The sequence below is a fragment of the Halomonas sp. KM-1 genome, from assembly GCF_000246875.1.
GTDB lineage: Bacteria > Pseudomonadota > Gammaproteobacteria > Pseudomonadales > Halomonadaceae > Halomonas > Halomonas aerodenitrificans.
Window position 1 is genome coordinate 1 of record NZ_BAEU01000127.1, and the last position, 115,343, is coordinate 115,343.

The following is a 115,343-nucleotide window of genomic DNA, read 5'->3' on the forward strand; positions in this document are numbered from 1 at the left end:
AACTCCTGCTGCCCCACCACACACGTTGCGAGATCACCTGAGGGCCGCCCGCGTTATCCACAGAAATTGTGGATAACGCTGTGCAAGACAGTGTGACAAGCAGCTACATTCCGATAGCGGCGCGCTTCGCTCAGGCTGGTCATAAATTCATCACCCCCCAGTAATGGAAAGGCCCGAGCTCTGAATGAGGGCTCGGGCCTTGGTGCCTCAGCCGGACCGACCGGCATCGCCGATCGGCTCGTGTACGTTGCTGGGCCGCTGGCGCGTCAGTCGAAGGTCATTTCCGGCACGTGGTCAGGCACGATCAGCTTGCCAGCGGTCTTCTCGACGATCTCTTCCACGCTCACTCCCGGGGCGCGCTCCTTGAGGACGAAGGCGCCGTTCTCGATCTCCAGGTAAGCGAGGTCGGTGAGCACGCGGTTGATGCAACCGGCGCCTGTCAGCGGCAGCGTGCACTTCTCGAGCAGCTTGGATTCGCCGTGCTTGGAGGCATGGGTCATGGTGCAGATGATGTTCTCGGCACCTGCCACCAGATCCATGGCGCCGCCCATGCCCTTGATCAGCTTGCCGGGCACCATCCACGAGGCGATGTTGCCCTCCTGATCCACCTCGAAGGCGCCGAGCACGGTCAGGTCGACATGGCCGCCACGGATCATGGCAAAAGATTCTGCGGAGTTGAAGATGGCCGCACCAGGGCGGGCCGTCACGGTCTGCTTACCGGCATTGATCATGTCCGGATCGACCTCGTCCTCGGTGGGGAAGCGCCCCATGCCGAGCAGGCCGTTTTCCGATTGCAGCATCACGTCGATGCCGTCCGGTACGTAATTGGCCACCAGCGTGGGAATACCGATACCCAGGTTGACGTAGAAACCGTCTTTGAGCTCTTGTGCCACGCGCTGTGCCATCTGTTCGCGAGTCAGTGCCATCTTGTTTGCCTCTTGTGTTCGGTGGAGAAGCGATACGTTCGATGCCGGTTACTGTCGGCTGCTGCGGTGGCGGGCTCAGCCCTCGCGCACCGTGCGCTTCTCGATACGCTTCTCGAAAGTGCCCTGGATGATGCGGTCGACGTAGATACCCGGCGTATGGATCTGGTCGGGGCGCAGCTCACCCGGCTCGACGATCTCCTCGACCTCCACCACGGTGATCTTGCCGCAGGTAGCGGCCAGCGGGTTGAAGTTCTGCGCCGTATCGCGATACACCACGTTGCCGTAGCGGTCGGCCTTCCAGCCTTTGACGATGGCGAAATCGGCGTGGAACGCCTCCTCGAGGATGTAATGGCGACCGTTGAACTCGCGCACCTCCTTGCCCTCACCGATCGGCGTGCCGTAGCCGGTTGCCGTGTAGAAGGCAGGAATCCCGGCGCCGCCGGCGCGCATCTTCTCGGCCAGGGTGCCCTGGGGGGTCAGGATCACTTCGATCTCTTCGTTGAGCATCTGCTGCTCGAACAGGGCATTCTCGCCGACGTAGGAGGCGTAGAAGCGCTTGATCTGCTTGTCTTCCAGCAGCAGGCCCAGGCCGAAGCCGTCGACGCCGCAGTTGTTGGAGATGACGGTGAGATCCTTGACGCCGCGACGCTTGACCTCGGCAATCAGGTTTTCCGGGATCCCGCACAGGCCGAAGCCGCCGGCAACCACGGTCATGCCGCTTTCGATGCCGTCCATCGCTTCTTCGTAGGAATACACGCGCTTGTCGAAACCTGACATCGCAAAGCCTCGTCTTGTTGTGAAGTGGTGAAATGAAAGTACCTGACCAGTGTTGACCCCGCCAATATATTTGTTAAGTTTGTTTTTTTTATCGATTGATATGTATAGCTTATAAAATAGGCAGCACGACATGACCATCAAACAGCTGCGCGCCTTCCTGGCCGTGGCCCAGACGCTCAGTTTCACTCAGGCCTGCGAGCGACTCCACCTGTCACAGCCGGCATTGAGCCTGGCCATCAAGGGGCTCGAGGAGACCCTGGGCGGTCCGCTGCTGATTCGCAGCACGCGCAGCGTAAGGCTGACCCCCGAAGGCGAGACCCTGCTGCCTCTGGCCAAGCGCCTGCTGGCCGACTGGGACAACGCCGAGGAGCTGCTGCGCCAGCGTTTCACGCTGCAACTCGGGCGGGTGGCACTGGCCGCCATGCCTTCCATCGCCTGCAATCGGCTACCGCGGGCATTGCGCCGCTTCCGGCTGCGCTTCCCCCGGGTCAACGTGACCGTGCATGACGTGATCAACGAGCAGGTGATCGACATGGTGCGCCAACGCCAGGTCGAGCTCGGCATCGCCTTCGAGCCCGAGACTCGCGAAGGCATCGACTTCCTGCCGCTGTTCGACGACACCTTCGTCGCCGTGCTGCCGCCCGATTCGCCCCTGGCAGAAGCCGAGTCGGTCGACTGGAAGGCACTGCTGGCCCATGACTTCATCACCCTGCAACGCCCTTCCATGGTGCGCATCCTGCTGGAGCAGGCGCTGGCCAGACAGCAGTCCGAACTGCCGGTGGCGTTCGAGAGCCATCAACTGGCCACGGTGGGTCGCATGGTGGCAAGCGGACTCGGCGTCAGCGCCGTGCCCTCGCTGTGCCGCGAACAGATGCATGAGCTCGGCGCACGCTGCGTGCCGCTGTTCGAGCCGCAGATCCGGCGCACCGTGGGTATCGTACTGGGCGCCGGACAGGAGCTCTCCACCGCCGCACGGGCGCTGCATGAAGTGCTGCAGACGACGCTGTGCGAGTCGCCCCCCACATAATGTATGGCTGGGCAGCATCGGCACGATCCATTAGCATGTGCGCCTAACCGTCACACAAGGGAAGCGCTGAACAAATCGCCGAGCGATTCGCTCGCGCAGTCATTTGTGCAATGCTTCCCAAGGTCAAGGAGTCAGGTATGGCGCCCCTCAAAGGGCCAATCAGCGTACTGCTGCTGGTGATCACCACCCTGTTCTGGTCGATTCCCCTGATTCTGTTGACCCTGCTCAAGCTGATCACCCCGACTCGTCCGCTGCGCCTGATCGTACTACGCGGTTTGAATGGCGTGGCGCTGAACTGGATCGGCTGCAACCTGTGGTGGATGCGCCACTGGCTGAAGCCGCAGCTCGATGCGACCCTTCCCGAAGGGCTGTCGCCCGAGCAGCGCTGGCTGGTGATCTCCAATCACCGCAGCTGGACCGATATCTTCATGCTGTTGATGGTGCTGCACCGGCGCATTCCCATGCCGCGCTTCTTCCTCAAGCAGCAGCTCATCTGGATTCCCATCGTCGGCCTTGCCTGGTGGGCACTCGAATACCCTTTCATGCGCCGCTACAGCCGCGAGCAGATCGCGCGTCGCCCGCAGCTCGCCGACATCGACCGCAAGGCCACCGAACTGATGTGCAAGCGAGCTCGCGAGATGCCACTGGCGATCTTCAACTTCGTTGAAGGTACCCGATTTACCCCGGCCAAGCGTGACGCGCAAAATAGCCCATTCCGCCACCTGCTTCGCCCCAAGGCCGGCGGTATCGCCCAGGTGCTGAGCCACCTGGGCGAACAGCTCGACGGTATCCTCGACGTCACGCTGCACTACGAGAATCCCCAGCCGACCTTCTGGGGCTTCCTGTGCGGCCGCGAAGGCCGGATTACGCTCGATGCCCGACGTCTCGACGTCCCCGAATGGATGCTCGACAGCCGTTACCATGACGACCCGCACTACAAGGAACGCTTCCATACATGGCTGAACGCCCTGTGGCAGGAAAAAGACCAGGCGCTCGATTCGCGCTGACACTGCTCTGCACTCTGTCATTGCTCCTGGCCGGCTGCGCCTCGCCCAGCGGCAGCGTTCAGCGCAGCAGCGATCCCCAACGCAGCGACACTCCAGGCATCTCTGGCGGTTGGGTCGTGGTTCAGCGCGGCGATACCTTGGGCAGCATTGCGGCACGCGCCGACGTGCCCTTGGCCCGTCTGCAACGCTTCAATCCCGACGTCAATCCCAACCGCCTGGCGGTGGGTCAGCGCCTGCTGATTCCCACCCAGCAGGAGCGCGCCCCCTCGGGTGGCCCCTATCGTTACCAGATTCGTCCCGGCGACACCTATTCGGCCGTGGCCCGACGCTTCGGCACCACGCCGGCACGTATCCAGTCCGCCAACCCCGGGGTGGAGCCGACGCGGCTGCGGGTAGGCCAGGTCATCCAGGTACCGCTGCGCGGCGGCGCCGCGGCTACAGCGAGCTCGTCGGGTGCGGCGGCCAGCCGTCCGAGCAGTGCCAGCGCCCCGGCGCCGACTTCCACACCGCCGCCACCCGCTACCGGCAACATTCCCTCTTCGGCGCGCAACTGGCCCTGGCCGCTGGATGACTATCGCATCGTGCGCGCCTACGGCGCCGACAATCACGGCACCCTGCAGCCGATGCTGTTGGCCACGAACCGCGGCGCGCAGGCCAAGGCAGTGGCGGACGGCGACGTACGCTTCGCCGGCAGCATGCGCCAGCTCGGCCGCGTGGTGATCGTGCACCACGCCGACAACCTGCAGAGCGTCTATGCCCTGTGCGACAACGTGCTGGTAGCAGACGGCGCTCGCGTCACGCGGGGCACACCGCTGTGCGATGTCGGTTTCAGCAATGCCACGGAGCGTTTCGACCTGCTGTTCGACATGCGCCTCGGCGGCAAGCCCATCGACCCCCGTCGGGTACTGCGCTAGGAGAGCCAGGAGAGATGACGACGGCGGAATGGCAACGGCTCACGGCATCACCCGCCCTGTACCGTTGCCAGGGTGTGCTCGGCGAATCCGAAGCCGACCGGGCGCTCGCGACACTGGACAGCGAGCTGGCCTGGCAGCGTCCTGCCTTGAAGCTGTACGGTCGCGAACATCCGATACCGCGCAGCCAGGTATGGATGGGCGATAGCGAAGCCCGCTATCGCTATTCCGGGCGAGATTTCCAGCCCGAACCCTGGCACCCCAGGGTAGCGGCGCTACGCGACAGGGTCGCCACTCTGCTGGAGGAACTGGGATTGAGGGTACGCTTCAACAGCGTACTGTTGAACCGCTATGAGGATGGTCATGAGCGCATGGGCTGGCACAGCGACGACGAGCCGGAGCTGGGGCGCCAGCCCGTCATCGCCGCCCTCTCGCTGGGCGCCGAGAGGCCGCTGCGCTTTCGCTGGAAGCGGGGTGAAGGCGAGCCATTCAACGTCTGGCTGCCCCACGACAGCCTGCTGGTCATGGGGCCCGGCTGTCAGAGTCACCTGCAGCATGCGCTGTTGCCCCGGCGCATTCCCGGGCTGCGCATCAGCCTGACCTTCCGCCAGATCCTGGCACCGGCCGGAGACGCTTCAACAGACGATCAGCGCGCCTGACGGTAAAGCCCCCATAGCGTGGCAATCAACAGGGCGTAGATCAGGCTTCCAGCAGGGTATGCCAGAAAGCAGTAGGTCAAACCGAAATCGATGAACGCCACCGGCACCAGCGTGCCCGCCACGGCCAGGGCGCGGCGCTCCCCCGAGCCGGCCCCCACTCCACGGGCGAACAGCCACAGGGGAGTGAAGTAGAGACCCAGCAGAGCAAGGAGCCCGAGCACGCCGCGCTTGACCCAGGCATCCAGCACCTCGTTGTGGGCGTGCCAGTGGCGCGCCAGCGAAGGATGCTGCATCCCTTCGGCGCCCCGTTCCCACATGGCGATCTGGTAGCCGCTGGAACCCCAGCCCATCAGCGGCCGCTCCAGGATCAATTGCGACGAACCCCGCCACATTTCGAGTCTGGCGCTGACCGAGTTCATGTCGTCATCGCCCGCCACATAGTGACGCAGACTGGTGACGGCATTGTCGACCCGCGAGGCGACACCGGTCTGCGGCATCACGTAGAGACTGCCCAGCAGGGTCACCAGCGCCGCCATCAACGTCATGCGCCAGCTCAGCGGGAGGCGCCGGCCATGCCCACGATAGAGCACCCAGATGGCCAACGGCAGACCGATCCAACCGCCACGGGAACCGGACAGGGCCGAGGTGATCAACCCCGCCAGGCCGCCGGCAATCAGCAACAGCGACCAGGGCCAGCGCTCGCGGCGGGCAAATGACCAGCTCAGCCCCGCCAGACACAGCAACCCCATCAACAAGCCCAGGTTGCCGAACAGAATGGCATGCAACGGCTCATGCCCGTCGGCCCGGGAGGTGCGCTCGATGATCCGCTGCCACGCCGCCCAGCTCCCGGCTGCCAAACTGCCCAGCGCCAGACCGCCCCACAGCCAGGTGGCTGCCACCCGTACCCGGGACAAGGCCACCAGCACGATCAGGCCAAGCGCGAAAGGCCAGGCATCGGCCAGCCCCTCGGCGCCCTCGCCGTGTACCAGCAGCATGCCGATCCAGACCAGACCCTGAGCGCTCAAGGCCAGGACCAGCAACAGATCCTCCCGTTGCGGGAAGGCCTCGATCTGTTTCTCGGCGGCGAGCCAGGCCGCTGCCAGCAACAGCAGCGGCACCCCGACCAGGGTCACCCAAGGCAGCACCAGCAGCCCTGCCCCCAACAGCAGCATGGCCGCGGCCCCGAGCCAGGCCAGACATTGCATTTTCGCCTGTCGCGGCAAGCCACCGGACAGCGGTCGATAGGAATCGTTTTCGATCATGGCAAAAGCTCGTCCGTGGATGCACTGCCGTCAGCGGCGCCGGGGTCAGGCCCTCCTGGCCTCCCCGGCGCCGACCACCACGCCACCTCTCGGAACACGTCATCTCTCAGAATAGAGAATGGCGCACCCCATGGCGTCGTTTATTCCACGGTAACGGATTTCGCCAGGTTACGGGGCTGGTCCACGTCGGTGCCACGCGCCACCGCCACATGGTAGGCGAGCAGCTGCAGCGGCACGGTATAGGCAATCGGCGCCAGGAAACGACAGCAACCGGGCACCTTCACCACCGTCATGCCATCGCCCTGCTCCAAGCCGCTTTCCGGGTCGGCAAACACCAGCAGCTGGCCACCGCGGGCACGCACCTCCTGCAAGTTGGACTTGAGCTTCTCGAGCAGTTCGTCCTTGGGCGCCAGCGCCACCACCGGCATGCTGGCATCGATCAACGCCAGCGGACCGTGCTTCAGTTCACCCGCCGCATAGGCCTCGGCGTGAATGTAGGAGATCTCCTTGAGCTTCAGCGCCCCCTCCATGGCGATGGGCATCTGTGCGCCCCGCCCCAGGAACAGGGTATGGCGGTAATCGGAGAAGCGCTTGGCCAGGCTGGCGATCTCGCCTTCGAGCTTGAGCGTATCGCCGAGCAGTGTGGGCAAATAACGCAGATGATGAACGATTCTGGCGGTCAGTTCCTCATCGCCCCCACGCAGCTGACGCAAGCCCAGCGCTACCAGCATCAGCGAGGTCAGCTGGGTGGTGAAGGCCTTGGTCGACGCCACTCCGATCTCGGGCCCGGCATGGGTCATCAGGCTGAGATCGGACTCGCGCACCAGCGAACTGCCCGGCACGTTGCAGATCGATAGTGCCCCGATGTAGCGGTCCGGGCGACACTTGCAAGCATGGCGCAGCGCGGCCAGGGTGTCGGCGGTCTCCCCCGACTGGGAGAGCGTCAACAGCAGGGTCCCGGGCGGTGCCGCCACGTCGCGGTAGCGATACTCGGAGGCAATCTCCACCTGACAGGGAACGCCGGCAAGGGATTCGATCCAGTAGCGCGCTACCATGGCGGCATGATAGCTGGTGCCGCAGGCCACCAGGTGGATCTGACGGGCTTCGCTCAGTAGCGTACGCGCCCGCGGACCGAAGGCTTCGACCAGCACCCGGTCGCTGCCCAGCCGGCCTTCCAGCGCGTTGGCCACGGCAACCGGCTGCTCGTGAATCTCCTTGAGCATGTAGTGCTCGAACTCGCCCTTACCTGCCACCATGTCATCGTGTTCGTAGCGCAGTACTTCCCGCACCACCGGCCGGCGCCGGCCCGCCGCATCGAGCTCGTGCACGACACAGCCTTCGCGGGTGGCCTCCACCAGATCGCCGTCCTCCAGGTAGATGAAGCGGTCGGTCACCTTGAGCAGCGCCAGGGGGTCGGAGCCCAGGTAGCACCCTTGCTCGGCAATGCCGACCACCAAAGGGCTGCCATGCCGCGCACCGACGACACGATCGGGCCTGTCGGCATCGATCACTCCCAGGGCGTAGGCACCTTCGAGACGCGCCACCACGGCGTCGACCGCGGCCAGCAGCTCGCCTCGGGCCTTCAGCTCGCGCTCGACCAGGTGCGCCACCACCTCGGTATCGGTGGCGGAAGTGAAGACGTAACCATCGGCCAACAGCTCGGCCTTGAGCGCCTGATGGTTCTCGATGATGCCGTTGTGCACCACGGCGACACGCCCCGACACGTGGGGGTGCGCATTGTCTTGGCTCGGCTCGCCATGGGTCGCCCAGCGGGTGTGGGCCACGCCGGCCATGCCGGTCAAAGGTGCGGCCGTGAGCAACCGCTCCAGCGCCGCTACCTTGCCCACCTCACGGGCTCGTCCCAACTTGCCGGGCGCTTCCACCAGGGCGACGCCCGCCGAATCGTAACCTCGATACTCGAGGCGCTTGAGTCCTTCCATCAGAATGGGCAGGACGTTGTCCGTACCCACGGCAGCTACGATGCCACACATGTTCTTTTCTCCATGAAGGCGCCCCGCCCAGCAATCGCGGGCACTGACCAGGGCTAATTGACTTAGGGAAGCGCTGAACAAATCGACGAGCGAGATGAAGCACAAGGCGCACGGAGCACAAGAACCGGAGCATATGGGGTATATGTGAGGATTCTGACGGTCCGACGCTTCGGCACCGCGCAACGCAGTGATTCGCTCGCGCAGGCATTTGTGCAGTGTTTCCTTAGCGCTGCGATGCAGCGGCTGCGATGAAGGCCAGCCGCCGGACATCCCGGTCCGACGGCCCCAGACAAACCTGTTACTTATGGCGCTCGAGCACCGGTCGCAGCGGGGTTACCGCCGCGCTCGACACCGGCTCCAGCACTTCGCGGCGGCGCTTCTCCAGCCATACCAGATCGACGATGCCGCCCTCCGGGCGGTAGGCCGTGGGCGCTTCGAGCAGCAAGCGCCGAATGCCGTCGTGGTGGAAGTTGCGGCATGCCTCGAACAAGCGGTCGAGGAAGTTCTCGAGACGCGGCCACTCCCAGAACACTTCCTGAGCGGTCATGATGCGCGGATGCGAGGTGGCAGCGACGTCGTCGCCCACCAGCAGCTCCTCGTAGAGCTTCTCCCCCGGCCGCAGTCCGCTGTAGGCGATGGCGATGTCGCCGTCGGGATTGCGTTCGTCGCGCACCTTGAGCCCCGACAGGCGGACCATCTGCCGCGCCAGATCGGCGATGCGCACCGGCTCGCCCATGTCGAGCACGAACACATCGCCGCCACGGGCCATGGCCCCGGCCTGGATCACCAGCTGAGCCGCCTCGGGAATGGTCATGAAGAAGCGCGTGATGTCCGGGTGCGTCACGGTGATCGGCCCGCCGGCCTGGATCTGCTGGCGAAACAGCGGCACTACCGAGCCGCTGGAGCCCAGCACGTTGCCGAAACGCACCATGCAGAAGCGAGTGGCCTCCTGCTGTCGGGCGAAGGCCTGACAGACCAGCTCGGCCAGGCGCTTGGTGGTGCCCATCACGTTGGTCGGTCGCACCGCCTTGTCGGTGGAGACCAGTACGAAGGTCTCGACCCCGGCATCAATCGCCGAGCGCGCCGCCGAGAGCGTGCCGAAGACATTGTTCTGCACCCCCTCGACCACGTTGTGCTCCACCATCGGCACGTGCTTGTAGGCCGCGGCATGATAGACCGTCTGCACTTCATAGGCCTTCATCACGGTGGTCAGACGCTGACGGTGCTGCACCGAGCCCATCAGCGCCTCGACGCGCACCTCGAGCCCCTCCTCGGCGGCAATGCCCAGCAGATCCTGCTCGATGCGGTAGAGCGCGAACTCGGAGATATCGAGCAGCAGCAGGCGTCCGGGAGCGTGCCGCAGGATCTGACGACACAGCTCGGAGCCGATGGAGCCGCCCGCGCCGGTCACCAGCACGACCTTGCCGCGAATGTTGGCATCCATCAGGGTGGGATTGGGCGGCACCGGATCACGTCCCAACAGATCCTCCACCGCCACGTCGCGCACCTCGCTGATGCGGGCGCGTCCGGTGACCATGTCGACCACGCCGGGAATCGTCTGCACCGGGAAGCCCTGAGGCTCGAGCTCGGCCAGGATTTCACGACGCCGCGCCCGACTGGCGCTGGGCACGGCCAGCAGCACGCGCTCGGCGCCGTAGGTATCGGCCAGATAGCCGAGCTGGCGCGGCGGATAGACCTTGAGCCCTTCGATGTAGGTGTTCTGCAGGCTCAGCGCATCGTCGACGAAGGCGATCGGCAGGTACTCCTGACCGTGGTTGAGCGACGCCGCCAACTGACGCCCCGCCGAGCCGGCACCGTAGATCACCACCCGCGGCTTGTGGCGAATCTGACTTCGCAGGTACATGGCACGCAGACCGAAACGCACCCCACCGATGGTCAACAGCGCCAGCATGGCGTAGATGAACGGCACGCTGCGCGGAATCCCCAGGGCGAACAGGTAGCTCGCCAGCGCCAGCGACAGCGCCGAGACCACCACCCCGATCACCACCGCGCGAATCGCCTTGGGCCCGAGATAGCGGATCACCGCACGATAGAAGCCCAGCCTGACGTAGATCGCCAGGCTCAGCGGAATCAGCACCAACAGCGCCACCCAGGTGCTCGCTTCGAAGAGAGGCGTCCAGCTCTCCAGGCGCAGCAGCATGGCCAGCAGAAAGCTCGCCGCGATCAGTATGCAGTCCACCATCAACTGGATGGTGCGCTTCTGACGACGCGGCAGGCGGAACAGGGATTGCAGCAGGTTTCGCATGACGTCTCTCCATGACCGCGGGCATGGTACGCCCGCGTGATTCCGATGCCTCAGGCGGTTGCCTTGGCCATCACGTCTTCCAGCACCGCACAGGTTCGCGAGATCTCCGCCTCCCTCAGGGTCGGGTGACAGAGGAACATCAGGCTGGTCTCGCCAAGTTCACGCGCGACGGCCAGCGGTCGCTCGGGGCGCCAGCCGGTACCATCGAATGCCTTTTCCCTGTACACCTCCGAGCAGGAGCCGGAAAAGCACGGCACTCCGGCGGCATTGATCTCCGCCATGATGCGATCGCGGTCCCAGCCCGGCGCCAGCCGCTGCGGCTCGACGAAGACGTAGCACTTGTAGGCCGCATGTTCGCAATGGGCGGGAATCTCGGGCACACGCAGCGCCTTGCAGTTGGCCGCGGCCTGCCAGATACGGCCGGCGTGGGCCTGTCGCGCCGCCTTCCAGCGGGACATGCGGTCGAGCTGGATGCGACCGATGGCGGCCTGCATCTCGGTGAGCCGCCAGTTGGTGCCGAAACTTTCGTGCAGCCAGCGAAAACCGGGCGGGTGCTCACGCTCGTAGACTGCCTCCCAGCTCTTGCCGTGATCCTTGAAGGCCCACATGCGCTGCCACAGCTCGGCATCGCTGGTAGTGACCATGCCGCCCTCGCCGCCGGTGGACATGATCTTGTCCTGACAGAACGACCAACAGCCCACATGACCGATGCTGCCTACGCTGCGCCCGCGGTAGCGCGCGCCGTGGGCTTGAGCGCAGTCCTCGATCACGTACAGGTCGTGCTCCTCCGCCAGCGCCATCAGCTCATCCATTTCACAGGGCCAGCCGGCCAGGTGAACGGCAACGATGGCCCGGGTACGCGGCGTGATCTTCTCGGCTACGCTGGCGGCGGTCACGTTCTGCGAATCGCGATCGACGTCGGCGAATACCGGCCTGGCCCCGGCCATGACGATGCTCGAAACCGATGCCAGGAAGGTTCGCGAGGTGACGATTACCTCGTCGTCAGGGCTCTCGCCGATGCCGAGCCCGTACAGGGCGAGGTCGAGCGCCACGGTACCGTTGGCCACGGCGATGGCGTATTCGCTGTCGGCGAAACGCCGGAATTCGCGCTCGAAGTCGCGACATTCGCTGCCGGTCCAGTAGTTGACCCGATTGGAAAGCAGCACGCGGGCCACCGCATCGGCCTCTTCCTGGGAGAAGGCCGGCCAGGGGGAAAAAGGTCCATTGAGCATTACGGTCTTCCTTGGGATGAAGGCAGGTTCAGGCGAAGTACGTTCGAGGTGTCGGAGAGAGGATCGGCACCAGCCTCAGCCGAGGATGGCGAAAGCGGACGCGCCGGCACCCCACCGACCACCTGGCGGTCACCGACGTCGGCGACCACTGCCGCTCCGGCGCCCACCATCACGCCTTCACCGATGTTCATGCCCTGGCGTACCGCGGCGCCGGCGCCGATCCAACTGGTACGCCCGATCTCGACGTCGCCGGCCACGTTGGCGCCCGGTGCGACATGCACACAGGCCGCCAGCCGGCAGTCGTGCCCCACGCTGGCGCAGGTGTTGACGATGCAACCTTCACCAAGCGAGGCAAAGGCGTTGATGACGGCCCCTGCCACCACCACGCAGCCGGGCCCCAGCTTGGCCAGAGGGCTGACCGTGGCGCGTGGATGCACCAGCGAGACCACCCGGGCGCCATGGGCCAGCAATGCCTCGAGCTTGGCCTCGCGAATGCCGTTGTGGCCGATGGCCACGATCACCCCATCGAAACCGGGCAGATCGTGCAGCAGCATGGGCAGGGTGCCACGCACTTCCCAGTGCTCGTGCCGGGTCATGCGTGGCCAGGCATCGTCATAGAAGGTCAGATCCTGCCAACCGCTCTGGATGGCAATGTCGGCCACGACCTTGCCATGACCGCTGGCACCGAGAATGGCCAGGCGACGGCGATTACTCATGATGACTCCCTCCACGAAATCTGGGCATGGCGACATCGCCGTCGTGGGCGATGCCCTCGCGTACCAGCACCTTCTTTACGGTCAGCAGCAGGATGCGCAGGTCGAGCCACAGCGAGCGGTTGTCGACGTACCACACGTCGAGTTCGAACTTCTGTTCCCAGCTGAGCGCATTGCGGCCATTGATCTGAGCCCAGCCGGTCACCCCCGGACGCACCTCATGGCGGCGGGCCTGGCGAGGCGTATAGAGCGGCAGATACTCCATCAGCAGCGGACGCGGTCCAACCAGGCTCATGTCGCCCTTGAGCACATTCCACAGCTCCGGCAGCTCGTCGAGGCTGGTGGCCCGCAGCACGCTGCCCAGCCGGGTCATGCGCTGGGCGTTGGGCAGCGGCTGACCGCTGTCGTCCACCGCATCGAGCATGGTGCGGAACTTGACCATCTCGAAAGGACGTCCGTGGAGCCCCGGCCGGGTCTGCCGGAACAGCACCGGCGCACCGAGCTTGAGACGCACCAGCAGTGCCACGACCAGCATGACCGGGGAGAGCAGGATCAGAGCCAGCAGAGAAACCACGATATCGAACAGTCGCTTCATCGTTTTTCATCCATGACGTCGTTCATGATGTCGGCCAGACGCTCGGCCAGGATCCGGTAGTCGTAGACGGCTTCCATGTGCGCCCGCCCTGCCCGCCCCATGCGGGCCCGCTCCTCGGCCGGCAGCGCCGCCAGGCGCTTGATCGCCTCGGCCAGCACCAGCGGATCCTCCGGCGGCACCGTGATGCCCGCGCCGGCGTCGGCCACCGGGTCGTTGACCGCCGCCGAGGCGATGATCACCGGGCGGGACGCAGCCATGTAGTCGAACAGCTTGTTCATGCTGATACCGAAGCGATACAGCCTGGGCAGGTCGCGCACGGTAATGACGAAGGCGTCGGCCTCGCTGGCCAGGGCCGGAATCTCGCGCTTGGCCACCGGCGGCTCGAAGCTCACCCAGCGCCCGTCGAGCCCGAGCGAGCCGGCCTGACGTATCAGCGCCTGCTTGGCCGGTCCTTCGCCGATCAGGCGCAGTCGAACCGGCACGGCGTCACCGCTGGCATCCCGCTTGACGATCGCCATTGCCTCCAGCAAGTGCGAGAGTCCGTTGGCCTCGCCATGGCTGCCGAAATACATCAGCGTCAGCGGCACCTCGCGTGGCCGCGCAACCGGCGGACCGGGATCGGGAAAGTCGGCCAGGTCGACCCCGTTGGAGAGCCACTCCACGCGCTCCTTCGGCACGCCCAGCGGAGCGATGTAGTCCACCGCCCGGGGCAACAGGGTCAGCACGCGGCGGGCACGGCGATAGAGAAAGGTTTCCAGCGCGCGCAGCGCCCGGGTCAGCAGCGCCCCTTCGCGCAGGCGACCCATGTCGATCAGCGTCTGCGGCCACAGGTCGCGCACCTCGAACACGAACGGCACCCGGTGGCGACGAGCCAGCCACCAGCCCGCCAGGGCGGCGAAAGGATGCACGCTAGAGCCGATGATCAGGTCGGGGCGCTCCAGCTCTGCCAGGCGCGAAGGCCGTACCGCCTGCCAGGCGTACTCCAGCATGTTCTTCATGCGTCCACCGCCATTGCCGCGGTAGCTGGAAGTGCGCAGCCACAGGAAGCGCACTTCACCGCAGTTTTCCACCCGCCAACGCTCATCCTCGTGGAGACGCTGCTCGCCGCTGGGGTGGTCGACGCTCGAGGCGATCAGCGTGGCGTGCCAGCCCTGGTCGGGTAAATGACGGGCCAGTTGATAGTGACGAGCGCCGCCGGCCGCACCGGGATGCTTGGCATAGTGATTCAGGATCCAGACGTGTTTCATGCCATCCTCAGTTAGCGGGAAAGAGATCAGCGGGAAAGAGTGAGGTAGGTGTCCAGCAGCTTGCGTTCCTCCTGCTGCCAGTTGTAACGCTCGGCGACGGCCCGCTGGCCGTTGCGTCCCATTTCCCGGGCGCGCTCGGGATGGGTCACGATGAAGTCGATGGCCTCGGCGATCGCCTCAGGGTCGAGAGGATCGACGCAGATGCCGCAGTCGCTGCCCTCGACGATCTCCCGCCACAGGGGGAAGTCGGAAGCGATCACCGGCAGACCGGCGCTCATGTACTCGAACATCTTCACCGGCAAGGCATCGAGGTAGTTGATGATCGGATGCAGGGTCACCAGCCCGGCGATGGAGCCGGCCATGACCCGGCGCACGCCGGCACGGTCGAGATAGCCGTGGGCCTCCACCCGCGCCCAGCCGGCATAGGTCATCACCTCCTGCTCGAGAGAGAGCTGCTTGAAATCGCCGGCGAGCTGCAGGCGGCACTCCTGCTCGACCCTCTCCATGGCACGCACGAGTTCGCGTATGCCACGCACCTCGGCAATACCGCCGACGTAACAGACGGCCGGCGCCTCACCGACGGCGGAGGTCAGGCGTGCATCGGGCGCCCCGTCGAGTTCGCCCTGCATGGGAAAATTGTTGACGTCGACGACCTGGGGATGGAACTCCTCGAAGCGGTCACGAATGTAGGGCGTTGCCGCCACCACCGCATCGAAGTGCCGGCACACCCGACGCTGGTAGGTCTCGACACCGCGGGACAGCACGTGCCGTGTGAACTTGTTCAGGTAGTGCTTGGCCAGCATCTGACGCGGCAAGTCTTCGTGGGCGTCGTAGACCACACACTTGCCCTGTCGCTTGAGGCGTCGCCCGACCGGCATCAGCTCGGGATCGTGCAGATGATAGATATCGGCATCCAGCTGCCTGGCCTGCTCGAGGACGCGCTGCGTGGTCTTGACCACGCGATTGAGGCGTCCGGGCAGCTTGCCTACGTCGACGATGGAGACGCCGTCCCGCTCCTCGTCTCCCTCGCCGTCGGCCACCACCAGCGTCACCGAATAGCCGGCTGCGGCCAGCGAGCGGCACTGCTTGTGAAAGATACGGGTATCAAAGCGCGGATGGGCGGAGGTCAGATGTACCACTTTCATTGTCGTTGCATCCTTGTGAATCCCTGGCAGCGTCATGCTGCCCCGGTGCGCCACGGCGAGTGCCGGCTGGCCCGGCCTGCTGCGTGGCATCACTGCTCTGCCGCTGACGCGAAGTGACCAGGGCATTGGCGAAGGCGCCCCAGCCCAGCGCGGGCAATGGCCAGAAAACCGGCTTGGCCAGTACGATCAGCAGCAGGCAGACGAAGTTGATGGAGAAGGCGAACACCCACCGGGCATCCCGCGCGCCGACGAAAAGCAGGCGATAGGTCGCACCGACGAAGGCACTCACGGTAAGGCCTAGGTAGAGCACGAAGCCCAGCAGGCCGTAGTTGACCCAGGCCGAGATCATGCTGTGGGCATAGCCGCCGGTGATTTCGGGCGATCTGATGTGGCCGCCGAAGCGGCCCAGCAAAGGGTTGGCCAGTATCTGCTCGCTGGCGCGCTGCCCCAGGTTCTGGCGCGCCAGCCAGGAACTGGTACCCGACAGGTCGAGCACCTGCAGCTGGCGACTCCCCGCCAGCGCCTCGAACTGGCTGACCACCAGGGCGATCAGGGCGGCGATGACGGCCAGCAGGGTCAGCATGTACTTGACGCTCATGCCCGCCCACAGCAGCAGCAGCACCAGCGTCAGCGCAAGGAAGGAATACAGCTCCGAGCGCGCTCCCAGCACGAACATGACGAAGGCCCCGAGCACGATCAGTCCGGCCCGGACCACGGCTCGCTCGCTGATCGCGATCAGGAACACCAGCAGCACCAGGGCGCTGCGCGCATAGCCCTGATAGGTGGAGACATTCTCGCCGCCCTCCTCGACCATACGCCGGGCAAAGAACATCCACTGGCCGGTGGTCGCCACATGGAACAGCAGGTAGCCGGCGATCAGTGCGAAGGCGAGCCAGAAGGCGCGTGCCAGCCGCGGGGAATCCAGCGGCACGCGGTACCCCATGATGAACAGCACCAGCCACAGCACCAGGGTCTCGATGGTCTGGATCAGCGCAGCACGCATGATGCCGCCCCCCACCAGGCCAAAGTTGACCAGTGCCCACAGCAGCACATAGGCGAAGAAGGCGAAGGTCAGCAGCGCATAACCCCGGGTCGCACTCAGCAGCACGTGGAGCTGGGAAGAGAGCAGCGCGCAGTAGACGACGAACAGCATCACCGACACCACGCCGAACAGACCGCCCAGCAGTGCCGGGATCATCCCCATCGCCACCAGGGTGTGATAGAGGATGAACCCAGGGAAGAGCACGAAGAAACCCAGTGCCGACACACGCTTGGTCAGGGCATCACCGGAAAGGATCATGAGCGTTACCCCGGATACTCAAGCATCCAGCACGCGCTGGTAGAGTGCCCGCTGGGCCGACGTGGTCAGCTCCGAGTTGTGCCACAGCAGAGTGAAGGTTCCCCCCACCGCGCGGCAGCGGGCCTTGAGCCGGCTGAAGCACTCGAAGGCCTCCTCACCCACGCCGAGCCCAAGGTAGAGCGGTGAGATCACCGAGGCCTCCATGGCAATGAGCGGGCGGATACGCAGCGGCAGCGGCTCGCCCTTGACCGGATCGAAAGCGGGATACTCGAAGCAGGTGCCGCAGCGGAACCCGGGCGCTTCGGCATAACCCAGCGTGGTGTCGTAATCGAGTTCCGCCTGAACGTAACCCTGCAGTGTCAGCGGCATCTGCCAGCGCAGATAGTGCATGCGACCGCCCCACTGCTCCTGCTCGATCCCCTCTTCGGCACATACCCGGCGCAGGCGCTCGGCTTCGTTGGCCAGCTCCTTGGGGTTGCGGAAGGTGTGATAGCTGGGATGCAGGCCGATCTCGTGACCGCGCTCGTGTATCTGCCGCATCAAGTGGCGCATGGCCGGATGCTCCGGCTCGTAGTCGGCGTCCTTGCGCGGGTCGGTGCGTCCGCAAATGAAGTAGAAGGCACTGGTCAGGTCGTGTCGCTCGGAAACGTCCATCAGCCAGGCGAAGGTATTGAGCGGGTCCAGCGGGTGCAGCCGACGCCGGGTGCGCAGGCGCACCCATGGCGCCACCAGCAGCGCCTGCGGTCGACGGTTGCGCAGCACGTCGCCGGCGATCACTCGCGCCAGACGCACGTCATGGGCAAAGCCATAGCGGCTGGGGCGGTCGACATCGTGGGTCGGGCGCTGAGTGAAGCAGTGCTGGCGCAACACCGCCCGGGGCCATTGGCAGCGAATTACCTGACCCAGCACGGCCAGCCATTCATCCACCACGGGCCGCTCGATGTAGCCGTGGCGGCCAGCATGGGAGGCGCTGGCAGGGAAACGGCAATGTCGGTCGAGTACCTGGGCATCGACCTCCTCCTGGCGCGACAGCATCCAGAAGGTCAGACCGAGAATGTCGTAGTGAATCGCCAGGCCGCCCGTCATGGGCTCCACGAGGGGGCGCGGCAGGCTGGCCGCTCCCGGTGCCGGCAGTGGCATGTCCAGCGGGGCGCTGAAACCTTCGCTTGCCGCATCCCACTGGGTATGGGGCAGCTCCACGCCGCTCAGATAAAACCCGGGCTGCAAGCGGTCGAACAGAATGTGGCCTGGCTCGCCGACGTGGCGCAGGTGAAGCCGCTCGGGGCCGTCGCGTTCCAGGCGCAGCGGCAGGCCGAAACGCTCGTGCAGAACCTGCTCCAGCCAGGCCAGTACCGGTTCGCCGGCAGTAGCGGCGGCAGACGAATCTTCCGGCAGACGCGCGGCTTCCAGCGCGGCCCCCTGCCGTGCCCGGGAACTCCGGTCGTAGAGTGCGGTCATCTCGTTCACTTGGATTCCCTCTTCATCATTGTGCGGGCCGTGACGTATGCCTCACGGGCCAACTGACGGATCCCTCGTCGACTGATCGAGTAGTGGCACACCAGTCGTCCACCCCAGGCCTCCTTCATCTCCGCCACCGGTGCAATGTTGGCGCCGATGAAATCGAAGACACTGCACCCCTGGCGATCGAAGAAATCCAGCGCTTCCTCGGCCACCAGGTTGTTCACGCCATCCTTCATGGCCTCGGTCTTCATGCCGGCCGACCAGGCCAGGGCATGGCCGCCCGGTTGGAACAGGCAGACCCGGGTACCCATCGCCTCGCCCTCGGCATTGCGCGCCAGGAAGCAGACGAAGTGCTCGGGCCCCATCAGCTCGGCCAGACTCGTCAGCTCCGCAACGTCGAGGCGATAGTCGAAGCCCTTGCGCGCTTCCGGACCGGCCAGGCATGCGGCCACCGCGGCGTAGTCCTCGGTCACCTCGCAGCGATAGCCGAGCCGGCGGCACTTGCGCGCCTTCTTGCGAGCGCTGGGATCGATGGCCTCCTCCCGGGTGGCGATGTCGAGGTGGTAGGTGTACCGGGGCCGCGCCGCCATGTTGGCCCACTCGAACGGGCGCACGTCGTCCGCCACCGAGGAGAGCGACAGGCTGCCGCCGAATTCGCACTGCTCCAGGTGTTCCGCCAGCCGCGTCAGCGCCAGCCGCTTGCGCCGGTTGCGCGAGGCAGGCCGTTCACTGGCGCAGTGGAAGTCGATCGGCAGATGCGGATTGCGTGGCGGCGTCACCAGGCGCCCCTGCCGGTTGCGATAGAGCACCGTCTCGAGGCGCCAGGCGTCACCCTTCTCGGGCGTGAGTACCAAGGGCTCGGCGCTCAGCTTCCAGCGCTGTTCGTTGAAGCGGATCCATCCAGGATGAAACAAAGGATCGTTGCTCATGTACGGCTTTCCTTTTCGTACGCAGCCTAAGGCCCGGTCTTGAGCGATGCGGCAGGTGCCGCGGCTTCGCGATAGTCCTCGTCGAAGTCGCAGACCAGGTAGAAGCGCTGCCCGCCAGTTGCCGCATCGTGATAACGCTCGACGATGCGAAAACCGAGACGCATGCTTGGCTTGAGTGACGCGATGTTGTCGGCAGTAATACGTGCGGAGTAACCGCGCACGCCGTGGTCGCGAAAATGCAGGATGGCGCTGCGCCGCAGCTCGGTGGCGAGCCCACGGCCACGGTGAGCCGGATGCACCCCGCTGAAGCTCGAGTGCACCCTGCCCTCGGCCAGATCACGAGGCGTGAAGCCATAGAAGGCCGCCCCTACCACGCGCCCCTCGATGTCCAGGGCCACCACACCGAGGCGGTCGCCCGCCAGGCGATAGAGCCAGCGTCGGGGCAGATCGAGGGGTTTGCCGTCATGCAGTTCGGCATACAGCGACAACGCCTCAGCCAGATACACCCGCTTCATGCCGCAGAGCCGGTAGGCCCCGTGGCAGCGCAGAGGAACGGCCCGGTAACGGCGAACCTGGATGAGATTGCGACCGAGCAGGCCAGCCGAGGCCAGGCCGACGCGCAGGTATCGGGTCAACGCATGGAACGCCATGGCTCAGCCGAACCTCTCGAGGAACATCTGAGCCGCCACCCCGTTGTGGGAGTAACCCTCGGAGCGCAGACGCTCGAAGGTCTCAGGCGGAAAGCGCCCGGTGGATGCCAGCGTATTGCCCTGGGCCAGGCCGGGAACCATACGCTTGAGCAGACGCTTCATGTGCCTGCCGGGGCCGCGACGGAAAGCATCCAGCCGGCTCAGCCGGGCCCGCATGCTCTGCCGCGACTGCTGAGACGCGTTGCCCAGTGGCGCCCTGTGCCCACTGACCTCAGTGAAGAGATTCTCGACGAAGGTGACATACCCGGAGCGACGCTCCAGCCAGTGCCGGGGCACCGCTTGCCAGAAGGCCATGAAGTCCCGCTCGTAGAGCGGCATCCACCAGTCATGGCCGTAGAACTCGAAGCAGCGCACCGAATTGATGATGAATTTGGCCTGTCGCTCCTGCCAGCCGAAGAGGATGAACTGACGAATGAACTCGTCGGGGTCCAGCGCCTCGTCCAGGGTGTAGTCCTGTGCCAGGCGGGGCAGTACGCGCTCCTCGAAGAGCGCCTTGCCCTCCTCGCTCGCGTTGAGCAGGAAGTGCCGCTGGCGAATCGCCTCACTCAGCTCGCCGGCCTCCATCAGCCGTCCCGCGCGCTTGGCCTCGAACACGCTCGACAGCAGGAAGCCCGTCACACAGCAGTGGCCGGGCACGAACAGCGATCCCGGCTCGACCTTGCCCTGTTCGGTCAGCAGCTTAACGGCCAACCAGTCCTGCATGTTGGCAATGGCGTTCCAGCCTGAGGCCCACTGCTGATACCGCCAGTACTCCTCGCTGTCGGCTACGCCGCTCCAGGCCGACTGGCTGTACTCGACGAAGGTCCAGGGCAGGCCCAGGCTACGTGCCACCTCACGGCTCACCTTGGCTTCGCGATTGTCGCGATGACCGTAGGCATAGGTGAGCACCTTGGGGTACTCGCAGCGCGCCAGCAGCGTGGCAATGAGGCGTGAGTCGTAACCGCCGCTCAGGGGCACGACGATGGTGCGCCCGCCCGCCATCCTGACCATTTGCTCGCAGGCCTCGTCGACCACCTCCTCGAGCCGGATCAAGCGCCGGTTGTCGTCACGGTCCGACATGCCGTAGTACTGAAAGCGGAAGTAGCGCTCCAACGAGAGGGTCAGGCCGAGGTCGGAATCGTTGACGATCAGCGCTTCGCCGGCGCGCAGCTGCTTGACGCGGCGAAACAGGGTATCGCCACCGGTCACGTAGCCGGCCAGCTCGAAATCGGCCCTGGCATCCGCATCGATCCGCTCTTCCCCGACCTGCTGGCGGACCCAGTCGGCATCGTCGCTGAGAAAGACGTTGCCGGCATCCACCCCATAGAACAGCGGGATCGAGCGTACGCGGTCCACGGCCGCCACCAGGTGATTGCCGACCTGGCGCACCATGGCGTAGAACCCGCTGAGATCGCTCATGCGCTTGCGCCAGCTGGCTACTCCCTCCACCTGATCGAGCTGCTTGACCGCTCCGCCGGGAGACAGACAATGGCCGTTCAGCCAGGCAGCGCCCCGTACGAAACCGCGGCCTCCCGAGATCTCGCACTCCTGCCAGCGGGGGGAAGTGAAGTGACACTGTATCGAACTCATTGGTACGCCTTACGGAACAGAAGGAGATAACGAATTCCCACCAGAGCGGCGCTGAGCAGCAGCGCGGCACCCCAGGGCAGCCAGACCGGCCCCAGCGTCTCGACGACGACCAGCGGCGCCAGCAGGGCCAGACTCATCAGCAGCGCGGTCAGCGTGGACAGTGCCAGGCTGACCGGTCGATTGCCGGTGAGCCGGGCAATCCAGGCGAGAAAGCCGATCCAGCACAGGGCACTGCCCAATGAGAACAGCGCCACCGTCAGCAGCAGGTCGTTGGCCGCCGCACCAGTGGCGATGGCCGCCACCCGCACGACGAGCAGAACGGTCTGGAAGATCAGCCCTTGCCCCTGACGCTCGAGCACCGTGAACAGATGGCTCAGCGGTGAGGTGATGAACACCATGTAGAGCCAGGGCGCCATCCAGCGGGCGAACTCGCCCGCCTCGCGCCAGCGCTCGCCGAACACCAGTGCGAACAGCTCCGGCCCGCTCAGCACGAGAACGATGGCCGCCGGCATGGCAAGCTGGGCCAGCACGCCATGCACCCTGGCGACCAGCGCCCCCAGCTCGCCGCGGCGATGCGCCTCGGCGGCACTGGCAAAGAACACCTTGCCTATGGCTTCGCCGATCAACGTCATGGGCATGGCCAACACACGGTGTGCCAGGGCGTAGAGCCCCGCCGCCACCGGGCTGAACAGGGCCGCGAACAGCAGCGGCGGCAACTGTTTGCCCAAGGTGTTGAACAGACCCGACCAGGTGGAGAACAGCGGAAACTTGCAGTAGCGCCGTGCCACCGCCCACACCTCTCTCGGTGTGACGCCGTGCTGGCGCACCGCGCGCAGCGCCGGCCGCGCCAACGTCAGCGTGCCTGCCCCCTGGCCCGCGGCATGACCGAGCAGCAGCCCGGCCCCACCCATCGGGCTGGCCAAGAGCTGAATGGTCAGCAGCGCCAGGGACTGCTTGATCCGGGTCGCGGCAATGGTCGAGAAGGCACGCGTGCGCACCGCCCAGTGGCTGACGGCCTGATAACCGCCGGCAAAGGCCACACCCAGCGGCAACAACCACAGCCACGGCGCCAACGCAGGTACGCCCAACAGCTCGGCCAATCCCCTGCCACCCAGCGCCACCAGCAGCAGCGACACCATGGTGGTCAAGCACACCACCAGCAGGCTGAGCGCCAGCACCGCCGACGCCTCGCGCTCGGTTTCGGGCAGCGGAATCGCCAGCTGGTAGCGACCGCTGGCAACCACGGTAAAGAGCGCCAGCAAACCTCCGTACACCGCCAGCAGGCCGAAATCCTCCGGCGCGTAGAGGCGGGTCAACAGCGGCGCGGCAAGCAGCGTCAACAGCTGCGCCCCTGCCGTGCCTCCCACCAGCACACTGACGCCACGGGCGAAGGCATGGGTCGGCAGTAGCTTCCTTGCCGGTACGACGAGCCGATTCAGCACGTGATCTCTCTCCCTGACCGACGGCTCACGCCACCGCCTCTGCCAACGCCGCGACGATGCGCTGCTGATCCTCGGCCGTGAGGTACGGATGCATCGGCAGGCTGATCACGCGGCGCGACGCCCGGTTGCCGATCGGCAGGTCGACGCCCGGGTCGGCCACCGCCGGCTGCTTGTTGAGCGGAATCGGATAGTGCACGGCGGTAGGTATGCCGGCCTCGGCCAGACGCGCGATCACCACTTCGCGATCGTCGACCTCCACCGTGTACTGGGCGTAGGCGCTGGTGTTGTAGGGCGCCACATGGGGCACCGTGAAACCATGGTGCTGCAGCAGGCGACCATAGCGCTCGGCCACTTGCTCCCTGAGCAGCAGCTCCTCGTCGAGGATGTCGAGCTTGGGCAGCAGGATGGCGGCCTGCAGCGTATCCAGCCGGCTGTTGATGCCGATCCTGACGTGGTAATAGCGTCGGCCTTGACCGTGTCGCGCGATCTGGCGCAGCACCTTGGCCAGCTCGTCATCATCGGTGAACAGCGCCCCACCGTCGCCGTAGCAGCCCAACGGCTTGCTGGGGAAGAACGAGGTGGTGGCAATGCTCGACAGGCTGCAGGAGCGCCGTCCGCGATAGGTGGCACCGAAGCTCTGGGCGCCATCCTCGATCACCGGGATACCGTGGCGGGCGGCGATCTCGTTGATGGCGTCCATGTCGGCACACTGGCCATACAGCGACACCGGAATGATCGCACGGGTGCGCGGCGTGATCGCCGCCTCGAGCTTCTCGGGATCGAGCAGGTAGGTGCGCGGGTCGACATCCACGTAGACCGGACGCGCGCCCAGCAGCGCGACCGTTTCGGCGGTGGCAATGTAGGTGAACCCGGGAGTGATCACCTCGTCGCCGGGCGCAATCCCCAGCGCCATCTGTGCGATCTGCAGCGCATCGGTGCCGTTGGCGCAGGTGATGCAGTGGCGCACACCGATGTAATCGGCCAGCCTCGCCTCGAGCTCGTCCACTTCCGGACCGAGAATGTACTTGCCGTGCTCGAGCACGTTGCGGATGCCGGCGTTGATGCGCTCACGAATACGCACCTGCTGGGCCTTGAGGTCGATGAATTCCATGCGTCCGTTGTCCTTCACGCGTCCGTTGTCCTTAACGGTAGATGGGGCATCCTGCTGCGCCGGGAGACAGGTGAGCGTGCCGCCTTGCAGCCGGTAGCGATCGCCGGTGTGCGGACACACCGCTTCACCCTCACCTTCCAACGGCAGCTCCAGGCGTTCGCCATGGCGGCTCATCCAGCCCTGCTGACGGGCCGGCACGCCCAGCATCAGGGCGAAGTCGGGCACGTCGCGGTTGACTACCGCCCCCGCCCCGACAAAGGCGTAGCGGCCGATGGTCACGCCACAGACGATGGTGCAGTTGGCGCCCAGGGTCGCCCCTTCACGCACCAGGGTGTCGCGATACTCGCTCTTGCGCTCGACCTGCGAGCGCGGGTTGTAGACGTTGGTGAAGACCATGCTGGGGCCACAGAAGACGCCCGCCTCGAGAGTGACGTTGTCGTACACCGACACGTTGTTCTGCACCCGGCAACCGTCGCCGATGACCACCCGATTGCCGACGAAGACGTTCTGCCCCAGCGATACGCCGCGGCCGATGCGAGCCCCACTGCATACGTGGACGAAGTGCCAGACATAGGACGACTCACCGATCTGCGCTCCCTCATCGACGATTGCACTGGAGTGAATCTGCACGCCGGGGTAACGGTTCTCTTGTGCTTGAGTCTGCATGGCACACCTCACATCAGATGGCGCTTGAGGCAGGGGTGCGCTTCACCGCGCACCGGCATTTCCGGCACCGCGTTGCGAATGGTATCGACGGTTTCGATGCAGTGACGGGCGCTGTCGAGGCCAAAGCCGCGACCGGCCAGGATCTCCTGATAGGACACGGTGTGGAGGTCGGTGAAGCCACCCGAGAACTCGATCTCACGCCCTTCGCAGAGGATCGAACGGTAGGTGCGCTGTTCGCCCTGCACGCTGCTCGGCAGGTCGTTGCTGTCGATCGAGAGGAACCAGCGCACCCGCGCCTTGCGGTACTCCAGATAACCCGCGGCACGCTGCTCGTCCAGGTAGTGCACCACGTTGCGCTCGAGATCGCCGAACACGTAATGCAGCATGTCGAAGAAGTGCACGCCGATATTGGTCGCTACGCCGAAGGACTTGCGCGGATCGCCCTTCCAGCTTTCGTGGTACCACTTGCCACGCGAGGTGATGTAGGTAAGCTCGACGTCGTACTTGTCGTCACGGGGCGTGGTGGTCACTCGCTCCTTGAGTTCGAGAATGGCCGGATGGTGGCGCAGCTGCAGGATGTTGAACACGCGGCGCCCGGTCTCCTTCTCCACCTTCTCCAGCTCGTCGAGCAGCGCCGGAGTGGGCACCAGCGGCTTCTCGCAGATCACGTTGCAGCCCAGTCGCAGGCCGGCGGCGATGTGGGCGTGGTGCAGATGGTTGGGCGAGCACACAGAGACGTAGTCGAGCGCCGTGTAAGGGTCACGCTTGCGCTGCCAGGCGCTCTCGATGAAGCGTTCGAACTCGGTGAAGAACTCGCTCTCCGGCGATATCGAATCGATGATGCCGACGGAGTCATTGACGTCGTAGGCCATGGCCAGGTGGTTGCCGGTTTCCTTGATGGCCTTCATGTGGCGCGGGGCGATATAGCCGGCAGCACCGATCAGAGCGAAGTATTTCATGGCGTTTACCTGTGGGTTGGACATGGATCAGGCCTTGATCACCCGCTCATCGCTCTCGCCGCGGTAGATCCCGCGGGTGTCGACGATCAGACGGGCATGGGCACGGATCATGTCGTAGTCGAAGCGATCATGGTCGGTGGCAAGGATCACGGCGTCGTACTCGGCCAGCGCAGCCGGCGACAGCGGTACGCTCTCGAGATCGAAGTGATGCTCACGCATGGGCGGGAAGGACGGCACGTGGGGGTCGCTGTAGGCCACTTCAGCACCTCGGTCGCGGATGCGCTCCATGATGAATACCGACGGCGACTCGCGCATGTCGTCGACGTTTTTCTTGTAGGCAATGCCGAGTACCAGTACGCGACTGCCCTTCAGCGCCTTGCCGCGCTGATTGAGCCCTTCGATCAGCTTGTTCACCACGTAGTCGGGCATGGCCTGGTTGATCTCGCCAGACAGCTCGATGAAACGGGTGTGCAGGCCGTATTCCCGGGCCTTCCAGGTCAAATAGAAGGGATCGATGGGAATGCAGTGCCCACCCAGCCCCGGTCCGGGGTAATACGGGGTGAAGCCGAACGGCTTGGTGGCGGCGGCATCCACCACTTCGAAGATGTCGATGCCCATACGGTCGGCGACGATCTTCATCTCGTTGACCAGGCCGATGTTCACCGCACGATGAATGTTCTCGAGCAGCTTGGTCATCTCGGCGGCCCGGGTTGAGCTCAGCGGCACCACCTGATCGATGGCGGGGCGATAGAGCGCCACCCCCACCTCACGACAGGCCGGTGTGTGCCCGCCCACTACCTTGGGGATGGTGCGGGTCTCGAAGTCGGGGTTGCCCGGGTCCTCGCGCTCCGGCGAATAGACCAGGAACAGCGATACACCGACCTCGAGCTCACCCTCTTCTACGCGGGGCAGCAGCTCCTCTTCGGTGGTGCCGGGATAGGTGGTGCTCTCCAGCGAGATCACCTGGCCTTCACGCAAGTGCGCCTTGAGCGCATCGACGGTGTTGATCACGAAGCTGATGTCGGGCTCGCGATACTTGTTGAGCGGCGTAGGAACGCACAGGATCACGGCGTCGGCCTCAGCCACGCGGGAGAAGTCCGCGGTGGCTTCGAAGCCGGTATCCCTGGCCTGGGCGATCCGCTCGCTGGAGATGTGCTCGATGTAGCTGCGCCCGGCGTTGAGCTTCTCGACCTTGCCTGCATCGATGTCGATGCCCAGCACTCGGTAGCCGATCTCGTTGTAGCGCAACATCAGGGGGAGCCCCACATAGCCGAGCCCGACGATCCCGATCACGGCATCCTTGCTCTCGAGCCGGCCAATCAGACGATCTTTGATAATGGTCATGACGCTTCCATGATTTTCGAGTGGTAGTGATCGGCGCTCGTGCCGGCCGCGCGAACGTCGCGACACCTCGGCCTTACGCCAGGAACGGCCCGCCGCCGCGGGCCCGGACAGAGACCCGCACGCAGCCGGCGCTCAGGTCTGGGTGGTCTTGTAGGCGTAGTGGTAGTAGCCATAGCCGTAGCTGGTGGCGGCCTTGCGCTCGATGGCGTTGAGAATCCCGCCCTTGACCGTTACGCCGCTGCTCTCGAGGCGCCGGATGGCAACATCGACCTCGCGCGGCGGGTTGAGGCCGAAGCGCGCCACCATCAGGCTGGTGCCACAGCGGTGGCCGATGATGGCGGCATCGGTCACGGCGAGAACGGGCGGGGTGTCCACGATCACCAGATCGAAGCGCTCGCTCAACGCATCGAGCAGCTGGCCGAAGCGCTCGCTCATCAACAGCTCGGCGGGGTTGGGAGGCGCCTTGCCGCGAGCCACATAGCTCAGCCCGTTGATCGGCGACTGGCGTATCACCTCGTCGAGCTCGGCCTTGGCGGCCAGCACCTCGGAGAGCCCGCCCTTGCTGTCGGCATTGAAAGCGGTGTGCACATGGCCCTTGCGCAAGTCGGCATCGAGCACCAGCACACGCTGACCGCCCTGGGCAATCACCGCCCCCAGATTGACGCTGATGAAGCTCTTGCCGATGTTGGGGCTCGGCCCGGTGATCATCAGCCGGTTGTCGGCGGCCTCGAGCATGGCGAAATGCAGCGAGGTACGCAGGCCACGCAGGGCCTCGACGGCGGTGTCGTCGGGCGCATTCTGTGCCAGCACCCCACAGGCCACGCTGCGCCCACGACGCCGATGATTGCGCTTGACCCTGCGCACCAGCTTCTGCTGGTCGTCGGACAGCGGCACGGTGGCGTACACCGGCAGCCCCAGATCCTCCAACTGGTCGGCGCTCTCCACGCCACGATTGAGGATGCTGCGAACGATGACGAAGGCCACCGCCAGGAAACCGCCCACCAAGGTGATCATCACCACCGTCACCGGCTTACGCGGCTCCACCGGCCCCGGCTGCGCCACGGCATCGTCGAGAATGCGCACGTTGCCCACCGTGCTGGCCTTGGTGATGCTCATCTCCTGGATCTTGTTGAGCAGCTGCACGTAGACCTGCTGGGTGACTTCCACGTCCCGCGACATGCGCAGGATCTGCTGCTGGGTTTCCGGCAGCGCATGAATGCGCTCGTTGAGCCGCTCGCGGTCACGCTCCAGGTTGTTGCGCTTTTCCATCATCGCCGCATACAGCGGGTGCGAGGAGTTGTAGCGCCGACTCAGCTCGGCCTGCTCCATTTCCAGCTCACTGAGTCGCGAATCGAGGTCCACCACCCGGTCCAACACCGAGCGCGTCTCGATGTTGAGATCGACGCTCTCGTGCTCCATGCGGAAGGCGTTGAGGGCATCCTCGGCCCGCGCCAGGTCGGTACGCACCTCCGGCACCTGCTCTTCGAGAAAGATCAGGCTCTGCTCGGCCTCGGCGCTCTGCCGCTCGACGTTCTGGGTCAGATAGATCTGACCGATCACACTCAGGGTGCGCTGAGCACGGCGGGGGTCTTCGTCCAGCAGCGTCATGTTGAACACGCCGCTGTCACGACCGCGCTGGTTGACGCTGAAACGACCGCGCAGCTGGTTGATGGCGGCTAGACGGGTACGTCGCACCACAGTGAACTCTGCCCCTTCGGCGGCCTCCAGCTCCGCAACACGCAGCTCGACGGCACCGTCGGCGAAGTGCTCCGTCGCACCGACACGGCCTTCGCCAAGCAGCGAGTCGCCGTGGTACAGGCGATAGCTGCCGCCTTCGCCTGCCACCAGGCGCATCGCCCGCCCCAGCCACTCATCATCGACCCGCAGCTCACCGACGTTGAGATATTCGCCGGCCCACACACTGCGCCGGGAGAATCCGGGCCGCTCCATGCCGCGCCGCACCAGAAAGTCGCCGACGAACGGAAAGCGCGCGGGTGTCACGGAAATGTCGAGTCGCTCCTGATCGACAGCCTGACCCAGCACCATGCGCGAGCGCAGGATCTCGAGCTCGGCGTCGGCCTTGGGCTCGTCGCCGAGAAAAGAACGCACCTCGGCCAGCGGGTTGCTGAGCCCGGTCTTGCCCTCCACCTGCACGAGGGCATCGGCACGATAGATCGGGGTGGCCAGCTGTACGTGGATCACGGCGGCCACGGCGAACAGCGCCGTCACCAGCATGATCAGCCACTTGTTGTCGAGCAGGACGCCAAGCAGCCTACCCAGATCGATATCGTCATAGCCCGGGCGCGAGCCCGTCTTGCTCTCTTTCACCATCATGGAATCCCTGGTGTGAAGGTGGTCGTTCGCGTCAGCCTCACGGGACTGTCTAAACGGACTGTCTAGACGGACTAGCCAGGCGGGCCTGCCACAAACGAGCCGCCTCGGTAAGCTGACGATGTACGCGCTCGAAGACCTCTTCGTTCCTGCGGTAAGGATCGGGGATGTCATCCCCGTCACCCGCCATGCCGGGCAGCCAGCGCCCGAAGCGCATGGTCTTGCCGGTGGCAAAGGGAAAGCGCTCGGCGATGGCGAGTCGCTGTCCCTCGCTCATCACCAGAATCAGGTCGGCCTGCCTGACCATCTCGGCATCGATCTGACGTGCGCGGTGCGCGGAGAGATCGATCCCATCGGCCTCGGCCAGCCGCACAGCGGTAGCATCGGCCGGGTGACCGACCAGCGCCCCCAATCCGGCGGAAGCGACACGATACCCCGGCAATGCCTGGGCGAGCAGCGCCTCCCCCACCGGACTGCGACAGATGTTGCCGGTACACACCACGAGAAGGTCCTGAAACATCACTGCTCCTGTTTTCTGCTGCCCTATTCGCCGATCCGTTCCAGCTCACGTCCGGTACGGGTGGTCTGGTAGATGCTGCTGACGGTGGGCAGGATCTGACGCACCACGCGGTTCCAACGTCCCAGCGGCGTCGTCGTCACGTAAATCACGTCGGTGGGCTCGAGAGCGAACTCCGCGCCCAGCATCAGCGCCGTGGCATTGCGGGCATCGAGCTGATACACCGTGGCCAGCTTGTCGCTCTCCTCCGGCGCCCGGCGGATGACGAAGATGCCCGAGGCGTTGGCATTGCCTTCGTTGATACCGCCGGCCTCTGACAGCGCCTCGGTCAAGGTCAACCGGTTCGCTCCCATCGACAGACTCCGCGGCTCGCGCACCTCGCCCATGACGTAGACCTTCTGGTCACTGTTGTCGGGAACGTGCAAGACATCGCCGGCCCGCAGCAGCAGGTTCCGGTCGAGCCGGCCGCGATTGAGCATCTCGTGCAGCGAAAGGCGGATCTCTTCGCCGTCCCGGGTCAGCAGCACGTCATGCCAATTGGCGTGGTCCGACAAACCGCCGGACTGACTGATGGCATCGAGCACGGTCAGCGGCACGTTGCGGATCGGCAGCGGGCCGGGGTCGGCTACCGCACCGGTCACATTGACCCGCTGCGAGTTGTACTGGGCCACCTGGACTTCGACCTGCGGCATGGCCACATAAGGCTCGAGGCCGCGGGCGATGACGTCGCGCACCTCCCGCACCGTGCGCCCCTCCACGGGGATCCGGCCGATGAAGGGATAGAAGATGGTGCCGTCGCTGTGCACGGTGTTGCCCGACTCGGCGGCGCTGCGCTCCCCGCCGGCGGGGATGGTCAGCTCCGGATGACCATAGACGATGACGGTGAGCACATCGCCCTTGCCGATGTAGTAGTCGTAACCATCGATGTCCTGCTGCAGCGACTCACTGACCCTGCCGAAATCTTCGACTTGCTGACGCTCCTGCCGCAGCGCGCGCACCAGGCCGAAGGTGATCGGCTCGATATCGACCAGATCGTCGATGGGCGCTGCGTCCGTGCGGTAGTCGATGTGGCCACCGGGGGCAAAGGCGCAGCCACCCATGAGCAGCACGCTACAGGACAAGAGCACGCGGCTCATTCGCGTTCGCAAGGAATAATGCTTCATTGAGTGTTCTCGCATGGCCCAGTTAACCCGCCCTGCCCATTTGACTTTTATTTGACTCAAAACTGTCTCTTTAATGGGTCTCTATATGTCTCTTATTTTATTCACGCCGCGTCTCCATTCAGTGACACAAAGCTGAACAAAATATTTACAATCCCCCATCCACAACCTCTCCATATGACGGCTTCCCACGACACGACATGTCTAATTTTTGCGACAGCCTAAATCTTGAGTTGTCGTCAATATCCTACAAAGCAGCGCCATACTTACTTACAACAAACTATACCGAGCCCTTATCACGAATCCTCAGGCACGCTACCGCCACGAAGTCGAATGGCAATCTCCGAAGCCATTACAATTTCCTGATTTTAAAGCAAAAAAATCCAGCGGCGCAGAACCGCAACACAATGGCAACTTGAGAAGTCAGGATGAGGGGGGTGGGGTCTTCTCATCCATGTAAGACACCACTCAAGTGAGGCTAGAATACCTCGTTTTTTTGACTTGTCATCACCCACACGCCATTTTATACATTTTTTTACATGCGTTACATAATCGGCAACGGATGATAAAGCTTGGTTTCTTCAACCACCCAAGGTATTGCGTTATTTGTTTCTCACTATATCCTTAACGTCCAGCGTAGCCAGGACTCACCGGCTAATTCCCATTAAGCCCGTTGAATTGCCTGCTCTCGCAGGCAGGCCGGACAGTCCATCCCGTTTTTATTGACGGGGTGCGCTCTCCGGCCATTCGCCCCGCCGGAAGAGTCCGGCGCAACAAAGGAGAAGAACCCTATGCACTCACTGAAGATGGCCAGGCATCATGCCGCCGCCCTGGCGGGCGTGGCCTTGCTCGCCCTTGCGCCTTTGGCGCTGGCGCAGCAGGCCACATTGCCGCAAGGCACCCAGGGGGTACCTGGCAACTCGGCCAACACGCCTGCACCGGCCGCCGTAGCCGGCGGCGGGCTCGCTACCGGCCTTGGAGCGGCCGGGGCAGCCCCGGGCAATTCCGGCCAGGCGCTTGCCGGCGCCGTGAATCGCGGTGCCGCCGGCATTGGCGTGGTGATTGCCGCCGGCACAGGTACCGGAACCGGAACGGCTACCGGGACCCGCTGATGGGCCGACACAGACGGTACCGAGACTCTCGTGTGCCGAACCAGGACCGCCGTCAGGCGGTCCTGCTTCGATGCTCGTGCTGGGCAGGCATGCTGATGAGCCTGACGGCCTGCGCTCAAGGCCAGCTCTCGCCATTGGGTGAGACGCTGCTGGGCAAACAGCCGGCCCGAGACCTGGAGGAACGCGCGGAAGCCCTGCCCTATGCGTCGCTGGTAGCGAAACAGCAAGGCAATCGGGCGCTGCTGATAATGGCGCACCGCACCGGTGAGCACGGACGGGACACCTACTGGCAGGCGGGCGACCACGCCACGCTGCATCTGCGTGACGGCTTGCCCCTCAGCACGGCCGGCTTCGAGGAGGTACTGCTGGGGCGGTGGCAATCCGCCGGCGATGCTCCGCAGCACTACCGGGTGCACGCTCACTGGCAGGACCGCCACGGCCTGGAGTGGCAGGACGTGGCGCAAGCAACGCTCGACTGCGAGCCGCCCGAGCCCGTCGAGATGCCACTGACTCGAATCACACTCGAGCGCTGCACGGAGCGACTCGACTGGCAGGGCAGCAACACGAGTAGCCGCGGGGTGTTCTGGCGCCAGCCGGGAACCCGGTGGATCTGGGGGGGTGACATGACGCTCTGGCCAAAGGGTCAACGGCTGCAGTGGCAGGTAGCACGGCCCTGGTGGAGCGATGCCGAGAATACTGCGAGCGAAGCCGAGCAGATGACCCTGCTCAACGACGATGCATCGCCGTGACGAAGAGAACGAGCATGACCCAACGTCACCACGCCCGCGCCAGGCGCCGGTCCTGCACCAGCCTGGGCACGCTGCTGATACTGACCTTGTCCCTGGCCGCCAAGGCCGACACGCCGACACTTTCACGCCTGTGGCTCGAGCAACCGACGCAGCCCGAGGCGTCTGCTCTTGCCTACTATCTGCTTCACGTCGACCGCGAAGCACAGCGGCATCAGGGCCTGCGGCTTGGGGAAGAACTGACCACATTGGCCGACTGGCATGCCCTGGCAGGCCATGCGGAACTCTCGCGGGGACTGCACGAATGGCGAACCCGCATCGAAGAGCTGCAGGCACATCCCAGTCGCACACTCGCTCGAGCCGATCTGGCTGCCCTGCTGGCCTCGCCGCGCCATGATCCCGCGCTGGACTCACTTGCCGCCGCAGGCACCTGCGCCCTGCCCGACTGGGTCGAATTCTGGCACTTCGGCGGCGTCACTCGCCAACGCTGGCAACCCGGCATGGATCTGCGTGGACTGCTGCGCGAGCGCTCCCGGGGCCACTGGTCCGCGGCAGACGAAGCGTGGGTGCTCCCACCTCAAGGAGCGCCCCGCCGGGTTGGCGTGGCGGCGTGGAACGCCGGCAACCTGCCCTTGGCAGCCGGTAGCCGAGTGGTGCTGATATTCCCCGACCCCGTACAGGAGGCCACCTGGGTCAATCGCGCCCTGCCCGACTACCTGGCCACGCGGCTGCCCAGCGACGCCTGCAGCCCCCTCACGCTGCCGGCCGACGAGCAAACCACGGCGGAGCAAACCGCGACCGAGGGAATCACGACTCAGCAAACTACGACTCAGCAAACTACAACTCAGCAAACCACAGCGGGAGGCGCCGCCCAATGAAGCGCCCCACTGCGCATCCGCTGCGTCTTACCTCTCTTGCTCTGGCCATCATGGCGACGACGATACCCGCCGCCGCCGACTCGACCCAGCCACGTCTGGGCACGGGTCAAGGCGATTTCGGCGGCGTGGGGATCATGCAGACCCCGACGGCCCGCATGGCTCCCTTGGGCGGCTTTGCCTTCTCGATGTCGCGTACCGCGCCTTATCGCCGTTACAACCTGTTCTTCCAGCCCACCGAGTGGCTCGAAGCGGGCTTTCGCTACGTCGAGGTGGAGAATCGCCGCTACCTGGCCGCCCGTGGCGACCGCAACAATCTGGACAAGGGCGTCGACGTCAAGCTGCGTCTGCGCGAAGAGGATCGTTACTGGCCGCAGATTGCGGTCGGCGCTCGCGACATCGGCGGCACCGGCCTGTTCGCGGGTGAGTACCTCGTCGCCAGCAAGCGCTGGCACGATTTCGACTTCACGCTCGGCATCGGCTGGGGCTACCTCGGCAACCAGGAGGATTTCACCAACCCCCTGAGCCGACTCGACGATCGCTTCGAGCGTCGCTCCGGGTTCACTTCAGGCGGCGATGGTGGCAGCGTGAACCTGGGCAGCCTGTTCAGCGGCCGCAGCGCCCTGTTCGGCGGCATCGAGTATCAAACGCCCTGGCGCCCACTGGTGCTGCAGCTCGAGGTCGAAGGCAACGACTACCAGCGCGAACCCCAGCGCAATCATCAGGAGCAGGATACGCGGGTCAATCTGGGCGCCCGTCTGCAACTGAGCGACAACGTCGAGCTCAAGGCCGGCTGGCAACGCGGCAACACCGCCATGCTCGGCATCAGCGTGAGCACCAATCTTGCCGGGGTTTCCCAGCTCAAGCGCGACCCGCTCCCGGCGGAGATCGGCGAGCCACCCGCAGCCAACACCGGCGATTGGAGCGGACTCAGCAGTGAGCTGGATGCCAACGCCGGTATCGGCGTCTACCGCATCTACCAGTCGGACAATAGTGTCGTCATCGAGGGCGAGCCCACCCGCTACCCTTCGCTCGCGGAAAGCGAGTACCGCGCCGGGCGCCTGTTGCACAACCATCTCGGCGACGACGTGGACACCCTGCGCTTCCGCTGGCACGAGCGCGGCATGCCCCTGCGCGAGAGCGTTCACGACCGTCACGCCCTGGCTGCCGCCGCCGTCTCCAGCGCCGAAACCGTCGCCTACCGGCACGGTCTCTATGCACATGCCGGCCATGCACCGCCCCAGGGTGAGCTGCTGCATGAAACCACCTCGCAGGGCTTCTCCTACAGCCTCGCACCGCAGCTCGAACAGAATTTCGGCGGCCCGGACGGCTACCTGTACCGCCTCTCGGCCAACTTCGACAGCGAATATCGGCTGGGGCGCAACGACTGGCTGTCGGCCACGCTGACCTACACGCTGGACGACAATCTCGACAGGTACCACTACATCGGCCCCTCGGACCTGCCGCGTGTCAGGACCCATATCGGCGACTATCTGGCCGAGACCGATATCGGCATCTCCAACCTGCAGTACACCCGTACCGCCCAGCTCGGCAACGATTGGTACGCCATGGGCTATGGCGGCCTGCTCGAAACCATGTTCGCCGGCGCGGGGGGGGAACTGCTCTACCGTCCGTTCAACTCCGACGTAGCCCTGGGCCTGGACGTGAACTGGGTAAAACAGCGTGAGTTCGACCAGCGTTTCGGCATGCGCGACTACAGCACCTGGACCGGTCACCTCACGGGATACTGGCAGACGGATTTCGAAGACGTGCTGGCAAAGGTCAGCGTCGGGCGCTACCTGGCAGGCGATCTCGGCGTCACCTTCGACGTCTCCCGGGAGTTCGAATCCGGTATTCGCCTGGGCAGCTGGGCCACCTTCACCGATGCCGGCAGCGACTTCGGCGAAGGCAGCTTCGACAAGGGGATCTATCTCTCGATGCCGCTGGACGCCTTCTTCGTGCGCTCCACCCGTCAGCGGGCCCAGGTCGCCTGGCGGCCGCTCACGCGGGATGGCGGCGCCCAGTTGGCGCGGCGTCAGACGCTCTTCGACCTGACCGAGGAGCGCAGCATGGGACGCTACTGGGAGGAGCATGCCGAGCTGCTGCGCTGAGTTCAGACGACAGCGGCTTCACCCTATCCGCGCCCGGGCCTCGAACGATCTTCGAATCTTCGAGACCTGGGCTTCGAGACCTGGACCCAGAAACGGCAAGGCCACCGCATCCGCTGCGGTGGCCTTGGTGAAGATAACGGTATAAATGTGGATGAGTGCGTTAGCCGCGGTGATAGCCCGGTGCCACGAAGGGCATCTTGCTCACCACCATCGGCAAGCGCTTACCACGCACCTCGGCATGCACGGTGGTACCGATCTCGGCATACTCGATGTCGACGTAACCCATGGCCACCGGCCTGCCCACGCTGGGGCCGAAGCCTCCCGAGGTCACCCTGCCGATATGACGGCCGTCCTCGCCGTAAAGCTCGGCTCCCTCACGTACCGGAGCGCGCCCTTCGCCCAGCAACCCGACACGCTTGCGGCGATGATCCTTGGCATCAACCTGGTGCAGGATCACATCCGCCCCCGGGAATCCGGCGGACCTTTCCCCCCCATGACGACGCGGCTTGCCGATGGCCCAGATGAGCCCCGCTTCCACGGGCGTGGTCTCGGTGTCGATGTCATGGCCATAGAGACACAGTCCAGCCTCGAGACGCAGCGAATCGCGTGCTCCCAGGCCGATCGCCTCGACCTCATCCTCGGCCAGCAACCTGCGAGCCAGGGCCTCCGCCTCCTCGGCGGGAATCGAAATCTCGAAGCCATCTTCACCGGTGTAACCGCTGCGGCTGATCCACACTGGCACGCCCATCATCTCGAAACGGCCGTGCTGCATGAACACCTGCTCACAGGCCTGCGGACAGTGACGCCGCATGACGTCCGCCGCCTTGGGCCCCTGCAGGGCCAACAATGCGCGATCGAGTACCTCGACGCGGTGCTCGTCGTCGAGCCCCATGTCGAGCAGCGCAATGTCCTGATCCTTGCACGCGGCATTGACCACCAGGTAGAGGTGGTCGCCCGGATTGGCCACCATCAGATCATCCAGGATTCCGCCCGCCTGAGCGGTGAAAAGCGCATAGCGCTGCATGCCCTGGGGCAGCCCGACGATATCGGCACAGACCAGCGTTTCCAGGGCCTCGGCTGGGCTGGGACCATGCAGAAGAAGCTGTCCCATATGGGAGACATCGAACAGCCCGCAGGCATTGCGAGTGTGCTCATGCTCCTTCTTCACACCGAGCGGAAACTGCACCGGCATCTCGTAGCCGGCAAAGGGCACCATCTTGCCGCCCAGTTCGAGATGCAGGTCGTACAACGGTGTGCGCTTGAGATCGCTCATGAGGTTTCCTCGTGACATTGGGATGACAGGGCTGGCCAGGCGGAACGAGGCGCCAGGCAGCGCCTCGTCGACCGCAGGTCCATCACGCCTTGTCGTGATCGAGATCCTCGCCCGGCAACACCTCCTTGCCGTCGAAGTAATCGCGGGTGACCTTGAACACCACCGGTGACAACAAGGCCAGAGCGATCAGGTTGGGAATGGCCATCAGGGCGTTGAAGGTGTCCGCCATGAGCCAGATGAAGCCGAGCTGTGCCATGGCCCCCAGCGGGATGGCCAGCACGAACAGCACGCGATAGAGCATGATCGAGCGGGTGCCGAACAGGAACTGGAAGCACTTCTCACCGTAGAACGACCAGCCCAGAATCGTGGTGAAGGCGAACACCGCCAGCGCCAGCGAGACGATCTGATTGCCCCAGCCGGGCAGTGCCGCATCGAAGGAGAGCGCCGTCAGCGAAGCCCCCGCTTCACCCTCGATCCACACCGTGGAGGTCAGGATCACCAGCGCGGTGATGGTACAGACGATGATGGTATCGATGAATGTGCCGAGCATGGCAATCATGCCCTGCCGAACCGGGTTGCGGGTCTTGGCCGCCGCGTGGGCGATCGGCGCGCTGCCCAGGCCCGCCTCGTTGGAAAAGATACCGCGCGCCACCCCGAAGCGAATGGCGGCCATCACCGCCGCCCCGGCGAAACCACCCACCGCCGCATGCGGGTTGAAGGCGTAATAGAAAATCATGCTGAAGGCTTCGCCCAGTTGGCCGGCATTGACCACCAGCACCACCAGACCGGCCGCGACATAGGCGATACCCATGAACGGCACCAGCTTGCCGGCCACCTTGGCGATACGCTTGATGCCACCGAGAATCACGGCACCCGCCAGCACCATGATGACCACGCCGGTCAGCCAGTGCGGAATACCGAAGGTGGAGTCGAGAGCGTCTGCAACCGAGTTGGACTGTACGGTGTTGCCGATACCGAAGGCCGCCACTGCGCCGAAGAAGGCGAAGGCGCCACCCAGCCACAGCCACTTCTTGCCTAGGCCGTTCTTGATGTAAAACATCGGCCCGCCGACGTGGTAGCCGGTGCTATCGGTCTCACGATAGCGCACGGCAAGCACGGCTTCGGCAAACTTGGTCGCCATGCCTACCAGCGCCGTGATCCACATCCAGAACACCGCGCCTGGGCCGCCAAGAGCAATGGCCGTCGCCACACCGGCAATGTTACCGGTGCCGATAGTGGCGGAGAGTGCCGTCATCAGCGCGTTGAAGGGCGAGATCTCCCCCTCGGCTTCCGCCTTCTTGACCTCACCCGGTGCCGGCTTGGCCTCTCGTCCCTGCCACATCAGCTTGAAGCCGGTGCCCAACTTGCGGATGGGCATCAGTTTCAATCCGAGCTGCAGGTAGAGGCCCACCCCCAGCAGCAGTATCAGCATCAACGGTCCCCAGACCACGCCGTTGATGGCCTCGAATATGGCTGTCAATGTTTCCACGAACGCTTCCCTCTGTTGTATGGAGTGTTATAAGGCATCCCACCGTCTTCAGGGCGTTTCCCCGAAGGATCCTGTAGTGAGACGGCGTACCATAGCGGAAATCGCCAGGAATGCACCAGCTCGCCGAAATGGTTGCTGCAGCCTGGCCGTCAACGCTTGCTGGATACTAGATTAACGCTTGTTTCGTATCGGAAACAACGATAGGACACGCTCCGCCACTACGGTGGACCTCACTGCCATTGCCGCCACTCGACAAACGCCAGCTATAGCGTAGTGAGCCACGCCGCCGCTGTCGAACGGCGGCACGGCCTGGCTGCATGCACGTATCGTCACGGCGGGACTGGACGTTCACGGCTGCAGGCGCCACGCTAACCATGCACGATGCCCTGACAGCGGCGTCGAGCGGCATCTTGAGACTCGCAAAATGCCGACAATGGCGTTAGCATTCACCCAGCCAGAAAACCTTTTTCTTATAGGAAAATCATCATGAGCTCTATTCCTGCCAACCTGCGCTACAACGACAGCCACGAATGGGTGCTGGACAATGGCGACGGCACCGTCACCATCGGCATCACCGATCATGCTCAGGAAGCCTTGGGCGACGTGGTGTTCGTGGAACTGCCCGAGGTTGGGCGCACTCTGGAAAAGGGTGAAGAGTTCGGCGTGATCGAATCGGTCAAGGCCGCTTCGGATCTTTATGCCCCGCTCGCCGGTGAGGTCGTCGCAGTCAACGAGGCTCTCGAAGACGCTCCCGAGACCGTCAACGAAGCCCCCTATGAAGGTGGCTGGATCATGAAGGTTCGCGTCGAGGATGCGGCAGCCGTGGAAGCCCTGCTCGACGCCGAGGGCTACCAGGCCGTGGTCGACAGCGACGCCTGATAGCAACGCACCGATGCCTCCCGGCCCCGCGGCCGGGTTTTCCAGCGCCTGCACTTCCATTTCAATGCACGGGTTTTTCCATGGTTTATGACAACCGCCGCCTGGCCGATCTGGCCGATCATGACGCCTTCATCCGCCGCCACAATGGCCCCGGAGCCGAAGATGTTGCCGCCATGCTGGCGGCGCTCGACATGGAGAGCCTCGAAACGCTGATCGAGCGCACGGTACCGGCAGACATTCGCCTTGGCCGCGAGCTGGACCTCGACCCGCCGCGCAGCGAAGCCGAGGCGCTGGACTACCTAAAGCGCCTGGCGCGGCAGAACAAGGTGTTCAAGACCTACATCGGCCAGGGCTATTACAACACCCACGTGCCGGCCGTGATTCAGCGCAACGTGCTGGAGAACCCGGGCTGGTACACCGCCTACACCCCCTATCAGCCCGAGATCGCCCAGGGCCGCCTGGAAGGCCTGCTCAACTTCCAGCAGATGGTGATGGACCTCACCGGCATGGAGCTGGCCAACGCTTCGCTGCTCGACGAGGCCACAGCCGCCGCGGAAGCCATGGCGCTGTGTCAGCGGGCCAACAAGAAGTCGAAGAGCAACGCCTTCTTCGTCGCCGACGACGTGCTGCCGCAAACCCTCGACGTGGTGCGCACCCGCGCCTACTACTTCGGCTTCGAACTGATCGTCGGCCCAGCCGAGAGCCTGGCCGAGCACGACGTGTTCGGCGCCCTGCTGCAGTACCCGGGCGAAAGCGGACGCGTTCACGATCTCGCCCCGCTGCTGGCCACCGCCCGCGAGCGGAACGTGATGACCTGCGTGGCGGCCGACATCATGAGTCTGGTGATGCTCAAGGAGCCAGGGGCGCTCGGCGCCGACATCGTGGTGGGCAACACCCAGCGCTTCGGCGTTCCGATGGGCTACGGCGGCCCGCATGCCGCCTACTTCGCCACCACCGATTCGCTCAAACGCTCCATTCCCGGGCGCATCATCGGCGTGTCCCGCGATGCTCGCGGCAACACCGCCCTGCGCATGGCGATGCAGACCCGCGAGCAGCACATTCGCCGCGAGAAGGCCACTTCCAACATCTGTACCGCCCAGGCCCTGCTGGCCAACATCGCCGGGTTCTACGCCGTCTATCATGGCGCCGAGGGTCTCACCACCATCGCCACCCGCATCCATCGCCTGACCACCATCCTGGCAGTCGGGCTGAAGGAGAAAGGCGTGCGTCTGGCGCATGACAGCTGGTTCGACACCCTGCGCCTGACCGGGGTCGATGCAGGCAAGATCCACGGTCGCGCCATGACCCATGAGATCAACCTGCGCTATTTCGATAACGGCGACATCGGCGTCAGCCTCGACGAGACCACCACCGCTCACGATCTCGACGCGCTGTTCGACGTGCTGCTGGACGAGGAGCACGGCCTGTCGATCACCGCACTGGACGAGCGCATCGCCGCCGAGGGCATCAGCGGGATTCCCGCCGCCAGCCGCCGCGAATCCGACTTCCTGACGCACCCCAACTTCAAGCGCTTCCGCAGCGAGACCGAGATGCTGCGCTACCTCAAGCGCCTGGAGAACAAGGACCTTTCGCTCACTCATGCGATGATCCCGCTGGGCTCATGCACCATGAAGCTCAACGCCACCAGCGAGATGATCCCGATCACCTGGCCCGAGTTCGGCCAGCTGCACCCCTTCGTGCCCCAGGAGCAGGCCGTCGGCTACAAGCAGATGATCGGCGAACTGGCGGCCTTCCTGGTCGAGATCACCGGCTACGACCACATCTCGATGCAGCCCAACTCCGGCGCCCAGGGCGAATACGCCGGCCTGGTGGCCATTCGTCGCTATCAGGCGGCCCAGGGCGAAGGGCACCGCGACGTCTGCCTGATCCCCAGCTCCGCCCACGGCACCAACCCCGCCTCCGCCGCCATGGCGCAGATGAAGGTGGTGGTGGTGGAGTGCGACAGCAACGGCAACATCGACCTCGACGACCTGCGCGCCAAGGCCGAGAAGCATAGCGAAGCACTGTCGGCGATCATGCTCACCTACCCCTCGACTCACGGCGTGTTCGAGGAGGGCATTCGCGAAGCGTGCGCCATCGTTCACCGCCATGGCGGCCAGGTCTACATCGACGGCGCCAACATGAACGCTCAGGTCGGTCTCTCCCGCCCCGGCGACTTCGGCGGCGACGTCAGCCACCTCAACCTGCACAAGACCTTCTGCATTCCCCACGGGGGCGGCGGCCCCGGCATGGGCCCGATCGGCGTCAAGGCGCATCTGGCGCCCTACGTCTCCAACCATGTGGTCACGCCCATTGCCGGCGTGAACGAGAACTGCGGCGCCGTTTCCGCCGCGGCCTTCGGCAGCGCCTCGATCCTGCCGATCTCCTGGGCCTACATCAAGATGATGGGCGCACGCGGCCTGCGCCAGGCGACCGAGCTGGCCATCCTCAACGCCAACTACATCGCCCGGCGCCTCGAGGCGCACTATCCGGTGCTCTATCGCGGCGTCAACGGCACCGTGGCCCACGAGTGCATCATCGACATCCGCCCGCTCAAGAGCGCCTCGGGCATCAGCGAGGAAGACATCGCCAAGCGCCTGATGGACTACGGCTTCCATGCGCCGACCATGTCCTTCCCGGTGCCCGGCACGCTGATGGTGGAGCCCACCGAGTCGGAGTCGCGCTACGAGATCGACCGCTTCTGCGATGCCATGATCGCCATTCGCGAGGAGATATCCCGGGTCGAGCGCGGCGAGTGGCCGGCCGACGACAACCCGCTGGTGAATGCACCGCACACCATGGCCGACCTCATGGACCCGGCCTGGGAGCGCGCCTACTCCCGCGAAGTCGCCGCCTTCCCCTCGGAAGCGGTCAAGGCGGCCAAGTACTGGCCGGCGGTCAACCGCGTCGACAACGTCTTCGGCGACCGTCAGCTGATCTGCTCCTGCCCCAGCATCGACGAGTACCGCGACTGATTCGCGAGACTGCGACCAGCAACGCAAACGGCCCGCCGAACGATCGGCGGGCCGTTTGCGTTGCGCTTAGCGAAAGCCGCTCACAGAACGCGGCTACGGCAGCGAGGCGATATCCCCGTGACCGAAGCGCTCGCGCATGCGCTGCTCGCGGAACCCTTCGAGCAGACGCGCATAGCGACGGGGAATCTTGGTTCCGCTGCGGCTGACCAGATGCAGGGTCTCGTGCTCGATGACCGGTAGATCGAGCTCCTTGACCTGGCGCTGCCAGGGCGAGGTTTCCAGCACCAGCCGCGAGACCACGGTGAAGCCGAGGCCGCGCGCCACGGCGTCGAGCACCATGCCCACCTCGTTGGTGAAGCCCTGGCGGCGAAACTGGCTCATGGAGCGAAATTCGTCGGGGAAATTGCTGCGCAGCAGCGCGCCGGCGTGATTGACCCCGTCGGAGTAGTTGATGAAGCCGATGCCGATCAGCTCGGTGAGCGAGGTGCCGGCGAAGTCCGCCGGCACGACCAGGCACAGCGGCTCCTGATGCCACAGACTGCAGTTCAGCTCCGGATGGCGGATCGGCTCGGTGACAATGCCCAGATCGTGACGCCCGGCCAACACGTCGGAAACGATCTCGTGGCTGAAGGCGAAGCTGTAGCTGACCGTCAGCCCCGGCGACATCTGCTGCTGACCGAGAATGAAGGGATAGAACATCAGCCCCACGCTGCCCGGCGAGGCGATACGGCACTCACCGGTATCCAGCGCGTCGTCGTCCAGTGAATGACGAAACTGCTCGTGTTCGGCAAACAGCCGCAGCCCGTAGTCGTAGGCCCTGCGCCCGGCCTCGGTGAGAGTGAAGCGCCGGCCCTGCCGCTCCAGCAAGGGCTTGTCGAGGTACTGCTCCAGCTTGCGCACATGCTGGCTGACCCCGGGCTGGGTCATCTCGAGATGCCGCGCAGTACGCGTGAAGCTGCCTGTCTCGACCAGGGTGATGAAGGTGCGAAAGTACTGTGCGTTGAACATGGCGATCGCTTGCAGGGACCAAGGCCGGAAACTCTCATCCTACCACCCCTGGCCCAACCACGCAGCGCTGCGCCGCTGAGGGCAGCGTGATAGCATCGAATGACGACTCGATGACAGGCACGTAAGCCGACACCACAAGGATCGTTTCATGCCAGACACCATCTCCACCATCGTTTCACCGCTGCGCAGCCTGGAAGTGCTCTCACAGCATGAGGTCAACCGCCTGCGCGACACCTCCAAGGCCGGTTTGCACGATCTGCTGCGGCGCTGCTCGCTTGCCGTACTCAGCTCCGGCAGCATGACCGACGACAGCCTGGTGCTGATGGAGACCTATCACGACTTCGACATCGAAGTGATCCAGCAGGACCGCGGCATACGCCTGAAGCTGACCAATGCCCCCGCCCAGGCATTCGTCGACGGCAAGATGATTCGCGGCATACGCGAGCACCTCTCCTCGGTGCTGCGCGACATCGTCTACGTCTACAACGAGATCCAACAGCATCGCCGTTTCGACCTCACCACCGGCGAAGGAACCACCAACGCGGTGTTCCATATCCTGCGCAAGGCCGGCACGCTGAAACCGGGGCGTGACCCCGGTATCGTCGTGTGCTGGGGCGGCCACTCCATCACCCGCGAGGAGTACGAGTACACCAAGGACGTGGGCTACCACCTTGGCCTGCGCGAACTAGACATCTGTACCGGCTGCGGCCCCGGCGCCATGAAGGGTCCGATGAAGGGCGCCAACCTGGCCCACGCCAAGCAGCGCATACTCGACGGCCGCTATCTGGGTATCTCCGAACCCGGCATCATCGCCGCGGAGGCACCCAACCCGCTGGTCAACGAGCTGGTGGTGATGCCCGACATCGAGAAGCGTCTGGAGGCCTTCGTACGCCTGGGCCACGGCATCGTGGTCTTTCCCGGCGGCGTGGGCACGGCGGAAGAGATCCTCTACCTGCTGGGCATCCTGCTCCATCCCGACAATGCCGACATGGCCCTGCCGGTCATCTTCACCGGCCCGGCCAACTCCGCCGACTATTTCCAGCGTATCGACGAGTTTCTCGTCTATACCCTGGGTGAGGCGGCGCGCAGCAAATACCGCATCATCGTCGATGACCCCGTCGAGGTCGCCCGCACCATGCGCAAGGGCATCGATAGCGTCACCGAGTTCCGCCGCGCCCATCAGGACGCCTTCCACTACAACTGGCGCCTCACCATCGCCCGGGACTTCCAGGAGACCTTCGAGCCCACTCACGCGGCGATGGCCGGCCTGGCGCTGCACCGCAGTCAGCCTGTGCACGACCTGGCCGCCAATCTGCGCCGGGCCTTCTCGGGTATCGTGGCGGGTAACGTCAAGGAGCACGGCCTGCGCGCCATCGAGGCGCACGGTCCCTTCAAGTTGCATGCCGAACCGGAGCTGATGCGCCGCCTGGACGAGTTGCTGGGCTCATTCGTCGCCCAGGGCCGCATGAAGCTGCCAGGCCAGGAGTACGTGCCCTGCTATCGGCTGGTATGACAGCGGGCCGGCATGAATGGAAGTGATCGAGTAGAGAAAGAACGGCGGCGCCTGAAAGGCGCCGCCTGCAGTTCAGTCTCGCGGCTCAGTCTCGAGGAACGGCTGGACGCCACCACAGCAATACCGCATGCAGCAGCAGCCCAAGCGTGGCGCCATGCGCGAGCAACAGCTGCCAGCTGATCCAGGCCGTGAACAGCGCATGCCACAGGCCCATCACTACCAACCCTGCCAGCAGCGCCAGTAGCAGCCGCTTGCCCAGCTGCGGCAGCCGGCGGCGTTGGTCCGCATCCAGCATGCGCCAGTTGAGGAAAGCCACCACCGCCACCACCGCCAGCGCTATCGAGATCAGCGACAGGCGATTGCCATAATCGCCGGCGATGAATCGCGGCACGGTAGCGAGCATCAGTATCAGCAAGCCCGCCAGCAGGCTCAGTCGTTCCGCAGTCGGCTCGGCATGCATCTCAAGCCACCTGCAGCTGTTGGTCTTCGATCCACTCCTCGACCCAGGGCAGCGCAGCATCGTCGGCCATGAAGGTCTCCATGGCATCGATCTCCAGCCGCTCCCCCAGCCGGGTGGCCCCAAGCCCTTCGAGCATCTCATCAAGACGGCGCCCTGCTCCGCAGAAAGTATCACCGTAGGAGCTGTCGCCCATGGCGATCAAGCCGTAGCGCACGCCCACCAGCGACGGGCTTCGCTCATCGAGGGCGCGGGCAAAGGGTACGAAATTGCCCGGGAAATCGCCGCTGCCGGTGGTGGAGACGCAGAACAGCACCAGATCGGGCCGCTCTTCGGTCAAGTCCTCGAGCGTGGGCTGCTCGAGAACCGTGGTCTCGTAGCCGGCATCCTTGAACAGCGGAGCGACCTGTTCGGCGACATCAAGGGCGCCGCCATACATGGTTCCTACGAAAATCTTCAGCATTGGCATGTCGGAAATAGACCTGATTCGTTCAACCGATACGTTCGACACGAGTTTACCACGTGTCGGCGAGTTGGCGCCGAACGCCACCACCCGCCATCGCCAAGCGACAGGTTGTCGCAGGCGGCTCGAAAGCTGGCCAAGTATAATGTTCGGTCTCTGTTTCGAGGAGGCGACATGCTGGAGGCGCATACGTTCGAAGCCTGGGTCACCCCGCTGCTGATCGGCGGCCTGATCCTGTTCATGGGCTTCATCATCTGGGACCTGGCCAAGCAATCCCAGGCCGGTCGCTTCGGCACCCTCATGCTGTTCGTGGTGCTCGGCGCGGGCATGATGGGTTACATCTTCAAGGTGGTGATCACCTGGCTGATGGAGAGTGGCGGCGGGGTTTGAGACTGACTGGGCATGTACCCAATAGCCGCAGTATCCAATAGCAAGATGCCACCCGTGGGGTGGCATCTTGCTATGGCGTTTCATCAGCTGGGCGCCGGGCCTTCGTAACGCTCGACCTGGCTCTTGAGCTTCTGGCCGGGTCGGAAGGTCACGACACGTCGCGCCGAAATGGGAATTTCCTCCCCCGTTTTCGGATTGCGCCCCGGGCGCTCACGCTTGTCGCGCAGATCGAAGTTACCGAACCCCGACAGCTTGACCTGCTCGTTCTCGCGCAGACAGGCCCGGATCTCTTCGAAGAAAGCCTCTACCATGGCCTTGGCTTCACGCTTGGTCAGCCCCAACTCAGCATTGAGATGTTCGGCCAGTTCCGCCTTGGTCAACGCTCCCATGTCATCTCCTCAGAGTGGCGGTCCAGCCCGCCGCCGTCATGGCTCCCGGTTCGTTCGAGCACTTACCCGCGCAGCTCGGCCCCCAGATGCTGATGCGACTCGGCGACGATGGCATCGACCAACTGATTGATTTCTTCGTCATTCAGCGTGCGCGAAGGATGCTGCCAGGTCAAGCCCAAGGCAACACTCTTGCTCCCTTCGGGCACCCCTTTGCCCTGATAGACGTCGAACAGGCGCAATTCCTGCAGCCATTGTCCTGCGCGCTGGCGTACGCAATCCAGCAGCGCCTGCACGGGTCGGCTCTCATCGAGCAGGAAGGCCAGGTCCCGACGCACTTCCGGATAGCGCGACAGCGGCTCGAAGGCGGGCAGGCTGCCATGGGTGAGCGCATCCTGACGCACTTCGAACAGATACACCTCGGCCTTCAGGCCAAGCTCGGCCTTGACGGCGGGATGCAGCGCACCGATCCAGCCCACCTGTTCGCCACGGAACACCACCCGCGCACACTGGCCGGGGTGCAGCGCCGAGTGCTCACCCGGCTCGAAGCGCCAGGCATGCTCTTCTCCGCCCAGGGCGATGAGGCTTTCCAGATCGCCTTTCAGGTCGAAGAAATCGACCTTGTCCCGGCTGCCGGCCCACCCCTCGGGAAGGCGCTCACCGCAGACCAACGCACCGACCATGGGGGTCTGGTCCAGCTCATCCAGATCGCCGCGGAAAACGAGCCCCGTTTCGAACAGGCGCACCCGGGTCTGCTGCCGGTTGAGGTTGTACTCCAGCGCACGGATCAGCCCCGGGAACAGGCTTGCCCGCATCACGGCCAGATCGCTGGAAATAGGGTTGGCCAGTCGCGGAGAGACCGCATCCGGCAGCAGCGCCTGCTGCAGTTCGGGGGCAACGAAGCTGTAGGTGACGGCCTCCTGATAGCCCCGTGCCACCAGTTGACGCCGCAGCCTGGCCAGAGGCGTGCGCGCCTCGTTGTCGGGACGCAGCGCCAGGCGGGCCGCGGGACGGCGCACCGGCAGCAGGTTGTAGCCGTGAATCCGCGCCACTTCCTCGATCAGATCTTCCTCGATGGAGATATCGAAGCGCCAGCTCGGCACCTGCGCCTGCCATCCCGCCTCCGTCACTCTGACTGACATACCCAGCCGCTCGAGGATTTCCTGCACCTCGGCCGAGGGTAGTGCCTTGCACAGGGCCTGCTCGAGCCGCGCGGCACGCAGCGTGACCTCACGCGCGGCCGGCATATGGGCATCGCTGATGACTTCCACCAGCGGCCCCGGCTCACCGCCGGTGATCGCGAGCAGTAGCGCCGTGGCACGCTCCACCGCGTCACGGGTAAGGCACGGATCGACCCCTCGTTCGAAGCGATGCGAGGCATCGGTATGCAGCCCATAGGAACGCGCCTGCCCGGCAATCGCCAGGGGCGAGAAGAAGGCGGACTCGAGGAAGATATCGCGGGTTGCCGGGCCGACGCCGGTACCCTCGCCGCCCATCACGCCAGCAATGGCCAGCGGCCCGCGCTCGTCGGCGATGACCAGCGTCGAGGCGTTGAGCGTGATCTCCTGACCGTCGAGCAGTATCAGTTGCTCCCCTTCCCGCGCCAGGCGCACTATCACCGCACCGTGCAGATTCTCCCGGTCGAAGGCGTGCAGCGGCTGGCCCAGTTCGAGCATGACGTAGTTGGTCACGTCGACTACCGGATCGATGGAGCGCACGCCGCTGCGCCGCAGGCGCTCGACCATCCACAGCGGGGTCGCCGCGGTGACGTCCACGCCCTTGATCAAGCGACCGATGTAACGCGGGCAGCGCTCGGCATCCTCAACCCGCACCGAAAAGGTCTCGTCGTGGCTGGCGGCGACCGGCTCGACGGCAGGCTCGGTCACCGCCAGTCGGTTGAGCACGCCGACTTCGCGCGCCAGGCCTTTCAAGCTCAGGCAGTCGCCGCGGTTCGGCGTCAGATCCACCTCGACGGTGTGATCGTCGAGCCCCATCCAGGTGCGAAAATCCTCGCCGGCGGGCGCATCGGCAGGCAGCTCCATAATGCCCGCCGAGGTCTCCTCGGCCAACCCCAGCTCCGAGGCGGAACAGATCATGCCGCGGGATTCCACGCCGCGCAGCTTGGCCTGCTTGATCTTGAAACCGTCAGACTTGGAGTCGCCCGGCAACACTGCCCCGACACGGGCAAACGCTACCTTCTGGCCGACCGCCACGTTGGCGGCACCGCATACCACCTGCACCGGCTCGCCGCTGCCGTCGAGCACCTGGCACACGTTGAGCTTGTCGGCATCCGGATGCTGCTGCTTGTCCACGACCTCGGCTACCACCACACCACTGAAGGCGGCGGCAACGGGCTCGACGGCATCCACTTCCAGGCCGGCCATGGTGATCTGGTCGGCCAGCCCTTGTACGCCCAGCTGCGGTGACACCCACTCGCGCAGCCACTGTTCGGAAAATTTCATGGTCAATCCTGTATTCGGCCGAAGTTCATGTCCGCCTGGGCTCGACGCCCGATCAGGCGAATTGGCGCAGGAAGCGCAGGTCGTTGTCGAAGAACATGCGCAGATCGTTGACGCCGTAACGCAGCATCGCGAGTCGCTCGGCGCCCATGCCGAAGGCGAAGCCCTTGTAGCGTTCCGAGTCGATGCCCGAATGGCGGAACACTTCCGGATGCACCATGCCGCAGCCCATCACTTCGAGCCAGCCGCTGTGGGAGCAGACCCGGCAACCCTCGCCGGAGCACATCACGCACTGGATATCGACCTCGGCGGAGGGCTCGGTGAAGGGAAAATAGGAGGGACGAAAGCGCACCGACAGGTCGTCACGCTCGAAGAAGGCATGCAGGAAGTCTTCGATGGTGCCCTTCAGATCGGCGAAGCTCACGTCCTCGTCGACCAGCAGCCCCTCGACCTGATGGAACATCGGCGTATGGGTCAGGTCGGAGTCGCTGCGATAGACCCGCCCCGGACAGACGATACGGATCGGCGGCGTCTGGCTCTTCATCGTGCGCACCTGCACCGGCGAGGTGTGCGTGCGCAGCAGGCGCGTGGCGTCGAAGTAGAAGGTGTCCGCCATGCCCCGGGCCGGGTGATGGGCCGGAATGTTGAGCGCCTCGAAGTTGTGATAGTCGTCCTCGACCTCAGGCCCCACGGCGACATCGTAGCCGATACGGCTGAACAGCCCCTCGATGCGCTCCAGGGTCAGGGTGACCGGGTGCAGGCCGCCATTGGTCTGGCCACGCCCCGGCAAGGTCACGTCGATGCGCTCTGCGGCCAGCTGTGTTTCCAGCGCCGCCTTGGCCAGTGCCTCGCGACGGGCATCAAGCTCCTCGGTCAGGGCCAGCTTGGCCTGGTTGATGCGCTCCCCCGCCGCCGGACGCTCATCCGCCGGCAGCTTGCCGAGTCCCTTGAGCTGAGCGGTGATCTCACCCTTCTTGCCAAGGTAGCGTACCCGCAGCTCCTCGAGCGCCGCGATGCTGTCGGCAGCCTGAATGGCCTGACGGGCTTCGGTGACCAGTGTTGGTAGATGGTCCATCCGTTGAGCTCCGAAGTCGTTATCGTGCTGTTGACGCGTCAGTGCGCGTCGTAAAAAAACAGGGGAAGAGCGGCTGCTCTTCCCCTGCGACGGTCTGGCATCGACCGGGCCGGCCGCAACCGGCCCGACACCCGAGACAATGTCACTTACTGGGCAGCCTTGGCCTTCTCGACGATGGCAGCAAAGGCAGCCTTCTCGTGAACGGCCAGATCGGCCAGCACCTTGCGGTCGATCTCGATACCGGCCTTCTTCAGGCCGCCGATGAAGCGGCTGTAGGACAGGCCGTGCTGACGGGCACCGGCGTTGATACGCTGGATCCACAGGGCGCGGAACTGACGCTTGCGCTGACGACGGTCACGGTAGGCATACTGACCAGCCTTGATGACAGCCTGCTTGGCCACGCGGAAAACGCGCGAACGGGCACCGTAGTAACCCTTGGCCAGCTTGAGAACCTTCTTGTGACGACGACGAGCGACGACACCACGCTTGACACGAGTCATGGCTTTCTCCTGACGTTAAAGTATGTGACCTGAGGCTTACAGATTCGGCAGCATGCGCTGAATCAGGGCCTTGTCGGCGTCGTGGATAAGCTTCGTACCACGCAGATGACGCTTACGCTTGGTCGACTTCTTGGTCAGGATGTGGCTCCGGAACGACTGCTTGTGCTTGAAGCCGTTGGCCGTCTTCTTGAAGCGCTTGGCAGCGCCGCTGTTGCTCTTGATTTTCGGCATGAGACTAACTCCGCTCGAGATTTTTCAGAAAACCCGGGGCCGGCGGCCGGCTATTGCCGACCGCCCGTCTGACTGGCCTTCGGATCACTTCTTCTTGGGGGCAATGATCATGATCATCTGGCGCCCTTCCATCTTGGGGAAGGACTCCACGGTCCCGATCTCCTCGAGATCCGCGGCGATCCGCTCCATCAGCTTGCGGCCGATGTCCTGGTGCGCCATTTCACGGCCGCGAAACCGCAGCGTGACCTTGCCCTTGTCGCCACCTTCGAGGAAGCGGATCAAGTTACGCAACTTGATCTGGTAATCCCCCTCGTCGGTGCCAGGCCGGAATTTGACTTCCTTGACCTGAATCTGCTTCGTCTTCTTCTTCTGAGCTGCCTTCTGCTTCTTCTGCTCGAAGACGAACTTGCCGTAATCCATGATCTTGCAGACGATCGGATCGGCATTGGAAATCTGGACGAGGTCAAGACCGGCCGCTTCGGCACGCTCGAGCGCTTCGCTCGTGGGCACAACGCCCAGCTGCTCGCCGTCGCTGTCGATCAGGCGCACCTGATCCTCGGTTATCCGCTCGTTCATTGGGGGGCGCTTGTCCTGAGGACGTCCGCGCTGGCTGCTTCGCTTGATCGTTCCGTCTCCGTTCCGGTAATTGACGATGTCGATGCCGACCTGTCTTTCCCCACCTGGGCTTACAGGTCTATTCCAGGCCCTACAGGTCTAATCCAGGTCTACAGACCCAGCCCAGGCCTTACAAGTCTCTTACAGACCTTCTGCCCGTACCCGCTCGATGAAAGCATCGACGGTCATGGTGCCCAGGTTTTCGCCAGTGCGCGTACGCAAGGCAACCGAGTCGGCTTCGACTTCCTTATCCCCTACTACCAGGAGATAGGGAACCTTCTGCAACGTATGTTCGCGGATTTTAAAGCCGATCTTCTCGTTCCTCAAGTCCGCCTTGACGCGAAGGCCAATTTTTTGCAGGCGCCGCTCGAGTTCCAGCGCATAGTCACGCTGGGCATCGGTGATGGTCATGACCACCGCCTGCTCCGGCGCCAGCCACAGCGGCATGGCCCCGGCGTAGTGTTCGATCAGAATACCGATGAAGCGCTCGAAAGAGCCCAGGATGGCCCGATGCAGCATCACCGGGGTCTTGCGCTCGCCATCCTCGTCGACGTACTGGGCGCCCAGGCGGCCCGGCAGGTTGAAGTCGAGCTGTAGGGTACCACACTGCCACACGCGATTGAGACAGTCGCGCAGGGCGAACTCGATCTTGGGCCCGTAGAAGGCGCCCTCGCCCGGCTGCAGCTCCCACTTCAGACCGGTGGCGTTCAGCGCCGCCTCGAGGCCGGCCTCGGCGCGATCCCACAGCGCCGCCTCGCCCATGAAGTCGTCGGGACGGGTCGACAGCTTGAGCTCGACGTCGTCGAAGCCCAGCTCCTTGTAGACCTTGAGCGTCAGAGCAATGAAGGCCTCGGCCTCGCTCTGGATCTGCTTCTCGGTACAGAAGATGTGAGCATCGTCCTGAGTGAAGCCCCGCACCCGCATCAGGCCGTGCAGCGAACCGGAAGGCTCGTTGCGGTGGCAGCTGCCGAACTCGGCCAGGCGCAGCGGCAGGTCACGATAGCTCTTCAGCCCCTGGTTGAACACCTGCACGTGGCAGGGGCAGTTCATCGGCTTGACCGCGTACTCGCGCTTCTCCGACTCGGTGGTGAACATCAGGTCGCTGTAGTGCCCCCAGTGGCCGGATTTCTTCCACAGTGAGAGATCCACCACTTGAGGCGTGCGGATTTCCTGATAGCCATGCTCGATCTGAATCCGGCGCATGTACTGCTCCAGCGCCTGGTACAGAGTCCAACCGTTGGGGTGCCAGAACACCATGCCCGGGGCCTCCTCCTGCAGATGGAAGAGGTCCATGCGCTTGGCCAGCTTGCGGTGATCGCGCTTCTCGGCTTCCTCGAGACGCTGCAGGTGGGCCTTTAGATCCTTCTTGTCGCCCCAGGCGGTGCCGTAGATACGCGTCAGCATCGGCTTGGTGGCATCGCCGCGCCAATAGGCGCCGGCCAGCTTGGTCAGTTTGAACGCCTTCAGGTGCCGGGTATTGGGCACGTGAGGCCCACGGCACATGTCGGTGTATTCCTCGTGATGGTAGAGACGAATGGTCTCGCCCTCGGGGATCTCGCGCACGATCTCCTGCTTGTAGGGCTCCTCCCGATGCAGGAAGGTCAGCATCGCCTTGTCGCGATCCACGTACTCGCGCACCACCTCATAGTCGGTGTCGATCAGCTGCTTCATGCGCGTCTCGATGGCGGCCAGATCATCCGGCGTCACCGAGCGGCCGAAGTCGATGTCGTAGTAGAAACCGTCATCGATCACCGGGCCGATGGCCATCTTGGCATCGGGGTAGAGCTGCTTGACCGCATGCCCGATCAGGTGCGCGCAGGAGTGGCGGATGATCTCGAGCCCTTCCGGGTCACGAGCAGTGATGATGGCCACCTCGGCGTCATGCTCGATGAGGTCGGCGGCATCCACCAGCTCGCCGTCGATCTTGCCGGCCACGCAGGCCTTGGCCAGCCCGGGGCCAATGGACTCGGCCAGCTGCATCACGCTAATGGGTTCGTCGAAAGTTCTCTGACTGCCGTCCGGCAGGGTCACGATGGGCATCGAAGGGTCCTTTGCGCAGTGGTGATCCATACCAGGGATCACGTGTCGCGGTTGATAGCAGATACGAAAAACGGGTCGTCAGCGACATGCAGCCCACCCACTACCTTGGGCGATACGGGTGCCGTATTCATAGCGGCCCCGCTGCACGTCACGGCGACCGACAAGACTACCAGAACAGCCCCCGCTTGCGCCATGGCGAGCATCGCCTGGGCAGAATGAAAGGGACACAGACGCGACAGGGGCACCCGAAGGTGCCCCTGCAGATGACGGTGCTGGAAACTCATCCAGCGCCGGGCATCAATCCCAGTTGATGATCTCGACGCGACGGTTCTGCGCCCGTCCTTCGTCGGTGTCGTTGGTGGCAACCGGACGCTCTTCACCGAAACCGCGGGTGGTCATGCGATTCTCGGCAATGCCGCGTGATACGAGGAAGTTACGCACGGAGTTCGCACGACGCTCGGAGAGGCCCACGTTGTACTGCGGGGAGCCCACGGAGTCGGTGTGACCCTCAATGCGCACGCGCAGGTTGGGATTCTCGCGCAGCGTGGTCGCCACTTGGTCCAGAGTCTGATAGGCACCCGGACGGATCTCGTCGGAATCGAAGGCGAAGGTGACTCCGCTATCGAGCGTAACCGGCTCGAACTCGGTGACCGGAGCCGGCTCAGGCTCGGGCATCGGCTCGGGCTCCGGCTCGGCAACCGGCTGCGGCGGGGGGGTGCGATCGGCACACAGCAGAGCGCCGATAGCCGAGCCAGCCACGGCACCAGTTGCAGCACCAGTCTCCTCATCCGAGCTGCTGCTGGTTGCATAGCCGATGCTGCCGCCGATCAGGCCACCGGCGATACCGCACACCACGGGCTGCTGATACCAAGCGGTGCCACCGCCAGTGCCGGCCGTCGCGGTACCGCCCGCGCGCTCACCGCCGCGCTGAAAATCCGTAGCACAGCCAGAAAGGCCGAGCACCAGAGCTGAACCCAACAGCAAGCCAGTCGTTGATTTTTTCATTGCAAGACTCCTTCTTGATTTTCATCTCGGGCTGCACGAAACGCGAATTTCCCGATGGTCAGGACACTCATTGACCCAACGGCTTAAAGTGTAGGCCGTTATCGGCCTTGCTCAAAGCGCCGTCTCACTCCTTTCCCCGGCCATTCTGCCATTTTCTGCCAGCAAATACCCAGGGAATGGCCATGTTTAGCATGGCGGAGCGCCCAAGGCGCTGCCAACATACCGTGCTGTAAAGCTTTTGTATAGATCTCAATGCAGGCTTTCGGGCCAGTTTCGACGAAATTTGAGCACTTCTTCAGCCGCCTTAAGCACCGGCTGGCGCCACTCCGCCTCCACCTCGAGACGCTCGCGGTCCTCGCGCATGTGATCGCGAGGAGCCAGCTGCTTGCGAGCAGAGTGCGTATGCAGGTGCTGGGTGCGCTCATATACCTCGCTGAAGGCCTGGAAGTCGGGCCGCTCGAGCAGGCGCGGGTCGAGAATATCGAGCAGCAGCTTGCAGCGCCACGCGCCTTCGGTGATGTCGACCTGCTCCTGCAGCAACGAAGAGGCAACGATCTCGAGATTGGCAAGGCAGTTCTCATGGGCACGGCGCAGCTCATCCTCACGAAACGCCTCGCGCCGCTGCACCTCCTTCCACAAGGTGTAAGCGTAAGCTGCCAGGCCGGCAATGATGGCCAAGCCCACGGCGAGCAGAATCAATGCCGTCGTCGTCGTCATCCAAACTCCAGAAGGTGGATTGAGGGGCGCATTGTAACGCAAGCCCGCTTCCGAGACAGCGCCCGACGCGCTCACTCAATTCAGCGTGTTATCGATCAGGGTTAGGCTGTATCTGAGAAATCGGCGAGCGATGGCCAGACAAGGCAAAAATTAGCGAAAAGACGGAGTTTACGTGGTGTAAATGAGTATTTTGAGCTAATTTTTAACGCCGTATGGCCAAGCGCAGACAGTTTTCAGAGATAGCCTAGGTCGCTACAGGCGATAAAGGGGCCATTAATCAAACTCTCCCCCCGGTTGTAGCGCAGCGCATGACCATCGCGCGGCTCGATCACCGCCCCACCGGCACCCTCCAGCACCGCCTGGCCGGCGGCGGTATCCCATTCACAGGTCGGCCCGAAGCGCGGATAGAGATCGGCGCGGCCTTCGGCAATGCGGCAGAACTTCACCGAGCTGCCGCAGCGCTCGAGCGTGGCCTCGGGAAAGCGCGCCAGCCAGGTCTGGGTCTGCGCATCGAGATGGGCCCGGCTGGCGAGGATCCGTGGCGGCCTCTCGACACGCACGACCAGCTCCCGACACCGGTTCTCATGCCAGCGCCAGGCACCGATCCCCTTTCCGCCCATCCAAGTCGTGCCTAGTGCCGGCGCATGCACCACCCCCAGCCGTACCTCACCCTTCTCGATCAGCGCTACGTTCACTGTGAAGTCATCGAAGCCATCGACGAACTCACGAGTACCGTCGAGCGGGTCGACCAGCCAGTAGCGGTGCCAGGTAGAGCGTTCCGCCCAGGCGATATCGGCCTGCTCTTCGGACAGCACCGGTATCTCCAGCAGCCTCGGCAAGCCCCGCATCAGGCGACGGTGCGCCACCATGTCGGCCTCCGTGACCGGACTGCCGTCGGCCTTGCCGGCCACCTCGTAGCGTCTTTCGCGTATGCGCAGGATCTCCCGGCCCGCCGCCTCGCAAAGTTCGCGCAGCGCTCGCCCATCGGGCAGCAGAGACGTCGCGCCTTCGTTCTCGATCACGCCTCTTCTCCCTGTCGCAATGATTCAGCAGACCGAAACGCGAGTGCCCGGCACATGCCGGGCGCTCGAAGTAAAACCACCTGACTTGCCTACGCTAACTAGAGAGCCCAGAGGCCGGCATAGTGATCCAACAACAGCACGCCGAACACACCGAGAATGTAGCGAATCGAGAACCAGAATGCCGCCAGCGGAGCGTTGGGGTCGGCCCCCCGCCAGACCTTCCAGTTCCAGTACATGAAGCGCAGGTTCAACGCCATGACACCTACCAGGTAGACGGCCCCGCTCATGCCGATGACGAAGGGCAGCAGCGTGACGGCCACGGTCAACCAGGCATAAAGCCATATCTGCAGCCGTGTGAACGCTTCGCCATGGGTTACCGGCAGCATCGGCACACCGGCACGCGCATACTCATCGCGCTTGTGGATCGCCAAGGCCCAGAAATGTGGCGGCGTCCAGGCGAATACGATCAGCACCAGCAGCAGCGGCTCCGGCCCCAGTTGCCCCGTCACCGCCGTCCAACCCAGCATCGGCGGCGCCGCCCCGGCCACGCCACCGATGACGATGTTCTGCGGCGTAGCCCGCTTCAGGAAGGCCGTATAGATCAACGCATAGCCGATCAGCGATGCCAGCGTCAGCCACGCCGTCAAGGCATTGACCTGCCATAGCAACAGCGCGATACCCGCCATGGAGAGCAGCGATGCCCAGCCCAGCGCCAGCACCGTCGGCATGCGCTGGGCCGCAAGCGGCCGCTGGGAAGTCCTCAGCATCATCGCATCGAGGCGCCGATCCACCACATGGTTGAACGCCGCCGCGCCACCGGCCGCCATACCGATCCCGGCCAGGCCGAATACTACCGTGGAAAGGGAAGGCAAGCTTGGCGTTGCCAACGCCATCCCCACCAGTGCGCAAGCCAGCATGACCAATACCACTCTCGGCTTGCATAACGTGAGCAGGTCCTGCCAGCTCCAGTTGGAGCCTTCCAGCTGTGACAGCAGAACGCGCTTCAATTCGCCACGTCTCATCAGCGCGTTAGACATGCACCCACTCCTTGTCCCGTCGTGTTGAATCTTCGGCCGCAACGGCCGACTCTCGCCAATGCCACACCGCCAACGCCAGCAGCAGTACCAGCGCCACGGCACCGGCCGTATGCAGCAATGCCAACCACAAGGGCAGCCACATCAGCACGTTGGCGATGCCAAGCCCCACTTGAATACCATAGGCGAAGACGAGCCCACCGAGCCAGGGGCGCATGCGCGCCTCGCGCCAATAGCGCAGTGCCAACGCTATCAAGGCCAGTCCGAGCACCAGAGCGCCGATCCTGTGCCCCTGATGGATGGCAGTCCTGGCATCTGCATGCAGCTGCCCGTGTAGATAGTTCGGCCCTACCGTCTGGGTCAGATGAAAGCCCTCGCTCCAATCCATCTCCGGCCACCACTGACCGTTGCAGGTGGGGAAGCCCTGACAGGCAATGCCCGCGTAGTTGCTCGACACCCAGCCGCCCAGAGCCAGTTGCAGCAACAGGCAGAGCATGGCAATGCCCCACAGCGGAGTGAGACGCCGCCTCGCTACGCCAGGTGCCGCAGCGCCTCTGGCAAACCGGCGCAAACTAAGATGCAGCCAAAGGAACAGCAGCAGTACCGCCAGGCCGCCCAACAGATGCAGGGTCACGACCTGTGGCCACAGCTTCAACGTCACGGTGAAGGCACCGAACGCCCCCTGCAGCAGAATCACGACCAGCAGAGCCACGCTCGTTTTCCACGGATAGCCGGGGCGACGGCGCAGCCCGGCCCCCAGCACCAGCAAGGAGATGACCAGCAGCCCGAGCGCCGATGCCACGTAGCGGTGAACCATCTCCACCCAGGCCTTGAACACTTCCAGCGGCGCGTCGGGAGAGTGGGCCATCGCCCGATCGGCATTCGGCACCACCAAGCGCCCATAGCAGCCCGGCCAGTCAGGACAACCAAGCCCGGCATCCACCAGGCGCGTCCACACACCGATCAGAATCACCACGGTGGTAAAGACGACCCCAGCCAGACTCAGCCGCAGCAACAGACGCAGCCGCGCCGTATCGCGCTGAATGGAAGCATTCGACATCGAAGCACTCTGCATGGTGTGGCTCCCGCCTCCCTGGTCGAATAATGGTAGCTGCGCTCAGCGTGTATCGCCGTCACGCTCCGGCGCACTGCGCCGGTCGGGGTTCATGCGCAGCAGATGACTGAGATCATCCATCACATCGCGCTCGCCGACCTCACGACCATAGGTCAATACCACTTGGCCCCTCGGGTCGAGTAGCCAGACCTGCCCGGGCGCCTGCCAATCCGGCACATCCAGCCACTGTGCACCGATCTCTCCCGGCAAAAGTTCTCCCGGCAGAATCTCGCCCTCGCCGCCGACACGCAACCTCGTCACCCTGGGCGCCTCGCGGCCCAGCGCACGATGCAGACGCCACCAGCGGTCGGCGTTTTCAGCACACGCCACGCTGCAGTCGAAGGCCAGCACCCAGTCGCCCTCATCCAGGCTGTCAGTAAGCTCCACCAGGGGCCACTGCGCCAACTGCGGTACGTCCGGTGCCAGCTCGCCGTGGGCCGTGCGTTGCTCCGGGATGCCGATACGCCACTGCACCATCACCCAGGCGGTAACGACCGGCAAGGCGAAGATTGCTATCAATGCCAACAACTTGAAGCGCTGGTGACGAATTCTCATGGCTTCCTGCAAGGCTTTGCCTCCTCATGTGCATTGCGACCTGCGGCGTTAGTGGCATCACGACGGTCATTGGCCAGCCGGCGCCCGCCAAGCAGCATCACGACCAGAGCGGCCAGCGCCAATCCCCACCATTGAACGGCATAGCCAACATGCCGACTGGGTGGCATCACGCTGGGCTGCCACCACGGCTCGAGCAGGCCGCCCCCACGCTCGAGATGCATCCATCCGGCGTGCGCGAAATCCGCCTCCCAGGCCTCGAGCTCGATGCGCTGCAGGCGGCTACCTTCACGGTTGGGGCCGAACAAGGGAGTGCCACTGCCTGCCGCCTGCCAGCGGCCTGCGACGACGACCTCACCCATGGGGGTTTCCACCTCAGGCGCCTCGCGGGTCGGCCCGGTGGCCAGGAAGCCTCGCTGAACCAGCCACAGTCGGCCATCTTCGGTTCGAAGGGGGGTGAGCACCGCCACTCCCAACTGGCCCTGATGGGTGCGGTTGTCGAGAAACAGAGTCTGCTCCTCGAGATAGCGGCCACGCAACGTCAGGCGAGTGCCTTCGGGGGGAGTGTCGATTGGCGCTTCCAGCGTTGGGGCGGCGTCGAGACGTGCCAGGTATTCGCGCTTGTCGTCCGCCCGCTCCCACTGCCATAGTCCAAGGAACAAGCCCAATGCGACCAGTGCCGACCAGAACGAGAACCAGATCCTCAGTCGCCACTTTCCGCTCCCCTGACTTTCAATGGAGTGCCCCATGTTCCTCAAAACTCTGATAGCCGTGGTGTTCCTGGCCATGCTGACCAGCCTGGCCGCCGGCGTTGGCTTTCTGCTACGCGACGATTCCAGCTCGCGGCGCCTGCTCGTATCGCTGAAGATTCGCGTTTCTCTGGCCGCACTGCTACTGGCCCTGCTGTTCTACGGCTTCTATTTTGGCAGCCTGGGAGAAATTTGACCCCAGACTGCCGATATCACCAGCCCCATGAGGACACATGGGGCTATGCTATGCATCACACCACCACGTCAGAACACATAGACGAACAGGAACAGCCCCACCCATACCACATCGACGAAGTGCCAGTACCAGCATGAGGCCTCAAAGCCGAAGTGGTCTTCCGGGGAGAAGTGGTAGCGCATCACCCTGAACAGCATCACGATGAGGATCAGCGTTCCGACGATGACGTGAACCCCATGGAAGCCCGTCAGTATGAAGAAGGTGGCGCCGTAGATGCCTGCCTGCAACGTGATGCCGTAATGGGCATAGGCTTCGTAGTACTCCACACCCTGAATGACGATGAAGGTGAGGCCCAACAGAATGGTGCCCGCCAGCCAGTTGCGGCATATCTTGCGCTTGCCTTCCTTCAACGCCTCGTGCGCCACGGTCAGGGTGATACTCGAAGAGACCAGGATCAGCGTGTTCACCAGCGGCAAGTGCCAAGGGCTGAAGACCTGTGAGGGGCCCGCCACGGAGGGGTCCGGCGGGCTGAGCAAAGGCCAGTGCGCTACGAACTCCGGCCACAACAGCGCGGTTGCCCCCTTGGTACCCTCACCTGCCAACCACGGCACAGCGAAGGTGCGCACGTAGAACAGCGCGCCGAAGAAGGCGGCGAAAAACATCACCTCGGAGAAGATGAACCAGCCCATGCCCCAGCGAAACGAGCGATCCATCTGGGCATCGTAGAGCCCGCTGCGCGACTCCACCACCACGTCACGGAACCACAGCGCCATCACGGCGATGACTGCCACCAGGCCCACCAGCGTGATAACGGTACCTCGCCCGTGCACCAGCACCATGCCGGTGCCGACCATCATCACCCCGAGAGCGAGTGAGCCAAGAATGGGCCACTTGCTGGTTGCGGGTACGTAATAACTGCCACCACTCATGCCTCACCTCCTTCGTCGCGCTTGACCCCGGCCTGCAGCGTTTGGGTTTTGCCCTCAACGGGGTAGAGGGTATAGACCAGAGTGACGGTGTTGACCTCGGGAGGGAGGTCGCGATCCAACTGGAACACCAGTGGCATTTCTACCCGCTCGCCTGCCTGCAGCAGTTGCTCCTCGAAACAGAAGCAGCTCGACTTGCGTACATGGCGGGTAGCGGTGTTGGGCGAAACGCTGGGCACGGCGCGCCCCCAGTTCTCGCTGCTGCTCTGATTGCTGAACATGAAATTCACTTCGGACGTCTGCCCAGGGTGCAACCGCACCTGCCGGGTCTCGACATCCAGTCTCCAGGGCAGGCCGGAACCGTTACGCGTGATGAACTGCACCGTGACCAGGCGCGACTCGTCCACATCGTCGTGAACCAGCGCCTGAGCCGTGGTATCGACCTTGCCGTTGATACCGGTTACCCGACAGAACACGTCGTACAGGGGCACCAGGGCGAAGGCGAAGGCGAACATGCCGATCAGTGCCGCCACGCTGCGCCAGATCGTCCGCCGCACCCCCGCCTGCCTGGCCTCCATATCGTGCTGAGTCATGCTTCACTCCTCCTTTCGATGGCCGGCCACGCCGTGGCCGGCAATGCGAATCAGTGAGCCGGACGCTGGAAGGTCGGCGGCGTCTCGAAGGTATGCAGCGGTGCAGGACTCGGTACGCTCCACTCGAGGTCGTCGGCGTATTCGCCCCAGGCCGCCGCCGGCGCCTTCTTGCCGCCACGCACGCACATGACGATCACGGCGACGAACAGCAGCTGGGAGAAGCCGAACATGAAGGCACCGATGGAAGACACGAGGTTGAAATCGGCGAACTGCAGCGCATAGTCGGGAATCCGCCGCGGCATGCCGGCCAGCCCCGAGAAGTGCATCGGGAAGAAGGTCAGGTTGACGCTGATCACCGAGAGCCAGAAGTGCCATTGAGAGAGGCGCACGTTGGGATAGTGGCCGGTCCACTTGGGCAGCCAGAAATAGACGGCGGCCATGATGGAGAAGATGGCACCCGGCACCAGCACGTAGTGGAAGTGCGCCACCACGAAGTAGGTGTCATGGTACTGGAAGTCGGCCGGTGCAATGGCCAGCATCAGCCCCGAGAAGCCGCCGATGGTGAACAGCACCACGAAGGCCAGGGCAAACAGCATCGGCGGTTCGAAGCTGATGGAGCCGCGGAACAGCGTGGCCACCCAGTTGAACACCTTCACCCCGGTGGGCACGGCGATCAGCATGGTGGCGTACATGAAGAACAGCTGCCCGGCCAGCGGCATCCCCACCACGAACATGTGGTGCCCCCAGACCAGGAACGACAGTACCGCAATGGCGGCAGTGGCATACACCATGGAGGCATAGCCGAACAGGCGCTTGCGGGCAAAGGCCGGAATGATCGCCGACACGATACCGAAGGCCGGCAGGATCATGATGTAGACCTCGGGATGGCCGAAGAACCAGAACAGGTGCTGGAACAGGACCGGATCGCCGCCGCCCGACGCATCGAAGAAGCTGGTACCGAAGTTGATGTCCATCAGCATCATCGTGATCACCCCGGCGAGTACCGGCATCACGGCGATCAGCAGGAAGGAGGTGATCAGCCAGGTCCACACGAACAGCGGCATGTCCATCATGCGCATGCCCGGGGCACGCATGTTGAGGATGGTGGCGATGATATTGATCGCCCCCAGAATCGAACTGATGCCGGCAATGTGCAGCGAAAGGATGAAGAAGGTGGTGGAGGGCGGCGCATAGGTCGTGGACAGCGGCGCGTAGAACGTCCAGCCGAAATTCGGCCCACCACCCGGCATGAACAAGGTCGAGAGCAACAGCCCGAATGCCACCGGAAGCAGCCAGAAACTGAAGTTGTTGAGCCGCGGCAGGGCCATGTCTGGTGCGCCGATCTGCAGCGGAATCATCCAGTTAGCCAGCCCGGTGAAGGCCGGCATGACTGCCGCGAAGACCATGATCAGGCCGTGCATGGTAGTCATCTGATTGAAGAATTCCGGATTGACGAATTGCAATCCGGGCTGGAAAAGCTCTAGACGAACCACCAGAGCGAAGATGCCACCGATGAAGAACATGATCAGCGAGAAGATCAGGTACATCGACCCGATCTCCTTGTGATTGGTGGTCAGCAGCCAGCGCATGATGCCCTTTGGTGGGGCTTCGTGGGCATGTCCATGCCCCGCTTCCGCGGCGGTAGTGCTCTGCTCGAGAGTCGGCTGAGGAGGTACCTTAGGGGCCATCGGAATACTCCAATCTCATTGTCTTGTTTTGTCGCAGCTTGTCAGGGGTCCCTCACGCCGCCGTGGCGACGTGAGGGCGACGATCATTGCAGCCGCTCGGCGATTTCGGCCGGCTGTACCGCATCGCCGGACTCGTTGCCCCAGGCGTTACGGGTATAGGTGATCACCGCTGCCAGCTCGACCGGATTGAGCGTAGTGCGGAACGACGGCATGGCAGTCCCGGATACGCCATTGATGATGACGTCCTTGTGCCACTCCACGTCCGCAAGCATCCGCTCGTTGCCGGCCAGTGCGGGGAACGCCGGCGGCGACCCTTGGCCTTCAGGCTGGTGACAGGAAGCACAGATGCTGCCGTAGACGCCCTCGCCCCGCTCCATCAGCTCATCGAACTCCCACTCGCGGTCGATGCCCATGGCCTCTTCCGCCGCCATCTCCTGGCGCTCGGCCAGCCAGGCGTCGAACTCGTCCTCTTCCACCGCGCGCACCACGATCGGCATGAAGGCGTGATCGACCCCGCACAGCTCGGCGCACTGCCCACGATAGATACCCGGCTCGTTGATGCGTACCCAGTTCTCGGTGATGAAGCCCGGCACCGTATCCTGTTTCACGGCAAAATCGGGAACCCACCAGGCGTGGATGACGTCGTCGGAAGTAAAGAGGAAACGAACCTTGCGATTGATCGGCAGGACCAGCGGCTCGTCGACCTCGAGCAGGTAGTGCTCGCCGCGCTCCTCGTCGCCGCGAATCTGCGCCCTCGGGGTGGCGAGATTGGAGTTGAAGGCGACGTCTTCACCGAGATATTCGTAGCGCCAGCGCCACTGCTGGCCGGTGACCATGACGTCCAGCTCGGCCCCGGAAGGATCGTAGATTTTCTGGAGAGTGGCGGTCGCCGGTATGGCCATGCCGATGAGAATCAGCAGTGGGATGCCCGTCCAGATGATCTCGACCGTCGTATTCTCGTGAAAATTGGCAGACTTTGCGCCTTTGGAATGACGATAGCGAAACAGGGAGTAGAACATGACCCCGAATACGATCACGCCGATGACCACACAGATCCAGAAGATCGTCATGTGAAGGTTGTAGATTTCTCTACTGAGGTCAGTGACCCCAACCGGCATGTTCCAGCCGCTAGCCAGAGCCATCTGGCTCGAGCCAACAAGGGTCAAGCCCCCTGCCAGCCAGACGAGCAGAGTGCGCATCGACGCCTCCCGAGTTTGTAGTTGTGTCGATAACGGCGCCCCACGAGTCAGGGTACGGGGGTTCTCATCCCAGAGAACATTAGCCGCTTCTTCTAGCCGAGTATATGGAGACAAGTTTAGAAAGTCACTCGCCTAACCTTCACCTTATGGCTAACGCAGCAGTCAACGCTGGGCCCTGCTACGCTCAGCCCGCAACCCAGATCGCCACCAGGGCCAGCACACCCACCAGCAGCAGTCCCATGACGATTCCAGTCACGATGAAGGCCATTGGACTGCCACGCTCGAAATCCTCACGCCGCTGCCTATCGCGCTGAACGCCGAAGAACGCTGCCAGCACCGATTTTATGACACTCCACATCGCCTTCCCCCTCTATAGACCGGCAGGATAGACCGGCTGGCTTCAGAGCATGACACAACCACCCCATTGCCGGTAAGCCACTGGCTTGCAAGCCCGTATCGGAGTGCCGAGTTCGATATCACGAAATCGCATACCGCAATGCAGCAAAAAAGCATGGGAGAGCCACCTTTGCTGGACTACACTCGAATGCAAGCGTTCTACCCTGTCCCAATCGCCCATTCGACATATCACGGAGATCGCCATGGCCAGCCCCACCCCCGGTCGCCCCGCGCCCAACCCCGCCCTCGATGCCTCCCTGCCACTGATGGAATGGTGGTCGCAGCAATGGATCCAGGGAGTTACCCCGATGACGCGCCTTCAACTGGCATGGATGGAAAGCGTATCTGACATGATGCTTCAAGAAGCGAAATTCCTCGCCGCGCTTTCCGAAGCAGGACAACAGCTCGGACACTGCTATGACACCCACGGCGCCGACCCCGAAAAGATGAAGGCATGCTATGAGGAAATAGCGCGCGAGGTTGCCGACCAGCATATGCGGCGCCTCAAGCAAGTCGCCGCCATGCCCCAGGAATTCCGGCGCAGGATCTGGGAAGAGATCTGATTGGCTCAATGCAGCTTGTGAGTCTCATCGTCGGAGACGGGGCTCGGCTGTGTCCCGGCATCCTCGAGATCGGCCCACGGCTCCCGCGGCGCTTCCACGCGCTCGCCGGTACGTGCTGCATAACGCTCACGGTGCAGTGCCTTGAGCAGCCCGGCGACCATCAGCATGACCACTACCGAGAATGGCAGTGCCGCCATGATCACGGCGGCCTGTAGCGTTTCCAGTCCACCTGCCATCAGCAATACCGCCGTCAACAGCCCCAGCAGGCCACCCCATAGCAGCCTGTGAGCAGTGGGCGGCTCGGGGTCGCCACCCGCCAGAATCGTATTGATGACCAACGTGCCCGCATTGGCCGAGGTGATCAGATACGTCGCTATCAACAGCACCAGCATAGCGGAGAAGCCCCGCCCCAGCAGCCCGAGTTCCATGGCCTCGATGGTGGCAAAGACTGCCGTGGCAATATTGGAGTCGACGGCTGCCACGATGCCGCCGTTGCCGAACAGCTCATGATACAGCGCCGTCCCGCCGAAAAGCCCAATCCATACGATGGTGATCACGGTGGGCACCAACAACACGCCCATGACGAATTCGCGAAAGGTTCGACCACGCGATACACGGGCGATGAACATTCCCACGAACGGCGACCAGGCCAGCCACCAGCCCCAGAAAAATACCGTCCATTCCGACTGCCAAGCATCGCCTCGGGTGGCATTGGTATGGAACGTCATACCCATCAGGTTCTGGATATAGTCCCCGGCCGATTCGATGGTGATCGCCACCAGATACTGGGTGGGGCCGAACAGCAGCAGAAAGAGGACGGCAGCGATGCTCAGCCAGAAGTTGGCCTCGGAGAGCAAACGTACGCCACGCTTCACTCCGGAGACGACCGAAAGGGTGGCAATGGTCATGATCACGGCAGTAACAACCAGCTGCAGCAGCAGCGACGACTGCAGGCCGAAAACTGCCTCGAGCCCGGCATTCATCTGCTGTACGCCGAGCCCTAGCGTCGTGGCGATACCAAACACGGTACCGAAAACGGCCAGCACATCCACGACATCTCCCAGGACACCTTCGGTACGCCTGCCCAGCAGCGGAGTCAGAGCGGAGCGAATCGTCAGCGGCAGGTTCCAGCGGTAGGAAAAGTAAGCCAGCACCAGCGCCACGAAGGAGAAGATCGCCCAACCGTTCAACCCCCAGTGAAAATAGGTCAGACGCATGGCAACCCGGGCGGCATCAGGGCTCATGCCCTGCTCGATGAAAGGATTGTCCTGGAACTGCAGGATCGGCTGGGCCACCGACCAGAACAGAATGCCCACCCCGGTACCGGCCGCGAACAACATCGCCACCCAAGAGAAAAAGCTGAACTCGGGCTGCTCGAAATCACCGCCCAGACGCACGTTCTTGTATCGGCCCATGCCCAGCCACACCATGAACAAGAGTAGGAAGGCGACCAGAAGAACGTAGTACCACTCCAGGAAGGGATCGAGCACGCCTCGAGCCAATGCCAGCCCTTGGCCTAGACGCTCGGTATAGAAGGTTCCATAGAAAAGGGAAACCGTCACCACCACGAAAGTCACCAGGGTGACCCTCGGGTTCATGCCCTTGAGTAGTCCACGCTGCGCCTGCCGTTGCATCTCCCCTCCCCTGCCAAGATGCCGTGCCGTCACCATCATAAGGCAGCGAAGCGGTCACATCACGCCAGCGACCGTATTGCCATGAGCCAAGCCGGCCAAAGGCAAGCATCTGAAAGGAAAGTACAAAAGAGGCTTTTCATTTCCCCCCGAACGCGCTAGTATACGCCTCGTTCTCGGGGGCATGACCACGGTCGAGCCTGCGTCAGTTTCCGAGAAAAATCAGTCGGAGCGTGGCGCAGCTTGGTAGCGCGCTGCAATGGGGTTGCAGAGGTCGCAGGTTCGAATCCTGTCGCTCCGACCATCTGATTCGAAAAAACCGCCACTAACGGGTCATGCCGAGTGGCGGTTTTTCGTCGCTGGTAAAATTCTCGCAAAACTCTCGTAAAGCACCTCTCCTAAAGTACCTCCTCGCAATGCAGTCCTCACCTGGCTAGAGTGCAAGGGAATCCCCCGGACCAAAGGAAGGTCGATGCTACGTTCTTGTACCCTCTTTTCGTTTGCACTGTTGAGCCTGGTGGCTCATGCCGATACCGCCTCGGCGGAATGCGAGCTCAGCGCCGATCAACGCGAGATGCTCGAGCGGGTCAACGATGCACGCAGCGAAGGCCGTCAATGCGGCGATGAGGAGTTCTCTGCCGCAGATCCGCTAGAGTGGAACTGCCACCTGGCCGAGGCCGCACTCGACCACTCGCGAAACATGGCTGAAGAGGAATTCTTTGACCACACCGGCCCCGACGATCGAGGCGTCACCGCTCGGGTGAGCGATACAGGCTATGTGTGGCAGGCTGTGGGCGAAAACATTGCCGCCGGTCAGGCAGAGGTCGAGCGTGTCATGCAAGGATGGCTGGAAAGCCCCGGGCACTGTGCGAACATCATGAGTGGCGACTTCAGCGAAATGGGGGCGGCTTCCCATGCAGCGGAAGGTTCCCGCTATTCGCCCTTCTGGACACAGGTGTTTGCCCATCCGAGATGATGGCATCCCGCCTATGGAGGAAGAATAAGGAAGTGAAAAGATAAGGAAGCAAAAAGAGAATAGAGGCTAGAACAGTACAGTTACGGGAGTTGAATGTCGTCGGGACCCTCCCTGGCCCTTGGGTGCAACGGGTAACGCTGGTTCAGTGAATGTACGCGACGAGAGCATCGTTCGCCGCTTGCTGGGCCAAGGCATGGGAAACCCAGTGGTTCAGGACTTCGCACACATCGGCTTCCACACGCTGCTGTGTTGGCATGAGGTTTCTCCTTTGTGACAACGAGAAACATCATGCCGCAGGTTTGTCGACATTTCATCAGGCTTACGAAACTTTGCCCTCAAGATGCAGCATTCAATCTGAGGCTGCCATAAAACGCGCGTTTGCATTCGAATGGTGAGTGGAAATGGCTTCCATGAACTTTTTGGCGCGTAAAACCGCCGCAGCCTGGAGCAGAGCTCAATCGAGAGCCCCAAGTCGGCAGTTGATGCCTGCCGGTATCACCCCTTGCGGGTTCTCCAGCATCAAACCAATGGCAAAGGTCCCGCTCGAGGCATCGATCACGCTATCCACCCGCTGCACACGAGCCGACGCCGTTTCCTCTACTGGCGCAAGCAGCTCTATCTCCAGGTTGTCTCCCACGGCTATCGCGCCGAAAGCAGTCAATGGCAAGACCGCCTCGATGCGCAGTGGGTCGAGCTGAACCAGCTCGAGCACCGGCGTGGCGTCGATGTACTCCCCCTCCTCGGCCACACGCTGCGTGATCAAGCCCGCGAACGGGGCCCGATGCGTCATCTGCTCCAGCCGGGCGTTGGCCAGGTTGACCTGCATGCGGGCAAGGCGCATTTCCGTGTCGATCTCGTCGCGCTCGCTGTCGCTGAGCATACCGCGCTCGATCATGCGCTGGTTGCGCTGTACCCGCCGTTCGGCATAGTCGGCACGGGCACGCTCCAGCGCCACGCTGGCCAGCTCTACGTCACGCTTTAGCGTGAATAGCGTGTCCCCCGCAGCAACCCGATCGCCCGGCTCGACCTGGATGGTTTCGATCACACCCGGTACCTGGCTCGACAGAAACGCCTGCCTGCCCGGCTCGACCAGACAGCTAAGCTCGCCGAACCAGGAGTCGCCAAGCTCCTGTCCCTGCGCCTGAAGAGCGACGCTCCCCATGCCCGCCAGGCACAGCGGTAGCGTGATGCTGCGAAGAAAGCGCTGACTCATAGGTTCCCCACTCCACCGTCCGCTGACGGCTATTCGGTTGTCGGTCACAATCATTCGGACTTGCCACTGAAACCCAACTGTTCGTCCTCGCGCCAGTCGGCCTCCAACAGCCGCGCGCGTTCTCTGGCGTGGCGCGCCTCACGCCGTCGCTGAGCACGCTTCAAGCGTGTCGGCAGTTGCCCCATACGACGCTGCCACTCCGTCAGCTCATCGAGCAGAGCCTCTTCTTCACATACCACCAGTTCCACACTGCCCGGGTCGCCCTGACGCGCGCAGCGACCGGCAATCTGCCGATCCACCCGCGAGGCATCGTGGTGGCCGGCAACGATGACATGCAGCCCGCCTGCTCTCTTGACCTCTTCCTCCAGCGAAATGTCGGTGCCCCGCCCCGCCATGCTGGTAGCCACCGTCACAGCACCACGACGGCCAGCGCGGGCAACCGTATCGGCTTCTTCGGCATCCTGACGCGCGTTGAGCATGGCATGTTCGATACCGGCCTCGGCGAGCCGCTGCGACAGCGCTTCGGAGTCGGCCAGGTTGACCGTGGTCACCAGCACAGCTCTCCCCTGGCCGGCGATTTCCTGGACGCGGGTGGCAATCCACTGCCACTTGTCGGCCTGCCGTGCGAGGGATATCGTCGGCCAGTGCTGGCGTTTGCTGGGCCGGTGCGGGGGTATCGCCACCACCCGCAGACGATAGGTACGCCAGAGCTCTCCGCGCACCTCTCGCGCCGTGCCGGTCATGCCGGAAAGATGGTGGTAGCGGCGGAAGAAGCGCTGGTAGGTAAGCCGCGCCAGCGTCACGTTGGGATCACTCGGCTCGCAGCCTTCGAGTCGCTCGATCATCTGCTGCAGGCCCTTCTCCCAGCTGCGGTCTGCCATGACCCGGCCGGTGTGCTCGTCGATGATCTGCACCTTGCCATCACGCACCAGATAATGGTGGTCACGCTGGAAATGGTGGCGCGCCACCAGCGCCTGTTGAACCAGCCACTCTCGCCGTGAACGCCCTACCCAGCCACCGCCGCCCAAGGCCTGCGCCCGTTCGGTCAGCCGCTCCCGGCCACGCTCGGTCAGATGGATCTGCCCGCTCTCCCGCACGAAATGCGTATCCTCCTCGAACTCAGCGGCAAGGGCCAGCGCCTGATCGAGCAGCGCGATATCGAGCGCGTCCTTGCCTGCCGGCCCCGAGAGAATCAGCGGCGTTCGCGCCTCGTCGAGCATCACGCTGTCGGCCTCGTCGACGATGGCGAAATGCAGACCCCGCAGCAGCAGGCGTTCGTCTTGCAGCTCACCGACCAGCCGCGCCGCATGGGCCTGAAGCGGATGGCGATGACGACCCAGCAGCTGAGTGTCGCGCAGGTAGTCGAAAACCAGCTCCTTGTTGGTGCAATAGACCACATCGGCAGCGTAGGCGGCTCGCCTCTCGTGTGGCGGCATCTCATGCACCACCGCTGCCACGCTCAGGCCCAGCGCACGGTAGACCGGGGTCATCAGCTCCGCGTCGCGAGCGGCCAGGTAGTCGTTGACGGTGATCACATGTACCGGAATTCCGGCCAAGGCAGCCGTTGCCGCCGGCAGTGTCGCCGTCAGGGTCTTACCCTCGCCGGTATGCATTTCGGCGATTCTTCCCCCCAGCATGGCCAGCCCGCCCAACAGCTGTACGTCATGATGCGCCATGCCCAGCTCCCGCCGGGAGACCTCCCGCACCAGAGCGAAGGCATGCCGAGCCAGCCGTGGCGTCACGCCCTGGCGTGCAAGCGCAAGCCGCAAGCCATCGCGCTCCTCGGCCAGCACCTGTACATCGAGTGATGCCAGGCGGGCGGCATGCCGATGTATGCCCGGCAGCTGCGAGCGCAGCCCAAGCCTGCGTATCGCCGCCGGCCGATGCAGCTTCGACCTCAACCAGTGCCAGGGACGCTCCAGGCTCCCCGGCGGCAGCAGGGTTCGCTCCGGACGCGTCAGTACGTCGCCGGGCAGCTTCAGCAAAGGCATGTCAGACGGCTCATAGCTCGAAAAGCCTCAGGAACGAGCGGCGCAGGTCACGCCACAGCCGGTAGCCCAGCGGCTCCGGAGCATGCTCGATACGTACGTGAACCCGCCCCCCCAGATGTAACGAGCCCCCCTCCTGCAGCAATTCTCCCGCCGCAAAGTCGGCCAGATAATGTCGCCGAAACGCCCTGGGTGAACCATCGTCGGTCGTCGCACTGGGATCGACCGCCACGTGTCCGCCGCCCTGTACGCTCAGTACCGGGCTGGGTATTGCATGATCGGAACTGGGCGATACCCACAGCAGGCTGCCGGCAGCATCCCACTCATGGCCCGGCAACCGCAGCTGGACCCGACGCGTATCGTCGCGCACACGCTCTACCACATGAGCCGGCAGCAAGGTGCGAATGCGCAGATCCTCCGGACGCACCACCGACGCAACGGCCGTGCCACGATGCAGATAGCTACCCAGGCGGGGAACCCCCTCCGGCATCAGCATCAGGCCAGTATGGGGGCTGATCACCACGGTGGCAGCAGCACGCTGGCGTGCATCGTCGAGCTGACGCTCCACCGGCACCAGGGTCTCGCGCAGGATGGCAGCCGCCTGGGCATCGCGCACGTTGGCGACGAGCTCCTGCTGGATCTCGCGGATTCGCGCCTCGAGCAGGCGCACCTCCACGCCCAGCTCCGGAGCGGCAATGCGCATCAACGGATCGCCAGCCGTCACCTCCTGGCCATCCTCCACCCACAGCTCGGCGAGCTCGCCGCTGACGCCAACGCGCACCTGGGCCGGCTCGCGACTATCCACCACGCCATGCACATGGGTAGCGTAGGGCAGCGGAACCAGAAACAGCAGCAGCGTCACTGCCATGAGGCCGCCAAAGAGCCAGCCCCAGGCGCGGCCACGCGAGCCTTGCAATGAATCGTCCACGGTCATGGCCTTGAGCATCTTGAACAGAGGCAGCAATAGCGTCATGGTCACCGACCAAAGGGCGAGAATGACGCCAACGAACAGATATTTGGTGGCCACGAACACGGCGATGGCCACCATGATCATCAAGCGATAGGCGAACGACGCCAGGGCATAGCTCACCAGCCAGCACGCCTCGCGCCGGGATCGCGCCTGACTGGTCACGTCGCGCCGGCCCAGCAGGTAGCGCTTCACCGCGTAGGTCAGCTGCTGATTGGCGCGATTGAAGAGATTGGGAATCTCCAGGTAATCCGCCAGCACGTAATAGGCATCGAAGCGCAGCAATGGGTTGCCGTTGAACAGCAGCGTCGACACACCCGCGATCAGCATCACGTTGAACGCCACTGCCCGCAGCAGGCCCGGTTCGGCCGCCGCCCATACCAGCATCGCCAGCGATGCCAGAAACAGCTCGACCATGATGCCGGCCGCCCCCACCAGCATGCGGCGCGACTTGTCGGGGCAGGCAGCCGCGGCACTGGCGTCCACGTATGGCACCGGAAAGAACACCAGCAGCATCACGCCGACCTCATGTACCTCGCCCCCGGCATCCTTGGTCGCCCAGGCGTGGCCCAACTCATGGAGCGCCTTGATCAGCGGATAGATGAGCGCCAGCATCAGCAAGTTGCCGATACCGAACACCCGATCGGCCAGGTTGTCGGTAAGCGACTGCCAGTGCACCCCCGCCACTACCAGCGCCAGTAGCAGCGTTGCCAGCCACAGCACCCCACCCAGTGGGCTGATGAAAGGCCTGACCAGCGGGTAGCTGGCAGCAATGAAGCGCTCAGGATCGAGCAGCGGGATGCGAATGCCCAGAGGAGAGCGCACCAGCTGTAGCCACTTGCCCCGCTTCTGCTTCGTCTGGCGTCGGGAGAGCTCGTCGATATCGATGTCGCCGTAGCCCGAAAGCACGTTGGCCCCGTGCAGCCTTCCGATCAAGGCGATCAGCTCCTGCTGGGTCGGCATGGCATCGCCCAGCGAGGCACTCACCTGATCCCATATCTCACTCAGAGTGCGCTTGCCATCCAGCCGACCGACGATCTGATACGCCTCCGGCGTGAAGCGGTGCACCTGTCCGGTGAGGGTATCGTGCAGCACGTACCACGGCTCGCCGCGATATTCGTGGCGATGCAGGCTGGCATGATGACGCAGCCGCAAGCGCAGGTCGGCCACTCGATGCCAATGCTGGCTGAACAGCGGGCCGGCCACGCCTCAGCCCCACCAACGCCATAGCGTCAGGCGCAGCCAGTCCACCAGCTCCCGCGTCCAGATGACGATCAGCTTGTTCTCGCCGGTCTCTATCCTGGCCACGCCCTGCAGCCCCGGACGCAACTCGCGTCGCGCAGCGCCATCGATGCTCTCGGCATCGCGCACCAGGCTTGCCTCGACGACGAAGCGAGTGCTGCCATCACTGCTGCGGGTCTGCGGTGTGAGCCGTTCGATGACGAAAGGCAACCGTTCGCCGGTCATCGCCGCCAGCACCAGTTCGCCCCGCTGCCCCACCCTGACGTCATCGATGCGGCGCTCCGGCACCTCCAGTTCGAGACGGAAGTCGTCCAGCGGCGAAACCCGGAACAGCTCCTCCCCCTGCTCCACGGCACCTCCCAGTCGCTGGGTGAGATCGCCGCTGACCACCACGCCGGCAAATGGCGCCAACAGCGTGGCCCGTTCCAGCCGAGAATCCACCAGAGCCAGCCTTGCCTGGGCCTGATCGCGCTGCGCCGCCAATACGTTCATGCCGGCACGGTCGCCCCGTGCCCGCATCTCCTGCTCCTGGCGCTCGAACTTGGCCAGCTCGCTCTGCCACTGCAGGCGTTCTAGCAACAGGTCTCGGGTCTCCATGTCGGCCAGGGGTTGGCCGGCCTCGACCCTATCGCCGGGCCGCACCAGAGCCGCATCGATATAGCCACGAAACGGCGCCGTCATCACTCGCTGCTCACGGCTCTCGAGGATCGCATCGGCGGCGATGCGCTCCTCTCCTGTCGCCAGCCAGGAGAAGGCCAATAACCCTGCCAGCACCAATCCGGTCAGCTTGTAGCCCAGGAACCCCGGGCCGAACAGCCGCCCCAACTGCTCCGACGTAGCCACCGCCATCTTCAGCGGCAGCGGTCTGTCGTTGCGCCGCTTCTCTTCGAGGGCCCGGGCGCAGAGTGCCAGCAAACTCTCAAGCGCCGCTACCTCTTCGGCATCGAAAGGCATGTCGCGCTCCAGGGTAACGGCGCCGAGGGGCTCCGCTCCATCCAGCAACGGCAAGCTGACCACCGCTGCCAGCCCCGTCATGCCGCCCAGCGCCGCCTGGGCGCGCACCACACGGTGCTCCCACCCCGGCCCGGCGGGAGCCGGCCACACTGCGCTGATGCGCTGGTCCAACGCCTCGTCCATGGCAGTTTCCGTGGCGCGGATGCGATTCATCTTGCGATTGAACTGAGCGCTGTGAGAGATCTGCTCGACTCGCGTACGAGAACCGCGCCGCCAACCCAGGCTGACCCGCTCCGCTTCGAAGTGGCTGGCCAGGCGCGAGACGAGCTGCATGGCAGCGGAGGAAAAACGCGGTTCGGCGAGCACTGCCGCCAGCAGAGAAAGGTGCTGGGAAAGCCGGTCCTGGAGCTGTCGCCCGCTGCGATACGAGCGCTGCAACACGTCGCGCTCGAGAGTCGCGACTCCATCCTCGAGCCGCTGCATCAGCGGCAACAGGGCTGTCTGCACGGCGCTATCTCGGCCCCGCAGAGCCTCGGGCAACATGACCCGCAAGGCCACTGCTCCCAGCAAGGCCCCCTTTCCCGGCAGGGCACCCTCGGCCTCGTCGCTGGCCAGGTCTCGCACCGGATAACCGATGCCCAGGCTGTCTTCGCCAAGCTGGCTCACCAGCCCCCGCCCTGCGTCCCGCACCTCTTCACTGAGCGAAAGCAGTGCAGTGCCATCCGCCTGACCGGGCCACAGCGCAACGGGCTGCCACTGCTCACCCTGACGCCAGAGCACCACACCCTGGGTCACACCGGCCCCTTCCGGGCGCGGCGCCTGCTCACAGTGCCGCGCGAGCCAGCCTTGAACGCCCTGGACCTGCTGTTGCCAGGCCGCAATGGCCTGGGTCCCGCTATCGCCTAGCTGCATTACCTTCACTCTGTTACGGCTTGCACAACCGGGCCCCGTGATAACAGGTCAGGAACGGTTGGCCGTCGTCGCCGATACCGAACGACAGATTGCCCAGCATTTCGCTGCCATGGGCCGCGACCCACTCCACCACGGTACTGCGCGGCGCACTCTGCCATTCGCGCACGAGCCCCATGCACAGGCCGGCAATTCCACCCAGCGGCAGACGGGCCTGGTGCAGATGCAGATTCAACGAGTGGCGCTGCGTCTCTCGCCCGCCCACACGCTCCTCGATGCGCACCGTCAATGGCGGCCAGGGCGTCTGCTTCAGCGCAAAGCTCACCTCCAGTTGTTCCAGCAGATCGGCCAATGCCATTGGCATCTCGGCCAGTAGCGCCTTGATCGCGCGCACGGCTTGGCCGGCACTAGGCTCCAGCACGTAGTCGGATAGCGCAGCGGCCTCGCCCGGCTGCCACTTCCAGGCACGATAGAGAACGAAGCGCGCTTCCTGTGCCAACCGCTCGGGCTGGCTCGCCTCCCAGTACACCTTGCAGCGGCCATCCTCGACCCCGAGATGCAGATAGTGCGGCACCTCCCCAACGGTCGGTTGCAGCTCGGCGAGAAACGCCTGCATGTCCGCGTGCTGCATGCCCAGCCGCTCCAGCAGCGCGGGTAGCTGCCGAGCGAGCACATCCGCACCGCATGCCGAGACCGGGGCGCTGCAGAGCAGGCGATCCGTGGACCAACGCTGCGGCCGCCACTTGGCGGAACGCTCGATGCCATAGGGCATATCCAGCGCCGCCAGGAAGGTCTGCATCATCTCGGCATGCACGCCTCCTGGCAGCGAACGGGCCTCACTCATCCTCGCTGTGCTCCTGCTGACGCTCTGCGCCATTATCACTCTTCATCAGGCGCTGCCACTCACAGGCGGCTTGCTCGCGGCGCAGCGCCGCCATGCGCGCGGGTTCCGTGCCGTTCGTCTTCGAACGCGCCACGCCCCAGCCACTGGCCCCGGCCAAGGCGCCGATCAAGCCGGCGACTTCGAGCGCTGCATCTTCGTCGACCTCCTGGGTGACCTCGGCAGGCTCCCCCTCCTCCGCTGCCTCTTGCGGCAACTCGGTTTCTTCCAGCGGCAGCTCCTGCGGCTCGGCTTCCAGCACCTCGTCGCTCGACTCGTTCGTCACATCCTCCGGCGCGGCATCCTGTGACGGCGCCTGGGCTGGGGCCGACGCCTCTCCGACACTGGCCGCTACCGAGGAAGCCACACTGGTACGCAACCCGCTGCTGCCTGCCCCCTGCTGGCGCTCGACCCACTCGTCGATCAGCGTCCGCAGCCCCTCCATGCCCCGTGCCTGGAATCCGGGCTGGTCGTGGCGAGCGAAAAGGTTGCCATTGCCCAGCAGTCCCTGCGGCGTCATGTCGAGCCAGCCCAGTGCCTCCTGCACCCCATCGTCGCGCTCCTCTTCATAGAGGTTCTGCTGCGCCTGACGAATCAGGTCGAGGCGACCCTGCGCGAGCGTGACGATCGAGGTGATCTGCTCGGCTTCGTTACTGCCGCTGAGCATGATGCGGATCCGCGCATACTCGCCGATCATGGTGTCGAGGTCGAAGTTGCCGTCGAACCTGTCGTTGCCGGCACCGCCAATGGCGATGTTGCGCCCAGGGCCGGTGATCAAGGTATCGTTGCCGCCCTCGAAGTGGTTGATTGTCTCCACCGTGATCATCTGCGACGTGCGGGTCACGCGGCCGAAGTCGCCGAACAGGATGTCGTTACCCGGCCCACCGTCGAGGTAGTCGTCACCCTTGCCGCCGAACATGATGTCGCGGTCGCTGCCACCGAACAGCCGGTTGTCGCCGCCCAGGTCGGTGCGGCCCGTTTCGGCCATGGTGTAACGCCCGCGGGCATCGCTCAGGATCACACCCACATCGCCGATGATCACGGTCTCGCCCGCCACGTTGGTGACATGGTCGTTGCCTACCCCGGCGATCACCTGATCGTTGCCGATGCCAACGTGGATTACGTCGTTGCCCCCGGTAGAGGCGCGGGTATCCAGGCTCTCCACGCGCTGGCGAATGCCGTCGCGAGCCAGGATCCGGCCATTGTCGCCCAGCACCACGTTGTCACCCGATGTGACGGTGATCCTGTCATTGCCATGACCGCCGATGATCCAGTCGTTTCCGGCCCCGCTGGTAATGGTGTCATTACCACCGTGATTGAAATGCAGCGAAGTGAAGGAGAGGATCACGCCATTTTGATCGAACAGCGCCTCGGCGTGATCACCAGCCAACAGGTCGTTGCCGTCACCACTGTGAATGGTGTTGTTGCCGTCGCCGCCAATCACTAGGTTGCCACCGTGGCCAAGCGTCACAGTGTCATTGCCGCCCCGACCCGGGTTGGTGGACATTGCTTTTACCAGATGCCCTGCGGAGTTCCACACCAGCTCGCCCAGATCAGCCAATACGACGTTACGGCCATTCTCCCCCGTGATGGTATCGTTGCCTTCACCACCCACGAGCACGTTGTTACCTGCCCCACCGTGCAATTCATCATGCCCGGCTCTCGCGCTAGGCAGAGTCACAAGATGGCGCAACTGCCCGTTGACGAAGGTTAGAACGGCGAAATCCCCTACCAGGACGTCATTCCCTGTGTGGTTTCCGCTCAGCGCCGTGCCGCCGTAGAGAATGTCGTTCCCGCCACCTCCCAGCAGAACGTCGTTACCGCTACCGCCTTCGATGATGTCATCGCCATCAAAGCCCTCGTCGCGAACCACGATCTTCACGATGTTTCTGAAGTCGTTGACACGCCCGAACGTCACATCGGCATGGTCGCCGATCAGGATGTCGTCGCCGCTGCCACCCTGCAGGGTATCGTTGCCGCTACCTCCGATCAGGATATTGCGCCCACCCGTCACCTCCAGGTGGTTGTGGCCATAGGAAGCGGGATCGGTACTGCGCACCGAGATCACGCGCTGGCTGTCGAGCAGGCGCAGGTTGGCGATGCCTTTGCGCGCTTCGAGTTCGATCACGCCATGGTCGCCGATCAGGACGTCGTTGCCGTTACCTCCGTACAGTCGATTGTCGCCCGCCACCAGGCGGTCGCCGGTGGCATGCGCTACGTCACCCGTCGTAGAGTAGAGCGTCATCACCCTCTCCGCCTGAGACAGACGCACGCTCAGGTCGACGTCGATGCTGCCGTTGCCATACAGGTGGTTGTTACCACCGACACGAGCATCCAGCGTATTGTTGCCACCGCCGCCGAACAGCTGGTCGTTACCGGCACCGCCGATCAAGGTGTCGTTACCGGCGCCGCCAACCAGCACCACGCCACCGATTGCCTGACTAGCATCGATAACGTTGTTGCCAGGCTTGGTGAAGGGCTGCGCCAGGCGCGTAGGCTCGCCGCTCACGGCGCTGTAACGTGCGCCGCTGCGTGAAGTGTCACCGAACACGATCAGCGGAATCTGAGCATCGTAGCCACCGCGTATTTCGATGAGATCGTCGCCGCCACCGCCATGCACCACGGTCAGCGGCATCTCGCGAATGACCGCCGGACGCTGGTCGCCCAGCGCCTTCAGCAGTTCCGCGAGCGGACGATCCAGCAACATGTGTCCTGCGCTGGTGAAGCCGAACACCAGGAAGCGCTCGCCGCCGATCAGCAGGCCGTCTCCAGCCCTGAAGCCATCCTCGCGCCAGCTGCCGTCACGGATCAGCATCGCCCGTTCACCGCTGGCGGCGGCCGACCATTCGCCGGAGAACGCCACGGGGTCGAGGTCGATCTCCAGGTGGTCGTTGCCGCTGCCCAACAGCAACTCGACTATCTCCATGCCATGGAAGGTCACGCCGCGCAGGGTGTCGATGGTGGTTCCGGCACCCCGTCCATCGTCCTGACTCAGCACGCCTTCTCCCATGCCCAACCCTGTCACGCGATTGGCGGTCAGGCTGCCATGCAACGACTGCACGCTGGCATCGGCATGCAGAATCAGGGTATCGGTGTCATCGGTATGATCGTCATCGCCAAGACCTTGCCCGAGGCCATCGCCCAGTTGGCCGGTCGACTCATGGGGCAGCATGATGGCGGCGTTCAAGGTGCGATCGGTATCGCCCACACCGCCTTCCAGGATCAACGGCCCCTGGATACGATCCAGCACGTGGGGCTGCGGCGCGAAAGGCATCACGTAGCGTTCGGTCTCCGCCGCCACGAACCCGTTATCGGCCCTCAGCGTCACCTCAACCGTGCAGTACCAGTCCTCGGCCGTGAAAGTGACCGCCGGAATGGCAACCTCGGTCAGCTGCCAGTTGCCGGCAGCGACGTCCACGCCCTGGGTCAGGTGCAGATAGCCGTCGGCATCGACATGATTGACGCGGACCTGCAGGACATCGCCCGCCGGATCGACCAGCGTCAGAGTCATCCCCACGCTCACTCCCAGCTCGGCCCAGGAACTCTCCAGCAGCCGCAAGCGCGGCCCGGCCTCGGCACCGGCCAGCACCTCGATGGCTACCGCGCCGCTGAACAGCGTATCGAGGAAGACCCGATCGCCGAGTACCACATCGGTCAGGCCGTCCGAGAACAGACGGACCGTCACCGGCTCGACGATGGCCTGGGTAAGGCGCAACGTATAGCTGTCGGTTGCTCCGGCGGTGGTCACCAGAGTGCGGCCATCGGTCTGCTGGATGACCAGACCGGGACTGTCGTTGTCGTAGACCGTGACCCGCACGGTACTCGCCTTGACGTCCTCGTAGATGGAGCCATCGAGGTTGCTGCTGAGCTCGAACAGCACGCGCCCATCCAGACGGTTCTCGACACGATCGTTGTCGACGGCCGTCAGCGTGACGGTCTGCGCCTGGTCCCAGTTGGTATGATCGAAGACCAAGGTAGTGGTGCTGGCCGAGACCCGGTCGCCGAAAGCCGACAGATCGAGGGTCACGGTCACCACTTCACCCACCTGAAGCGGTGCCGAGAGACGCAGCTCGAAGCTACCGTCCTGGCCGGTCACCGAGTCGCCCTCGATCAACTGCAAGCGGTCGCCGGGAACGTTCAGCACCACGTCGCCCAGGTCGTTGTCGTATACCGTGACCATGGTATTGGCGAGCGGCTGGCTCAGCAGCGACTGCAGCGCATCCGGCATCTCGCCGTCGTGCCCTTCGGGCAGGGCTACCTGCGCCTGGTAGCTCACCGTGACGAGTCGCGTGCCCTCCACCACATCGTCATCCGGCGCCTTGACGAAGATCTCCTGGGCAGGCGTCCATACGCCATCCACCAGCACGAAGTCCACGGTGATCGCCTGGGTGTACTCGCCATCTTCCTGCAAGGAGAGCTTGACCGTCTCTGCGCTACGCCCACCGTGAGGCGTGCGGCTGCGGTCGTGGGAAGAGGCCATCGCCGCCGAGACGGTCAGCGTCACCAGCGTGCCATCGGCCAGCCCCCCGGTGGATAGCGCCAGCGACACGAACCAGGAACTGGGACCGCCGCCTTCCACCACCCTCGTGGAACCACCGGGCTCGGTGACCACCACGACACCGGAGCGTTGGTCGACCACGCTGACCGGCAGACCATCGGCCAGCAGGGTCTGGTAAGCCTCTTCGGCGGAAGCGAAGCCGTGCGTCACCAGGCTGCTGCGACCCTCGGGATTGGCGGAGATGATACGTCCCGTCACGTCGCCGCCAACGATGAAGGTATCGCTGCCGACTCCGCCGATCAGCTCGGTCACCACATCGAAACGGGTACTGAGCACATAGAAGGTGTCGTCGCCTTCCAGCCCGTCCACCCGCACCCGCTGGATGTTCTCGAAGCCGATATTGAGACCGGCCCCGAACACACCGTCCTCGGTGATGACGAACTGATCCGCGCCCTCGGTACCCAGCACGGTCACGGTGTTATAGCCACTGCCTCCGTCGATGCTCACCGGTGCATTGATGTTGTACTCGATGTTGTCGTCGCCGCTGCCACCGCGTATTTCGATGTCGTTCTCGGCGATGAAGGCACGGATGACGAAGTTGTCGTTGCCATCCTCCCCCTCCATGCGCAGCAGCCCCTTGTTGCTGTAGACGATGAACTCGTCGTCGCCATCACCGCCATAGATCACCATGGCCTCGCTGTTGCCATAGCTGAGATAGCCCAAGTTGGTAGGCGTGACGCGAATCTCGTCGCCCACCCTCACGCCGGTGGCGTAATAGCCATCCACCGCCGTACCTTCAGGGTTGGGATGCTCGGCAAACAGCTGGCCGATCTGGAAGCGGTCGTTGCCGTTGCCACCGTCCAGGGTCATCAGGGCGGAGGTATCGTCCACCACGAAGACGTCATCACCGTCATGGCCATTGACCGTGACCCGGCCGTTCATGTCGGCACCGTAGTTGATGCGCTCCACGTTGCCGCCGGTAACGCCCTGGGAAGAATCGCCCTCCAGCCGCGCAATAAAATTGCGGCGAATCAGGAACAGGTCGCTCATATCGCCGTCGACGAAGGCTCCCATGTCGCGGTCGAGCATACCGGGGTAGTCGTCGAAGCCGCGGCCTTCGATGAACAGGAAGTCCACGCCGTCGTTGATCGCCCCGCCGTCGGCTACGGTGATCTCGTAGTTGGCGTTCACCCCCTGGTGCATCACGATGCGGTAGGTATCGCTGCCGCTACCGCCATCCATCAGCAGGCCATCGGTACGGCTGTTGAGCTCCACCACGGTGAGCGTATCGTCACCCTCACCGCCGAGCAGCTCGATCTCACCGAGCAGCTCATCGGCATGCAGCATCAGGTCGTCGTTACCAGCACCGCCGTAGAAACGCATGCCGTGTTCGGCATGGATGGTGCCGTGCACGCGTAGCGTATCGTTGCCGGCCCCCAGATCCACTTCCAGGCGGCCCAGGGCGTGCTCGCCGTCGAAGGTCACGCGGTCGTCGCCCGTACCGCCCTGGATCAGTACCTGATCGGCCACGATGCTGCCCGCCAGCCACAGCACATCGCCATCATTACCGCCATTCAGCAGTACGCTGGTGGCTTCGATCTGACCCTGCAACTCGAAGCGGTTGTTGCCATTACCCGTATCCAGCTCAACGGTAGTGGCGATGAGCGTGGCGTTCTCTTCGATCAGCCAATGCTGTCCTTTTTCGTTGCCGCCACGCATCACGATGGACTCGCCCGCTTCAAGAGTACCTCGCAGTACGCTTGAAGCCTGCGTATCGTCGAGACGCGTACCCAGCAGAGTGCTTTCCCAGGTTTCCACCCGTAGATAGATATCGCGGGAGGCCCTGAGTACGACTTGATCGTCCTCGATGACGATACCGTCGCCTGCGGATACGAAGATGCTGCCCTGCTCGGCCTCCACCAGAACGCCGTTGGTGAACGTCACGATATCGCCGTTGTCGTCGGGATCGCTGCTCTCCATGGCGTAGAGATAGATGTTGCCGGAGTGAGAGATCAGGTTCTCGCTGACCGTCATGGGGCTATTGGTCGTGATCTCGATGTCGCCAGCGGCGGTCAGGCCCTTGCCGTCGATCACCAGGTGACCGCTGTTGTTCAGGTACACCTGACCCTCGCGCGACTCGCCCTGCAGCACACCGGTCGCCGTGGTGATCACCTTGTCCTGACGACCGATGTTGTGCTGGGCCACGAGGTAGACGCCGTAGGAGAGGATGTTGATCTCGCCCTCGTCCAGAGCGTTGAAGATGTTACCCACCTCCGAGAAGATCAGCGCCAGGGTATTGTCGCTACCGGCCCTGACCTGACCCAGGCGCAAGTCACCGCTGCGGCCCAGGCTGGCACTGCCCAGTACTTCACGTACGAAGGCGGTGTCGGCACTATCGAGATCCAGCCGCCCGATCTCGTCGTCGGTCATGATCGCCAGCAGGCGGTCGGCCTGGCCCACTCCGCCAATGCGGGTCTCCAGGCGCAGGGTCGTGGCCTTGATGTCACCGGCCAGTTCGTTGCCGTTGGTGCCCAGAATCGAGTGCAAGGCACGCAGGTAGACATGTTCACCGGCTTCGATGTAGCCGATGATCATGCTGCCATCCACCGTATCCAGATAGATATCGTTGCCGGCCTGGGCATTGATCACGCCACCGGGTCGCGTGGCGAACTCCAGGAAATTGTTTTCCCTGCCGATGTTCTCGCCGGCTGTCAGGTGGATATTGTTGGCCAGCATGTTGATCAGCCCGTGGTTCAGGCCGTCGAGGATGCTGCCATCGGCACTCAACCACAGGTCGCCGCTCTGGGAGAACATGGTGCCGATACGCATGTCGCTGCCAAGCGCATGCAGGTGAATATCCTGCTGGGCTCGGGCGGTCACGGTCGCGCCCTCCTTCAGGTCCAGCTGCAGTCGCGAATCGGGGCTGGAGCCGATCTGCCCGTTGGCCGCCTCCAGCACCAGGTCGCCGCTGCGGATCACCAGATCCCCCGAAAGGGTCTGGGCGGCGAGAATGCTGCCCGACACCTTGATGCGGGCATCCGCCCCCGCGTGCAGCTTGGCCAGCCGCAGGCTCGCCTCGCCCTCCTCGGCATCGGCACCGAGGTAGACCGAACCCTCGGCTTCAACGTAGATCTCGCCGCCGTTGTAGACGTTGAAATCCTCAACCAGGCTGATGGAAATGAAGCGAATGACCGGCAGGCCGTCGGGCCCGAAGGCTTCGGTGCTGCGCGGGTCGAGAAGCACCGCGGCCAGCTCGACATCTACGCCCGACTCGGCCACCACGTCCAGTGCCGTGGTCAGCACCAGAGTACCGCCGTCCACCGAAACGATCTCGTAATAGAGCCCGTTCTCGGTGATGTTGAGCGACCTGCCATGGATGTCCAGGGTCTCGCCGGGCTTGAACCAGGTGGTGTCCCAAGCCTCGCCATCGGTACGCTCGAGGGTAACGGTGGTGACACCGCCCACTCTATCGCCCACCACGAAATTGACATTGGCTTCCACCGGGGCGTGCTTCAAGTAGCTGACGTCCTGACGCTCCGCAGCGGAGAGCATCAGACGCTGCTCCTCGCTCAGCCCCGCCAGACCGTTGGTCATGTCGAGCAGCTCACGGCCGCTGGCCACACCGATGTTGCCGCCGGCGATCAAGGTGATGTTGCCCGCCGCCTCGACGTTAGCCGCCTGAATCTCGGTACGGGTGCTGGTGGTTTCCTGCAGCAGCCCGGCGCCGATCAACGACAGCAGCTCCGCCTCGGTCCACTCTTTCACCGAAGACTCGATATTGGCCACCTCGGCAGCCGTCAGGGTCGCCTGATAGTTCAGCTCGCGCAGCAGCGTTGCGGAGCCGTTCTCGTCCACGCCATGGATGGCATGCAGCTGGCGATAGACGGTAGTGCGGTCCTGAGCGATGCCGTCGATTCGCGCCTCGAGGGCGGCCTCGTCGTCGGCCAACGAGGGATCCAGTTCCAGCAAGGCCTCACGATAAGCGCTGCGTTCGCGCTCGGTCAGAATCACGCCTTGGTCGGGGTCATACTCCACCACGCGGCGATAGGTGAGGGTCTGCCCCACGGCAAGCGCTCCACCGGCAGCCAGCAGGCCGTCGGCGGTGACGTCGGCAAGGCTGTCGATGGTGAAGAAGTCACTGCCGGAGGTATAGAAGCGATGACCCGCACGCGGATCGTCCGCGGCAATGTCGGGTGCCACCAGTCGCACTTCCGTACGCTCGTCGCCGCTGCCCACTTCCAGCAGCAGGTTGCCGTGCTCGTCGATGCTCTTGATGCGGTAGGTTTCGCCGTCCACCAACCCGCCGATCACGTCCTCGCTGGTGGCAAAACGGTAGTTCCAGTAAGTCTGATACTCATTGGCCTTGCGGTCCTTGAGCTCCTGCTTGGCGGCCTCGATGCGTCCGCCCTCTTCGCCGGGAACCAGCCCCATGCGATCCCACACCCCGCGCAGCTGCTCGATGGTGCGCTCGTCGCGTCGGCTATCGTCGTTGCGGTCGAGCAGGTCGCCCGCGGCTCGCAGCCAGACATCGCCCTGGGCGCTGACGATGCGCTCCACGCCGAGATCACCGCTGACCTGATGCAAGGCAATATCGCCACGTGCGGTGGCGTTGAGGCGCCCTTCGCCCGACTGCTGAATCAGCAGCGGATTATTGGCAGCGATGCTCCCGATGCTGCCGACCTCGGCAATCAGGGTCAGATTGCCACCCTGCACATGAGCCGTGGTGCCGCCCTGCAGCGTGCCGGCAATCAAACTGCCGGCGGCCATCAGGCTGACGTTGCCGCCGGCATGAGCACGGTTCACGGTCAGGTCACCGTTGAGCTGGTGAACGTTGATGTCGCCGCGCACGGTCACGGCATCCAGACGCATCGGCGGTGCCGCGGCCGCATCCGGACCCAGGCGGTTGTGCAGATCGATGGCGCGGCCATTACCAATGCCATCCTCGGCACGCAACACGATTTCCGCACCGCTGATGCGAATGTCGCGGCGCTGATCGTCGTTCTGACGAATGGCCCCTTCCGTCTTCACGGTGCTGGTGCCGTTGTGGTTGGCGAGATCGCCGATCAGCACAACATCGCCACGAGACTCGACGTTGATGGTGCCGGTCTGATTGCCGATGAATCGAATCTGGACGTCGCGGTTGGCCTCCACCGAGTGGGTATGCAGAATCACGCTCTCGCGCTCCTGCACGAACTTGGCGTAGTTGGTCTTCTTGCCATACCAGGTACTGGTCGACCACTTGTCCACCAGTTGCACCGGGATGTCGTTCCAGTTCTGCAAGGCCTCGCCCGGCTCCGCACCGATCTGGCTCTGCGCGTACCGGTAGCCGGTCTCGTTGGAGGTGTAGAAATAGGAGAGCGAATCCTGCAGCTTGCCGGGGCTGAGTTCGCTGTTGCCCCAGTTCAGCGTGCGCGGGTCGGCGGCCAGTGCATCGATACCCAGCCAGCTGCTGGACCCCTTCACGGCATAGCGCCGCTCGGTGCTGTCCTGGGCCACGCTGAAACCGTAGCGCGCATCCTCCCTGGGCTTGAAGGTGTAGGTATTGTTGCCGTCGGGGTCATAGCGGTATTCGTGCAGCCCGGTGAACTTATCGTCGATGCGCAGAATCCCCTGGCCCGGACGGCTCACGTCCAGCCCGCCTACGGCAAGGGCGTACTGGGTGTTGTTGATCACTTCGATGGTGCCGTAGCCGCCCAGCACTTCGAGCAGTCCGTTACCGGTGTTGACCACGTGGCCGGTGATATCGAGACGACCACCCTCGATGGCGATGTTCTGCACCTCGATCTGGCCGGTGCGCGGGTTGAAGATGGCCAGCGCCGTGCCGCTGGAGGCCGGCAGCACGATGCTGCTGGTGCTGCCGCTGCGGATATGATCGGCGATACGCTGGGCATCGGCGTCGCCCAGCACCAGGCGATAAATATCCTCGCCGGCACGAATGTAGCCGTTGAGGTTGACGAACTCGGCATCGATCACGATCACGCCGGCGGAAAGATCCGGCGAATCGCCACGGCTGTTGCGAATCGCCTCCAGTGCCTCCGCGCTGAGCCCACCGACGCCATCGCCGCTGTGAGCCTTCACCGCCTGAGCATCAGGATTGCCGCCGGGATTGAACTGCGACAGGCCGCGCACGGAAATCTCCCCGGCCGAGGAAAGCAGCAGGCTCTCGGCACGCATCTCCCCTTCGATCTCCAGCGAGCCCGCCGCATAGGCGACGATCTCGCCGGAGACGTTGCGGGTAAGACCCGTGACCGCGAACAGCACGCTGGCCGCCGGTGAGTTGCCATAGTCGTTGTTGTCGTAGAGGAAAGCGTCACGCGCGGTGTCGCTGAGCCCCTCCAACTGCAAGCCACGCACCAGCGCATCGAGCACCTGGCCCCGCACCCCATCGCTGGAGTCGAAATAGACCCCGCTGCTGTTGACGATGGTGATACGCGGCGTCGCCCCCTCGCTGCCCACCGGGTTGAGCCCCGACAGGCTGGTGGTCAAACTCGAGTTGAGCAGATTGATGGCCGCGGCACTGCCCACCTCGGTGAGGTTGAAGTAAAGCCCGCCGACCACCTGGGGAATCTGTGTGCTACCCAGCACCATGCGTGACGGCGCAGTGTTGAGAATGGTGATGCTGGCATCGCCCGGCGCATCCACCTCGCCGCTGCCGGTGAGGTCGTCGGCGAATACATAGACGGTACCGGCCTGGGCCCACACATCGTCGATGTAGACCGTGAGTTGATCCACCTCGTTGATCAAGATGTCGTTGCCGACCTTCTCGGCAAAGCCTTCATCCAGCAGGCGCTGCTCGATACGAGCAATCTCGTTCGTATAGAAATCGATCAGCTGCTGGTTGCCGGAACTGCGGTACAGCGCGAAACGCTCCCTGAGATCGCGGAGCTCATCGACGAGCTCGGACTGACCGCGCGTATAGCCCACGCTGAAGCCGATGTCGTCGTAGCCCTCCCGCGCGACCAGGAAATTGCCGGCATTGCCGGTGAACAACGCGTCGAGTTCGGCCTCCTTGGCATCGATCTCAGCCTGCTTGGCAGCGATCTCGCTCTGCTTCTGAGCGATCTGGCTCTCCCGGGTAGCGATGTCGCCCTGCCTGCCGGCGATCGACTGCTCGGTGGTGGCAATGGCAGCGTTCTTGGCCGTGATGGCCGACTGCTTGGCAGCGATCTCGTCCTGCTTGGTCGCGATCTCGCCCTGCTTGGCCGCGATTTCGGCCTCGAGTCGAGCGATCTCATCCGTCTTCTCGTCATCTTCATCATCAAGAGCAGCAAGCGCGGTGGTGAGGACGTCGAGTTCATCTTCCAGCTCGCCTAGCTCGTCCTCGAGCTCGATCTTCTCCGCCTCCAGCGCCACCAGCTCATCGTTCAACTCGACCAGTTGCTCCTCGAGCAACGCCAGCTCGGCTTCGAGTGCGTCGATCTGGCCAAGCAGTGACAGGATGTCAGGCTCATTGGCGCTACGAATGGTCTGCAGCTCACTTCGCAGAGACTCCAGCGCCTGGTTGATGTCGCGAGCCAGCGAATCGATATTGGCCATCTCCAGCACCAGGCGCTGATGCCGATCGATACCGGTACGCACCGTGCCGTCGATGTTGACCCGACCGTTGGAGCGGGTCACCACATCGCCATCGAGTATCTCGGAGCCGCCACCGCCACCCAGGGCGGCATCGATGGCCCCCGTGACCGCCGAAATCCAACTCACGCCCTTGGCCTGGGCATTCATGTCGCTGAAGCCGAAGCGCTCGGTGAACAACGTGATGTCCCTTGCGCCCACCAGCTCGGCACCGCTGCGGATATCGATCAGATGCGACTGGTTCATCTCCGCCCGGGCATTGAGATCCGTGATCGGAATCAGGCTGCCGGCAAAGCTGTCCAGCGTCGCACTCAGCGCGTATACATCGCGATTGCCGCGAATATCGCCGCCTGCCGCGAAGTTGATGTCGCCAAAGGCCGTGGCACTGGCGCCTTCATGCATCACGATGCGATTGTTGGGACTCAAGATCACCCGCACGTCGCCCACGCCTACGGTGGCGGCACCGTAGGTGTCCATCAGCAGAACGGAACTCAGGTCGCCCGTGCCGCGCGCCGTCGCCACCAGCTCGCCGGCACTGTGCAGCACGGCGTTCTGATGGATCAGCACGCTGGCCGCCATATCGTCATCGCGAATGTGCGAGGTAATGCCGGCGCCGGAGCCGAGGCCGGCAGCGGTGAGGTTGATCTGATCGTGGAAGGTGATGGCGTTGAGTGCCTCCAGACGCAGATCGCCCACGGTAGTGGTCAATTTCGCGCCAGCGCCCACTTCCACCCGGGTATCGAGATCGAACAGCGCATCGGTGCTGGCACCGGCGCCGGCCACGGCACCGCCGGCAACACCACGAATGGTATCGTGGCCGTTCCCCGCCAGACGCTCGCGAATCACTTCGCTCTCGGCAAACATGTCCAGACTGTCAGCCGTGACATTGGCGTTGGCCGAAACGCTTGCCAGGGTATCGGCGGTAATGCGGAAGCGCGCCTCCGCCCCGGTACCGCCGAGCACGCCACCCGCCGCAGCCAGTATCTGGCTCTCCATCTCGAAGATCTGGTTGGCGCGAATCAGAAGCTTGCCGGCATCCGGGTCCGTGGAAGTCAACGGCGCCGTGACGGACAGGGTCGAGGCCCCCACCGTAGCGTGGGTAATGGCCGTCTGGCGCAGGTGGTTACCGGCACCGGCACCGGCGACCACACCGCCGCTGCCGGCCAAGGAGTAGAGCTCCGCCTGCTGGTGACCGCCGGCCTCGACGCTGACTCGCCCCGCGCCGATCAGATGACCATCGCCGATCCTCGCCCGGCTCTGGGTATTCTGGCGCACGTCCACCACGGCAGCACCGGCCGCCACCAAACCACCCACCACGCTGATGGCACGACCTTCCAGCGACGTACGCAGGTCGGTGACGACTCGCAGATGACCGGCCACCTCGATATTGTTGTCGCTCTGCGGCTCGCCCGGCGCGGCACGGTTGGACTGCGTATTGCCGATCACGGCCTCGGCGCGGGCATTGTCGCGCAGAGTGATCACGGTGGCATTGAGGCCCAGCAGCGCCCCGCCGGCGGAGCCGACAGCCCGTGCGTAGAGAGACGGCGCGTCATTCAACAGCGTGCTGCCCGCCTCGACGGTCAGGTTGGCGGCGCGCAGGCTGATGTCGCTGTTGGCGCCGCCAGGCGTGCCCACCTGTGCCAGCACCCGGGTGCCCAGGTTGCCCACCACCACCGAAGCGCCGATACCGACCCCGGCGCTAACCGCCACCCCGAGCGATTCTACGCTGACCCGCGGCGTATGCAGCGCGCTGATGACCACATCGCCCAAGGCGCTGAGGGTTATGCCGCTGCCCAGCCAAGCCTGCACATCGTTGGAAAGACTCACGGTGGATACGTTGGCGGTGCCCGCACCGGCCAGACCGGCGGCCACGGCAACCACGGTCAGATTGACCCTGTCGAGGCTGGTGGCAGACACCATCACGTTGTTCAACAAGGTATCGTCACCCAGGATCGCACGCTCACCGAGCCACGCCTGAGTGGCACCACTGATCTCGACCACCCCTACGGATATACCCGCCGCCACCTTGCCGATGCTGCCGCCGGCCGCCAACGCCTGATGCTGACGGTCCACACTGGCGCTCAGCGTCAGATTGCCGGGCGTATTGATGACGACAGCCTGAGCCGGCGTACCGGCATCTTCGATATAGGCCTGCTGGATGCTGCGATCCAGGATGATGGTGCTCTGGCCGCCTATGGCGATACCCAGAGCCGCCGCACCGCCCACGGCATGCAGGTTACTGTTGAGCTCAGCGTGGCTGGCCACGCGAATTTGACCGTCGGCAGCGAGCGAGCTTCCGTAGCCCACGGTGGCACTCACCGCGCCGTTGAGTTCGAGCACGGCGATGGAAATGCCCACGCTGGCGGCGCCGGAAATGGCCGCTCCGCCGGTCACGATCCCCACCTCGAGCAGCTCTTTCGCCTCGACCACGATATCGCCGGCAGCATCGAGCTCGGTGAAGCGCCCCACCTTGGCGGTAGTGTCGCCGATCACCTGGCCGTTCTTCTCGACGTCGAAGCTCACCTGGAAGGTCAGTTCATCGAGGGCCTGGTTGGTGGTCTTGCGGTTGGCCTGGTTCTGATTGCCGGCGTTGGCCGGCGCATCGAAGTCGCGCTCGAAGTCTTCCGGGTCGTACGGGTCGTCGTCGTCATCTTCGATGCCGGAGTCGCCTGAGCTTGCGCTCTCCTGCATGGCATAGTCGCCGTTGGCGAAGCCAGCAAAGGAACCCGAGACCAGTTGGCCAAGCTCCTCGACGTCGGCCACGGCATCCTCGCTGAGCCCCGCTCCCAGGCTGATGACCGAGATAGCACCGTTGAGGCTGAGCGTACCGCTGGCGGTAAAGGCCAATACCGCCGAGTTGATGTCGCGCTCGAGCAGGGCTTCCACACGAATGTCGCCGGCGGCGTGTACCAGGCTGTAATCGTCGATGGATGCCAGAGTGCGCTCGCGCAGCACCATGACCTCCACCGAGGCACCGGCCCCGACGCCACCCACACTGACAGCGCCCACCCCTTGCAGGTAGTCGCCGGCGTTTTCACGTACGTTCATCTTGGTGAGCGTATTGGCGACCACCTCCACCGAACCGCCGGTGGAGCGCAGTTCGCTGCGCTGGCCAGCGTAGCTGGCAACCCGAGCCTCGGTATGAGCATCGGCCATCATCACCGAGAAGGCGCCGGAAAGCGCGCCGCCGCCCGCGGCACCGGCTACCACGCTGATGCCCATGTCCAGGGTCTGTCTGGCGGCAATACGGATGTCGTTGCTCGCCGTCAGGCTCGCCCCTTGAATCGACGTCACGGCCCTGGGATTGAGCAGGCCCACCGCCAGCGAAGCACCAGCGCCGAAGCCACCACTGCCGGCCAGAGCCCCGACGATGAAACGCCCGTCGACATGATTCTCGGCGCGCACATCGATGGTGCGGCCCTCGATGCTGGCCTGGCGCACCGTGGCGCGGGTCTCCATGGAGACGTTCACCGCACTGGCGGAGCCGGCCAGCGCCGCACCCGGCGCGATATCCACCGCGATACCCATGACCACGGAGAGGAACACTACAGAGGCCTCGGCCTCGACCATCAGCGCCTCGTCGGCTTTCACCATGGCCTCGGGCGAGCTGTAATCCGAACCGTCGATCCAGGCCTCGGTGCGATGGCCGAGCAGGGTCGTGTCGACACCCGCTGCCGCGGCCAAGCCGGCGCCGATGGCAGCCGCACCGCCGCCGCTGTCGGCGTCGGTATGGTGCAGCGCGCGCACGACGACATCGCCGCCACTACGAACCCTGGCATTCTCGATATAGGCCTGGGTAGAACCGTTGACCCCGTCCACCGTGACGTTGGCCGCCAGCGAACCGATGCCCCCGGCGACCGTGGCCGCCACGGTCAGGAAGGTCATGTGGCTGGTGGCCAACACCACCACCCCCTTGTGACTTTCGGTTTTCCAGCCATCGTCCCAGCGCTGCGTCACGGCGCGACCATCGCCGTTGCCTCGCGCCAGCACGTCGGCATTGCCGCCAATCCAGGCGCGGCTGTCGCTGCCCATCAGATCGACCGACACCCCGCCGCCGATGGCCACGGCCCCGGCTGCCACGGTACCCAGCACGATACGGCTGGTATCGACCACGTCGGCATGAACCAGCAGGGTGCCGTCGGCACGCACCGCGCCACCATCCACTCTGGCTTCCGCCAGGTTGCGGATCACCGAGCTGCCGGCGTTGGCCGCCCCGGCGCCGAAGGTGCCGTAGGTCACGCCGGCACTGGTAATCAGATTGCTGGAAAGAGAATCGGCGCGAATGACCACGTCACCGCCACCGTCCTGGCGGGTTTCCAGTTCGGCCCCCTGGCTGCCCGCCACGATACGGTTCTGGATGTCGTGGTAAACCACCGAGATACCGGCCGCACCGCCCTTCACCGCCACGTTGACCTGAACGCTGGCGGAGGTCATGCGGCTGCTGTCTTCGGCCTCGATCAGAATGTGCTCACCGGCTTCCACGCGGGTAGCGCCGCCCAGCACCTCGGCGCGGATTTCCTTGCGCGTGAAGTTGAGGGTGGTGGTACCGCTCAGCGCGGCGAAGCCCGCCACCGCACCGCCGATGGTGTAAGCGTTGATGCGCGAATCGGAGGTGGCCTCGAGCAGCACGCTACCACCGGCCGTGACCTTGGCACCGTTCTGGATCAGTGCGGCGATACGGTTGCTGGCATCGTCAGCGGGATTGTCGGGGTTGCCGCCGACATAGTTATAGGCGAAGTAGCCCGCGGCAGCGAAAGCGCCTGCCCCGGAGGCCGCAACGGTGAAGGCGTTCAGGCCCAGGTCGTCGGAGGCAGCCACACGCACGTCGCCCTCGGCGTTCACCTCGGCGGCATCGATCACTGCCTCGACATTGCTACGCAGCCAGTTCAACGATAGCGCGCCGGAAACGGCCACCTTGCCCGCACCCGCGCCGCTGAGTGCAAAACTCCAGATCTGATCGCCCTGTTCCGGCGTCGCCGGCCGGTCGCCGGTCTCTTCCTCCTCGGGAATCAGGCTGTTGTCGACGTTCATCTGCGGCACGCCGTCGGTCACTCTGAGCAGGCGAGCCTGAACATCGACGTTACCGTCCGCCGTCACCCGGGTCGCGGCCCCGTCGATACGGGCGCTGACGATGGAAGCCATGTCGTTGGTAGCGGAGGCTCCCGCCAGGCCGACGGCACCGGCGCCGGCTGCGGCACCGGCGATGTTGATCATGATCGGCGCCACGGAGGCGCTCACACGCACATGGCCGGTGGTGTCGTCACCCGCCACCGCATTGGCCACCACCTGAGCGCCACCGCCTATCCGCGCCAGCAGGTCGTGCTGCATGAAGTTGATGGCGATGGAGCCGGCCAATGCCACCTTGCCCGCCCCGGCACCGCCAGCGGTGATGTTAAGCAGTTGGGCTTCGGCATGGGATTCGACCGTGACGTTGCCCGCCTCGGCAGTCACCTCGGCATTGTCGATCACCGCCGCCACCTGGCCGGCTTTGTAGCCGAAGGTGTTGCCACTTCCCTCCAGGATCAGCATGTCCTGAGAGGCATTGACGTCGTCGTCGCTGGTGTTATCGATAGTTCGCGACGGATCCGAAGGATCGCCGCCGATGTAGTTGAAGGAGATGGCAGCGCCACCGGCCACCTTGCCGGCCCCGGCCACGCCGAAGGCGAAGCTGGCCAGCCCTTTCTTATCGTAGGCTTTCACCTCGACATCGTTGCGCGCCACCACCACGGCACCGCCGCTCACCTCGGCGCGAATCGAGCTGCGCATCCAGTTGAGATTCACCGCCGCGGAGCCGGCCGCGGCCCCCGCACCGGAACCGGCAATGCTCACACTCACGACACCGGAGGACCAATTGAGGTTGCCCATGTCACGGGCGGCGATATCCGGCTCCTCCTCGCCCTCAGCGAGCTCGGTGCCCTCGGTTTCCGGATTGACCCCGGTCAGCGCCTCGAGGTCGAAAGCACCACGCTCGGTTTCCTCGGCAAGGCCTGCCCATATCCTGACGTTGTCAGCCTCGAGCCGGCCGCCTTCCACCAGCGCCACGATGGCGTTGTCGGTCTGTACCGTGGTACTGCTGACACCGCCCGCCACCTTGCCGGCGCCGGCGGCACCGATGGCCACCACCACAAGTTGCGCGCTATCGGTGGCCTGAACCTGGATATCGTCACCGGCCGTCAACTGTGAATTCTTGACCTGAGCGACCGTCTGGCCGGACACCAGATTGACCGTCACCGCGCCCGCCAGCCCCACCTTGCCGGCCCCCGCGCCGCCAATGGCCACCGAGACCACCAGCGAGCTGGAAGTGGCGCTGAGCAGCACCCCCTCGTCGGTGGTGAGATGACTGTCGAGAATCGTGGCCCGGGTATCGTTGTCGATGATGTTGACCGAGACGCTGCCGGCCAGCGCCGCCTTGCCGGCACCGGCAGCGGCGCCGCTGATGGCGATCAGCTGGGTGCGGTCCTGTGCCAGCACCGAGATCGCCTTGGTTGCCTCGATACGCTGGCTATCGATGCCCGCGCGCAGCGAGTTGGCAATGATATTGGCCGAAACACTGCCCGAGCCGGCCACCTTCTTGCTGGCACCCACGCCAATGGTGAGCGTGCGCAACAGGCCGGTATTGGCGGCCAGCACCGCCACGCCGGCCGCCTGCTCGATCACCCCGCCCTGAATCAAGGCGCTGGTGGTGTTGGAGAGATAGTTGACCGAGATGGCAGCACCGAAACCGGCCGTGCCACCAACGCCTACGGCGCCGGAAAGCGACCAGATGCTGCTGCGATCCTCGGCGCTCACCCGCACGGCGAACGGCACGGCGTCTTGCTCGCCTTCTTCGCCTTCTTCACCTTCTGACTGGGGTGCCGTCAGATAAGCGTCCTTGAGCAGCGCCTGGGTGGTGTTCTCGATGCGATTGATCGCCACGGTACCGGCCAGGCCCACGCCTTGGGCGCTGGCGCCGATACCGGCGGAGCCGGCAATGCTGACGATCAGCGCCTCGCTCTTGGCATCCACCGACATACCGGTCACGGCCATGGCAACGCCATCGCTACCCAGACCATCGACCTGCGCTTGTACATCATGAGAAATCTCGGCATAAGCGGCTGCCCCGCCCACGCCCGCCTTGCCGCCACCGGCCACCGCGCCGGCAACCAGAATGGTATTGGCGGCATCGCGGGCGATGACGCTCACATCGCCCAGGCTGCCGGCCTGAATGTTGAGCAGGCCGGCGTCCACGGTGCGCAACGAGCGCAGCACACTGGCCGATCCGGCAAAACCGAAGCCCTTCTGACCCTTGGCCATGGCCAGCCCGGCCGAGGCAATCACCGCCCAGCCTTCGCGTAACGCATCGACCATCACACCATCACTGTCGAAGCGGCCGATATGGTCGATACGCGCCTGGGTAATACCGTTCTGGAATGCCAGCGTGGCGGCACCGGCCACGGCGACCTGCACGCCGTCGCCGCCGAGAGAGAGCGAAGCGCCACCCGCCAGCAAACCGAGATGGGTACTGTCATTGGCCGCCACGCGGGTCGAACCCGAAACATCGAACAGCTCGAGCCCCTGCACCAGGGCTTGGGTATTGTCGTTGCCGACATGTACCACCACGGAACCGGAAACGCCGACGCCGAAGCCGCCCTTCTTGTCACCGCCACCGCCGCCAGTGCCACCACCGCTACCGCCGCCCTGACCCAGCTTGCCCGTCAGCTCGGCCAGCACGTTGTCGTAGTTGCTCTGGTTGTTGGGCCACTTGTTGGGGTCGTCTTCACCGCTACCGCCGCCGCTACCGCCGGAACCGGAGCCACTGTCGGAGCTGACGCCACTGGGTGCCTTGCCACCGGCCTTGGCGCCGGCCAGGGCCATGTCGACCACCACCCCGAAGGTGTTGGCCTCGACCAAGGCGTCACCGCCAACGGCAATGCGACCTGCGAAGGCCAGATCCTCGGCCAGGCTGCCGAGCACCGCCGTGGTATCCCGCTCGATCACCGAGACCACCACCGACGCCCCGATGCCGACGCTGCCGCCCTGTGCCACACCACCGGCAATGCCGAAGGCATAGGTATCGTCGTTGGCACTGATGCGCAGCGAAGGGCCTGCAGTTTCGCCCTCCACGCTGCCGTTGCCGATCTTGAGCTGTACGCCGTCCTGCACCTGGGCCAGGGTGAAATTGTTCACGATGTTGGCCACCGCCGTGGCATTGAACGCCACCTTGTCGGCCTGGCCGCTGGAAACCCCCATGCCGAGCAGCAGGGTCTCGTTGGCGGCCCGCACGTCGAGGCTATCGGCCACCAACTCCACACCACGCTCGATCATCGCGGTGGCACTACCGCCCAGCAGATGCACACCCACGGCGGCACCGATGGCACTGCCCTCCGACTTCACCCCGGCAAGGCCCGACTTGATGGTATCGATGTCGTTCTTGAAAGCCTTCTTCCAGGCGTCGCCGTCGGCCTTGTTGGCACCGGAAAACGAAGGCAGGCTGACGTTGCCGATCAGAGAAAACAGGTGGTTGTCATTACGCGCCACGACGCTGACGCTCTGGCCAGCTTGCGGCTCCACGGCACCGATGTCGGTCTCATCGCCCAGGTTGATACGCGCACCCTCGCGAATCCGCGCATCGCTGTTCTGGTTGACCAAAAAGACGTTGGCCGAGCCCGCCACGGCAAGCTTGCTACCCTCGGCGGTGGCCATGGTCCAGCTGTCGAAGCTGCCGGGCAGGCCGAGGTCGCCTGAGGTGTAGCCGTTCAGGGTATCGACGAACTCGCCGATACGGATATTGAGCGGAGTTCCCAGGTTCTCCCAACGCTCATCGTTGGAGAAGTCCTCGCTGGCAAGATCGATGTTCTCGCCGTTCTCACCAAGGAAGCGATAGACGGAACCAGCCTCGCCGCCGGCCTGGTGGCCGTCTGCCACCAGCACTTTCTCACTCGGCGCGGTGGCCACGGTGCCTTCGCTGCTGGTGTGGTCGTAGGTGCCTTCGAGATCGTCGAAAGCCTTGCCCGCGGTATAGAGATTCATACCCCACAGGCTGCCGATATCCACCGTGTTGAGGCTCGCGGCCTCCACGGAGATTGCCTTGCCGGCATCGAGGTCGACGTTGCCCTCGATGGTGGCGTTGGCGCTGTTGTCGAGCAGCCCGAAGCTCACCGCACCGGCCACTCCCACCTTGGCCGCCTCGCTGGCTTCGCTCTTGTCGTCCTGGGCCTGCTTCTTCTGCGCCTCGGCGGAGTCGTTGCCCTTCACTGCCGACTTTTTCTCGGCGGCCAGATACTTGGCGATGATGGTGTTACCCAGCACCTTGTCGGTGAAGCTCTTCTCCTTTTCCTTCTTGTTCGGGTCGACGCCCTCAGCGCTACCGCTGGCACTCACGGCGGGCCGATGCTGGCTCAGCGCCTGCACCGTGACGTCGCCCTCGACGACGATGCGGCTGCGCTCGTTGTCTCCCAGTGCATTGCCGGCCCGATCGACGCTGGTACCCAGGCGCGCCTCGGCAATGTTGAGGTCGACGGAAACCGCCAGGGCGGCGGCTACGTCGAGCGAGTTCTTCTTCTCTCCCTCGGACTCACGGAAGTGCTTGCCGATGAAGTTGGGCGCCTTCTCGCCCACCGTCTTCTTGATCTTGTCGGTCAGTGCATCTGTCAGCGCACTCTGGAAGTTACCGATCAGCGCCGTGGGCGAAGCGTCCTTGAACGACGACTCGATGCCGTCGCGCAGGTCGCTCGGCCCGCCGGAAGGCTTGGCCGTGCCGGCACTGGCGGTGACGGCACCGTTGCTCTCGCCCTGCTTGGTCGTCGCTTCCACCAGCAGGTCGTTACCGACCGTGACGTCGCCGGCCAGCTGCGCCTCGGTGCGACTGCTCTCCACGTTCACCGCAATGGCGATACCCACCACCCCCTTGTCGGGCGCCGAGGTTGCCTTCGTCGTGTTGTTCTCCACCGTGGTCGCGGAAACGGTCAGATCGTTATTGGCATCGATGACGGCATCGTTCCACACCATCACCCGCGACTCGCTCACCAGCACGCTGACCGCTACCGCGCCCGCCACACCACCAAGCCCGCCCGGTGCGGCTTCCACGTTCTGGGTCGTAGTCACGCTGCTGCTGAGGTGAATGTCGTTGGATGCCGTCAGCTGCCCATGCACATGGACGTTGGAACGGGTGATCAGCGTACTCACCGAAACGCCGAGTCCCCAGGCTTTGGTGGGCGACACGTCAGCGGTGATGTCGATCTCCGAGGCTACGACGATATCGCCATCCGTCGCGGTGATCTTGGCATCGGCACCGATATCGATGGTGGCGTTGGCAATCAGGGTGGAAATGCTGCCGAACAGCGACAGGCCCTGCAGGAAATTCAAGGTGGCATCTATGCCTTTGTCGATCAGACCAACCCCGGTGCGCTGGTTGAACCAGTCGCGCTCGGGGTCGACCAGCAAGGCATCGATGCGTACGCTGCCACCGGTCAGGGTGGCATCGCCGATGTTCACGGAGAGATCGAACAGCCCCACGTCGACGAAGCTGTTGACCGGCGCCAGCACCTTGGGCGGCAGTTGAGCGCTGACGTGCAGGTGGCCACCGTTCGTGTTCAGCTCGCTCGCGCCGCTGATCGTCACATGCCGTGCGATCAGCGTCAGATCGCTGCCATCGGTGGTCAGGTTCGCACCGGTAATGGTCAGCCGGCCGTCGGCACGCAGCTCGATATGGTCGGTGAATGCTCGGGTGATGCCATCCAGCGTGCTGTCACCCTTCCAGTAGCCGACCAGAGTCGCGCCCCCTTCTACGGTGACGTCATCCAGGCCCGCCAAACTGTTGGCGGCGAGATCCACCGTGACGCGGTCGTCGCTCTTGGCCTTGACGGTAGCGGCTACCCCTTCGGCCACCCGGAACTGGGTCATGCCGGTGAAGGCGGTGGCCTCCAGCGTCACACCGCTGCCGCCGGTCAATAGCAGCTCGGCCAGTTGGATGTTGGCGAGCGCAGTGTCGAGGTCACCCAGCGTCAGGGTGTCGTCTTCGAGGGTCATGTCGGCGTCGTGCTCGACCACCAGAGTATTGGTGCCCGCGCCCCCGTCTATCTCGTGCTCGCCCGCCACCACGATGAAGCGGTCGTCGCCACGGCTGCCGGTGAGGGTATTGTCGCCCCCCAACCTGGCATCGATCACCGCCCCCGTACCGGCCAGAGCCTGGCTCAGCCACTCGCCGCCCGACATGGCGAAACCCAGCGCATCGGTCAGGAGCGCGGCGGTGTCGTTGGCAACGATGGCGAAGCTGCCGGCGCCGCTCGTGCTATCCACCACGCGCAGGCGGCCCTCGGCAGCGTCGAACTCCGCCTCGAGCCCCTCCACGGTGCCCAGCAACAGCAGCAGGTCGCCCAGGGTGCGCGCATCGGAAACGTTGAGGCTGTGCGTCTGCCCGTTGGCCAGGGTGATATTCAGGACGGCCGCGGTGGCCCCCATGTCCGCCAGGGCCTGCGGGTCGAAGCGTCCGCCCAACGCGGCAAGGAACGCCTCGATGTCCGTTTGCGACGCACCGCCACGCTGCATCAGCTCGATCAACGAGCTGTGCTCGCCCAGGCCATGCCAGCCGCTGGCATCCAGGGTATTGTCGCCGTCGTTGCCGACCAGGGTCAGCAGATCGACATTGACGTAGTTCGAGACCGTGCCGTCGACCTGGAAGCTGTCGCCCCCCACCGTGACACTCTGCTGACCGGTGGCCAGGGCCACGATGAGGTGGTCGCGACCCGCCCCACCGGTGATGTCGTTCTCGCCGCTGCCGGCATGAATGGTGTTGTCGCCGGCCACGGTGACGAACTGCGTGAAGCCCTCGCCACCATAGAAGGTGTCGTTGCCGCTGCCACCCTGCAGGAGCACGCTGCCACTGAAACCACGGGCATCGAGCACGGTATTGCCGAACTCCGCCTCGAGCACCGCATTCTGAATGTTGACCAGCGTATCGCTGCCGGCCTGGCGGGCGCGGGTCTGGTTCGACATCACCGAAGCCGCGCCGGCCCCCATCAGTGCCACGCCGAAAGTCTCACCATCCAGCGCCCTGGCAAAGTTGCCATCGTCGAGCAGCCGCATGAAATCGCCGACGAAACGCACCGTCCAGCGCACCTCGTCGTCCGTCGCCTCACGGGCAACCTGCAGATTGCCCGCGCCGATACCAAGGAGCTGCTCCAGGGCGTGCTGTACCTCCAAGGCCTCGGCATCGATGCTCAAGGCAATGGTCTGCTCACCGCCGAAATGAAACTCGACCATGTCACCAGCGGTGCGCTGCCACACCAGCTCATGCTGCTCGGCAAAGTCGCCACGACGCAGCATGGCATCGTCGCCATCGTCGAACAAACGCAGCGAATGGGAGGTAGTGGCTATGGCCGTATTGTTACCGCCGCCACCGTCCAGCAGGTTATTGCCGCGGTTCCCGAACAATACATCGTCACCGGCACCGCCGTAGAGCGCGTCGTCGCCGCTACCGCCGATCAGAATGGCGCCACCGCTACCGGCATACAGCGTGTTGTTGCCCGCCACACCCTCCAGACGCACCTGTCCCGTGAAGCCACGGGCATCGAGCACGTTGTCGCTCTCGCCACCCACCAGGCGTGCCAGTTGCACGTTCTCGAGCTGCCACAGCGACCAGCCGGAAACGGCCAGCTGTGCATCGCTCAGCGTCATGTTCGCGTCGGCCTGGGCCTCGATCAGGTTCTCGTCACCGCCGCCCGCATTCACCGTGCCGCCGCCCGCGCCGAGAATGAAGCGGTCGCTCTGCTGGCTGCCCAGCATGGTGGTGTTCGACGCGGTGTCGCGCGCCTGGAAGGTCACCCCGCCAAGTGCATAGTCGGCGGCACTCAGGGTCTGGCCATTGCCCGCCGCCGCCAGCACGATCTCCACCGGCTGATGAGTGAACGCCACGCTGCCCAGCTGGGTCGCGATCTGCGCCTGAGCGCCCTGGTTGGTCAGCGTGATGTTCCCGGCTGAGCGCTCCACCACGTAGGTCAGTTCGGCTTCTTCGGGGCTGAAGTCGTCGCCCAGGCTGTCGCTCAGGGCGAAGGTGTCGTTGCCGCCAACGGAGACTAAAGTACTCTGGCCAGCGCCCGCCTTGAGTAGATCGTTACCGCCGCCGCCAACGATCAGGTTATCGCCATTGCGACCGTCCAGCGTCACGCCCAGGGTCGCTGACGCATCGCCGATCAGAATGTCGTCGCCGTTGGTGCCGATCACATGACCGAAGCCGCCCACCTGCTTGAAGCCGCTGGCATTGCCGGTGCCGAGGTTTACCGCCACCGAAGTGGCATAGTCGGAATAGTCCAGGGTCTGGCTGTGCCGTCCGACGAGAACGTCGACGCCCTCGAAGGCGATACCGCCCAGCGTCAGGCTGCGCTCGTCGTAGAGCGCCCAGCTCATGCCGTCCACGGTAGCGGAAAGACGATGCGTGAAGCCGTCTTCCTCGGGGGCGATATCGCCCGCCTCGCGATACCAGGCCGCATCGATGTCGGTAATCCCGCTGAAGCTGAGCCAGTCGCCGTTCGAATGATCGCCAAAGCTGGCGTGCCCCTCGCCATCGTCGGTCACCGTCCATGCGGTATCGGCCTCGAGCCCCTGGATACGGTCATCGCCCTCGCCCCCCACGAAGTTGATGACCAGCCCCTGGCTGTTGGCCAGGTTCAGGGTGTCGTCGCCGTCCCCACCGTGGAAATTGATCAGCAGCCCGCTCAGATCGACATCCAACAGGTTGGCGTCGAAGCTCAGCGAATCGTCGTCCTCGCTACCCTGAATCGTGATGCTCCCTGCATCGCGCGCCGCCGCCAGGTCGAAGCTGTGGAGTAGCTGCTCCTGCTCCTCCAGGCGCTCCACCAGCTCCAGGCGCTGCTGATCCGCGGACATGCGCAGCACCATGTCGCTGCCGGCGGCCACCGCTGCCGTCAGCGGATCGGCGGAGAGCAACATGCGCGGCTCGAGCCCCTCGAAGATGAAACGCGAGGGCTCGGCCTGGGCACGCTTGGCCCGACGCGACTTGCGCGCCAGCGAAGAGATCAGGTCCGACAGGGGCTTGCGCAGGGGGCGATTCATCTCGATGCTCCTGGTTCTTCTTTTTTTCCGCTACGTAGTCAAACCGCTATGCGAAAACGGGCTGCCACTCATGCCGACGCGCGGCACACCTCTTTCGCATAGCGCCTCACATGGCGCCTGCTAGAGGCGGCTCGCGTATCGCACGCGAGCCGCCATCGGCATCAATGCACCGGTTTCTCGTCGGTATCGCTCTGGCTTACCGCCTCATCGGCGGGATCGCCCTTGCTCAGTGCTCCCACGCGGGAACCGCCGCGCGCCAAGCGGCTCAGACGATTGAAGTTACGCATCGACTGCAGGTGCACGTAGAGCAGTTCCAGCTCATCGGTGGCCAGCATGCTCTTCAAGGCATCTTCCGGCAGTGCCTTGAGCTTCTGGCGATTCACCGCCTTGAAGCCGGTCAGCGTGCGCTTGCCGCCTTCGGGCAGGCTGATCTGGGCTTCCACCGCCTCCAGCAGGTCGAGCTCGGCCAGCCGCGCACAGAAGGTGCGGGTACGCTGGAAGTGCGCCTGATAGTCCTGCAGGAAGTCGAGCACCTTGGCCATGTACTGGGTCTGCTCGCCGTCGCTGTCGAAGAAGCGCTCGCCGCGGCCCTCGGCATTCAGGCCTTCGTAGTCTTCATCGATGCACAGGGTGAACGTCTTGCCATCCTCACTGGAGGCGAACACGAAGGGATAACGACGCAGGAAGGCCGGCACGTACTCGCCACGCCATTGGCCTTCGCCGTCCACCATCAGGTTCGAGTCCTGGTCGATGCCAAGCACCGCTACCGGCAGCACGCTACCCTCGGCATCGGTGAACACGATCGGCAGGTCGCTTGCCGCCGCAGGAAACTCAGCGGCCATCAGCGGCACCGAATTGACCTGACCGGCAAAACCGAAATCCTTGCCGACCTTGAGAGACAGCTCACCGTGCTTGTCACGGGTGATCGGCTGCACGTTGCGATAGATCAGGAGTTGAGTAGCCAAGTTGGCCTCCTTGCATTGCATCTTGTCGTCGCTCCCCACCAGGCGGTCGGGAGCCGTTGTCGCGCAGGCAGCGCTTACAGGCGGCTGAAGGCCACCAGATCCACTTCTTGACTCATCAGGGCATCGATCTCGGCGAGATCCTCCCTGTTGATCACACCCGCCGCATGCTTCAGGCGCAGCACGCTGATCAGGTAGTCGTAGCGGGCACTGGCCAGCTCGCTACGGGCAAAGAACAGGTCACGCTCGGCATCGAGCAGGTCGAGCAGAGGAATCACGCCCGACTCGAATCCCACCTGACGGCTTTCGGCGATACGCTCATTGGCACGCAGCGACTCACGCAGCGCTCGCTCGCGTGCCATGGCAGTGACGATGCCCTGATAGCCGGCCCGCACGTTGCGCTGCAATTCACGGCGCACCTGCTCCTGACGCGCCCGACCGGCCTCGATGAGTTGCTCGCCCTCACGCACCTGGGAAGAGACCATGCCACCGCTGTAAACGGGCACGTTCAGACCCAGGCGGATGGTCTGGGTCTCGACCTGGCTGCCACCGCCGAACAGCGACCCTTCGGTATCGTCGTTCTCGTAGTTCAGGCTCAGGCCCAGGGTGGGAAAGTGACCGCCGCGCAGCACCCTCACGTTCTGCATGGCCACGTCCACCGCCAGGCTGGCAGCCTGCAGGCGCGGGTTGCGCTGCAGGGCCAGCTCGGTCCAGGCATCCGGTGAATCCGGCTGGGGGCGCTCCAGTTGCAGGTTGTCGTTGACCAGACGCAGGCGGCTGGGCAGCAAGCCGGTAACCTCTTCCAGCGCGTTCAGTGCATCGCGCAGGCGGTTCTCGACGTCGAGCTCGCGGGCCTCCACCTGCAGAAAACGCGCCTCGGCATCGAGCAGATCGATCTCACGAGCCAGGCCATCCTCGTGGCGTGCACGAACCTGGTCGCGGTTGGTGCCCACCTGCTGTTTCTCGGCGCGCAGGAAGCTCAGGTTCTCGTGCAGCGCCAAGGCCGTGAAGTAGCGCTCGGCCACGCGCAAGTAGAGATCCTGACGCGCCGCCTCGAGCTCGGAGGCCGCCTGCTGGATCTCCTGCTTGGCCTGGCTGAAGGCCGCCCAGCGTGAGTAGTCGTACAGCGACTGCTCGATGGAAACACCGTATACGGTGGTGGGATAGGAGGTGCTGCCGCTGTCGAAGACTTCGTTGTCGGAGCTGACGATGTCCTGAGTGATCTCGCTGCGGCTGGCATTGACGCTGACCTGCGGCAACAGCGCCGAACGCGCCTGGTAATAGCGCTCATCGGTGGCCTGCTTACCGTAGAAATCGGCCTGGAACTGAGGGTCGTTGCTGGTGGCCAATTCATGCAGCTGCAATAGGCTGCTGCCCATCGCCAGAGGCGACATCAAGCCGAAGCCAAGCACCACGGCCAGGCGCCGAAGGGGAAGGGTCCCGCGTACCTTCATTGTCATGTTGCTCCTACTGCGCACTCGACGCGGTCACAGCCACGTCGCATTATCGTTTTACTTATGCTTGCTGCTTTGGCATGAGCCTATCAGCACACTTTTTTCTTATCTTCCACTCAGCGTCACATCGACGCCTAAACACTCACCCTCATAGCAGAGGCATCAGCGCCAGCCTCGGCACGCGCCTCGGTGGGCGTCGTGTCGAACTGCTGCTTGAAGGCCCGATAGAACCAGGAAAGGTTGTTGAAGCCGGAAGCAAAAGCGATCTCGCTGACGGCTCGTTGCGCAAAGCGCGGATCCGTCAGCCGCCGCCACGCCAACTGCAAGCGCAGCGTCAACAGGTAATCGGTGAAGGTGGTGTGCTCATGCCGGAAAAGCGCCCGCAGGTAGCCTGGTGAAACACCGTGCCGTTTGGCCACGTCGGTCAGCGTGAGATCACCACGGCCGGCAAGAGCGAACATATCGGCCTTGATAGCACGCAGCCTCGCCTCACGCAGGCCACGGCCTCGGGCACGGCGGTCTGCCTCCGGCGTCGCCCCAAGGCACAGCACCGCCAAATCGGTCATCTGTTCGGTCAGCACGACAGGATCCTGCTCGGCCTGTGGCGCCCTGCCCGTGGTAAGCGCCAGCGCCAATTGGGCCAGGTGACCCAGCGGCTCGCAACGCAACACCTTGTTCACTGCGGGCCGCATGTCCTGGTTCAGCAGCGGAGACAATAGTTGGCGTGAAAAACCGATGCTGAGAAAGCGTGCCCGCGAGCCATGGAAAGCGACCTGGCCAGGAAGCTCGTTGAACCCCAGACACCCTTCTCCGGCGCGGCAGGTCGCCTCACCCAGCCTGGGTTGAGAAGAGGTCCAGCCGCCCTGCCCCGAGGGGTTCAGCAGAAAAGAGAGATCGTCATTGCCGTCGGCAAGGTTCGTCAGCTCACGCTGGGCAATCAGAGGGGAACATTCGACGCTGGCAATGGAAACGCCCGGCAGCAGCCGGATACGCGCCTCGATCTCGGGGGGCTGCCCATGGGGGACCGCCAACTCGACGTTGGCAACGGCCGCATAGAATTCGCGTGCCGCATCGAGACGCTCGCGCTCGGAGTACTCTCTACTGGCAAATGAGATCAGGGCCATGGTCAGCTTGTTCACCGTCAGGAAGCCAGCCGAAGGTATCAGGCAAACGTGACGCTTGAGCGACACTTACCACGCACCCAACCAGCATTTGTCATCATTGTTATGAGCTGAGCGACCTAGTTTTCTTAGGTCTTAGCTATTATAGACATGACCGCGGTCAAGTAAACGCTTTGTTACAAAACTCTTGCCCATCGTCCCATCGCCACCCACCAGATCGCCAGATCACCGGGGATGGCGCCTGCGGTTCAGGCAACCTGGGCAACGAGATTACGTATGCCAGATACCTTTTCATGAGCGTGAGCCAAGCCCAGCAGCGTCGGCTCATCGAAAGGCCTGCCAATGAGCTGAAAGCCGACCGGAAGGTCGTTGGGGCAAAATCCACACGGTAGAGACACTGCCGGGAGCCCGAGGTAATTCGTCAACCGGGTGCAATGACTCAAATCCGAAATCATTCTTGTCGATTCGAGCGAATGCCCAAGGTCCGTCTCTTCCAGCGTCGGGGTTGGCCGCCGAAACACAGGGGTATGCAGAACGTCGCATTGGCTCATCACGTCTTTCATGAATCGCTTGAAATAGAGGCCCCTGAGCTGCTTTGCCTGAACGTAAGCCGCTGCGGGAATGAAGAAGCCGTGTAATAACCGGGCCCGTGTCTGCTGGCCGTAACTTGCCTCGTGCCTGGCGAAGCGCTCCGCATGATAGGTGGCAGATTCAGCCCCCAGAATGATGTAGGACAAACTGGTGAGTTCCTGATGATCGGGCACCTTGACCTTGACCAGCTTGCAGCCGAGCCGTTCGAGCCGCAACAGGCTTGCTTCCATCAGCGACTCGATCACAGGGTCTATATCGTCATAGTAGTAATTCTCAGGGATGCCGACGCGCAGACCTTTGACATCGCTTTCCAAACGACAGGAAAAGCGTGCAGCCTCTCCTTCCCCCGCCGATGCAAGGCAGTCCATCATCAACGCGACATCCTCTGCCGTGCGGCCAATCGGCCCGAAGCAGTCGAGCGAACGCGACATCGGCATGGCGCCATCACTGCTCAGTAATGCATGCGTCGGTTTCAGGCCAACGGCACCACAAGCGGCAGCCGGTATGCGAATCGAGCCTCCCGTATCGGAGCCCAATGCTGCAAAAACGGCACCTGCAGCGACAGCAACCCCGGAGCCACCGGATGAACCTCCTGAGATATACGCCGAATTCCAAGGATTGCGACAAGGGCCGAAATGATCGTTATGTCCCGTCGCGCCAAAAGCGAACTCAGACATGTGGAGGCTACCAATCTGCACCGCTCCCGAGCGGTCAAGCGCAGCAAGCAGGTGAGATGTCGCTTTCGGCACTTGGGCCAGCTCAGGTGACGACCCATAAGAGCAAGGCATACCCTTGCGATGAAACATGTCCTTGTGGGCCAATGGGATACCCGCCATAGGGACTTTTCCATGAGCAGAACGGCAATCTGCCGCTCGTGCCGAACTCAAGGCAAACTCTTCCTCTATGCGAGTGAAGCAGTTCGTTACCCGATTGATGCGGCGAGCCGCCTCGAGGCTCGCCGAGACGAGTTCGACACACCCGATTCTTCTTTTCAAAACGGCTGTGGCGGCCTCCTTCAATGTCCACTTCATCGGATCATTCATTGCGGCCCCCATGAACCTTGGACTCTTCTATCAAACGATCGAAATCCCCTGCTTCCTCAGCATCTTCACCAGCCACTGAGCAACAGGAATAATCGATAGCGCCAAGCACCCGAGCAAGTACTTCAGAAGTCCGCTCGACATCGCCCTTTCGAGGCTCAACTCCGGTCAGGAGCATGAAATTTCGTTCGACATAATCGCTATAGAGCATGTCATTTTCGCTCCTCGAAGTATCGCATCACCTCACTCATGCTCATGACATCGCCATACTTGGCATGAATATCGAACAGATTTGCCTCATGTGGATTCTGATGCCTGTCTCCCACGCACTCACGAGGAACGACCACACGAAACCCATATGAGATGGCGTCGACCACGGAGGCACGAACGCATCCGCTCGTTGAGCAACCGGTAATGACAACCGTATCGATCCCCTGAGCAACGAGAATCGAAACAAGAGGCGTACCAAAAAAGGCGCTTGGATATTGTTTTCGCAAGACAGTCTCGCCTTGAGCAGGCAAGACCTTTTCATCGAATTGCGAATAAACACTGCTCTCCGTCATCTGGCGGAGAACAGGCAATTTCTTTATGAACACTCCGCCATCAGCCCCATCCTCCGAAAAGACAACACGGGTATGGATGACTGGAATTTCGCATCGACGCGCACATTTATATAATGTCTCCGCATGCTTGACCGCCTCGACGACACCTTCCGCATACAGCCCACTATCAGGAAGTGTATAAGCCTTCATGAAGTCTATTGCCAGTACAGCCGAAGCATTACCGAAACCGGTCGAACCATTGAAGGTGTCGCGGTAATTTTCCTGAAGATTGTCGTTCGTCATTTTTCTTCTCCGTTGATCATAACATGCTTATCACAACATGCCCGGCAACCAAGTCACCAAGGCGGGGAACATGGCAATGATCACCATGGCCAGAATAAAGACACCCACAAAAGGCCAGGCGGCAGCATAGAGGTCACTCACTTTTAGTTCAGGTGCCGCCGCCTTGAAAGCAAATAGAACATAGCCAAACGGTGGAGAAAAACCTCCTATAGTCACATTGATGAGAAACAGAACCCAGAACCACAGCGGATCGAATCCCAACGCGGCTATGACAGGCGCATAGATGGGAATAATGACGATACTAATCGCTAATTGGTCCATGAACATACAGAAAATGAATGGTATCAACATCATGATAAACAGCATGACAAGCGGATCCAGAGAAGTCGCAACGGAGAGTTGGGCTATGGCAGATGTTGCACCACTCAAAGAAAGCAACTGGCTGAACAGCTTTGAACTGGCCATGATGATCAATATGACGGCCGAAACTGCAGCAGCAGACTGCACAGATTCAAGAATCATTCTAATGGAAAGTTTCTTGTAATAAGCAGCCGCAAGTAGAGCCCCTACCACTCCGGAAGCTGCCGACTCTGAAGGAGTGGCGATCCCCAGCAGAATGAATCCCATCACGAAGAAAATAATGACCGAGAAAGGTAGCAATTGAATGACGGCAACAACCTTATCCTTGAAACTCCTTACGGGCACATCATGCTGGGAAGCCTGGCCAGCCAATCCAGGGTTGATTGCAATGCGGACGGACGTATACAAGAGAATCAGGCAAGCGATGATGAGCCCAGGTATTATACCTGCAATGAGAAAGCGTGATATCGAGATATTGGCCAACATGCCGATGACAATGATAAGCACGCTAGGCGGTATGATAGGCGCCAGGTTTGCCCCACCCAGAATGGCCCCGATAGATAGTCGTCGGTCGCTACCCCTGGCAAGCATCTGCGGAAGAAGGGATCGCCCCAGCATCGCCACGACCCCCATAGCAGCCCCGGACAGAGCCCCAAAGATCGTTCCCAGTGCAGCTGAAAGAACAAAATCGCGACCCTTCACACGCCCAATCAGCGTATCGGTCGAGCGAAAGACGGCATCGGTAGCTCCCGAACGGAACAAGACCTCACCCATTAAAATAAAAAGTGCTATGGTAGCAAGAGACGAAGAAGCAAGCGTATCGTAAATGCTGTTGGTAAATATACTGAACCCACGCCCGCCGAAGAAGTACATTGCTCCAACCAGATTTGTGAATAGAAATGCCACAAATACGGGAACGCCGAGCACAAACAGGAAGAGAAGAATCCCCAAACCTGCAAGCAAGATCTGTAGCCATTCCATACTTACCTCCTTTGTTGAATTTTTTATAAGGCCTCAAAGATCTCGACTCGCCAAAGAGCTCTTCAACTCCATGACACTAGCTCGAAAGAAATATACCCCTGAACTCATCAGGCCATACGAGATAACAGCGCTCATCCACCACCTGGGAACCGACATCACCGCCATGGTTCTGATACCACGATCATATTGGCGCATGGCTTCCTCGAAGGCATACCAACCTGCCCATATACAAGCTATGGTGGCCAGTAAAAACAACAGTGAATTGAAAAAGCCCCTAGCCCTATCCGACAAGGCATCTTTAATGAAGGTTATCTCAATATGGGCCCGCTCCCGCGTCAACCTCGGGGCCAAAAGAAAGGTCGAAAAGAGCAGAAAATACCCTGTAAAATCGTTGATCCACTGAGTAGGGCTACGAAAAAAATAACGCGCCGTAATTTCATAGCAAAACATGAGCAAGATAGCAAACAAGGCCAGCACACCAAGCCAGTAGCCTATATCCGTTATCGCATCGTGCGTCTTGCCAAGGCCAGAGTATATTTTATTCATTTCACCTCAGCCCTCTGATGCTTGACTCTAAATCGTCACTGGCCACGCATCAGGCGGCCAGTGACGATTAACTCCTTTCGTGGTTTGACTTTCAGGGGGTAAGGCCAGCCTCACGGGCGAGTTCGCGCATGCTTTCTGCAGGCTCTCCCGAAATACGAATAGCCTCTTCCCATAAGCCATCTGCAAATGCCTGATCGAGCATTTGCTGCTGCTCCTCACCCAGGTAAGTGAGCTCTGCACCCACCCCCTCCATCAACTCCGTTTCTTCAGCGATGAGGCCGTCGTAATGAGCAAGCGAGACATCCTCCAACTCACGCCCAATTTCCAAAAACGTCGCCTGGTCCTCTTCGGGAATTTCTGCCCAGTAGTCTTCATTGAAGACTACCATCAAGCTGGTTACCCCGAAGCCGGGACGAACCAGGTAGGGCAGTACTTCGTGCAGTCCAATTTGGTAATTACCGAAAATATTGTGACCAGCACCCTCGATCACACCACGTTCTGCAGCGGTATAAATTTCCGAGACAGGCATCACAGCTGGGGATCCGCCAAAGGCACGGATGGGGCCATGGTAGGTCAGCGTGCCACGAATGATACGGCCTTCAAACCCACCATCATCCCCGATAGGATCGGTCAACATGAAATGGTAACCAGGATTGGCGGAGGGAAACGAGATCATCCGAACATTGTGTGTCAGGTAGTAGTCCTGATAGGCCTCCCAAATGCCTGACTCCCGGCGCGCTTGCGGGTCCGCATCAATGGCGTCGGCAGCCAGCCCCACGCCAGTGACTCCGGTATGATACGGTCCAGTCGAGAGCGCCATCGGGAAAACACCGGAGCTCACCGGGTCGAATTGCTCGAACCCGGGGATTGCGTCCTCGCCAACCAGGCGTATCTGATAACGACCATCGAACTTCTCATCGACCATTTCGACAAACAGGTGAGCAATGTCGTTCAGGGCATGATTGGTCGGAAAGGGAACGAGCATTTGGTAGCTATTGGCTTGTGCCGTTGCTACACCACTCAAGCCAACGGCGACGGATACTGCGGCAACAATAGACAATTTTTTCATTGTTATCTCCCGGGACAAGTTACTTTTTTATGCTTCAGGCTGGTATCAGATAGGGCATGCCGTGAAACTCAGCCGCCTGCTTCGTGTACTCTCTTTTTGCTCCATCGAATTTCTTGCCAACGATTCCGCCACGCACGGCACCCGCGGCAACATCGTGGTAGGCTGCTTCAAGCGCGGAAGAGAGCGGCTGACTGTACGGGGTCGAAATCCACGATCTCAACAAATGGCGTTTCTTTTCCTCCTCCTCAAAATCGATAAAATCAGTTCTCGAGTGCAAGATCACATGGTTGTTAAGAATTTGCATATCCCCCGGCTCCAACACCATCTCTAAAGTAAAATCATCAGATGCAACAAGCCTATCCAGCATATCCATCGCTTCAGTCTGAGTGGCATCAGGCTGGGGAACGCCATCGAACTCATGGGCATAGCGAATGTGGTTGCGAACGTACCGACAACAGAACTCGCCATCTCGCTCAGAAAATATAGGAGCCGCATAATATGGCGGTTCGTCGGAACTCTCCTCACCTTTGCGAGAGTAATAAATATCCTTGTAGAGGGCTTCAAAAAGCTCCGGAGATGTAGAGGCAATCTCGTCTCTCACCGCTATCGAGCAAGCAATACGGCTTTCTCCGCCGCTTTTGGCAGCATTGATACAAAGCAAGCCGACCAGATCCGCCATGTCTGTGTGGTAGTCGAGACGCGCGTTTGTGTTGTAGCCCCTCCCGCTCGCAGAGCGGTAATTCCCGCCGGCATCACGCACGTCGCCGAGCAAGTCGCTATTCACTCCCTGCGGCCGAAGTACTCCCAAGTGGTTGCACAAGCCCCAGTACAGCGCCCGGATACGTTCAACGGACAACGACTCAATAGGCAACCCACGCAGAACGACAAAGCCCAACCCATGCGAGACCGCCTCTTTTACATCGGCAAGCAAGCGATCGAGGTTGCCGAATGGGAAGTCTCGGGCACAGGTTGCCAGCAGCGGCTTACCGGCATTTTCAAAAGCCGCCAAGCCCCCGAGCAGCCCTTCACGCTCCTCCTGCGACAACACCCTGACCCAGGCGTCCTCAGCATCTACCACCTCCTGGCTTTTCCAAGCCCTCGGCGTGGGGCCGACAACGCCACCGGCACATGGCCCAGTTCCTCCGGAAGAGTTCAAGCTTTTGTTTGAGAAACCTTTTTCCCAAATTTCAGGCCCTGATCCGTGCTGTGCCATGTCTCATCTCCAGTTGATAGATTCTTGTCTGTATACTGGCGAATCTCAGCCTTGCTCATTGGATACGTTTTGTCAAATCCCAGCCCCTTCGTACGAGCGGAAAAAATTTGACGATCCGAAAGAAAGGCCGCACCAACTGTCAGAATTGAAATTTTAATCGCTTTATATCAATAGCTTATGCTCACCCGCATGTTGCACCCGCCTAACGGACTCAGCAGCAACATCAATAGCCGGCGCATCGCCCCGACATGGGAAACAACCCTCACAGCGCTTGATTGGATACGATATGTAGTATATGTATACTCTAGCTGGCATCACACGCCCAGCGATGGCTAACAACGACAGCGAGGCCAACGACAGCGAGGCACGCAGCGATGGGAAGAACACTTTTCGACAAGATATGGGAGTCGCATGTCATCAGCGAACGAGACAATGGCACTGCACTCCTTTTCATCGACCGCCACCTAGTTCACGACGCCACAGCGCAAGCATTCGACCAGCTCAAGAGCGAGGGACAGAAGGTAAGAAGGCCCGACCTTACGTTCGGTATGGCCGACCATTACATTGCCACTCATGACGACCCTGATCGCGATCCCGTGCATGACGCCATGGTGACGACACTGGCAGAAAATGCTCGCGAGCAGGGAATCACCTCCTTCGGAGCGAATGATGAGCGCCAGGGGATCGTACACGTAGCGGGTCCCGAGCTGGGGCTGACCCTGCCAGGCACTCTGCTCGTTTGCGGCGATAGCCATACCTCCACCCACGGCGCATTAGGCGCACTGGCATTTGGCATCGGTGCCTCTGAGGTCGCTCATGTACTGGCCACACAGACGCTTTGGCAGCAGCGCCCCAAGACAATGCGGATCCGCATCGATGGAGAGCTGGGAGTGCATGTCACGGCAAAAGACCTGATCCTCACCATCATCAGAACCATCGGTGCCAATGGTGGTGCCGGGTATGTCATTGAATATGCGGGTGAGGCCATAGACAACCTGTCGATGGAGTCACGTCTTACGCTATGTAACATGTCGATAGAGGCCGGCGCTCGGGGCGGCATGATTGCACCCGATGAAACCACGTTTGCATATTTGAAGGGCAAGCCCTTTGCGCCACAAGGAGAGCTTTTCGAACGTGCCGTAGAAGCATGGCGAGGCCTCAAGAGCGATGACGATGCCCATCATGACAAGGAAGTTGCCATAGATGCCCGCTCGATTGCCCCCACGGTAACCTGGGGAAATTCCCCGGAAACGGCCCTGCCCATTACCGGTCACATTCCGGACCTTGGAGACATCGAGACAAGCAAGATGGAGCAATACCAAGCCACCATCGAGTACATGGGTCTCGAGCCGGGTGCGAAACTCACTTCTCTGAAAGTCGACCGGGTATTCATCGGCTCCTGCACCAATAGCCGCCTGGAAGACCTTCGTGAAGCCGCGAAAATTGCAAAGCTTGGCAGAGCCAAAGTGCCTACTATCGTCGTGCCCGGTTCTCAGCAAGTCCGTCAGCAAGCAGAAAAAGAAGGATTGCACGAAATCTTTCACCAGGCAGGTTTCGAGTGGCGTGAGCCTGGTTGCTCCATGTGCGTTGCCATGAACGGCGATTCGGTACCAAGCGGTGCTCGTTGCGCATCCACCTCCAATCGCAACTTCGCTGGCCGCCAAGGCCCGGGAAGTCGTACGCATCTCATGAGCCCAGCAATGGCCGCCGCCGCTGCCATTACCGGTCACCTCACCGACGTCAGGGAGCTGGAGGGCACCAAATGCTAGCTTTTACCACTCACCGTGGACAGGCTCTGAGCCTGCCTTGGGAAAACATCGACACCGACCAAATCATACCGGCGCGATATCTACATCGGCCCCGTGAAGCCGGATACGAGGATCAACTCTTTCATGATCTGCGCTTTACGCCTGATGGCAAGCCGAAAGTAGGTTTTCCCCTCAATGACCCCACCCAGGCAGAGTCGACTATTCTCATTGCCGGGAGAAACTTCGGATGTGGTTCATCACGCGAGCACGCAGTATGGGCACTTCTCGATTATGGCTTTCGTGTCGTCATTGCTCCGGATTTTGGCGATATTTTTTTCAATAATAGCCTGAAGAACGGTCTGCTAGTGATTCGCCTGGATGAGCAAAGCATCCAGTCTCTGATGCAAGAAGAAGGTCAACCCCAAATATTGACCGTTGACTTGCCTCAGCAAAGCATCATCAACAGCTCAGATTTACGTTACCCCTTTGAAATCGATGCTTATCGAAAAGAAGCTCTATTAAAAGGCGAGTCGGAAATTCAAATGACTTATCGTCTGCTAGATAAAATCAAAGAATTCGAAACACACCACATCAACGCCAACCCATGGGTCGCAACACCACCAGCATCATGAGGGTGCCGAAGGTGAACAATTGGTATATACAAAGGAGAAGTAAAAAATGACAGCCAAGTCACTTAAAGAACAGCTTAACTCTGGCGAAATCGTCGTTGCACCAGGCATCTATGATATGATTTCAGCCCTGATAGCCGATCGCATGGGCTTCAAGGCTCTCTACGTGACGGGTTATGGCACGGTTGCCTCTCACCTGGGCCTACCCGACGCCGGCATTGCCACTTACAGCGACATGGTCGGCAGAATCGCCACCATGGCGAAAATGACCGACACCCCCATAATCGCCGATGCCGA

81 protein-coding genes, 1 tRNA gene and 1 pseudogene (1 of these 83 running past the window's edge) are annotated in these 115,343 nt (G+C 63.3%); 19 read left to right on the plus strand and 64 right to left on the minus strand.

The genetic code is table 11. The features are described 5' to 3' along the window. Positions 1-266: 266 nt before the first annotated feature. Positions 267-926, minus strand: coding sequence for a CoA transferase subunit B (locus tag B8115_RS15065; RefSeq protein ID WP_010628649.1), 660 nt, complete (start codon positions 924-926; stop codon positions 267-269). Positions 927-1,001: 75 nt separating this feature from the next. Further along, positions 1,002-1,703 (minus strand): CoA transferase subunit A, encoded by a 702-nt coding sequence (locus B8115_RS15070; RefSeq protein WP_010628650.1) that lies wholly within the window; start codon positions 1,701-1,703, stop codon positions 1,002-1,004. A 130-nt stretch (positions 1,704-1,833) separates the two neighbouring features. Here B8115_RS15070 and B8115_RS15075 point away from each other — a divergent pair, with 130 nt between their 5' ends. From B8115_RS15075 to B8115_RS15090, 4 genes are all read left to right on the plus strand, one after another. After that, on the plus strand, positions 1,834-2,730 hold the full coding sequence (locus B8115_RS15075) for a LysR family transcriptional regulator (RefSeq protein WP_010628651.1): 897 nt from the start codon (positions 1,834-1,836) through the stop codon (positions 2,728-2,730). Between the two features lie 137 nt (positions 2,731-2,867). Next, positions 2,868-3,737: an acyltransferase gene (locus tag B8115_RS15080; protein WP_010628652.1), complete on the plus strand. Its 870-nt coding sequence runs from the start codon at positions 2,868-2,870 to the stop codon at positions 3,735-3,737. Continuing rightward, positions 3,686-4,651, plus strand: a complete 966-nt coding sequence (locus B8115_RS15085; RefSeq protein ID WP_083861859.1) for a LysM peptidoglycan-binding domain-containing protein — start codon at positions 3,686-3,688, stop codon at positions 4,649-4,651. Before B8115_RS15080 ends, B8115_RS15085 begins: the two co-directional genes overlap by 52 nt. A 14-nt stretch (positions 4,652-4,665) precedes the next feature. After that, on the plus strand, positions 4,666-5,307 hold the full coding sequence (locus tag B8115_RS15090; RefSeq protein WP_010628654.1) for an alpha-ketoglutarate-dependent dioxygenase AlkB: 642 nt from the start codon (positions 4,666-4,668) through the stop codon (positions 5,305-5,307). Here B8115_RS15090 and B8115_RS15095 read toward each other — a convergent pair. The 21 genes and pseudogenes from B8115_RS15095 to B8115_RS15190 all read right to left on the minus strand — a co-directional run bounded on the left by B8115_RS15095 (position 5,295) and on the right by B8115_RS15190 (position 31,233). Further along, positions 5,295-6,569, minus strand: coding sequence for an O-antigen ligase (locus B8115_RS15095; protein WP_010628655.1), 1,275 nt, complete (start codon positions 6,567-6,569; stop codon positions 5,295-5,297). The genes B8115_RS15090 and B8115_RS15095 overlap by 13 nt on opposite strands. A 140-nt stretch (positions 6,570-6,709) precedes the next feature. Continuing rightward, complete coding sequence (glmS, locus tag B8115_RS15100) at positions 6,710-8,560, minus strand: glutamine--fructose-6-phosphate transaminase (isomerizing) (RefSeq protein WP_010628656.1); 1,851 nt, start codon at positions 8,558-8,560, stop codon at positions 6,710-6,712. A 298-nt stretch (positions 8,561-8,858) separates the two neighbouring features. Further along, positions 8,859-10,826: a nucleoside-diphosphate sugar epimerase/dehydratase gene (locus B8115_RS15105; RefSeq protein ID WP_010628657.1), complete on the minus strand. Its 1,968-nt coding sequence runs from the start codon at positions 10,824-10,826 to the stop codon at positions 8,859-8,861. A gap of 50 nt (positions 10,827-10,876) precedes the next feature. After that, entirely contained in the window at positions 10,877-12,058 is a 1,182-nt protein-coding gene (locus tag B8115_RS15110) for a DegT/DnrJ/EryC1/StrS aminotransferase family protein (protein WP_010628658.1), read from the minus strand. Beyond that, complete coding sequence (locus B8115_RS15115; RefSeq protein WP_010628659.1) at positions 12,058-12,774, minus strand: acetyltransferase; 717 nt, start codon at positions 12,772-12,774, stop codon at positions 12,058-12,060. The genes B8115_RS15110 and B8115_RS15115 overlap by 1 nt, the downstream gene beginning before the upstream one ends. Continuing rightward, on the minus strand, positions 12,767-13,366 hold the full coding sequence (locus tag B8115_RS15120; protein ID WP_010628660.1) for a sugar transferase: 600 nt from the start codon (positions 13,364-13,366) through the stop codon (positions 12,767-12,769). The genes B8115_RS15115 and B8115_RS15120 overlap by 8 nt, the downstream gene beginning before the upstream one ends. Continuing rightward, positions 13,363-14,613: a glycosyltransferase family 4 protein gene (locus B8115_RS15125; protein ID WP_010628661.1), complete on the minus strand. Its 1,251-nt coding sequence runs from the start codon at positions 14,611-14,613 to the stop codon at positions 13,363-13,365. The genes B8115_RS15120 and B8115_RS15125 overlap by 4 nt, the downstream gene beginning before the upstream one ends. Positions 14,614-14,639: 26 nt before the next feature. Next, positions 14,640-15,758, minus strand: coding sequence for a glycosyltransferase family 4 protein (locus B8115_RS15130; RefSeq protein WP_010628662.1), 1,119 nt, complete (start codon positions 15,756-15,758; stop codon positions 14,640-14,642). After that, positions 15,718-17,058 carry a hypothetical protein gene (locus B8115_RS15135; RefSeq protein WP_010628663.1) on the minus strand — a complete coding sequence of 447 codons (1,341 nt, stop codon included), beginning with the start codon at positions 17,056-17,058 and terminating at the stop codon, positions 15,718-15,720. Before B8115_RS15135 ends, B8115_RS15130 begins: the two co-directional genes overlap by 41 nt. A gap of 18 nt (positions 17,059-17,076) precedes the next feature. Further along, positions 17,077-18,516 (minus strand): polysaccharide deacetylase family protein, encoded by a 1,440-nt coding sequence (locus B8115_RS15140; RefSeq protein ID WP_370542922.1) that lies wholly within the window; start codon positions 18,514-18,516, stop codon positions 17,077-17,079. A 5-nt stretch (positions 18,517-18,521) separates the two neighbouring features. After that, complete coding sequence (locus B8115_RS15145; RefSeq protein ID WP_010628665.1) at positions 18,522-19,448, minus strand: GNAT family N-acetyltransferase; 927 nt, start codon at positions 19,446-19,448, stop codon at positions 18,522-18,524. 26 nt (positions 19,449-19,474) lie between these two features. Then, a complete protein-coding gene (locus B8115_RS15150) occupies positions 19,475-20,098 on the minus strand; it encodes a GNAT family N-acetyltransferase (RefSeq protein ID WP_010628666.1) in 624 nt (207 codons plus the stop codon). A gap of 3 nt (positions 20,099-20,101) precedes the next feature. Beyond that, positions 20,102-21,727 (minus strand): asparagine synthetase B family protein, encoded by a 1,626-nt coding sequence (locus tag B8115_RS15155; RefSeq protein ID WP_010628667.1) that lies wholly within the window; start codon positions 21,725-21,727, stop codon positions 20,102-20,104. After that, positions 21,724-23,169, minus strand: coding sequence for a lipopolysaccharide biosynthesis protein (locus B8115_RS15160; RefSeq protein WP_010628668.1), 1,446 nt, complete (start codon positions 23,167-23,169; stop codon positions 21,724-21,726). Before B8115_RS15160 ends, B8115_RS15155 begins: the two co-directional genes overlap by 4 nt. Before the next feature lie 25 nt (positions 23,170-23,194). Next, positions 23,195-24,280 carry a DegT/DnrJ/EryC1/StrS aminotransferase family protein gene (locus B8115_RS23750; RefSeq protein WP_026038152.1) on the minus strand — a complete coding sequence of 362 codons (1,086 nt, stop codon included), beginning with the start codon at positions 24,278-24,280 and terminating at the stop codon, positions 23,195-23,197. A 69-nt stretch (positions 24,281-24,349) separates the two neighbouring features. After that, positions 24,350-24,946: pseudogene (locus tag B8115_RS23755) on the minus strand (acyltransferase); the annotation flags it as partial. 8 nt (positions 24,947-24,954) lie between these two features. Further along, positions 24,955-25,905 carry a Gfo/Idh/MocA family protein gene (locus tag B8115_RS15170; protein WP_010628670.1) on the minus strand — a complete coding sequence of 317 codons (951 nt, stop codon included), beginning with the start codon at positions 25,903-25,905 and terminating at the stop codon, positions 24,955-24,957. A gap of 27 nt (positions 25,906-25,932) precedes the next feature. Beyond that, positions 25,933-27,249: a nucleotide sugar dehydrogenase gene (locus tag B8115_RS15175; protein WP_010628671.1), complete on the minus strand. Its 1,317-nt coding sequence runs from the start codon at positions 27,247-27,249 to the stop codon at positions 25,933-25,935. A 132-nt stretch (positions 27,250-27,381) separates the two neighbouring features. Beyond that, positions 27,382-29,580 carry a polysaccharide biosynthesis tyrosine autokinase gene (locus B8115_RS15180; protein ID WP_010628672.1) on the minus strand — a complete coding sequence of 733 codons (2,199 nt, stop codon included), beginning with the start codon at positions 29,578-29,580 and terminating at the stop codon, positions 27,382-27,384. A 52-nt stretch (positions 29,581-29,632) separates the two neighbouring features. After that, positions 29,633-30,100, minus strand: a complete 468-nt coding sequence (locus B8115_RS15185) for a low molecular weight protein-tyrosine-phosphatase (RefSeq protein ID WP_010628673.1) — start codon at positions 30,098-30,100, stop codon at positions 29,633-29,635. Between the two features lie 23 nt (positions 30,101-30,123). Further along, on the minus strand, positions 30,124-31,233 hold the full coding sequence (locus B8115_RS15190) for a polysaccharide export protein (RefSeq protein ID WP_010628674.1): 1,110 nt from the start codon (positions 31,231-31,233) through the stop codon (positions 30,124-30,126). A gap of 815 nt (positions 31,234-32,048) precedes the next feature. Between B8115_RS15190 and B8115_RS15195 the strand changes: the two genes are divergently transcribed. From B8115_RS15195 to B8115_RS15210, 4 genes are all read left to right on the plus strand, one after another. Then, positions 32,049-32,369: a hypothetical protein gene (locus B8115_RS15195; RefSeq protein WP_010628675.1), complete on the plus strand. Its 321-nt coding sequence runs from the start codon at positions 32,049-32,051 to the stop codon at positions 32,367-32,369. Positions 32,370-32,464: 95 nt separating this feature from the next. Then, the gene (locus B8115_RS15200) at positions 32,465-33,118 is read left to right on the plus strand and encodes a YjbF family lipoprotein (protein ID WP_158409653.1); all 654 of its coding nucleotides are present in this window, start codon (positions 32,465-32,467) and stop codon (positions 33,116-33,118) included. A 14-nt stretch (positions 33,119-33,132) separates the two neighbouring features. Beyond that, positions 33,133-33,993: a capsule biosynthesis GfcC family protein gene (locus B8115_RS15205; RefSeq protein ID WP_010628677.1), complete on the plus strand. Its 861-nt coding sequence runs from the start codon at positions 33,133-33,135 to the stop codon at positions 33,991-33,993. Then, positions 33,990-36,101, plus strand: a complete 2,112-nt coding sequence (locus tag B8115_RS15210; protein ID WP_010628678.1) for a YjbH domain-containing protein — start codon at positions 33,990-33,992, stop codon at positions 36,099-36,101. The genes B8115_RS15205 and B8115_RS15210 overlap by 4 nt, the downstream gene beginning before the upstream one ends. 160 nt (positions 36,102-36,261) lie before the next feature. Here B8115_RS15210 and gcvT read toward each other — a convergent pair whose 3' ends face one another. Continuing rightward, a complete protein-coding gene (gene gcvT / locus B8115_RS15215; protein WP_010628679.1) occupies positions 36,262-37,374 on the minus strand; it encodes a glycine cleavage system aminomethyltransferase GcvT in 1,113 nt (370 codons plus the stop codon). A gap of 82 nt (positions 37,375-37,456) precedes the next feature. Next, positions 37,457-38,863 carry a sodium:alanine symporter family protein gene (locus B8115_RS15220; protein ID WP_010628680.1) on the minus strand — a complete coding sequence of 469 codons (1,407 nt, stop codon included), beginning with the start codon at positions 38,861-38,863 and terminating at the stop codon, positions 37,457-37,459. 486 nt (positions 38,864-39,349) lie between these two features. On the opposite strand from B8115_RS15220, the gene gcvH reads away from it, so the two are divergent. Together gcvH and gcvP are read left to right on the plus strand one after the other, a co-directional pair. Then, positions 39,350-39,742 (plus strand): glycine cleavage system protein GcvH, encoded by a 393-nt coding sequence (gene gcvH / locus B8115_RS15225; protein ID WP_010628681.1) that lies wholly within the window; start codon positions 39,350-39,352, stop codon positions 39,740-39,742. An 80-nt stretch (positions 39,743-39,822) separates the two neighbouring features. Further along, positions 39,823-42,717, plus strand: a complete 2,895-nt coding sequence (gene gcvP, locus B8115_RS15230) for an aminomethyl-transferring glycine dehydrogenase (protein ID WP_010628682.1) — start codon at positions 39,823-39,825, stop codon at positions 42,715-42,717. A gap of 93 nt (positions 42,718-42,810) precedes the next feature. On the opposite strand, the gene B8115_RS15235 is transcribed toward gcvP, so the two are convergent. After that, positions 42,811-43,725 carry a LysR family transcriptional regulator gene (locus tag B8115_RS15235; RefSeq protein ID WP_010628683.1) on the minus strand — a complete coding sequence of 305 codons (915 nt, stop codon included), beginning with the start codon at positions 43,723-43,725 and terminating at the stop codon, positions 42,811-42,813. Between the two features lie 148 nt (positions 43,726-43,873). Here B8115_RS15235 and ppnN point away from each other — a divergent pair, with 148 nt between their 5' ends. After that, complete coding sequence (ppnN, locus tag B8115_RS15240) at positions 43,874-45,238, plus strand: nucleotide 5'-monophosphate nucleosidase PpnN (RefSeq protein WP_010628684.1); 1,365 nt, start codon at positions 43,874-43,876, stop codon at positions 45,236-45,238. 85 nt (positions 45,239-45,323) lie between these two features. On the opposite strand, the gene B8115_RS15245 is transcribed toward ppnN, so the two are convergent. Both B8115_RS15245 and B8115_RS15250 read right to left on the minus strand, forming a co-directional pair. Next, positions 45,324-45,698 (minus strand): hypothetical protein, encoded by a 375-nt coding sequence (locus B8115_RS15245; protein WP_010628685.1) that lies wholly within the window; start codon positions 45,696-45,698, stop codon positions 45,324-45,326. A gap of 1 nt (position 45,699) precedes the next feature. After that, positions 45,700-46,164, minus strand: coding sequence for a flavodoxin domain-containing protein (locus B8115_RS15250; protein WP_010628686.1), 465 nt, complete (start codon positions 46,162-46,164; stop codon positions 45,700-45,702). A gap of 168 nt (positions 46,165-46,332) precedes the next feature. Here B8115_RS15250 and B8115_RS15255 point away from each other — a divergent pair, with 168 nt between their 5' ends. Next, positions 46,333-46,548 (plus strand): DUF2788 domain-containing protein, encoded by a 216-nt coding sequence (locus B8115_RS15255; RefSeq protein WP_010628687.1) that lies wholly within the window; start codon positions 46,333-46,335, stop codon positions 46,546-46,548. Positions 46,549-46,631: 83 nt separating this feature from the next. Here B8115_RS15255 and B8115_RS15260 read toward each other — a convergent pair whose 3' ends face one another. The 14 genes from B8115_RS15260 to B8115_RS15330 form a co-directional block, all read right to left on the minus strand. After that, positions 46,632-46,937 (minus strand): integration host factor subunit alpha, encoded by a 306-nt coding sequence (locus B8115_RS15260; protein ID WP_010628688.1) that lies wholly within the window; start codon positions 46,935-46,937, stop codon positions 46,632-46,634. A gap of 62 nt (positions 46,938-46,999) precedes the next feature. Continuing rightward, on the minus strand, positions 47,000-49,396 hold the full coding sequence (gene pheT, locus B8115_RS15265) for a phenylalanine--tRNA ligase subunit beta (RefSeq protein WP_010628689.1): 2,397 nt from the start codon (positions 49,394-49,396) through the stop codon (positions 47,000-47,002). Between the two features lie 52 nt (positions 49,397-49,448). Then, entirely contained in the window at positions 49,449-50,468 is a 1,020-nt protein-coding gene (pheS, locus tag B8115_RS15270) for a phenylalanine--tRNA ligase subunit alpha (RefSeq protein ID WP_010628690.1), read from the minus strand. Positions 50,469-50,614: 146 nt separating this feature from the next. Continuing rightward, positions 50,615-50,968, minus strand: coding sequence for a 50S ribosomal protein L20 (rplT, locus tag B8115_RS15275; RefSeq protein WP_010628691.1), 354 nt, complete (start codon positions 50,966-50,968; stop codon positions 50,615-50,617). Positions 50,969-51,004: 36 nt separating this feature from the next. Continuing rightward, positions 51,005-51,199, minus strand: a complete 195-nt coding sequence (gene rpmI, locus B8115_RS15280; protein ID WP_010628692.1) for a 50S ribosomal protein L35 — start codon at positions 51,197-51,199, stop codon at positions 51,005-51,007. Positions 51,200-51,283: 84 nt separating this feature from the next. Continuing rightward, positions 51,284-51,823: a translation initiation factor IF-3 gene (infC, locus tag B8115_RS15285; RefSeq protein WP_274517424.1), complete on the minus strand. Its 540-nt coding sequence runs from the start codon at positions 51,821-51,823 to the stop codon at positions 51,284-51,286. 132 nt (positions 51,824-51,955) lie between these two features. After that, positions 51,956-53,854 carry a threonine--tRNA ligase gene (thrS, locus tag B8115_RS15290; RefSeq protein ID WP_010628694.1) on the minus strand — a complete coding sequence of 633 codons (1,899 nt, stop codon included), beginning with the start codon at positions 53,852-53,854 and terminating at the stop codon, positions 51,956-51,958. A 297-nt stretch (positions 53,855-54,151) separates the two neighbouring features. Beyond that, positions 54,152-54,859 (minus strand): OmpA family protein, encoded by a 708-nt coding sequence (locus B8115_RS15300; protein ID WP_010628696.1) that lies wholly within the window; start codon positions 54,857-54,859, stop codon positions 54,152-54,154. Positions 54,860-55,108: 249 nt separating this feature from the next. Beyond that, positions 55,109-55,576 (minus strand): DUF2489 domain-containing protein, encoded by a 468-nt coding sequence (locus tag B8115_RS15305; protein WP_026038155.1) that lies wholly within the window; start codon positions 55,574-55,576, stop codon positions 55,109-55,111. Positions 55,577-55,809: 233 nt separating this feature from the next. Continuing rightward, the gene (gene cysQ, locus B8115_RS15310; RefSeq protein WP_010628698.1) at positions 55,810-56,598 is read right to left on the minus strand and encodes a 3'(2'),5'-bisphosphate nucleotidase CysQ; all 789 of its coding nucleotides are present in this window, start codon (positions 56,596-56,598) and stop codon (positions 55,810-55,812) included. Positions 56,599-56,696: 98 nt separating this feature from the next. After that, the gene (cyoE, locus tag B8115_RS15315; protein ID WP_010628699.1) at positions 56,697-57,635 is read right to left on the minus strand and encodes a heme o synthase; all 939 of its coding nucleotides are present in this window, start codon (positions 57,633-57,635) and stop codon (positions 56,697-56,699) included. Further along, positions 57,628-58,707: a heme A synthase gene (locus B8115_RS15320; protein WP_010628700.1), complete on the minus strand. Its 1,080-nt coding sequence runs from the start codon at positions 58,705-58,707 to the stop codon at positions 57,628-57,630. Before B8115_RS15320 ends, cyoE begins: the two co-directional genes overlap by 8 nt. Positions 58,708-58,749: 42 nt before the next feature. Next, positions 58,750-59,301 (minus strand): hypothetical protein, encoded by a 552-nt coding sequence (locus tag B8115_RS15325; protein WP_051004653.1) that lies wholly within the window; start codon positions 59,299-59,301, stop codon positions 58,750-58,752. Then, positions 59,298-60,047: an SURF1 family protein gene (locus B8115_RS15330; protein WP_010628702.1), complete on the minus strand. Its 750-nt coding sequence runs from the start codon at positions 60,045-60,047 to the stop codon at positions 59,298-59,300. Before B8115_RS15330 ends, B8115_RS15325 begins: the two co-directional genes overlap by 4 nt. On the opposite strand from B8115_RS15330, the gene B8115_RS15335 reads away from it, so the two are divergent. After that, a complete protein-coding gene (locus B8115_RS15335) occupies positions 60,046-60,243 on the plus strand; it encodes a DUF2909 family protein (protein ID WP_010628703.1) in 198 nt (65 codons plus the stop codon). The two genes, B8115_RS15330 and B8115_RS15335, sit on opposite strands and share 2 nt — an antisense overlap. A gap of 68 nt (positions 60,244-60,311) precedes the next feature. Here the strand turns inward: B8115_RS15335 and B8115_RS15340 are convergent, their stop codons facing one another. The 5 genes from B8115_RS15340 to B8115_RS15360 all read right to left on the minus strand — a co-directional run bounded on the left by B8115_RS15340 (position 60,312) and on the right by B8115_RS15360 (position 65,007). Then, positions 60,312-61,172: a cytochrome c oxidase subunit 3 gene (locus tag B8115_RS15340; RefSeq protein WP_010628704.1), complete on the minus strand. Its 861-nt coding sequence runs from the start codon at positions 61,170-61,172 to the stop codon at positions 60,312-60,314. Then, positions 61,169-61,762, minus strand: a complete 594-nt coding sequence (locus tag B8115_RS15345; RefSeq protein WP_010628705.1) for a cytochrome c oxidase assembly protein — start codon at positions 61,760-61,762, stop codon at positions 61,169-61,171. Before B8115_RS15345 ends, B8115_RS15340 begins: the two co-directional genes overlap by 4 nt. A 50-nt stretch (positions 61,763-61,812) precedes the next feature. Then, positions 61,813-63,450: a cytochrome c oxidase subunit I gene (ctaD, locus tag B8115_RS15350; RefSeq protein ID WP_026038158.1), complete on the minus strand. Its 1,638-nt coding sequence runs from the start codon at positions 63,448-63,450 to the stop codon at positions 61,813-61,815. Between the two features lie 83 nt (positions 63,451-63,533). Further along, complete coding sequence (gene coxB / locus B8115_RS15355) at positions 63,534-64,649, minus strand: cytochrome c oxidase subunit II (RefSeq protein ID WP_010628707.1); 1,116 nt, start codon at positions 64,647-64,649, stop codon at positions 63,534-63,536. A 184-nt stretch (positions 64,650-64,833) separates the two neighbouring features. After that, positions 64,834-65,007, minus strand: a complete 174-nt coding sequence (locus tag B8115_RS15360; protein WP_083861853.1) for a DUF2970 domain-containing protein — start codon at positions 65,005-65,007, stop codon at positions 64,834-64,836. Positions 65,008-65,248: 241 nt separating this feature from the next. Between B8115_RS15360 and B8115_RS15365 the strand changes: the two genes are divergently transcribed. Continuing rightward, a complete protein-coding gene (locus B8115_RS15365) occupies positions 65,249-65,608 on the plus strand; it encodes a hypothetical protein (RefSeq protein ID WP_010628709.1) in 360 nt (119 codons plus the stop codon). Between the two features lie 5 nt (positions 65,609-65,613). Here B8115_RS15365 and B8115_RS15370 read toward each other — a convergent pair whose 3' ends face one another. Next, positions 65,614-67,242 (minus strand): BCCT family transporter, encoded by a 1,629-nt coding sequence (locus tag B8115_RS15370; RefSeq protein WP_010628710.1) that lies wholly within the window; start codon positions 67,240-67,242, stop codon positions 65,614-65,616. A 224-nt stretch (positions 67,243-67,466) separates the two neighbouring features. Here B8115_RS15370 and B8115_RS15375 point away from each other — a divergent pair. Together B8115_RS15375 and B8115_RS15380 are read left to right on the plus strand one after the other, a co-directional pair. Continuing rightward, positions 67,467-67,543, plus strand: a tRNA-Pro gene (locus B8115_RS15375). 168 nt (positions 67,544-67,711) lie between these two features. Beyond that, positions 67,712-68,215, plus strand: coding sequence for a CAP domain-containing protein (locus tag B8115_RS15380; protein ID WP_010628711.1), 504 nt, complete (start codon positions 67,712-67,714; stop codon positions 68,213-68,215). A 454-nt stretch (positions 68,216-68,669) separates the two neighbouring features. On the opposite strand, the gene B8115_RS15385 is transcribed toward B8115_RS15380, so the two are convergent. From B8115_RS15385 to B8115_RS15455, 16 genes are all read right to left on the minus strand, one after another. Beyond that, positions 68,670-69,428: an efflux RND transporter periplasmic adaptor subunit gene (locus tag B8115_RS15385; protein ID WP_010628712.1), complete on the minus strand. Its 759-nt coding sequence runs from the start codon at positions 69,426-69,428 to the stop codon at positions 68,670-68,672. 50 nt (positions 69,429-69,478) lie between these two features. Further along, positions 69,479-71,419, minus strand: a complete 1,941-nt coding sequence (locus B8115_RS15390) for a preprotein translocase subunit SecA (RefSeq protein WP_010628713.1) — start codon at positions 71,417-71,419, stop codon at positions 69,479-69,481. Between the two features lie 10 nt (positions 71,420-71,429). Further along, a complete protein-coding gene (locus B8115_RS15395) occupies positions 71,430-73,589 on the minus strand; it encodes a biotin/lipoyl-binding protein (protein WP_010628714.1) in 2,160 nt (719 codons plus the stop codon). A 3-nt stretch (positions 73,590-73,592) separates the two neighbouring features. After that, a complete protein-coding gene (locus B8115_RS15400; RefSeq protein WP_010628715.1) occupies positions 73,593-75,491 on the minus strand; it encodes an HlyD family efflux transporter periplasmic adaptor subunit in 1,899 nt (632 codons plus the stop codon). 13 nt (positions 75,492-75,504) lie between these two features. Next, positions 75,505-76,332 carry a hypothetical protein gene (locus tag B8115_RS15405; RefSeq protein ID WP_010628716.1) on the minus strand — a complete coding sequence of 276 codons (828 nt, stop codon included), beginning with the start codon at positions 76,330-76,332 and terminating at the stop codon, positions 75,505-75,507. Further along, complete coding sequence (locus B8115_RS15410) at positions 76,325-102,487, minus strand: LEPR-XLL domain-containing protein (RefSeq protein ID WP_010628717.1); 26,163 nt, start codon at positions 102,485-102,487, stop codon at positions 76,325-76,327. Before B8115_RS15410 ends, B8115_RS15405 begins: the two co-directional genes overlap by 8 nt. Positions 102,488-102,648: 161 nt before the next feature. Continuing rightward, a complete protein-coding gene (locus B8115_RS15415) occupies positions 102,649-103,452 on the minus strand; it encodes a SapC family protein (RefSeq protein WP_035591305.1) in 804 nt (267 codons plus the stop codon). 74 nt (positions 103,453-103,526) lie between these two features. Next, positions 103,527-104,909: a TolC family outer membrane protein gene (locus tag B8115_RS15420; RefSeq protein WP_141638617.1), complete on the minus strand. Its 1,383-nt coding sequence runs from the start codon at positions 104,907-104,909 to the stop codon at positions 103,527-103,529. Between the two features lie 128 nt (positions 104,910-105,037). Next, a complete protein-coding gene (locus B8115_RS15425) occupies positions 105,038-106,027 on the minus strand; it encodes a helix-turn-helix transcriptional regulator (RefSeq protein WP_051004654.1) in 990 nt (329 codons plus the stop codon). A gap of 245 nt (positions 106,028-106,272) precedes the next feature. Next, entirely contained in the window at positions 106,273-107,658 is a 1,386-nt protein-coding gene (locus B8115_RS15430) for an amidase (RefSeq protein ID WP_026038159.1), read from the minus strand. Further along, a complete protein-coding gene (locus B8115_RS23365) occupies positions 107,651-107,866 on the minus strand; it encodes a hypothetical protein (protein WP_141638618.1) in 216 nt (71 codons plus the stop codon). The genes B8115_RS15430 and B8115_RS23365 overlap by 8 nt, the downstream gene beginning before the upstream one ends. A 1-nt stretch (position 107,867) precedes the next feature. Continuing rightward, a complete protein-coding gene (locus B8115_RS15435; protein WP_010628723.1) occupies positions 107,868-108,500 on the minus strand; it encodes an N-carbamoylsarcosine amidohydrolase in 633 nt (210 codons plus the stop codon). Positions 108,501-108,530: 30 nt separating this feature from the next. Next, positions 108,531-109,841: a TRAP transporter large permease gene (locus B8115_RS15440; RefSeq protein WP_010628724.1), complete on the minus strand. Its 1,311-nt coding sequence runs from the start codon at positions 109,839-109,841 to the stop codon at positions 108,531-108,533. 33 nt (positions 109,842-109,874) lie between these two features. Then, positions 109,875-110,387 (minus strand): TRAP transporter small permease, encoded by a 513-nt coding sequence (locus B8115_RS15445; protein ID WP_010628725.1) that lies wholly within the window; start codon positions 110,385-110,387, stop codon positions 109,875-109,877. A gap of 91 nt (positions 110,388-110,478) precedes the next feature. Beyond that, positions 110,479-111,456 carry a TRAP transporter substrate-binding protein gene (locus B8115_RS15450; protein ID WP_010628726.1) on the minus strand — a complete coding sequence of 326 codons (978 nt, stop codon included), beginning with the start codon at positions 111,454-111,456 and terminating at the stop codon, positions 110,479-110,481. A 34-nt stretch (positions 111,457-111,490) separates the two neighbouring features. Then, positions 111,491-112,669 (minus strand): TauD/TfdA family dioxygenase, encoded by a 1,179-nt coding sequence (locus B8115_RS15455; RefSeq protein WP_083861854.1) that lies wholly within the window; start codon positions 112,667-112,669, stop codon positions 111,491-111,493. A 374-nt stretch (positions 112,670-113,043) separates the two neighbouring features. Between B8115_RS15455 and leuC the strand changes: the two genes are divergently transcribed. The 3 genes in view from leuC to B8115_RS15470 are tightly spaced (at most 46 nt apart) and all read left to right on the plus strand, a layout consistent with a single transcriptional unit that may run on beyond the window. Then, complete coding sequence (leuC, locus tag B8115_RS15460; protein WP_010628728.1) at positions 113,044-114,438, plus strand: 3-isopropylmalate dehydratase large subunit; 1,395 nt, start codon at positions 113,044-113,046, stop codon at positions 114,436-114,438. Further along, on the plus strand, positions 114,432-115,049 hold the full coding sequence (gene leuD, locus B8115_RS15465; protein WP_010628729.1) for a 3-isopropylmalate dehydratase small subunit: 618 nt from the start codon (positions 114,432-114,434) through the stop codon (positions 115,047-115,049). The genes leuC and leuD overlap by 7 nt, the downstream gene beginning before the upstream one ends. A gap of 46 nt (positions 115,050-115,095) precedes the next feature. Beyond that, positions 115,096-115,343, plus strand: partial view of an oxaloacetate decarboxylase gene (locus B8115_RS15470; protein WP_026038160.1) — the beginning only. Its footprint extends 610 nt past the window's final position; only the first 248 of its 858 coding nucleotides appear in the window; its start codon is at positions 115,096-115,098; its stop codon lies off the right edge, out of view.

Coding starts and splice junctions, on each gene's coding strand:
- B8115_RS15300 (WP_010628696.1), bottom strand. CDS start 54,859: ATGAAAAAATCAACGACTGGCTTGCTGTTGGGTTCAGCTCTGGTGCTC.
- pheT (WP_010628689.1), bottom strand. CDS start 49,396: ATGAAATTTTCCGAACAGTGGCTGCGCGAGTGGGTGTCACCGCAGCTG.
- B8115_RS15190 (WP_010628674.1), bottom strand. CDS start 31,233: ATGAGCCGCGTGCTCTTGTCCTGTAGCGTGCTGCTCATGGGTGGCTGC.
- B8115_RS15305 (WP_026038155.1), bottom strand. CDS start 55,576: ATGACGACGACGACGGCATTGATTCTGCTCGCCGTGGGCTTGGCCATC.
- rplT (WP_010628691.1), bottom strand. CDS start 50,968: ATGACTCGTGTCAAGCGTGGTGTCGTCGCTCGTCGTCGTCACAAGAAG.
- gcvP (WP_010628682.1), top strand. CDS start 39,823: ATGGTTTATGACAACCGCCGCCTGGCCGATCTGGCCGATCATGACGCC.
- ppnN (WP_010628684.1), top strand. CDS start 43,874: ATGCCAGACACCATCTCCACCATCGTTTCACCGCTGCGCAGCCTGGAA.
- B8115_RS15430 (WP_026038159.1), bottom strand. CDS start 107,658: ATGAATGATCCGATGAAGTGGACATTGAAGGAGGCCGCCACAGCCGTT.
- B8115_RS15085 (WP_083861859.1), top strand. CDS start 3,686: ATGGCTGAACGCCCTGTGGCAGGAAAAAGACCAGGCGCTCGATTCGCG.
- thrS (WP_010628694.1), bottom strand. CDS start 53,854: ATGCCCATCGTGACCCTGCCGGACGGCAGTCAGAGAACTTTCGACGAA.
- gcvT (WP_010628679.1), bottom strand. CDS start 37,374: ATGAGCGATCTCAAGCGCACACCGTTGTACGACCTGCATCTCGAACTG.
- B8115_RS15445 (WP_010628725.1), bottom strand. CDS start 110,387: ATGAATAAAATATACTCTGGCCTTGGCAAGACGCACGATGCGATAACG.
- B8115_RS15145 (WP_010628665.1), bottom strand. CDS start 19,448: ATGAGCAACGATCCTTTGTTTCATCCTGGATGGATCCGCTTCAACGAA.
- B8115_RS15080 (WP_010628652.1), top strand. CDS start 2,868: ATGGCGCCCCTCAAAGGGCCAATCAGCGTACTGCTGCTGGTGATCACC.
- B8115_RS15070 (WP_010628650.1), bottom strand. CDS start 1,703: ATGTCAGGTTTCGACAAGCGCGTGTATTCCTACGAAGAAGCGATGGAC.
- glmS (WP_010628656.1), bottom strand. CDS start 8,560: ATGTGTGGCATCGTAGCTGCCGTGGGTACGGACAACGTCCTGCCCATT.
- B8115_RS23365 (WP_141638618.1), bottom strand. CDS start 107,866: ATGCTCTATAGCGATTATGTCGAACGAAATTTCATGCTCCTGACCGGA.
- B8115_RS15205 (WP_010628677.1), top strand. CDS start 33,133: ATGACCCAACGTCACCACGCCCGCGCCAGGCGCCGGTCCTGCACCAGC.
- B8115_RS15210 (WP_010628678.1), top strand. CDS start 33,990: ATGAAGCGCCCCACTGCGCATCCGCTGCGTCTTACCTCTCTTGCTCTG.
- B8115_RS15390 (WP_010628713.1), bottom strand. CDS start 71,419: ATGCCTTTGCTGAAGCTGCCCGGCGACGTACTGACGCGTCCGGAGCGA.
- B8115_RS15170 (WP_010628670.1), bottom strand. CDS start 25,905: ATGAAATACTTCGCTCTGATCGGTGCTGCCGGCTATATCGCCCCGCGC.
- B8115_RS15200 (WP_158409653.1), top strand. CDS start 32,465: ATGAGCCTGACGGCCTGCGCTCAAGGCCAGCTCTCGCCATTGGGTGAG.
- pheS (WP_010628690.1), bottom strand. CDS start 50,468: ATGGACCATCTACCAACACTGGTCACCGAAGCCCGTCAGGCCATTCAG.
- B8115_RS15410 (WP_010628717.1), bottom strand. CDS start 102,487: ATGAATCGCCCCCTGCGCAAGCCCCTGTCGGACCTGATCTCTTCGCTG.
- B8115_RS15245 (WP_010628685.1), bottom strand. CDS start 45,698: ATGCATGCCGAGCCGACTGCGGAACGACTGAGCCTGCTGGCGGGCTTG.
- B8115_RS15065 (WP_010628649.1), bottom strand. CDS start 926: ATGGCACTGACTCGCGAACAGATGGCACAGCGCGTGGCACAAGAGCTC.
- B8115_RS15155 (WP_010628667.1), bottom strand. CDS start 21,727: ATGAGTTCGATACAGTGTCACTTCACTTCCCCCCGCTGGCAGGAGTGC.
- B8115_RS15405 (WP_010628716.1), bottom strand. CDS start 76,332: ATGAGTGAGGCCCGTTCGCTGCCAGGAGGCGTGCATGCCGAGATGATG.
- B8115_RS15125 (WP_010628661.1), bottom strand. CDS start 14,613: ATGAAACACGTCTGGATCCTGAATCACTATGCCAAGCATCCCGGTGCG.
- B8115_RS15175 (WP_010628671.1), bottom strand. CDS start 27,249: ATGACCATTATCAAAGATCGTCTGATTGGCCGGCTCGAGAGCAAGGAT.
- ctaD (WP_026038158.1), bottom strand. CDS start 63,450: ATGGCCCCTAAGGTACCTCCTCAGCCGACTCTCGAGCAGAGCACTACC.
- B8115_RS15435 (WP_010628723.1), bottom strand. CDS start 108,500: ATGACGAACGACAATCTTCAGGAAAATTACCGCGACACCTTCAATGGT.
- B8115_RS23750 (WP_026038152.1), bottom strand. CDS start 24,280: ATGGAATTCATCGACCTCAAGGCCCAGCAGGTGCGTATTCGTGAGCGC.
- B8115_RS15235 (WP_010628683.1), bottom strand. CDS start 43,725: ATGTTCAACGCACAGTACTTTCGCACCTTCATCACCCTGGTCGAGACA.
- leuC (WP_010628728.1), top strand. CDS start 113,044: ATGGGAAGAACACTTTTCGACAAGATATGGGAGTCGCATGTCATCAGC.
- B8115_RS15450 (WP_010628726.1), bottom strand. CDS start 111,456: ATGAAAAAATTGTCTATTGTTGCCGCAGTATCCGTCGCCGTTGGCTTG.
- leuD (WP_010628729.1), top strand. CDS start 114,432: ATGCTAGCTTTTACCACTCACCGTGGACAGGCTCTGAGCCTGCCTTGG.
- B8115_RS15105 (WP_010628657.1), bottom strand. CDS start 10,826: ATGCGAAACCTGCTGCAATCCCTGTTCCGCCTGCCGCGTCGTCAGAAG.
- cyoE (WP_010628699.1), bottom strand. CDS start 57,635: ATGTCTAACGCGCTGATGAGACGTGGCGAATTGAAGCGCGTTCTGCTG.
- B8115_RS15150 (WP_010628666.1), bottom strand. CDS start 20,098: ATGGCGTTCCATGCGTTGACCCGATACCTGCGCGTCGGCCTGGCCTCG.
- B8115_RS15115 (WP_010628659.1), bottom strand. CDS start 12,774: ATGAGTAATCGCCGTCGCCTGGCCATTCTCGGTGCCAGCGGTCATGGC.
- B8115_RS15330 (WP_010628702.1), bottom strand. CDS start 60,047: ATGGGGCACTCCATTGAAAGTCAGGGGAGCGGAAAGTGGCGACTGAGG.
- B8115_RS15075 (WP_010628651.1), top strand. CDS start 1,834: ATGACCATCAAACAGCTGCGCGCCTTCCTGGCCGTGGCCCAGACGCTC.
- B8115_RS15345 (WP_010628705.1), bottom strand. CDS start 61,762: ATGACTCAGCACGATATGGAGGCCAGGCAGGCGGGGGTGCGGCGGACG.
- rpmI (WP_010628692.1), bottom strand. CDS start 51,199: ATGCCGAAAATCAAGAGCAACAGCGGCGCTGCCAAGCGCTTCAAGAAG.
- B8115_RS15335 (WP_010628703.1), top strand. CDS start 60,046: ATGTTCCTCAAAACTCTGATAGCCGTGGTGTTCCTGGCCATGCTGACC.
- B8115_RS15365 (WP_010628709.1), top strand. CDS start 65,249: ATGGCCAGCCCCACCCCCGGTCGCCCCGCGCCCAACCCCGCCCTCGAT.
- B8115_RS15340 (WP_010628704.1), bottom strand. CDS start 61,172: ATGAGTGGTGGCAGTTATTACGTACCCGCAACCAGCAAGTGGCCCATT.
- B8115_RS15380 (WP_010628711.1), top strand. CDS start 67,712: ATGCTACGTTCTTGTACCCTCTTTTCGTTTGCACTGTTGAGCCTGGTG.
- B8115_RS15400 (WP_010628715.1), bottom strand. CDS start 75,491: ATGCAGCTAGGCGATAGCGGGACCCAGGCCATTGCGGCCTGGCAACAG.
- gcvH (WP_010628681.1), top strand. CDS start 39,350: ATGAGCTCTATTCCTGCCAACCTGCGCTACAACGACAGCCACGAATGG.
- B8115_RS15325 (WP_051004653.1), bottom strand. CDS start 59,301: ATGAGAATTCGTCACCAGCGCTTCAAGTTGTTGGCATTGATAGCAATC.
- coxB (WP_010628707.1), bottom strand. CDS start 64,649: ATGCGCACTCTGCTCGTCTGGCTGGCAGGGGGCTTGACCCTTGTTGGC.
- B8115_RS15130 (WP_010628662.1), bottom strand. CDS start 15,758: ATGAAAGTGGTACATCTGACCTCCGCCCATCCGCGCTTTGATACCCGT.
- B8115_RS15095 (WP_010628655.1), bottom strand. CDS start 6,569: ATGATCGAAAACGATTCCTATCGACCGCTGTCCGGTGGCTTGCCGCGA.
- B8115_RS15370 (WP_010628710.1), bottom strand. CDS start 67,242: ATGCAACGGCAGGCGCAGCGTGGACTACTCAAGGGCATGAACCCGAGG.
- B8115_RS15425 (WP_051004654.1), bottom strand. CDS start 106,027: ATGGCCCTGATCTCATTTGCCAGTAGAGAGTACTCCGAGCGCGAGCGT.
- B8115_RS15255 (WP_010628687.1), top strand. CDS start 46,333: ATGCTGGAGGCGCATACGTTCGAAGCCTGGGTCACCCCGCTGCTGATC.
- B8115_RS15180 (WP_010628672.1), bottom strand. CDS start 29,580: ATGGTGAAAGAGAGCAAGACGGGCTCGCGCCCGGGCTATGACGATATC.
- B8115_RS15385 (WP_010628712.1), bottom strand. CDS start 69,428: ATGAGTCAGCGCTTTCTTCGCAGCATCACGCTACCGCTGTGCCTGGCG.
- B8115_RS15440 (WP_010628724.1), bottom strand. CDS start 109,841: ATGGAATGGCTACAGATCTTGCTTGCAGGTTTGGGGATTCTTCTCTTC.
- B8115_RS15120 (WP_010628660.1), bottom strand. CDS start 13,366: ATGAAGCGACTGTTCGATATCGTGGTTTCTCTGCTGGCTCTGATCCTG.
- B8115_RS15195 (WP_010628675.1), top strand. CDS start 32,049: ATGCACTCACTGAAGATGGCCAGGCATCATGCCGCCGCCCTGGCGGGC.
- B8115_RS15135 (WP_010628663.1), bottom strand. CDS start 17,058: ATGATCCTTTCCGGTGATGCCCTGACCAAGCGTGTGTCGGCACTGGGT.
- B8115_RS15090 (WP_010628654.1), top strand. CDS start 4,666: ATGACGACGGCGGAATGGCAACGGCTCACGGCATCACCCGCCCTGTAC.
- B8115_RS15250 (WP_010628686.1), bottom strand. CDS start 46,164: ATGCCAATGCTGAAGATTTTCGTAGGAACCATGTATGGCGGCGCCCTT.
- B8115_RS15140 (WP_370542922.1), bottom strand. CDS start 18,516: ATGACCGCACTCTACGACCGGAGTTCCCGGGCACGGCAGGGGGCCGCG.
- B8115_RS15420 (WP_141638617.1), bottom strand. CDS start 104,909: ATGACAATGAAGGTACGCGGGACCCTTCCCCTTCGGCGCCTGGCCGTG.
- B8115_RS15110 (WP_010628658.1), bottom strand. CDS start 12,058: ATGCTCAATGGACCTTTTTCCCCCTGGCCGGCCTTCTCCCAGGAAGAG.
- B8115_RS15360 (WP_083861853.1), bottom strand. CDS start 65,007: ATGTGGAGTGTCATAAAATCGGTGCTGGCAGCGTTCTTCGGCGTTCAG.
- B8115_RS15455 (WP_083861854.1), bottom strand. CDS start 112,669: ATGGCACAGCACGGATCAGGGCCTGAAATTTGGGAAAAAGGTTTCTCA.
- B8115_RS15320 (WP_010628700.1), bottom strand. CDS start 58,707: ATGCAGAGTGCTTCGATGTCGAATGCTTCCATTCAGCGCGATACGGCG.
- B8115_RS15260 (WP_010628688.1), bottom strand. CDS start 46,937: ATGGGAGCGTTGACCAAGGCGGAACTGGCCGAACATCTCAATGCTGAG.
- B8115_RS15185 (WP_010628673.1), bottom strand. CDS start 30,100: ATGTTTCAGGACCTTCTCGTGGTGTGTACCGGCAACATCTGTCGCAGT.